We start from the raw sequence: 82793 nt of genomic DNA, 5'->3' as shown, positions 1-82793 counted from the left end.
TTTTCACCCGCAAAATAATAATTGAACCGTTGAGCCCGGGTGCATGAATAAACCGGGCCATTTCCAGTCCGGGATCTTCACCACGAACCATCATAAGCTCATCAAAATCGAGCTTTGCGGCATCGTTGTTTATCACGAAATTTTCGATGTGCGAAATTTCGTTGCGGGGCAATCTAAACACATCGGCCACCGTATTAATAATGGCCATGCGTTGTTCGGTAAATTTATGATCGGCATTGACCAGTTCGTATAGACGAACCAGCACGACCACTTTTTGTTCCCGGTTAAGCTGCTTATTAATTTTTTTGCAGATACCCAGAATTCTAACCGAGTCCTTCATTGAGGTAAGACGAACCTTACCCTCCTCATCATCCTTACCACCCTTTTGATCGGTCGAGTGCTTCAGAAACAATGCATAATATTCTTCCACCGCTTCAGCATTGAGCTGTTGCTCCAGAAATATTCTGACGTATTCAGTTTCGTTAGATTCAACACCCCCATCCTGCTTGGCAATAAGCCCAAACAGCTGCATTAATGCTTTTAGAATTTCTTCACTCATCGAACAGTTGTAAAGGTGGGTTAGTAAACTGAGAACTAATCGGTATAAAGTACGTAATCAAATGGAATATCTACAATGTCCGAATATTCCTCACCGGCTTCCAGCATATCCTCCTCGTCTTCGTGGTAGTGCCATTTAATGACAACTTCTTTCCCATTCTCCACGATTTCTTCAAACTTCAGCAGAATATCTAGAATAACCTTTGAAGAGGCAGTATTGAAGTATTCCAGTTTGAAATTGAACTCAGTATGATCATTGGCATCTTCCGCGTATTGGTCAATCCAGTCGAGGATAGGCTCGTAAAACATGTTTACGTCCTCGGGCAACGATCGGCCAGAAATCTCGAATTGGCCACTTGCTTTGTCCAGAATAACGTTAGGGGTATCGTCGGTTCCCTGTATGTTTATCACGTCCATATATATACTTTTTATCTGTTTCTGTTAATGGTAGAAGTAAGAATAAAGAAGGAGACTTCTTCGTTAAGCTCTTTGAACTGATAGGATAGCTTACTGCCTGTTTTTTTGGCAATATCAATCAGTCCAAGACCGGCGCCCCCTTTTTCGGAGATTGTACTTTCCACGATCTGCTGCTTATAGAGCGACGAAAGACCTGCTTTATCCAGACTGTTAATATGTTCCAGACTCTCTTTAAGACTGGGCACCTTGGTATTCCGGATTACATTGCCTGTAATAATTTTGTAACTCTCATCTCCCCTGCTGACCATCACAATGCCACGGCGTTCTTCCTCATCATCGTCCGAAAGGGTGTCGGCATGCTTACTTATATTCTGTAAGCATTCTACCATCACATTAAACACCTTTCTCTGAACCTGATTCGATTCCTCTGACTTAGCCATATTTCTTTCTGTCAGAGAAGTAAAGGTCTTGGTAATGTCCTGTGTTACTTCCCCTTCATAAACAAGGTTAATCTCATTTGTTTTCATCGTTTTGTAAAGCTGGTATGCAAAATCCAGAAAACGATGGCTTTCAATTTCTCTGCTCATAGCGTATGAAGTCTTTAAAAATGTAAAGATAATTACAATTCAATTCCTATCAATAAAACATCGTCAACTTGTTTTTCCTCGCCCATCCATTCATAAAAAACTTTTGGGAAATAGCGTCCGTAATGAGCCATGGTGTAACTTGCATCCATGGTCAGTGCTTCGCGCATTCGGCGGGGCTGGAATTTCTTCCTGTCCGGGCCTCCAAGTTGGTCAGGCAGACCATCAGAAAAGATAAATACTTTGTCTCCGTCCTGATAATCTATAACATGATTTTCAAACTCTTTCTCTTTTTTTCGGGGCAGTGGTGCTCCTCCAATTCCTTTTCTGGTTCCCTGATACTCCAGCAATTCACCTTCCCTTACCAGGAACAGGGGACGGTGTGCTCCACAGTAGTCCAGAACTTTTTTATCCTTCTCCACCTTACAAAAAGCAATGTCCATTCCATCGCGTCCGTTAGAACCTTCCTGATCCTGTTTTAATGCTTTACGTACTTCCTGATGAAGTTGTTCCATTATTTCCGCAGAAGACAAATGCGGATCGGCACTTACGATATTATTCAGGAGGAAATATCCGATAAAAGACAGTAGTGCGCCCGGCACCCCGTGGCCTGTACAATCAACGGCCGCCACATAAAGAATTCCGTCTTTTTCGAGAAACCAGGGGAAGTCTCCACTAACTACATCTTTTGGGCGGTAAAAAATAAAAGAACGTGGAAAATAGTTCTGCAAATAATTGGTATCAGGAAGCAGGGAACTTTGAATTCGTTGTGCGTAATTGATACTGTCCGATATTTTCTTGTTCTTATCTTTTATATCGGCCTCAATCTTCTTAAACTCGGTCATGTCGTGCGACACAAACAAAACAGACTCTAATTCCGCCTCATCATTAAGCTCGGGAATTCCCTTAATTTCCATGATGCGCTCGTCACCTGCTACCTCTATCTTTACTTCTGAAATAATGGTATCCTGCTCACTTTTTATGGCCTCCAGCGTTTCCTCCACATACTCAACAAATCTGACGTCAATCTCCAATTCGCTGACTCTTTTCTTTATAATATCATTGGCCGGTATTTGTACAAACTCCGCCACCGCGGGGTTAACATAAACCAGCTTACCCATCATATTCACACGCATAATCATATCGGGACTGTTTTCCGACAAACTCTGCATGCGCGATTTCATCTGCTCTTCTTTTTCGGCGCGTTTTCTTTCCGTAATATCCTGGGTGTTAAAGATAATTCCTTTGATAGCCGGGTCGTGCAACAGGTTCTTCCCTTTTGTTTCGAGAAACAGTTTTTCTCCATTTTTCCTCAAATAGGTGTATTGAGCAATTTGCTCTCCACCCGGGGTTTCCAGCAAATACTGGAACAAATTATTGATGGTACGATATCCTCTTGGCGTCAGAAGGTCAGGATTCATTCCCGTAATCTCATCATTATCGTCATACCCTAGAATGCGCTTAACAGAAGGGCTCTCAAATACAAGCTCCTGGTTTTCATTGTAAATAGAGATAAATTCAGATGCATTGGTCAGCAGTGCTTCCAATCGTTTCTGAGCATGAGCTACTTCCTGTACCTGAGTCTCAAGCATCTGGTTAGATTTTTCCAGTTCTTCCTGAGTATCAAGCATTTCCCGGGCATTCTCCCTCAGCTGCTCCTCATTTTCCTGGAGTGTTTTGGTGAGGCTTTGAGATTCCTGTAGTAACTTTTCGGTACGGGTGGTAATTTTAAGATTATAAATGGTCTGACCAATGGTTTCAGCTACCTCTTCGGCATAGGAAAGATGCTTATTTCCCAGACCATCTTTCAGGAAAGCTATTTCTACTACGCCTTGTAGTTCTTCCTCCTGAAGCAGAGGAATAATCAAGATGGCTCTGGGCTTTTTCTCTCCAATAATTCCTGACGTAACGGACCAGTAATCATCCGGAATTTCGGTTCGGTAAATAATTTGTTTCTCGTAAGCTGAAGCACCTACAAGACCTTTTCCTATTTTAAACTCATGGTATTCATACCTGCGTCTGTTGTAGGCATGCATAGCACTTCGCTTCAACACATCCCCCTCCAGCAAATAGAAAGCACCCTGAATGCCTCCCATGTAATCTATCAGTGCCTTTAACACATCCGGCGTCAGTTCTGCCAATGCATGATGGGTACGCAGCAAATCGGACATTTGCTCTTTCCCCCTTGATATATAGTTTTCTTCATCCTCGCGGAGTCGCGCAGTCCTCAGGTTCTTCCCAAGTTCCAGAAGAACTGACGACAATTGATCTTCCCGATTGTCCTCTTCGGAAACATCACCACGGTCTCTAAGTTTACCGGCCAGTTCGATGTTATGCTCAATCTGCTTTTGCAGACCATTAATTTGATTCCGGTATTCAGCAGTATGAATATTAATATAGTTACGCACAAATATTACTGCCAGAGGAACAGCAATAATCAACAAATCCACGATCCACACCAACCACCAGGAATGCAGATAAAAGACATTGCTAAAACTGAAGATTCGGTGTTGAATAGACAAAAAGCCGCCCCATGAAAGAAGCAAAAACAGAAAAATAAAAATAAGCAAATACAGCTGGTCTTTTACAGACAACACGCCCGTAAAAAACCACTTTTTGATTGCTTTTTGTACTTTTTTGTAAAATCCCATTCCTTTTGTTTCTGCTTTACCCGATAAAACCCGGTTATTTTTCCCCTGTTAAAAAATTCCTCTTTTCACAAGATTCTCCATTACCTCCGGCCACATTTCTTTAATTCGACTCTCTTTAAATGTTAGTATCTCCAGCAGGCGGTTACATTCGTTTTCTTTCATTACCGGCAACAAATACAGATAATAATTATCGCTTTTCCCAAGTGCTGTTTCCACTTCAATGTAACTTTCGGGAATATCTCCAACCACAACAGCAACACCGTCCACAACAGCCTGTCCGTGAAGCCCCTCGCCTGAAATAAATCCGGCAACAGGGGCATCTTCAGCCAGTCCGTAAGATGCTTCTACGTTAAACCGGCCTCCCGGTTCCTCTTTTTTATATAGAATTACCGCCATTCCATGAAATAATTCACCTAAAGAGTACAGTAACTTATGTTTGTTCTTTCCTGAATCTTTTATATTTGTCAGCTGTTGCAATACTTTTTCCTGATAGGAAGCAAAGCGGGTTGCCTCATTCTCCTTTTTCTCGTAAGCTGTTACAATCTCCTGCAGTTTATCGATTTTCTGATTCATCCATTTCCGCTCTTCTTCATATTTATTCTTTTGAATATCATTGACAGACCTTAATTGTTGATTGTTTTTGTCGCTCACAAAAAAAGCGGCCAGAAAAAAAATGAAAGACAGAAGCTCCATCAGATAAAAAATGATGCCGGGATTCTGTTCCAGAAAAATATTTTTGAGCAGCGACAGCCCAAAAGCAATTCCTCCAAGGAGAAACAAGTACTTCTGAAATGCATTATTATTGAAATTAAACCTGCTCATAAAACAACATTTTTTTACCCAACAAGACTATTTAAGACTTTTACAATCTCATCAGGGGTTAATATCTCATCGGGTTCGAACAACTTCAAAGCAGCCTGTGGCATTGTTTCCACATCGCATGTTGCAGGGTCCTGAACAATTGTGTAACCTTTTTTATCTCCAATATCTTTTAACCCTTTTGCTCCATCTTTATTGGCTCCTGTCAGAATGATGCCAAGTGTTTTTTCTCGAAAAGCATAGGCCGCAGAAGAGTAGGCATAATCAATTGAAGGGCGGCTGTGGTTATGTACATCTTCGGTGGACAAGGATATGGTGCTGTCGAACTCAACAAACAGATGATAGTTGGAAGGAGCGAGCATTGCAACGCCCGGTTTCAACTTCTCTTTATCGAAAGGCTCCATCACGGGAATTTTCGATTTCAGATTTAAACCTTCTACCAATCCTGACCTCACATGTTTTAACCGGTGAAGACACAGAACAAGAGGCACAGGAAATCCGGGATTTAACTGGGACAGGATTTTCGAAACAATTGAAAAACTGCCTGCCGAACCTCCAATGACCACTACTTTAAATTTCCGGTCGGATATTTCCATGCTTTTACTCATTTTTCTTCCCGGCTTTTCTAAAAATACTCTCCTTTTTATCTACCACAATCAGAAAATCACTGAGGTTTTCCGGAATGGTTTCTTTCACACCTATTGCCAAAAAGCCGCCAGGTCGTATATGTTCCACAATATTTTTGAACAATTCCTCATGTCTGCTATAAGCGTAATTGATGCCGGAATTCCGAAACACTATGAAATCAAACACTTCATCATCTTGAGCAACTCCGGGAGCTCCAATGCGGAAATGACAATTTTTCAGCAAAGCCTTATCAAAATTCAGTCTCCCGTTCTCCTCCTTAAAATAGGTTTCGAATCTATCATGCTCCTCCAGTCGTTTGTAATTACTGTGATTCAACTCTTCATCCTTAACCTCCAACAATCCTTCGGAGACCTCATTACAGAGTTTTTCCGACGGATGTTGACAAATAATCTTTACAGAATCTATCAGTTCGTTTTCCTTCAGCAACACTAAAAAAGAAAAAAGCTCCTCTCCGGAAGATGTATCCGGGAACCAGACATTAAATTCCTTCCCCAAAACCGGAAAAAGATTGTGACGTACAGACCTCCAAAACCCGGGATCACGAAACATCTCGGTAACCTTCACAGCCATATAATACTTCACATCATCCCGAAAGTCATTATTCTTTAACCGCTCAGAAAAAGCGACCAGTTTTCTCACCTTCAGTTTATCAAAAACATAGGCTAGTCGCCTTTTCAGGAAAGAAAACGACAATCCGGTATAATCCATATTTTCGTACCGGGCCATCTCACTGGTGACGGCTTTTAACTCATTAATACCTAACGTAACCCCCATGTAAAAACATGTTTTGTTCAATACCGCAAATGAAACACATTGCTTTTCTTATATATTGGTCCATGCCGGTCAAACTTGGTTTTAAAAAATCCGCTCAACCCTTCATGGGCTCCTAAAACAAGCATTCCGTTGTTGTATAATCCATCATAAAACCGCTGAACAATACGATTCTGGAGCTTCACATTAAAATATATCAATACATTCCGGCAAAAAATCACATCAATCTTATTGTAAAAAGGCACCTCATTCTTCACCAAATCATGGCGGATAAATTTAATGTTCTCTTTTAAAAAAGGCTTTACAATAATTCTGTCGTGCTTTTCATCAACCTCAAAATACTTCAGGAAGGTTGTGTTATCTCCGGATGGAATATCAAACACGGAATTAAAATTATCAATACATCCCCGATCGATCTGATTCTGATAAACGCCCTTCCGTGCTATCTCCAACGCCTTATGACTAATATCGGTAGCAAAAACCCGAACCTTGTCCAGCAAACCCAGTTCGTTAAACAGAATAAGAAGAGAGTACACTTCTTGTCCGGTAGAACAGCCGGCATGCCAAATGTTTATAAAGCTATTGTTGTTTAACGATGGTAAGTTTTTTTCGAAAAGATATTTCCAAACAGCCGGATCGCGAAACAATTCGGTGGTATTCACAGTGATGGCTTCCACCACCTCCTCCACAAAGGTCTTTTCTTTTCGGGTTTTCTCACAAAGCTCCTCAAGGGTAAGCTCGTGGTCCCGCATCACTTTCTCAATTCTTCTGAATATGGAGTTATCCGAATAATCCAAAAAATCATACGGAGAATGCTCTTTCAGCACCTGTAGATATTCTTTATATGTCATTACGCCACAACTATTCAACCTCATCTATTTAAAAGAGTTCTACCTCAACATTCTGAATAAATGCAGTATAAGAATGATCGTCACCCACTTCTGCATCGGAAAGAAGAAACAAAACCGGCACTTCTTCCCCGTATTTGTTGAGAATAGGAACCTCCTTACGCTCTCCAATCACTTTACTGCCATTAGAATTAACAAAAGCAGACACAAATGTGTCGTTTTTCACTGCATCTTTCGAGAATAAATTGGAAACATGCTCTCCCAGAACTTCGCTGCGGTTATATCCCCATAATTTCTCGGCAGCAGCATTGAAAAACTCCAACATTCCTTCTTTATTAGTGGTTATGATGGCATCCAAAGCCCCCTCCAGGGTTTTCTCATTCCTGATTTTCACTGACTCAATTTCCTTAAAGTGACCTTTCACTTCATTCCGGGCCTCTTCAAGCATAACACCCAGCTCATCTTTCGAACGTTTAAGGGCTTCCTCCATCTGCACCTGCTCGGTGACATCATTTTCGAGGCTTAAAATTTTCATGATTTCCCCGTCATTATCCACAACAGGAGAATAGGTGGTAAGCAAATAAATTTCTTCACCCAGTTTGGTTCTTCTCCGAACCCTCCCACGGAAGTTTTGCCCTTCCTGAAGCTGTGCAAGTATTTTGTCCAGTTCGCCCACATCCTCTTTAAAGAAGAAGATTCTAAGGTTCTGGTCTTCAATTTCTTCGGGACGATATTTGAATGTACTCAGGAAGTTGTGATTCACCGAAATTAGTGTACCGTCGGTTTCAAATTCACAACTGATAGCCGCATGATCAATGGCATCTAGAATTCCCTGCATTTCAAGGGCCTGACGTTCGCTCTCTTCCTGGGTTGCTTTCATCTCCTCCAGGTTCTGACGAAGTTCCTCTTCTTGTTGGGCCATTTTCTCGGCCTGAATCTGGGTCTCTTTAAGCAGTTTCGAGGTCTTCATATTGGTTTTGACCGTAGAAATGGTCAATGCAATACTCTCGCCAAGCTTTTCCACAAACTCGATTTCAAATTGCTCAAAAGCATGAAACGAAGCCAGCTCAATAACACCATATATTTCTTCATTTGCTTTGAGCGGTACCAACAAAACAGCCTTAGGAGTTGCTTCTCCAAGTCCGGAAGTAATATTCACATAATCTTCCGGAACGTCGGTCATATAAATGGTGCTTTTTTCCAAAGCACAACGGCCAACCAGGCCCTCGCCCCATCCAATAACCTTATCTGCAAATTTTTTGCGCTCATAGGCAACACAGGCAGTCATTTCGAAATATTTCTCATCTCCGCTGGTGGGTTGATTCAGCAGAAAAACACCTCCCTGGTTAATATTCATATAATTGACCAGGTAGTGAATAATATTGTAAGAGAGTTCCTCCAGGTTGTCGTTGTTCTTTCTCAACAGCTCGGCAAATTGAGCCAATCCCTGGGTCACCCAGGTTCTTTGCTCTTCCTCCAGGCGTCGCTGTTCCTGGTCTTTTTTACTCTGAACCATAAACTCCCTCAATTTTATGAGGGCTTTAGTAAGCGCATCCCGTCTCTGATTATCGGGCAAAGATTCTTCCAGATTTCCCTGGCGCAGACTATCAATAAAGCCCAAAACCATTTTCGTTTTTCCGGCTTCTCTCTTGATCCGTTTATTTTGTTTCCGAATAGAACGCACAAAAACATTGGCCACCTGATACCCAATGATTGCAAAGAGAAAAGGAAACAGCAGAACGAGCCAAAGACCGGGCATTAGAGCCAGCAGATTTCCAAACCCGCCTCCGTAATGCTGAAAAATCTCTGCATCGAAACTTAACAAAAAAACAATAGCAGCAAGTATTAACCCCAGGGCAAACCCGCGAAGAGAATACTTTGACAATATGCGTTTATAATCGGTCTTCTTCATCTGATAAATATTGTTTTCAGTCAACCTCAATTATTAAAGGTGTTAACGAACCATAAAGAAAAAGGTTATATCAAACATCCATTGTTTCTGTTTCAGGGCAAATCAAATAAAATTCTTTAAAAGATATGGGGCCATTTTTTCAATCGCTAAAACCTCCTTTGCTGCTCCAAGTTTAATGGCCTCGCGTGGCATTCCAAAAACAACCGATGAAGCTTCATCCTGGGCAATTGTGGAACCTCCGGCTTCTTTCATTTCCAAAAGACCTTTAGCGCCATCGTTCCCCATTCCGGTGAGTAAAATCCCCATGGCATTCTGGCCGGCATAACGGGCTGCCGACCGGAACAAAACATCCACAGAGGGTCTGTGGCGATTAACCAGCGGCCCTTCACGAACCTCTACAGAATATTCTTTGCCGGTTCTTTTTAACAGCATGTGGAAATTGCCAGGTGCAATTAAGACGCGCCCCTGATAAAGCCGGTCTCCGTTTTCTGCTTCTTTCACCTCCAACTCACACAAATTGTTCAGGCTATTGGCAAAAGAACGGGTAAAGCTTTCGGGCATGTGCTGAACAATAGCAATACCGGGCATTTTGGCGGGTAAGCTTTTTAGAAATAACCGAATGGCTTCAGTTCCTCCGGTAGAAGCACCCAATACAATGATTTTTTCGGTACTGATGATTTTTTTATACGATGTGCTTTTTTGCAGAATGACATCAGCAGAAAATTTCGGTGCCACCCAGTCAACCTGAGGGGTGTGACTAATCTTAAGCCGCGTGAGCTTAGCCTGAGACGCAGCTTTCACGGCATCACACAAAATAATTTTAGATTCGTTGATAAACTGGGCTGCATTCATGGCAGGCTTACCAATAATCTCGGAGGCCCCATATTCCAAAGCCTTCATTGCAGTTTCGGTTCCTTCGGTGGTAAGAGAGGAAATAACCACTACCGGAATTGGATGCTGCGACATTATTTTTCGCAGAAATGTAAGCCCATCCATCCGTGGCATTTCAATATCCAGGGTGATCACATCCGGGACTTCTTTCATTATCTTCTTAACCGCGATAAGAGGATCAGCGGCGGTGCCCATAACCTCAATATGCGGATCAGACTCCAGAATAGCAGAAAGACTCTGACGAACCACCGCCGAGTCATCCACAATAAGTACCCTGATATTCTTACTCATAGAACTAAAACAAAGAAAATATTATTGTGCTTTTTTATCCAGAAATTTATGCCTTACCTCACCGATATCGGTAAAAAAGAGGATTTTTCGTCCTTTTCGGCCCCCTGTACTGGATGCTACAACAGGGATTTTCTTCTCTTCCAGTATTAACCTGGCCACCCTGATATTTCTTTCTCCGATAAGAGTTCCGTTGGCACCGCTATTAATGAGTTCCCCTCCTCCAAATATTTTGGCTTTCAGGTTTTCTCGACGTGCCCCCAGTTGACTCATTTTCTCCAACAACTTATCGATGGCGATATTTCCATATTTGGGAGATGCCAGGTCGTTACCATTCCAACTGGGAAGCATATAATGATTAATGCCCCCAATCCGGTTAACGGGATCCCACAAACATATCGCCACACAGGAGCCAAGAATGGTCTTTACCACATAGGGCTCTTTACTGGCAAATAAGGTGGATGGATATAAAAAATGTTGTGAATATTGCTCCATTAAATAAAAACCTTAAAAAATCTCATCACCATCATCAAAAAAGAGGTCATTTCCTTCGCCGCTAAAACCATCAACAACATTCTTTGCTTCAGGCATATGAATGATAAAGGTAGAACCTTCACCTTTTTGGCTCTTAATATCTATCTCACCACCCAACACATCAAGGAGAGCTTTTGTAATTGAAAGCCCCAGGCCGTGTCCCCGGTTAATAGAGTTGATTCCGGTATCGAGTCGTTTAAAACGCTCAAAAATGATTTTTTGGTTTTTTTCTGAAATTCCTGTTCCAAAGTCCTGAACAGACAAACTTAGTTTCTCCTCATCTGCCCAAACCTTGATAATTACTTTACTATCTTTATAGCTATACTTAAGTGCATTGTTCAGCAGGTTGCTAAGGATCAGCTTAATCTTTTCACTATCAGTTTTGAAGTAAAAGTTTTTTCCAAATCCATATTCAATCAGCCACTCAAACTCAATTTGAATGCCCATTTTTCGAGCCACCAAATTAAATGCCTCAATGATACTCTGGATAATTCCCCGCACATTCACCTTGGAAATATTGGGCATAATCTCTCCTGCTTCAATTTTGGCAGCAACAAAGATGTTCCGCAACTGAAAATCAAGATTGAAAGCTTCGCTATGAATAAGAGCAACCATTGATACCACCTTTTTCCAGTCATTCTTTTCCACTGAAAGAATAGATTTGGACAATCCCAGAATGGACGTAAATGGGTTGACAATCTCATTGGAAATATTTGATATAAAATGGCTTTTAAGGGATTCGGATTCCCGCAATTTATTGGTAACTTCCTGCAATTCACGAGTAAGCAGCTGAACCTCCTGTTCGAACTTCTTGCGCTCGTTCATTTTTTCCCGAATCTCCTTTATTAACTGTCTGTCAGTAATGTTTGTCATAATGCAATAATTATAGCGTCATCGTATTTTATGTTTCTTCTTCCTGTTGAAAACCAATCTCAAATGTTAAAAACCCAGAAATTCAAGCACAAATATATTGAAAATCATCGTATTCCATCAGCCGTGTATTTTCCTCTTGGATTAACGGCGCTTAAAAATTGTTGGCTTCACATGTTCCAACGGCACATCCATCCCTGAAAGTGATTCAGAATGACCAATAAAAAAATAGCCGTCTGGACTTAAATGTCGGCACAAACGGTTTATTACCTTTTCCTGTGTTACTCTGTCGAAGTAAATCAATACGTTTCTACAGAAAATCACATCAAAGGTTTCACTCACATCATAAACCGAATCCATGAGATTAAGATACCTCAGTTTGAGATTGGTCTGTAATTCAGGCACGACTCTAACAGTAGGATTCATCCTGTCTTTACTTTTCAAAAAATATCTTCGCTTCAAATCAATGGGCACCATATCTATTTTGGACTCTTTGTAAACACCACGTGCAGCGGTCTGAAGCATCTGGCTTGAGATATCGGTACCCAAAATTTCATATCTGAAGCGCGGATTGGCCAACTTAAACTCATTCAGTGCAACTGCAATCGTGTATCCTTCCTCTCCGCTGGAGGAGCCGGCGCTCCACACCTTAAAGGGCCTGCTAAACCCAGTGGAATCAGCAAAATCGGGGAGCACATGATCTTTCAGGAAAGCAAAATGAACCGGTTCCCTGTAAAAATCGGTCTTATTGGTGGTAACCACATTCAAAAAATTCAGTAACTCCCGCTCCTGTCCCTCTTTACTAAAGAAATACTCTTTATATTCAGAATAAGAGTTCATTTTAAGTTCCCGTATTCTTTTAAGCAGACGACCTTGCAGCATAATACGTTTAACAGGAGGCATTTTTATACCATACTCGTTAAAAATATACTTGCTAAAAGCCTGAAAATCTTTTTCAGACAATTCCGCTTTAAAGCAATCAAACCCCTTATTTCCTGTTTTATTTTCCACTCCAATAAAAAGATCTATTGCTCTTTGGCTGCTGATAATATTTTATCCATTTCAATAACTTCATTCCTGGTAAATACTTTGTCAGAGTCCAAAACAAAAACAAACGCATTATCTTTACTATAAGTTCCGGCGACATACCCTGGCTTGTACTCATGGCGGATAGTCTTTAATTCATTGTCTTCGACTTCAATTACATCCGATACCGCATCGGCCATGATAGCAACCCTGTAATTATCCGCTTCGCCTTCTTTATTCAAGTTCAGAATCACAATTACAGAACTTTGTGATGCCTCGACAGGTCCCAGGTTAAATTTAAGTCCGGTATTGATCAGCGGGATTATTTCGTCGCGGAATTCAAGTAAACCGGCAATAAAATCTACCTTCTGCGGCACGGGTTTAGGCTTTTCATATTCTCTGATTTCCATCACATGAGAAACATGAACAGCAAAAACCTCATCAATCACTTTAAAAGTCAGATATGAATTCATTTATCTCTATTTGTTTTAAAAGCCCGGACTAAAAAGCATTTTTAATGTCAAACACATCGTTGTTAAAAATTCCTGAGCCGTAATTAACTACCATTTTATTCCGAAGCAAAAATTTTAAAGACTCGATTGTAACAAAAGTATACCTTTTTAAACCACACTCATTTAAGTTTTACTATGATCGCAGTCGCTTAATTAAGACCACATTTCCGCCGCAGCAACCAGTTCTTCAATATCAATAATATGAACAAATTGACCATCCATTGAAAAAGTCCCATGAAAATTCCTCAGCATACTTTCTTCCTTGTCGGCCACGGTTGGTTTTATTTCCAATCCTTCTGTTTCAACAACCTCCTTGACCATATCCACAATAAGGCCCAGACTACTATCCTGTTGTTCCTCCGGGTTTATGACGACAACTGCTGTGTCATTGGTAAAATCGGGATTCCCGAACCCCATCATCAGTCTCAAATCCACAACAGGAATAATGTTACCGTGCAAATTAAGTACTCCTACCATAAAATCAGGCGTATTAGGAATCCTGGTAATCTCCGGTACTTCAAGGATATGATTAACTCTCATTGCATCCAGAGCAAAGAATTCATCATGAACCTTGAAAGATAAAAGGGTATTATAGCTGTTTTCCAACATAATTTCCAAAAATTAAAGTTCTTCCTTTTTCTTTCCTTTAAACTTACCGGACGAGCTCAATTGCAACACACGATTGGTATCAATCACCAAAGAGATGGTTCCATCTCCGAGAATGGATGCTCCTGAAACGACTTCATGAGTTTTGAGATAACGCCCCAGCGGTTTCACAACAGTCTGATATTCTCCAAGCACTTCATCAACCAGCAAGCCCAACCGTTTGTCGGCATGTTTAACGAGAATCATCTGAGGAACCTCAACTTCTGCTTTTTCCTCTTTAAAAACATCCCGCATATCAACATACGGGATTTGTTCGTTGTCGATAACAACCACTTTATTAAAGGAATTTTTCAACTGTCCCTTGGTCAACGCAAAAATCTTTTCGATGGATGAAATTGGAACCACGTATTGATTTTTGGCTACCCGAACAAGCAGACCGTCAATAATAGATAGCGTAAGGGGCAAACGCAGGGTAATGGTAGTTCCCTGACCTTCCTCCGAAGCAATAGAAACTTCACCCCGTATCTCGGATATCTTTTTTCGAACCACGTCCATTCCAACACCACGCCCCGAAACATCAGAAACAGATTCGCGTGTTGAAAAGCCGCTCATAAAAACGAGGTTGAGAATTTCTTTGTCAGAGAGCTCCGCAGAATCGTCAATTATTCCCTTGGCAACGGCCTTCTTCCTGATGTCATCTACGTTAATTCCCTTACCGTCATCAGTAACTTCAATCAGCACATTGGCTCCGGCGTGGTAAGCTTTAAAATAGATATTTCCTTTTGGCGACTTTCCGGCAGCCACACGTTCGTCGGGCATTTCAATCCCGTGGTCAACCGAATTTCGCAAAATATGCAATAATGGATCTGTGAGATGCTCAATAATATTTTTATCAAGTTCAATATCTCCACCTTCAATAACAAAATCAATCTCTTTTCCCAAATCCTTGGACAGGTCACGTACCAAACGTTGAAAACGCATTAGCTCGCTCTGCATAGGAATAAGGCTGATTTCGAATGCATTGTCTCGCAACTGGCGTGATAATTTCTGAACATTCTCCGCCAGAGCCAGGATATCACTCTCACCTTTTTTCTCGGCATATACGCTCAACTGTGCCTGTACGGTCACAAGCTCACTAACAAGGTTAACAAGTTCATCAATTTTCAGGGATGCGACCCTGATACTAGAGATTTTATGCTCCTTAAACTGCTTCTTTTTCTTTTGGTCTTTATCTTCTTTTTCTGTTCTCTCAGCTTCGTCAGCAGCAGACTCTTCCTTTTTAAGTAGAATTTTAAGGTCGCTTACTTTAATTAAGGAGTTAGAATTCCTGGCATTGCTGATTAATTTTTTAATATCGGGGTTGATTTCAAAACCCCCATTACAGACCTCATCAACAGATAAGTCACATTCATCTTCCACGAAAATAAAAACGTCCTTTATTTCATTCAAAGATTCTGTCGTGGTCAGAAGTATTTGCCAGAGGCAATAATTGCTTTCGGGCTCCAACGGTTCAAAAGAGGGAACTTTGTGTGTATAGACAATACTATATCCCTCTCCGAGGGCGTGTAGATCATCAAGCAGAAACAAAGGATTGGTTCCATTTTGTAGAAGCTCCTCACGGGGAACAAAAGAGATCAAATAAGTATTCTCACCTTCTGCTACTGCAGGAGTAACTTCTGCAGTAGTAGCAGCGGCCCGGATATTTCCCCCGCTCTCTGAAAAGTCCTGAATTTTGGCCATAAAAGCACGGTAGGCATCCAGGTCATCTTTTTCAGTAAGATCTCCTTTTTGCAGAAGAAATTTTATTTCATCAACCGCAGTAAAGGTCAACGAAATCAAATCGGGAGTCACCTCAAGTTTGTTATTTCGGACTTTATCAAAAATATTCTCCAGATGATGAGTAAAGTCGCTCAAATGGTTGAACCCGAACATGGCACCGCCCCCTTTAAGAGAGTGCATGGCCCGGAAAATGCGTTCAATCAGATCTTTACTCTGCATATCATTCTCGAGCGCAAAAAGAGCCTCTTCCAGATCATTAACATTGTCCAGAGATTCCTCAACAAACTTGGCTTTAAATTTATCTATCATAATGTTCTTTTGCCATTTCGCACGCAATATATTTCACTTTAAAATGAGAAACATATCAAAGAGCCGTTTTTCGGATTAAAACCTTAATTCATCTATAATGGCATCTATCCCTCTGACTGTCTGTATCTTTATTTGTTCAGAAAACTCTTTTTCCCCTTTCCGAATTTTATCGAAAACAATCTCAAGTTTCCTGGAGAGCGGAGCAAGATTTTCAAGTCCAACCATCGGAGCAGTGCCGGAAATGCCATGCATAACCATAAATACATCATTGGCCAGTTCTTCGGCCACAGGGTCAGGATTGGATTTCTCAGTATCGACAAACTTATCTTTCAGGCCCAAAAGTTTATCCACGCTGTTTGAAATAAATGTTTGCTTAATTATTTCAAGTTGGTCTTCCATAGGGTTGGTTTTAATTAAAGAATCAGCGTTGCCTGTGAACTGCTGAATTACAGAAAATCCCCGGGTTAGAGGAGTTTCCAATTAACGTAGTACTCTGGAAATAGCACTCAACAACTTAGCGGGTACAAATGGTTTAATAATCCATCCGGTGGCTCCTGCCTGCTTGGCTTCCATCTTCTTGGCAGCCTGCGATTCGGTGGTGAGAAATAAAATAGGAATATGTTTATATCCATCCATTTCCCGAACTTTCCTTATTAATCCCAGTCCATCAAGATTAGGCATGTGCAAGTCGGTGATAATAATATCAATAGGGCGGCCATCCAGATACTGGAGTGCATCATCGCCATCAACGCCAACTAATACATCATATCCTTCATTTTGAAGTGTAAAATTCACGACTTCCCGAATACTTTCGGAGTCATCAACTATAAGAACTGTTTTTGCCATTTTATTAATTATTTACAGGGTTACTATTTAACAAATCGGAAAATCCGGAATTGGAAACAAGGCTTTCCAATTCGTTAGGGAGTGTTGTTTTCACAGAGAATTGCCTTTTATTCAATTCTGCTGTTTTTTTCAATGATTGTAAAAGCTGTAAGAAAGTAATATCCAGATTATCAGGATTGTCCACAACAACGAAAATGTCTTTAGAAAAATCAATCTGTTCCCCAACGGAATCTTTTATTTTCTGGATGTAATTAATGGTTAACTGACCATTAAAAATAACCTCTAAGGAATCGTCAGCATTTTTCACCTGGACTTGAAAATTATCATCTTTCATGAGTAAAAAATATTCTAAGTTATTGCTCTAATAAGACTCACATGAACGGAAACAACCATTTCTATTTGCAAAACCTATATCGCATTCCGTTCGGATAAATACCAGTCTCAACAATCAAAACTTCTCGTAATTGTCCAGATCAAACTCACGCCCCAAATTGCCAATATTTGGTTTTTGAGTACTTCCGGTTTTCCCTTCACCTTTTTTTGAAGAAATATCTCCTTTAGTGCCGGAAGAGGGCCTCTTCTTTGTTTCTTTCTCTTTATAAGGCTCTTTGGGAACCTCAATTTTTGAAGCTTTTACATTAACCTCTTCTCCAATTTTGAAAATTTCCACGGCTTTCTGGAGATTGGCAGCAAGGTCTGATAATTGCTCTGAACTGGTGGTAAGCATATCAGAAGAAGAAGCATTTTCCTGCGTAATCATATTAAGCTGCTGCATTGCCTGGTTAATTTGATCGGCACCGGTCTTTTGCTCCATACTGGCTGCAGCAATTTCTTTAATTAATTGGGTGGTTTTCTCAATATCAGGAACCAGCATTTTGGATTTCTCACCGGCCTCTTTCGAAACTTTAAGACCTTTGGATACTAACGTCACGATATCGTCGGCGGCCACTTTACTCTTCTCTGCCAGTTTGCGAACTTCAGCTGCAACAACAGAGAACCCGCGTCCATGCTCACCGGCACGAGCTGCCTCAACAGCAGCATTAAGAGCAAGAATATTGGTTTGAAACGCAATATCACTAATAACCGAGATTCGCTCCGAGATGTCCTGCATTGCTTTTACTGCTTCGGCAGAAAGCTGGTTGGTCACATTCACCTCTTTGGCTGTTTCAACAGTAATCTTCTCCGTCTGAATGGCATTATCAGTATTTTGGTCAATATTGGCAACCATCTCTTCTATAGAAGTTGACACCTCTTCGGCGGAAGCGGCCTGATCGGCAGAACCACGTGACAGTTGTTGAGAACTATCGCGAAGGTTTTTACTGGAATGCACCAGGTCAAGAGCATTTTGCTTAATAGTTACTACAGTATTTTTAAGACTCAAAGCCATTGACCCAAGCTCTCTGGCAAGAATACCAATCTCATCAGTTTGGTTAATATCCACTTTAGCAGTAAGGTCTCCTTTCCCAAATGCCTGTGCAAATGAAACACCTTTCGACAAGGGTTTTACGATGGTCGTATAAAGAACGAAACCTATTATCAGAGATGCCGCTATTAGAATGATACTCATCAATGCGGTAAACCAGGTGAACCAGGTGAAGTTATCGTTCATGTCTTGCAAGGATGCTTCATATTTAGCCAGATATTTGGTTCCAAGGGCGGAGACCCTTTCGATAATCTGGTCGCTCAGCTGAATAACATCTCCTCCTTCAACAACCATTGGTTCCACCTCAAAAGTAACCATCGGGTCGTCATAGGCTTCAAAAGTGCTAAGCAACTCCATGATAGTCCGGTGCATAACAAAAAGAGAGTCCATTTCATGAAACGCAGTATTCAGTACTTCCTGGTCGGCCTGATTGTTCCATTCTTCAGAAAGTTCAAGCAACTCTTCTTTTAGTTGTGGAAAATCTTCCTGGTGAATAGTTCTCAGCCGTACTTTATCAGGAGTATCTGCCTGGCGATCGATGTACACCCAGTTTTTAATCAACATTTTGGTCTGAGTAACCATCATTTCCAAATCACCAAGCATTTCCGTAGTGGGAGAATATACGCTGGTAACGCCGTTGGTAAGATTTTTACTGCGCGTCAATGTCCCGAGTGTAAGAACAGCGTTTATAAGAATGACTACCAGAATAAGCCCAAAACCGAATATCAGCTTTTGGGCAATGTTTACATTGTACTTCAGTTTCATGAACTAACCTTTTTCATAGACCCCCGGGTAATTGTCAGCTAAGCCAACAAAAATCCCTGGACTGGCACTAACACGTCAATCCGGGGCTTATAGTAACTTTACAAAAAAAAATTCATTACAATACAATAGCCGAAGACATGTTTTCCAGCCGCGAACTAATCTGGAGCCCATTACCTGAGGCGTTTCCTTTATGAATCTCAAACTTAAGAACTTCATTCCTCACCACAAAATTAATCATTGCCCCGTATTCCGTTGCACCTTCACTTTCGGTCACAATCAGTGAGTTATTACCCAGTTTCTGCTTGATTTGAGTGGCATTGCGTGAGAGACTAAAACTATCCGAGATAAAAAGCACCTGACAATCGGTGACCTCCTCCAGCGAGTTAAACTCCTTGACCACAACATCCTGAAATCCAAACTTTTTCCCTCCGGTCTGCTGGCTAATTCGTCTTGCAATATCAGAGTCCTGCAACACCCCAATCACAAAATCTCCCTGACGTGCAGCTTCGGGCCAACCAATATAGCGAATAAAGTTGAGAGTAAAAACCGCCTTATACTTCGCCACCTGGCCCTGCATCAAAACTGGCATTGTTATTAACAAAGCCAACATCAAGTAAAACTTTCTCATTTCGTTTTAATAAATTTAAGTTCAAAGTAACCCAATTACCGGAATTTCCGGAAAACACAATCACAAACTCGCTTGAAACTTCAGTTAACCCAAAATAAATAGTACTGAATCTCCATGCAGATACAATATGATTTTATATCACATTGCTACGTATTTACTTGAGTTTGGTTTCTTTTTAAAACCCAATTTTTTACAAAGAACATTAAAAACCGGAAAGGAGACGCCTGATAACAGCCTGTAATCAGGATTCTTATATAAAGAAATAATATATTGTTTAGTCCGAACTCAGTTGAATTTTATACCCCGAGAATCGGCGCACATTCAAAACTTTTTCTCTGTCAAGAAATAAATATTGTCCACGGATACCTGTAAGTTTTCCATTTATTTCAACTTTTTTATCAAAATCATGCTGCCCCGGGTTTTGAGGCCATTCATTTACCGGATAAGAAAACTCAAATACTTTTTCATCCTCTGACAAAGCGTATTTCTTTAATTCATTAGGAAGAAGTCCGATTGTTTTTTGCTTTTCGGAAAGAAGATCGATCTCCGGAAGAGATTCATTGGTAACCATCTTTTTCCAGTTGGTTTTATCCCCAAAATGATTCATCAGATACTTTTCAATCACCCCGGCAATGTGCCTATTGGGAACCTCGCATATCCGCACAGCCCGTTCTGCTCCCTGGTCTATCCATCGGGTGGGCACCTGTGAAAGGCGGGTAACGCCCACCTTCAATCCACCACTTACGGCCAGATAAACAATATGGGGTTTTAAGCAATGTTCTTCTGCCCACTTCATATCCCTGGAAATGCCTAAATGAGCTTTGCACCGCTCCGGACGCAACACGCACTCATCAGCTTCGGGTGCCGTAATAAAACACGAATAACAAAATCCTTGTCCGAAGGATTTCTTTGTCTCCTTCCCACACTTTATGCAGTTAATCTTGTTTTGATATGTCAACTTTATGGTTTTATCCAACAATTGAGTCATATCAATTTCATTCTCACCCAAAGTGAGCGCATAGGAAACAATTTTCCCATCAAGCTTGCTCGACATTTTTATTAGGTTACCGTGGTACTGCATACTATATATTTTTAGAGGTTAGATAAAAGTGCCCAAGTCGCATAGACAGAAGGCATACGAGTCAGGGTTGGCGGGTTATGATCCGCCATTCTTGAGACCTCAAGCTAAGTTCATTTTGCGACATACCCTAACCTGGACAAGCCAGAATTAAAGAAATCTATACAGAATCTGTCGCAGCTCCGCAGCTTTTTTCTTTTTTATCACATTATTTCTACCGTTCTGCTACCGCTCCGAGGTTATTAATTCCTAATATGTTGTTGACAAAGATAAAACCGCGGAGGGATGACAGAGCGAAAACTCAATTATCCCAGAACCATCCAAGCCATGGAGCACCCAATATGAAGAGCCTTCAGGAGAGACTATGAAATATCTTGCCAAAAAAATACGAAAATTAGGAGTAAAGCACTAAAGGCTAAGTAAAACAAGCATCATATTTTTAGTTGGTTGTATTTTTAATTAGATGACAGGTTTCAATGGATTAAGTGAGGAAAAATATAAAAATTTCCTCTCTAGCCTGTTTTATTCATGAATCTTCGTAATGAAATATTCAAATATCAAGAAATACAAGAAACCGCAAACAAATTTGAAGCAGTAAATAGTGAACTATTTTCAAATTTAATTTGACGAGGACACTTGTATTTCGCCGATAGTTGAGCATTAGAATAGATTATTTACGAATAATCCAGGTTAGCTCCTTCTGACATATTTATGCTCAGGACTCACCCACTTATATAATTTGTCGGATCTACGGATTTTCTCACTAACCGGGATTGAAAAACGATCTCCTTTTTGGGCTTCCTCCACAGGTGTTAAATCGACCCGAATTTCCGAAACTGTCATTTCTACAACTCCGGTAGTGGGGCCGGTAATTAAAATCTCATCTCCCACCTTCAGGCTTTTGGTTTCCAGCACAAACTCGGCAACCCCGATTTTAGGAAAATAATTGGTTCCTTTTCCAAGATAAACCTTTTTACGCGTCGCCAGAGAACCATAATTAGCACTCCATTCCCCAAGCTTTTGCCCCAGATAATAACCATCCCAGAAGCCACGGTTGAAAACCGAAGCCAACCGTTTATCCCAGACTTCAATCTTTTCCTGCGAATAGGTTCCGTCCAGCACAGAATCAATGGCTTCGCAATAGCTGGAGACGACTGTTTTAACGTATTCGGGTCCACGGGCCCTTCCTTCAATCTTAAAAACCCGAACACCTCCGTCAATCATCTTATTCAGAAAATGAATGGTCTTTAAATCCTTGGGCGACATAATGTACTCATTATCCACTTCCAGTTCCTGACCGGTCTCTTTTTCGGTAACATTATAACTGCGTCGGCAGGGCTGCAGGCATCCACCTCTGTTAGCAGAAGAGTTCAGTTGATGCAGACTCAGATAACACTTTCCCGAAACAGCCATGCAAAGGGCGCCATGCGAAAACATTTCAATGCGAATCAGCTTCCCTGATGGCCCTTTGATTTGTTCTTTTTCTATGGTATCATAAATAGCACGAACCTGCTCCATATTCAGTTCACGTGCCAGCACCACCACATCGGCAAAATGGCTGTAAAACTTCAGAGCCTCCACGTTGGAAATGTTCACCTGAGTGGAGATATGAACCTCCACCCCAATGCTGTTGGCATAATTAATAGCGGCCTGATCCGAGGCAATGACAGCGGAGATACCACTCTCCTTGGCGGCACTTATCAGCCTGCGCATCACCGGAAGATCGTTGTCGTAAAGAACAGTATTGACAGTAAGATAGGTTTTAACATCCTTCCCTGATGCAATGCTTACAATTTCCCGCAAATCATCAGTAGTGAAATTGCTCGACGACCTGGAGCGCATATTCAATTGCTCCGCCCCAAAATATACAGAATCTGCGCCCCCCTGAATAGCGGCCATCAGCGACTCAAAGGAGCCCACAGGTGCCATCACCTCAAAATCGATTCTCTTCAGACTATTTCTTTCCATTGCTTATTCTTTCTTTAAAATCCTTCGCCACCTGCTGCATAAAAATTTTGGCTTTCAAGCTATCGGTACGGGTTTGTGCACCCTCCAAAACCAGAGGAGTGAAATTACTCTTGTCGAATATCTGAAACTGCCCCCTATCCACATATCCAAAGCCTTCGGGATACTGAATAAATGCGAACCCCTGTACCGCTGTATCGAGAATATTTTTACTGAATTTAAACGGGTTCGAATCAATTTTAAGCTGCGACAGTAAAGTAGCAGCCAAATCTACCTGTGAACCATAAGTATCTATAACAGTATCCCGTATAGCCAGAGCTCCACCAGCCCACAACATGGGGATTCGGTATCTTCGGGATTCCAAATTGCTTAGTTTTTCGGGACCTGTGACCCCGTGATCAGCAATAAGCACAAAAAGAGAATTGTCCCACAAGTCTTGCCTTTTCATTTCGTCAAAGAAAACCCCCAGGCAGCTGTCAGTATAGTGAACCGAATTAAAATAATCATCTTCGTAAACCCGTTCCATAGGAACATCAAACGGCTCATGGCTACTGAGTGTAAACATAAAATTGAAGGAGGGAGACTGCGACTCCTCAATCATTGTTGAAAACTTTTGGAACGTAAACTCGTCATGCACTCCCCACTTTTGCCCTCTTTGTTTGGCAGGAAAATCATTGATATCCACCACATCGTCAAACCCGGCCAGCGAAATCAATGACTTCAGATTTTTAAACCCCATATCGCCCCCGTAAATAAAATTAAGATCCTTGTATCCGGCCTCTTTGAGCTTTTGGGGAATGAAGGTGAGATTACGCGATTTATCGGGATATTGCATGATTGAATAACCGGGAATACCGGGATAACCGGCCAACACACCAACCATACCGTAGTCAGACCGAAAACTGGTGGCAAAAATGTTACTGAAGAATACCCCGTCTTTCTTCAATTTTTCCAGATTTTTTGCAACGGGTTCACCTCCCAAAGACCCAATAGCCTGTGCCGAAAAACCTTCCAGCAAAACAACCACAATATTGGGCTGTTGGGTATTGAGTAAATGCCAAAAACCTCCACATTGTTGCATCATATCAGAAAACTGTTCCCGGGCAACATCGTCGCTGACAAACCAGTACTGACCCTCCTCAATGCCGCTTCGCTTCATAGAATAAGCAAGGTTCCACAAAGGATTTACCGCTGCATTGTTTGCAAACAAATAGTTGGAAAAATAAGCAGCCCCTGTATTTATCGGTGCCACACCGAAGCTTCCCCGAATGGGAACAATCATAAGTGCGGCCATGAACAAAGTAATGCCCGCATTAATGGCAGTTCCTCGCCAGGTAAATATCTCATTCAGTCTATCTCCGGCTACAAACTTTTTGAACAACCAGATGATGCCCCACGAAATCCCTGTCAGTATTACAAAGAACAGCAAAGCTTCTGTCCAGTGGATAGAGTTCAGAATAATTCCGGGAGTTTCAATAAATGCAATAGCCTCGCTGTTTAGATGTCCTCCCCAATAACGAAAAAGATTAATATCTCCAAGCTGCAGTCCCGTAAAAACCGGAATCAACAAGTAATGCATCCACAAGATACACTGTTGGCAAAACTTGCGTTGAACAAGCAAGGCAACCAGTTGAATAACCCCCGTGAGTAACATCAAATATCCCGAAAAGGAAAGATCCATGCGCAAACCAGGCCCAAAAGAAGCCAGGATGGTCAAAATCGGAGTGTTATCGGCATAGCTGTAGTTGACAATGATGAAAACAGCTCTGAAAAAAGCAAAAAAGACCAGCCAGAAAAGCCAGACCCTCAGAAATGTATATAAAAACCTCTTCATTTTTTTTGATTCTGTAATTGGAATCTGCAAAAGTAAGGAAAAAGAGGGGAATCCTTGTAATGTATAGTTCTGTTGAACAAACAGCCGAGAAAGAACTTGTCAAAACCGGCGAGGAATTCCCGGTTTTCTTTGCAAATAATCCAGGATCTTTTCACCCAAAACGTTCCAGGCAAAAATTTTTACTTTATCCACAGCCTTTTCGGCCAAATCAATTCTCAACTGTTCATTTTCAATCAAACGTACAATAGCTTTTGCGATTCTTCGGGAATTGCGGGAGACTATCAGACCGGTTTCTTCATGAACCAGGAAATCCATGGTTCCGGAAGTACTGGCAATAACCGGAATTCCACAAGCCATTGCCTCTACAACAGTATTTGCCCATCCGGCTTTTTTCTCAGGCGCTACAAACACATCTGCTTTGTGAAAAATCTCCTGATTTTTTTCCACAGGATGGTTAAGAATAAAAGAATAGGGAATCGTGGTGGAAAATTCCTTTATGGCTTTCTCCATTTTTTCTGTCACCGGAGTATCAAAAAGAGTTAGATGGATACTATATCCTTTTTTAAGGAGACGCTCACAAGCACTCACAACATATTTTGTTCCTTTTCGCCTTTCAGCCAACCGTCCGTAAGCCAATATTTCGAAAGGCTTTCCCTGCTTAATCCCCAGATCTTTCCTGGGCACATATTGGTCTGGATTCAAACCTCCAATGGCAGGAAATGCTTCTATATTAAATTTTCTTTTGGCCAGTTGCACCATATTGGTTGAATTTGCAAAAAACTCAACATTTTCAACCTTTTTCCTTATTTTATTAAGATTTTCATTGGCTCTGACAAAATAAAAAATCTTCCGGGTCGATTTTGTCTCAGCTACAAGCGGGGCAAAGGAAGGTTCAGTAAAGAAAAGCGCATCCAGTTTAAAATCCCTCATTTTCTCAAATGAAAGAATCTGCCCGTTAAAGCTAAACCATTCAGGAGATTTTCCATCATGTGTAAATATAAAAGCCTGATGTCCTTTCGAAACAAAGAAATTACCAAGTTCCAGAAACCGTCTAACGCCACCGTATAGCTTTGTGTGGGGCAATACAACCCCAATATTTAAACTTTTGGATTCATCCATTAATCTTCGAATTTATCATACGAATTCAATCCGATGGTTCGGCCGGTTCCGCTGAAACTCCAAAAAAACCTTTTCAAACAACTCTTTACCCTTGCCTTTTTGAAAGCTTTATCATCCGAACTCACAACAACAGGTGAAGTATAGCGCTGCCCTCTCTTAAGAAAGATACGAGTGAACGAAGCTGAAGTAATACCCCATTTATTGAGAAACTGTTTACTTCCCTTATTCATCTTGATTCTTCGGGTAGATTTAGAACCAAAATGATACGCACGGCTGGCATCAATCCCCTTGAAATACCGAACCCCTGCTTCATAAAGTTTCATTGAAAAATCAGGATCTGAATACAAGCCAGGAAAATACTCAATGGAATAACCTCCTACCAAATCCCACACATTAACGTGCACAATATTCGGAGGCCATGTTGCTCCATGCCAATCGTTCCCGGGGATACTCCTTTGCTCATTGAGCAACGCTTCCTCTCTGAAGTTATCAGGTGTTGTTCCGTAATCAAAAGGAGCTAATATTCCGGGATGTGGAGAAATTCGAGGTTCAATGGTAGTAGATGATAAGAAGAAGAAATTATCGGGAAGGACTTCAATTTCTTTCCACAAGGCCAGATCCCATTCAGGCAGGACATACATATCATCATTTAAAAACGCAAGGTAATCTGTTTGCACCAGGCTCCTACACGCATTCATTGCCCAGCAAACACCAACATTCTGCACACTATGTGTATAATCAAACCCCTGCTCCTTCACCCATTCCAGCGTCCCATCCGTGCCTTCATTTACATGAACTATGATTTGATGCTGGAAAGTTGAGTTCTTTTGAATACTTTTCACGCAGGTTTTTAACATTTCAAGATTGTTCCATGAAGGAATAACAATTGAAAATTTTAGATTAATGTTCTTGTTGGTTTGATAATTCCAGGTCAGCATATTTCTTATTCGGTTTCTATTACAATAGCTTTTTTAACAACTGCACAAATCTATATTTTCCAGAATAATAAACAACCAGTACTTTCTTTCATTTGTCTGGTAATCTAAAACTTCTTAAATTATTTAACATATGAAAAAAAATAAATAAAATAGATAAAAACGTCGAAGATAAATAATTATCTGACAGTTATTTTCCAAATATTTTTTTCAGAATAACTTCTATTTAACAACCTTATAATTCTTGTATTCAAACAATCGATATCCAAAAGCCTTTTCAAAAAGGTATAAAAGATAATCTTTTAAACCAATATTTTTTCGGGACACATCAATATTTACGTGCCAATCTAACTTCTCAATCATAGGTTTCATCACCTCAGGATGAGATCCTTCAAATTTCCTGACTGACCCAACCTGTGCATAATCGAAATCCTCAGATTGTCTTTGTTTTTCTTTAAGTTTCTCACCTGAGTGATAAAGTGCATGAAAACTACTCATCTTCTCCCTAATCGTCTCCGGAGACCTTACCCATCCATAATGGTATACATATGCATCAACAAGCTTAACGTTCAGTTTTTGGTTGTTTTTCCGAAAGCCTTGTGCATCTTTGTAGGAACGAATAGACTTATCATTTCGGATAATTCTAATCTCATGCCGGTACCACATTCTGTTGGTTCCCACATAATCGTAAGTACCCCAAAAGTGCAAATACTTAAATAAAAGCCCCTCCACCTGAGGATGATCTTTCCAAAAGTTCATCTGTTCCTGAATTTCAGGGTAATACTTCTCATGGATAACCTCATCTGCCTGGATGTAAAAGCACCAGTCAAACTCCTCGCCAATGGCATCCATTGCCTTATTGGTCTCAACAGCCAACACCCGGCCTCCTCCTTGAAGTGATTCGTCCCACTCAGTTTTAAGAATTTCAATCTTTGGTGAGGCGATGCTCTTAATCAACTCTAAAGTATTATCCTCCGATTTGCCAACGGCCACAATGAAGTGATCGCATACGGGGAGAACAGAATTAATGGACTCAACTACCGGATAACCGTATTTTATGGCATTTCTGACAATTGTAAAACCACAAACCTTCATAACACATTTCTTTTTTTATTTCTCAAGCAACAATGACCGATACAATGCCATATATTGGTCGGCAATAAACTCATCAGAGAATTTCTTAACGTGCTCTCTCCCTGACACAACCAGCCTTTCCCTGAGAGCCGAATCAGTCAGAACCTTAACAATCGCATCTTTTAATTCCTCCACACTAAAGGGATCAATATATAAGCTCCCGGCACCGCCTGCTTCTCCAAAACAACCGCCTTTTGAGGTGACCACCGGGGTATCGGAAAACAAAGCTTCGATAATTGGAATTCCAAAACCCTCGAAAAGAGAAGGATAAACAAACAATGATGCCCCCTGATATAGCATGGCCAGTTCGTCGTTGGGAACTCCTTTCAAAAAGGACACTTTATCGCCCATCTCATTGTGCAGAATATATTCTTTAACTCTGCTTGTATATTCTGTTTCGGAGCCTACAATAGCCAGATGGGTATCCAGATCCTTTATGGCTTTCACCCCCAGAAGAATGTTTTTCCGCTCCTCAATGGTTCCAACATTAAGAAGGTATTGCTCCGGAAGATTGTATTTTTTTCGTACGCGCTCAATTTCTTCAGCCGGAAATTTCTGCTTGTAAATATCCTGGCAGCCCTGATAAATAACCCTTATTTTGGAAGGGTCAACCCCAAAAAATTCTACAACATCGTTTTTTGTTTGTTCACTGACAGCAACAACAACATCTGCATTTCTGGTGGAATGTCTGGCTTTAATGGTATGGATTTCCCGGTCGAAAAAAGAATAGAATTTGGGAAACCGCAAAAAGATAAGATCGTGTACGGTAACCATACTTTTTATTCCATGCTGTTTCAGACCTGTAGGGATTTCTCCCGAGAGGCCGTGAAATAGCTTAACCCCGTCACGTTTAAGGTCATTAACTATTTTAAACTGGCGCCACACGGAGGGAAAAAGTTTAAAAAACTTCCCTTTGGGCCTTATTTCTACCACATGCTTATTATCAACATCAAAAACATGTTTTTTAGAGGCCTTGGGATTATAAAGCAAATACTGGTTTCGGGGAAAAAATTGCTTTAAAATTCTGATAAGATCTCTGCTATAATTCCCCAAACCAGTGAAGTTGTGATACACCCTTTTGGCATCGTAGGCAATTCTCATGTCAAAAGATAATCCGTCTGGAACATTAGTCATCCGTTTTTTCGGGCGCCTATTTTCTGCATCACCTTTGATAAAACGGTCAAACTCCTGAACCATTCGGTCAATAGAGAAATTATCTTTTACAAAAAAATGTCCTTTTTCGCCCAATTCCATCCTCTTTCCTCCATCAGAAATCAATACATTAAGTTTGTCAACCAATTGTGCCACATCGCCACTCTTAATAGAAAATCCATTTTCTCCGTCCTTTATTAGCTCGCTTACACCATTTACATTACTGGCTACTACAGGCAATTTGTAACTCATAGCTTCTAACACAGAGTTGGGCATCCCTTCATACAACGACGGAATTACAAAAATATCCGCAGCGCGAAGCAATCCGGAAATATCTTCTTGAAATCCAATCAGAAAAAACCGTTTCTCCAGGTTATATTTTCTAATCAGTTTTAATAATTGACTTTCCAATCGGCCTTTTCCAGCCAAAAAGAAAAATACGTTATCATGCTGCTCAACAATATATCGGGCAGCTTCCACCAAAAACTTAAACCCTTTTTGTCTCGCAAGCCGTCCGGTGGATAAGACGATAACCGGATTTTTCACTTCAGCAGAAATCCAGGGAGAAAAATCAAAAAAGTTCCCCTGTTCCTGTAATTCTTCCACCCCATTAAAAATTACTTTAATAAAATCCTTCTTAACGGGCAGAAAGGATTCATATTCTTTTTTGATGGTATGGGTATTGGTAATAATCCCGTCGCAAAAAAGCTTAACCGTCCATTTGTACCACCAATGGTTTTTAAGTAATTGCAGACCCTGGCGGGAATACACTTTGGCATCAGCACCAATAATTTTAAGGGCAACAGAAGCAACTCTCCAATCCTTATTCTGACAACCAATAACAGCTTTTGGCTGAAATTCTTTAAAAAAGCGACAAAACCGCCAGCAGGCAATGATATCGAAATCTGAATTGGCACCAATTTCTTTCACAGAAAGATTTTCCGCTTTTGCTCTTCTGGAAAGAACGGAGTTTTTACGACAGACGATTAATACGTTGTGCCCAAGAGCCTTGAGCCCGGAAGCAGTCATAATCATCCATTTCTCGCCACCGCCCCATTTATTTTTTCCTATTGAGTTAATTAATGCGATATTCATCATCCGGGCCAATAAAAGTTTTAGGTATTTAAAGTTTGCTCCACTACCATTTCCGGAGTAATTCGTTCCATACAGGCAAAATCACCACGGTGGCAGGGCTTATTTCCAAAGACTGAACAAGGCCTGCAATCCAACTCCACCTGAACGGCGTCTTCGGCTGATTGCCCATAACCATAAAAACCTGCATACGGATGTGTAGCACCCCAAATACTTACCACACGGGTTCCGGCTAAACTTGCAATATGCATATTTGCTGAATCCATAGATATCATCACACTCAGACGGCATATAAGCTCCAATTCCTCAGCCATTGATAATTTTCCGGCAAAGGTGCGGGCATTTTTAAAATCGGAAGCCCATTGCTCCAGCTTTTCCTGTTCCTGTCCGGGACCTCCAAATAAAATAACCGGAATCTCCCTCTCTTCAAGCAACCCAAGCAGTTTCAACATTTTCTCTTCGGGCCACATCTTCCAATGATGTTTGGCAAACGGAGCAATACCGACTAAAAAAGAGGAGCCACCTAAATCCCCCCAAGGGGGACTTTTTGAATCAAGCGAGTCTTTTCCGTATAATGTTTTTCCGGGAAATTTTTGCAATTCAAACGGAAATCCTGCTTTTGCAAAGGTTTGTCTGTAGCGCTCGGCTGTTGTCGGCAGGGCCTTAAAAACCTTTTTGTCTTTACGAGTTAGCTTCTTTTTTTCTGAACGACCTTTATCAATTTTTGAAACCCTGACTCCCGAAAGCTGAAACAAGGTTGTAAGTACATGCGTCCGTAAGACGCTGTGCAAATCAACAACGGCATCCCACGGGCCCTGCATTTTCAACTCCCTGAACAGAAGAAAAAGTCCGGCCAGGCCTTTGTGTTTCTGCTTTAAATCAACAGGAACGAAATGAACACGGGGCAACGGGGCAACAAAATCCCTGGCAAAAGGCCGCGAAACAAACCAAATTTCATGATCGGGGTATTTCTCCAGAAACGACCACAAAACAGGAACCGTCATAGCCACATCGCCCAGGGCGCTAAAACGAAAAACAAGAACTCTTTTCTTCAAAACCTATTTCTTGTTTTTATACAAAATGGGGTTCAATGCCGGATCGTTGTACATTTTCATCTGTTTATAGGTTTTCATGTACTTCTTTCCTGCTTCAATATCTCCGATGAGCTGGTCGATGGCAGTGCTTAAATCTTCACGTTGCTGAAGCAAAACGGAAAGTTTCAGATTACATTGTTCCAGATGTTTGGGAGAAGCATCAACGCGCTTAACTTCCTGCTCCATGTGGTAAATTTTAAGCGCCAGAATTGAAAGACGGTCGATAGCCCATGCAGGACTCTCAGTGTTGATGGTCGCATCAGAAGCGATTTTCACATCCTTATATTTGGCCAAAAAGAAATCATCGATAGATTCTACCAAATCAGTTCTGTCCTGATTGGAGCTGTCAATGCGACGTTTAATTTTCAAGGCCTCGTCGGGCTGAATTTCAGGGTCACGAATAATATCTTCCAGGTGCCACTGCACGGCATCAATCCAGTTTTTTCTGAAGAGCAAATCCTCAATAGTTTCCTCTTTATACGGGTTTTCCGGGGTAGCATCCACATTGTCAAATTCATGATAATGCTCGGTGGACTGAATAAAAATCTTGTTACAGGTTTCGCTAAAAGTCATCTTGGTTTCGTTTTTGAAATCAATTTTCCTGAAATTTCAACCCACAGGAAAATACTTTCTGTTAATACTTTCTGAATAATATTTGACAAAAATAGGGAAACCATAGACAAAAAACAGGAAATCGATCAGGAAAATATAGAAAAGCCTCCCTTAATCCTTTTCAGGTAGGAAAATGGCATCAGTTAATCCCTCCCAGGGAGAGAGATAATATATAATTGAGGGGATACAGTTCGAGAAGGAGTGAAAAAAAATCCTGTTAAAAAAGTTATGGGAGAAACCTAATAATCCCGTCACGAGTTAACATTTACAAGTCAGCCTCATTTTCATCAGGTAGTTCATCCATCAGAATAACGGTATGATTATCGTGGCACTCCACCACACCTTGTTTGCATCGAAAATGATGGTCGTATCCATCTTTCCCAATAACCCTGATATCCCCACGAACAAGCGTGGAAATGATGGGAGCATGATCGCGCAACAGCACAAACCGTCCACTGGCTCCGGGAACTTCAATCAATCCCACCAGCCCATCATACAGAATCTTTTCGGGCGTGATAATTTCGAGATAAAGATCTTCCATTATTTTTGCTTGGCTTCTTTGAGCAATTTTTCACCCTTTTCAATAGCTTGTTCAATGGTGCCCACCAGGTTAAATGCGGCTTCGGGATACTTATCCGTTTCCCCGTCCATAATCATATTAAAACCTTTGATGGTATCTTCAATGGAAACAAGTTGTCCCTTGATACCGGTAAACTGTTCGGCTACATGAAACGGCTGCGACAAGAATCTTTGGACCCTTCGAGCGCGCCCAACAATAAGTTTATCGTCTTCCGATAGTTCCTCCATCCCCAGAATGGCAATAATATCCTGCAGCTCTTTATATCTCTGGAGGATTTCTTTAACTCGTTGTGCTGTCTGGTAATGCTTTTCACCAACAATTTCAGGTGTCAAAATACGGGAAGTTGAATCGAGCGGGTCTACAGCGGGATAAATACCCAGCTCAGAAATCTTACGGCTCAATACAGTTGTTGCATCCAGGTGTGTAAATGTGGTTGCAGGAGCAGGGTCGGTAAGGTCATCGGCAGGAACATAAACCGCCTGAACAGATGTAATAGAACCGGTATTGGTAGAGGTAATACGTTCTTGTAAAGCTCCCATTTCGGAAGCAAGTGTAGGTTGATAACCTACTGCAGAAGGCATCCTTCCTAAAAGTGCAGACACTTCTGAACCGGCCTGGGTAAAACGGAAAATATTGTCGATAAACAGCAACACATCACTACCACCACCTTCACTACTGCCTTTGTCGCGAAACGTTTCGGCAATCGTAAGGGCAGATAAAGCAACTCTTGCCCGGGCTCCCGGAGGCTCGTTCATCTGTCCGAAGACCATTGATACCTGAGAATTCTTTAATGCCTTCTGATCTACTTTATCAATATCCCATTCCCCTTTTTCGAGGCTCTTTTTAAATTCTTCCCCATAATCAACAATCCCGGCTTCCACCATTTCCCGCAAAAGGTCATTTCCTTCACGGGTACGTTCACCGACACCACCAAAAACAGAAAAGCCGCTGTATCCTTTGGCAATATTATTAATAAGTTCCTGGATCAATACCGTTTTCCCAACCCCGGCACCACCAAAAAGACCAATTTTACCCCCTTTGGCATAAGGTTCAATCAGGTCCACCACTTTGATACCGGTAAAAAGAATTTCTGTTTCGGTAGAAAGGGTGTCGTAGTCGGGAGCAGGTTTGTGAATAGGACTTCTTTCTTCGGTCTCTACTTCGGGTAGTCCGTCAATGGCATTTCCAACTACATTCAGAAGCCGACCTTTTACATTTTCGCCGGATGGCATTGAAATAGCTTCGCCCCGGGATATGACTTCCATCCCACGTCTTAATCCGTCGGTTGAATCCATGGCAATGCAACGCACAGCATGTTCTCCAATGTGCTGTTGGCATTCAAGAATGAGTAGGTCTCCACTATCCCTCCGGATTTCAAGTGCTTCATCAATTCCGGGGAGCTGTTCAATTTTTTGTTCAAAACTCACATCCACCACAGGCCCGATAACCTGCGATATTATACCTTTGATTTGCGACATGGTAAACACATTTATTTTCGACCGAATTTAATCAAATAAACGGAAATATTAGCGTGCCCGGGCCATCAATTCATGGGCAAAAGTCTGAAGCTCAATTCTGATTTCTTTATTCCCACCCACTTTTTCAAGGTTCTCAATAGCCCTGAAAAAGAAATCATCCCGTTTTTTCTGAGTTATCTCAGAAATACCGGCTTCATTAAAAAGACGAGTCACAGCAGCAATTTTATCTTCCGCTAAATACTCCTTACGTTCCAACCAATCTAAAAGTTCCTTTTTGGGTTCACTTTCTAACCGGTTCAATGCAGTGATTAAAAGAAAAGTTTTTTTGTTGGTAAGGATGTCATTTCCGATCCTTTTTCCGAAAGATTCCTGATCGCCATAAACATCCAACCAGTCGTCCTGCAGCTGAAATGCCATACCAATATCCTGTCCAAATTTGTAAAGCAGACTGCAATCGCGTAAGCTCCCTCCTCCCAAAATGCCACCAATTTTCATACTTGCACCCAGGAGTACCGCCGTTTTCAGCCGAATCATATCCAGATATCCATCCTCGGTAACGTCAGTGGTTTTCTCAAAGTCCATGTCAAACTGCTGACCTTCGCATACTTCTGTGGCTGTTTTACTAAAAACTTCAAGCACCTGAGGCAGGACACCAACCGGGCTTTTGGCCATTAATTCATAAGCTTTGATGAGCATAACATCACCGGAAAGGATGGCGGTATTGCTGTCCCACTTTTCATGTACCGTTGGCTGATTCCGGCGTACTAAAGATTGGTCCATGATGTCATCATGCAGCAACGTAAAGTTATGAAAAACTTCGAGCCCGATAGCGGGGAAAACTGCAGCGGAAAAATCGCCAAAAAGAGCAGCAGAAGTAAGACAAAGCGCAGGCCTCAACCTTTTAGCGCCAAGTGAGAGGACATACTTCACTGGATCATAAAGTCCTTCGGGCCTGGTGGGCCGTTCCAACATTCTTATCTGGTCTTCGATAATCTGGCGAAACTCTTCAATTTTCGACATAACAACCTATTTTTGGGTACGTTCAGGAAAGTCAGCTTCCTGATGACCACCGGATTTTTGGTCTATTTTCAATTCGTCGTAATCAATATCTTCCTCCTCATTGTATATCGTAAGCATGGGCTCTTTAAACGATTCATTGGTGATTAATCTCTCCAATCCCAGCAACAACGAAGGAAGCAAAATAAGATTGGAAAACAATGCAACCAAAAGAGTAAATGCAACCAAAGCACCAAGGGCAACTGTTCCTCCAAAACTTGACACTGTAAATATACCAAATCCAAAGAAAAGAATAATGGAGGTATAAATCATACTCCTTCCGGTTTCTTTAAGCGCCAGAACAGTGGCAGCTCTTATGCTCCAATTGGTCTGGCTCAGTTCCTGACGGTATTTGGCCAGGAAATGAATGGTGTCATCGACCGATATCCCAAACGCAATACTAAACACCAGGATGGTAGAGGGCTTAATCGGTATTTCAAAAAATCCCATCAAAGCAGCAGTGGTAATCAAGGGCACCAGGTTTGGGAAAAGTGATACCACCACCATTCTTTTGGATCGGAACATCCAGGCCATAAAAGAAGCAATCAACAGCACCGCCAGCCCAAGACTAATAAACAGGTTCCGAATAAGGTAATCGGTTCCCTTAAAAAACACTACGCTGGAACCTGTTACTGAGGTTTCATATTTTTCAGCGGGAAAAACAGAATCCACAACGGCTCTGATTTCGCGGTCCAGATCTTTCATCCGCGTTGTTCCTACATCGGCCATCCTAAAGCTTATACGGGCTTTTTGCTGTGTCGAATCCACAAAGGAACTAACGATTCCTGCTCCACTCTTTTCTCCCCGGGGTAAATAAGAAAGAATAAAATTCCGCTCCATGGATCCGGGAATGGAATAATAAGCCTGATCTCCATTGTAATAGGCTTGTCGGGCAAATTTCACCACCTGCAACATCGACAAACCATCAGAAAGTTCAGGGAAGGTTTTCAATTTCTGCTGAAGCCCATCCATTTTCCGGAGTGTACTTTGAGCCAATACTGCTTTGGGCTTTTTGGTATCGATCATTATTTCCAAAGGCATCAGTCCGCTAAAGTGCTTCTCAAAAAATTTAAGGTCACGATACAATTGATGGTCATGTGGAACATCATCGAGCATAAACCCGGTGGTTTTCATATTGGAAATTCCGATGCCTCCAAATATCAACAATCCTAAAGTCCCGGCAAAAACAATTTTTTTATGATTCAGTGAAATATGAATCAACTTAGAAATAATTTTCCCAAAGAATGGCCTTTCAAGGTGCTGAACATGACGCTCCCTGGGGTCAGGGAGGAAACTGAAAATAATAGGAATCATCAGTAATGAAAGTACAAAAACCATCATAATGTTGATGGCTGCCATAATTCCAAATTCGATCAATAGTTTACTGCTGGTGAAAACAAATGTAGCAAAACCACTGGCAGTAGTCAGATTAGTCAGGAAAGTAGCATTTCCGATTTTCCTGATTACCCGCTGAAGAGACTTTATTTTATTTCCATGATTTCGGAATTCATGATGAAACTTATTCAGCAGAAATACTGAGTTAGGAATTCCTATCACAATAATCAGAGGGGGGATCATCCCCGTCAGGATGGTCACTTTGTAACCCATAATCCCCTGCCAGCCAAGGGCCCAGATAACAGCGACGCCCACCACAAGCATGGAAAAAATAACCACTTTAAACGACCGGAAAAACAAAAAGATAATAATGGCGGTAATACCCAGAGCCAGCCAAATGAACATATTCAGTTCTCTCTTGATCATCTCCGCCGTTTCAACTCTGATAAAGGGTAAACCTGAATAATGCAACTGATTTCCGGTTCGCTCCTCATAAGCGCCCCCTTCCGATTTAATGGCTTCCATTAAATCCACCCGGGCCGGGCTCTCAAGAATTTGTTTGTTAAGGGTAATGCCTAATAAATAAGTTTTGGTAGCGGGATTATACAAAAGTCCTTTGTAAAAAGGAAGACCGTCAAAAATATTTTTAAGAGAATCAAGTGCCACCTGATTAACAGAATCCTGAAAAACAGGTCTCACTATAAATTTCTTATTTTCCCTGTCGCGAATCAATTGATAAGAATCGGAAGCTGAAAGAACCGAAGTAACCCCTTCTATCGCGTTTATGTTCCGGGATAGTTTTTGCCAGTGTTGAAAATGTCCGGCTTCAAAAAAAGCAGAATCCTGCACTCCCAACACCATGAGGTTTCCCTCGTTTCCAAACTGCTCTGCAAACCTTTTATACTCTTCATTCACAGGGTCATCCTCCGGCAGCAACGGAGCATACTGGTAAGACATCTCTATCTTGCGTGACTGGAACCCCATAAAAGCAGTGATAAGCCCCAAAACAATCAGAATAGGAAGCCGGTTTCGAAGAATAAAACTGGCAATACGAATCCACATAAATCAAAAAATTACCTCAAGTATCCACTCAAAAATGATGCGAATTTAGAAAAAAACAGTGATTTATGCTTTGTCCTGTGTCCGGTTTAAGCTTTGTTAATACAATCCTTGAGTCTGATCTAAAAAGCATTTTATTATACCGCCCTCATTTAGTTAAAACATGGTCTGCCCAAACAAACCTCTTTTACGTCCCTGTTTTCTGCCAAAATAAATAGAAATATCAACAAAAGGCCAAAAAGTAAAAAGACGGGGCCCAACACGCCCCAGACCTACAATATATCCTCCGGATACCGAAAAGTTACGGTAAGGAAAGTATTCAACAGAGGATTGTTGTTCGAAAGCCACCCCGGCAGGAAAATTCCCGATAAGGCTTCTCAGCTCGCCACGCGCATACAATGCCGGATTAATCCTCCAATCTCCCCGGAAACCCAGTGTTCCATGCAGACCTTTTCCGGTATAAGCTCTGCTTCGCGGAGTTATCAGATGTTGCTCTTCAATATAAATCTCCTCTTCAGAAAAAGCAAAGCCATAGTCGAGGGCCAAAAACCCGGTAAATACCAGAAATGGCTGATGCGGATTACAATCCATCACATCATAAAAGGGCTTACTCACCATCAATTGGTTTTTGATTGAAAGAGTCAATGGAACTCCTGAAAGAGAATCAGCAGGGAAAGGGCCTCCGTTTGCGGAAACCCGGTTCAATCCGGGCCAGGCAGAATAGGCTCCATGAAGCGAAGACACCCAAATATCTCCTCTGGAAATCTCCCTTTTCACAAAAACATTAGGAATCCAGTAGTCCAGTCCAAGCCATGTTTGCAGCTCCACCCCCTGGGAGAGGCCATACCGGGAAGCAGATGACAAGCTTAAATTTCCGGCTTTTTGGTAGGAGGTTGCTGCTGATCCTGCAGCCCAGATATGATCGTCGCGTAAATCAGTATTATTCGGATCGGTTGTTTGAAGCGGATTAAAAAGGTTTCCCTGTCCCGCATCCTGTCTCCGTTTATTTAAATCTTCGGTCGCTTTCTCCGCCTGACTGCGATTTTTGAACGGCCATATCTGTCCCTCGCTGTTTCCAACAATCAGAAACAGGCCCAAAAAAATTAGTATAAGAAGCTTTCTAATCATACAAAGAAAAAAGAGTAAAGCATTAGAAACTGATTCACTATCGTCAGGAGAAACTTTTTTTGAAAGAAGATTACTTCACTTTGCTCGCAAGGAACCGTTCAACAGATTTTAAGCAAGTTGTCATGCAAAGTTCATTGCGAACGGAGTGACGCAATCTCAATATTTTAACCCGGCAACAATGAAACTAATTAAATTTTGTTTTGGACGATGTTTTCGAAAGATTGAAACTCAGACAGGTTAAAACTTCCTTTAATAGCGCTGCGTTCAAGGAAATTTTGACGAAATATAAGGACTCAAGACTCGAAGTCATCCAAAAGGATAAAACATAAACAGTTTCTTAAACGAAAATCAACCGATTAAAGTGCCCCAAATTCAACCAATTAACAAGAATAATTTATGAACGGATGGATAATTATGACTGACTGCCCCATTCACCGATGTTTTTCGGTCTTTTACCGGAAACTCAAGGGACTCACCCCGACTTTTCAGTTTTTCAATATCAGGTAAGTTTAACTTTGCTGGAACATTTGGGGAATAAAGTGGTTTCATTTACACAGAAAATGATTCTTCCCCACGATCAACAGTTCTGGTAAAAAAAATAAAAGAGAATTCTTTAAACCAATAACCTATGCAATCCGGATATGCAAAAATATTGGGCCTTTTCGTGGCCATCTGTTTCTGGTCGGGAACAAATGTTCTTTCAGCACAAACCCCCGATACATTGTCTCTTACACTCGAGCAGGCAATGGAATATGCATCTGCTCATGCTTACCAAAAAATAAGTTCGGAATACGATGTGGCATCGGCAAAGAAAAAAATATGGGAAACCATTGCTTCAGGACTGCCACAAATTGACTTTTCGGCCAAGTACAACCATTCCATAGATGTACCGGTAAGTCTGCTGCCTGCTGAAATCATTCCTGAAGATATGCGTCCGCCAGGAATAGAGACCGGAGATAAAATACCGGTATCTTTTGGCACGGCTTACGACGGGAGTTATTCCTTTTCGGTGTCTCAAATGATTTTCGACGGATCCTACTTTGTGGGACTCCAGGCCACTCAGGTATTTTTAGATTTAACCAGGCATCAGACCACCAAAACGGAAATTGAAATTCGTGATGCTGTAGCCAAAGCCTACTTTTTAGTTTTATCGGCACGAGAAAACCTCCAAGCATTTGAAGAGAACCTGACGGTAAACAAAAGCTTACTCAAAGAAACCGAAGCCTTATTTGAAAACGGATTCAGGGAATCGATGGATGTATCTCAGTTAAGGCTGATGGTACGTGAATCGGAAAAACAAATAGTGGAGGTAAAGCGAAATGAAGAAGTGGCCCTTGCAGTTTTGCGTTTTTCACTTGGGGTTGAAGAGGAACAGCCGATAAAACTCACCAACGACCTTCTTTCTCTTTCGGAAAGGGCGACCAACGGGGAAGCAAAAAAATCAGGGTGGTCACCCGAAGAACACATCGATTACAAAGTGGCATCCACCAACGTGGAAAGCGAAAAATTGCAATTCAAAAATATCAAATCCCAGTATTTACCGCAGCTCAATGCTTTCTATACCTATCAAAAAACAGGCTACGGAGATGAGTGGAATATCTTTGGAGACGAATGGTACAAATCTCAATTTGTAGGTCTGTCGGTCTCGGTGCCTGTTTTCTCATCGGGAATGCGAAATGCACAAGCTCAGCAACAAAAACTGGCGTGGGAGAAGAGTAAGAACATCAGGACACAAACCATGCAACAGATAAAAATGCAGGGTTTGACGGCATTGACCGATTACAACAGTGCAATTGACCAATATGAAATTGCTCTTGATAGCAAAGCACTTGCATACGATATTTACGAAAAAACCAGAACCAAATTTACCAACGGGATGATCGGTAGCTTTGAACTAACCCAGCAACAGGGACAATACATCCAGGCTCAGATAAGTCATGTTCAGGCAGCTCTTGCAGTGCTGAATTCCAGAATCGCTTACCTGAAAGCTACAGGAAAACTCTAACAACTTGTGAACCAATTAAAAATACGCACCATGATACGATTATCCATTCTTTTAATTCTTCCGATTTTTGCTCTGCTAATGGAAGGATGCGGTGCCAATGCACCTGCTGATGAATTAGAGATAAAACAGGAGCAACTCGACAGCTACCGGAAAGAGATGAACGAATTAAAAGAGAAAATTGCAACACTTGAGGCAGAACTCAGTACAGGCACGCCATCTAACGCTGTAAACGTGGAAACCTCTACACTTCAACCCACTGATTTCGAGCAGTATATTGAAGCTTCCGGCATCGTATCCACCGACCAGAATATTATTGTGAGCCCCGAGACAGCCGGAATCATTAATTCTATTTCAGTAACTGAAGGCGATAACGTAAAAAAAGGTCAGGTGCTGGCCAGCCTGAACACCGAATCGCTTGAGCAGTCCATGGAAGAGGTTAAAGTCAACCTGCAGATGGCCACCACTTTATTCGAACGCAGAAAGAATCTTTGGGAACAAAACATTGGCAGCGAAGTGGAACTTTTACAGGCCGAATCGAGCATGATGGCACTTCAGAAAAAGCTGCAGGGGCTGGAAGCCCAGATGAATATGGCTGTTGTTAAAGCTCCCATTTCAGGAATCATTGACAACCTGCTCCAAAAGCAGGGGGAAATGGCAGGACCCACCATCCCTTTTGCACGCATTGTAAATCTGGAAGAAGTTTACATCACGGCTGATGTTTCGGAGGAATATTTGAACAAGATAAATTCGGGCGATTCAGTAACAGTTTTCTTCCCTGTACTGGGAATTAAAAAAACTGCCAGGATTTTCAGAACTTCGGCGATGATAGACCCCGACAGCAGAACATTCTCCATCAGGGCCAACCTGAACAATCCTGACCAAAAACTTCAGCCCAATCTTATGGGTGAAATGAAGATGCGTATTTCGCATATTCAGGATGCTCTGGTAGTACCATCCATACTGGTAAAGAAGGACTTTAACGGAGAATTTTTATTTGTTGTGTCCAAAGACGAAACCGGGATTCCGGTAGCCCGGAAAATATATATTAAATCCGGAATCAAAGACAACAACAATACGGTGGTCACCAAAGGCCTGGAAAAGGGGACGGAAATTATTACCAAAGGATATGGCCAGGTTACTGATGGTTCTCCTTTAAATATAAAATAGCACAAACACTATCCCAATGAACGAATACATTGAAAGCGACGCCGAAAAAAAAGTGGAAAGAAAATTCGGCCCTACTGTTGCTGCCCTTAAGAACAAAAATACCATATTCATTCTCACGGCCTTCCTCTTTATTGCCGGATTGATGTCGTACAACAGTATGCAGCGCGAGTTGTTCCCTGAAATTGTGGTGCCTTACATCATGGTCTCGACCCCCTACCCGGGAAACAGTCCGCTGGATATTGAAAATCTTGTCACACGTCCCATCGAAAAAGAACTAAAGGACCTCACGGGGGTAAAGCAGATGTCGTCGGCATCATATCAGGATATGAGCCTTATTCTGGTGGAATTTGAAACCGATGTGGAAGTTCAAAAGGCACTTCAAGACACCAAAGACCAGGTAGATAAAGCCAAAAGCGAGCTTCCTGAGGATCTGGAAACCGACCCGATTACCGAAGATATTGATTTTTCCGAATTTCCGGTTCTCAACATCAACCTTTCGGGCGATTACAGCATTTATGAGTTGAAGAAGTTTGCTGAAGACCTTCAGGAAGAGTTTGAATCGCTGAAAGAAGTGCGCGAAGCGGATATAAAAGGGGTGGACGAACGCGAAATAAAAGTTCACGTGGATCCCCGAAAGCTGGAAAACACCAACCTGCAGTTTAGCGATATTGAATTTGCACTGTTGAGCGAAAATGTTACCATCGGTGCAGGAGAAATTATTGTTGACGGAACACGCCGTTCTGTGCGGACTGAGGCTGATTACAAAAGCATGGACGATATCCGAAACACAATCGTCAAAAGCGAAGCCGGAAAAGTAGTATATCTCAGAGACATTGCCCGGATCATAGACGGATTCGAAGAGCGATCATCCATTTCACGACTCAACAAACAATCGGTCGTAACGCTGTCTATCGTGAAGAAAAGCGGCGAAAACCTACTTGATGCCACGGATAAAATATTTTCCATCATCAACCGAAAGCAAAGCAACAGCACACTGCCTCAGGATTTGAACATAACTATTACCGACGACCAATCGGTTTACATTCGTGACCAGATAAGCAATCTGGAAAACTCCATCATCATGGGAATGCTTTTCGTAATGGTGATCCTTTATCTTTTCATGGGTTTAAGAAACGCCATTTTTACCGGCCTCGCCATTCCCATGTCGATGTTTATCTCATTCCTGATCCTGGGAGAAACCGGATACACCATCAATACCATGATTCTTTTTGCGCTTCTGATGGCTTTGGGGATGCTGGTGGACAATGCCATTGTGGCTGTGGAGAACACTTACAGGCATTTTGAAGAAGGGTATCCCCGGTTTAAAGCGGTCCAGAAGGGTGTTAGCGAGATTGCAATGCCCATTATAAGCTCCACCGCCACTACGCTGGCGGCCTTTTTTCCACTGCTGTTCTGGCCCGGAATCATGGGCGAATTCATGAAATATCTGCCCATAACCCTGATTATAGTTTTGGCCTCATCGCTTTTTGTGGCACTGGTGCTGAATCCGGTTTTTGCTTTGCAGTTTATGATTCATGAAAAAGCAAAAAAAGAAAAAGAGAACCATCGAAATCTCTTTATCATCACCGGAAGCCTGGCACTAATTGGTATCATAAGCTATGTTCTGGGAAGTATCCTTTGGGGTAATCTGATGGTTTTGCCTCTCCTTATTTCCCTGCTCAACATTTATGCACTAAAACCAGGGGCTTATCAGTTTCAGCACAAAGTCCTGCCCCGATTGGAATTTATGTATGAGGAAACACTCCGAAAAGCCATGGGACGCAACACCTCCAAATGGTTGTTTTTTGGAATGATTCTTTTGCTTTTCTTTTCGATAATATTTTTCGGGCTGACCAATCCATACGTTATTTTCTTTCCGGATAATGAGCCAAAAACCGTATTCGTTACCATGGAATTGCCGTTGGGAACCGACATAGAAAAAACCAATGAAATTTCTTATGAGGCAGAAGAAATTATTGAAGCCACTCTGGAACCTTACAACCACATCGTCCAGTCAGTTGGAGTGAATGTGGGTAACGGCAAAGGCGACTTCTTCGAATCAAGCCGAAGCCCCAACAAAGCACTTACAACCATCACATTTCTGGATTATCAATACCGGGACGGTATCAGTACTTCCCGAATAATGAAAGAATTATCGGACACCCTGAGAACCTACACCGGCGCCAAGTTCTTTGTAGAAAAAGAAGAAAACGGCCCACCAGTGGGAAAACCCATAAACATCGAAATTTCAGGTAACGAATTTGAACCTCTGGTAAATGTGGCTACCAATATCAAAAAAACAATCGACAACAGCCACATTGAGGGAATTGAAAATCTGGAGATGGATATTAATATGAACAAGCCCCAGATGGAGATTCACATCGACCGTGACAAAGTGCGCCGAATGGGCCTTTCAACTCAGATGGTTGCTGGAGCCTTGCGCACAGCACTCTACGGGGTAAAAGCTGATACCTACAAAGATGGTGAAGACGAATACGACATCATGGTACGTCTCGATGACCGTTTCCGCCACGATGTAACATCGTTAATGAATTTCAAGGTGAAAATAGAAAAAGATGGTCAGGGTTATCACATCCCCATTTCTGCTGTAGCTGATTACAGCTATGGATCCACCTATGAGAATATAAAAAGAAATGACAACACCCGTGTGGTTACGCTTTCGTCAAACATTGTTGAGGGTTTCAATGCCAATGAAATCAATGCCGAAATAAGAAACATCCTGGCCAACGAGGAGTTACCGCCCGGCTACAGATGGGAAATGACCGGAGAACAGGAAGACCAGGCAGAAACATCCAACTTCCTAATCAAAGCATTACTGATTGCCGTTGCTCTTATTGCGATGATTCTGATTACCCAGTTTAACTCAGTGGCCAAACCGGCCATTATCCTGGCGACTGTATTTCTGAGTACCATTGGTGTTTTTATGGGGCTTGGAACCTTTCAGATGGATTTCGTTATTCTGATGACCGGAGTAGGGATTGTCTCTCTGGCAGGAATTGTGGTCAATAACGGGATTGTGCTAATTGACTACATCGACATCGTAAGAAAAGAGAAGAAGCTGGAATTCAATTTATCCGGGAGTGCGCGGTTGTCGAGAGAAGATGAAATTAAAACAGTGATAAAAGCCGGCAAAACCCGTTTGCGACCGGTTTTACTGACCGCTATAACCACTGTCTTGGGGTTGTTGCCTCTGGCTACCGGGATGAACTTTGATTTCACCGGTCTATTCACCCGCCTCGATCCCAACATCTATTTTGGCGGCGATAACGCGGATTTTTGGGGACCTATGGCCTGGACAGTCATTTTTGGACTTACTACGGCAACTTTCCTGACGTTGATAATGGTGCCTGTGATGTATAATCTGGCAATCAGGGTACGAAACAGAGTGCAGAAATCTCATTCGGAAGCAGGAGAGTAAGGAGTTGGAAGAATAAAATTCATCATCTCATTCGTTTCCTGTTAAGAATCAGGACAAATAAGCCGGCCCCCCAATGGGAACCCGGCTTATTTGTCCTGCCTACCCCGGATTGTCCACCCTGTCTGTCCCTATTTACAATATTCCGCAAAGCCCTTGCAAGTATTTAATAATAAACAACTTAAAAAAGGGGTTGATAATTGCAAACCTTTGCGTCATCGCATCGCTGCGTTTAGGTTTTCTTAACGGACTATTGTATTTAAATTGGGAAGGTTATTCAAATTGCCGAATTTCAGCGATTTGCCGGAAATATTTATCTGGAATTCCTCCATCCTCTTCTTTGACCATTGTGTCTGGGGCCTTGTCCTCTTCCGGGTCCACGCCCCCTGCGGTACTGGTCAATATCGGATATTACCTCATTAAAAAGTTGCTTTTGTTCAGGGGTACAAATATTCTTAACCTCCAAAAAGTGGTCTGAGGTAGCCTTTTTCAGGGCATATTGAATTTCTCCGGCTGTAGCAGAAAGCGAGTCTAATCGCCCTCTATCGGGATTCGCCTTTTTAACTTCTTCCAGAATATTCAGGTCAATACTGTCGAGCTGTGCCATGTACAACTCCATCTGTTGCCTGTATTTGCGTTCGATTCCGGTAAAGATCGCTATTTGGTCTTCCGAAAAATCAAGCACTTTTACCATGCGGTTAAATCCGGCTCCAACTCCTGCATTTGTTTGCCCGGGAATAATCCGATAAACAGGCTCATTACTCAAACCAACTGATGAAGAACCGGAAACAGGGTTCCACCATCGGTAAATACCCCATCCCCCCACAAAAGCGACTGCCAGAATAAGAATTGTAATTATAATCCGATTTTTACTCATAGGAATAAGAATTAAGCCAGATTTCTTCTAATTGTGATCCAGGATTCTCAGAGAAAAAATAGTCCGTGGCAATAATTTCGGTTGAATCAGCCAGTTTTGAAGACTCCTGCGCGGAGAAAAGACTTGCAGAAAAAAATCCCAGCACCAAAACAGCGATTGACATAACCACCACCAGCGCAGGCCGGGTAAACCATGAAGGTTTCTCAACGCGTTCTATCTGCCCCATAATCCTTGTTGTGACGAAAGGAGAAACTTTTTGACTTTTCTCTTCTTTCACAAAATCAAAGAGCAGATGAGTTTTCTCAAAAGCCTCATTGCACGAATCGCAATGCTTCATGTGTTCCTGCATCTCAGCAGGAATCTCGCCCATATCCTGCAGCATCGCTAACTGACTGTTAAAATCTTTACACTTCATCATCTTCATTTTTACCGGGACAACAATTTCTGCAATTTCTTTCTGGACCTAAAAATCAAACTTTCTGTGGCCTTCGGTGACATTTCCAAAATCTCTGCAACTTCTATCAGACTTAATTCCTGATAATAAAACAAAACAAAAGCCTTCTTTTGGTTGGATTTTAACCGATTCACAGCACTTTTTATTTGCGCACGTTGTTCGCTGCGCAACAGTTTGCTTTCCGCATCATCGTCGGCAAATCCAGAGTCTGTAACCTCATCATTGATACCGGTAAATGACCTCAGCTTATTCCTTCGTGTCTGATTAATGGCTTTATTCACAGCTATCCGGTAAAGCCAGGTTGAAAAAGCAGCACGTCCGTCAAAGGATTTTAGCGCATTCCAGGCCTTTACGAATATCTCCTGTGTCAGGTCCTCGGCATCATCGGTATTGTGCAAAAAACCCATGCAGGTTTGAAATACCTTCTGACGATATCTGTCCACCAGCACAGAAAAGGCCTCTGTTTGCCCATCTTGCGCCTGTTGTACCAAATCACTGTCTTTCGGGTTTGTCTGCATGTAAAATATTACAGTAATTGTTAATTCGCTGGTGGAGATGGCACGTCCCATAAACTTATGTCTTTACCATTCCACCAACGAAATTACAAAATTTCAATGGTTATTCAGCGGGCGCGTTTACACGGCCATTCCCACTTCCATCACGCAAACGTCCGGTACCATTTTCCTGATTGTCACAGGTTCCATTGTTATTGGTATCAATATAATTTCCATTACCACCACGGCCCTGACCATTACCCCGGCGTCCGAGACCTTTCCCGTGTCCACGGCCTTGTCCGTGCCCATTGCCCGGGCCTAATCCTTTTCCGGCACGTTTGCCATCATAATTGTCACATACTCCGTCTCCGTTATTGTCAACAAAACCTGACCGAACGGTTTGTGTGGTATCCTGTTTCTGATCATTATCAGAGTTGGTTTGTGCATTTACGTTGTTTGCTGCAAATGCAAATCCTGCTACCAAAGCTAAAGTGAATACTAATTTTTTCATAATACTGTTTTTTTATTGTTTTCATCCTTTTGACGTTGACGAAAAAGAAATCATTCGTTTTTTTTATTTTTTCCTTGGGTCATCGGTTAGTAAATAATAATAGTTGATGTTTTGTTTGTTACAAAAATCTGTTCATTTCTAGCAAAATAGCCGATCCCGATTTCTGGAAAGCAATCTTTAAGCAGCTTTTTTTGGTATCGGATATAAAAAAATCACTATTGTCCCGGGAAAATATATGTTTCTTTTTTTGCGCTCAAACTGCGTGGACTTTTACTTCTTTTATTCACAGGAAAAAGATTATTAGGAGTTCACGATTTATGCTTCGCTCCAATTCTACAGCAATAAAAAGAAGTAAACGAGAAATGCCGTCGCCCAACCAAACCCCTGAAAATCACCTCGCTTTTCTAAAATCGAAAACTCGTTACGCTCAAATGATTCGGATTTCTTAACTAAAAATGTTTTGATTTTCTTCACGGGATTTGGCTGAAGCGATTCCAGGCCCCCAACATAGTTCTGACATTACGGATCCCCTTAAAATTCAGGCATAGACAAAAATTTTAGGAATTTTCTTAGGGCACAAATGAAAAAAAATCTTCTAACTATTTGAATTGTGGATAAAGTTGTCCATATTTGCAAAGAGATAATTTATTGAATGAAGCAAAACATCGAAAATATTATTTCTTTTGCCGCAACAATCAACTGCGGAATTTCCTTCATTACCACAACGGGTATGATGATGGGACGAATGTCTATGTTCATGGCATAAGTCTTGTTGACGCATCATATCTGTATCTTTCCAACATTTTCCGATAAAATTTGAATTCAAATTAATCAGATACCGGTGCGTCAACGCAACCGGTCAGGAATTTTTTATTTTTATTTAACCTATAAATTCTTAAAACTATGTCTGATTTTAAATTTGAAACGCTGCAGCTTCATGCAGGACAAGAAGTGGATCCAACCACCAATTCGCGGGCAGTGCCCATTTACCAAACCACCTCGTATGTATTTAACAATTCGGAACATGCAGCCAATCTCTTTGGGCTGAAGGAATTTGGAAATATCTACACGCGCATTATGAACCCCACGACCGATGTGTTTGAAAAACGCATTGCCGCCCTGGAAGGCGGAGTTGCTGCTGTGGCCGTTGGGTCGGGTCAGGCAGCCCAGTTCATTGCCATTACCAACTTTCTGGAAGCCGGGGATAACTTTGTAGCCACCCCAAATCTTTATGGCGGTACTTACAACCAGTTTAAGGTTCAGTTCAAACGTCTGGGCATCCAGGTAAAATTTGTGGAAAGCGATGACCCTGCGGATTTTGAGTCCAAAATAGACGAAAACACTAAAGCGCTTTATGTAGAAACCATTGGAAACCCGAGATTTAACATTCCTGATTTTGAGAAACTTGGTGAGATTGCTGCCAAACACGGCATTCCGCTGGTTGTTGACAACACGTTTGGAGCAGGCGGTTACCTGTTCCGTCCGTTGGAGCATGGTGCAAACGTGGTGGTAGAGTCGGCAACCAAATGGATTGGTGGCCATGGAACCTCTATCGGGGGCGTCATTGTAGACGGTGGAAACTTCAACTGGGGCAATGGTAAGTTCCCATCTTTCACCGAACCTTCAGAAGGCTATCACGGCTTAAAATTCTGGGAAGTATTTGGTGCTGACGGACCGTTTGGAAACATTGCATTTGCCATTCGTGCCCGTGTGGAAGGTCTTCGCGACTTTGGCCCTGCCTTAAGCCCGTTCAATGCTTTCTTATTGCTGCAAGGCCTGGAAACTCTATCACTCAGGTTAGACAGAACTGTAGAAAACGCCCTTGAACTGGCACAATGGCTTGAGAAACATCCGCAGGTTGAATACGTCAACTATCCCGGTTTGAAATCAAGTCCTTATCACGACCTGGCAAAGAAATATCTGAAGCGCGGATTTGGTGGGGTATTCAGTTTCAAAATAAAAGGAGGCCCCGAAACAGCAGATCAGTTCATCAACAACCTGTCGCTCATTAGTCATCTGGCCAATGTGGGGGATGCCAAAACACTTATCATCCACCCAAGTTCTACCACCCACGAACAGTTGTCGACTGAAGAGCAGAAAGCCGCGGGAATAGAACCCGGTCTTTTGAGAGTGTCGGCGGGTATTGAACACATCGACGACATCAAAGCTGACTTATCTTCAGCTTTTGAAAAAGTTGGTAAGTAGTCCGTATCTTTGGTCATAACTTTACTGGTTCTGATGTTCGGAGAAACAATTCCGGCATCAGAACCTTTTCATCTGAAAATCATTCACTTCCACAAAAACTAAAGAAAATGTCACGGCAAAAATTAAATATCGGTCTTTTTGGATTTGGTGTTGTCGGTCAGGGTCTCTACGACGTATTGGCTAAAAGCCCGGCACTGGACGCCAAAGTAAAAAGAATCTGTGTAAAACGACACGTTATGCGGTCGCTTCCGGACGAAATGTTTTGTTACGAACCTGATAAAATCCTCAATGACGAAGGCATCAACACCATTGTAGAATTAATTGACAATGCGGATGATGCCTATTTTATTGTCAAAAAGGCGCTGCAAAACGGGAAAAATGTGGTGTCGGCCAATAAAAAAATGCTTGCCGAAAACCTCAGCGAAATGGTCTCTCTCGCCAAAGAAAACAATGTATCCCTGCTGTACGAGGCATCTGCGTGCGGCAGTATTCCGGTCATACGCAACCTTGAGGAGTATTACGACAACGACCTGCTGCTCTCCGTAACCGGAATCCTCAACGGCTCATCCAACTACATTCTTTCCAAAATTTTTGATAATAATGAAAGCTATCCCAATGCCCTGAAAAAAGCCCAGGAGCTGGGTTTTGCCGAATCCAACCCCACCTTTGATGTGGACGGCTTCGATTCGCTTTTCAAACTGATAATTCTTACCATGCACAGTTTTGGTGTGGTGGTATCGCCTGATGAGGTTCTAAACTACGGCATATCAAATATTTCGGAGTTTGACATCAATTACGCCCGTGAGAAGGATTACAAAATTAAACTCGTGGGTCAGGTGGAACGTTTGCGCGACAAAAAAATAGCCCTGTTTGTTTTGCCCCGTTTTGTAACCCGCGACAAATACATCTACAATGTGGAAGATGAATTCAACGGGGTGGTAATAAAAGGAGTGGCCTACGACAAACAGTTTATGTTTGGCAAAGGAGCCGGGGGTCATCCTACCGGGTCAGCGGTATTATCAGATATTACAGCCCTTGCACATCATTACCGTTACGAATATAAGAAGGCGAACTATTTCGAAGGATTCAAGTATTTCAAAGAGGGTGCCATCGAAGTCTATCTGAGGTACAGCAATCCCGAAGTGCTTGAGAACTTTGAGTTCAAATCGGTATCTGAAGAATACCACGGTCCACGGTATCACTACCGAATCGGATTTATCAGGCTGGACAAGCTCATTGCCATAAAGGAAAAATTACGATCGCTGGATATTTTTCTGGCTGCCACGGGTAAGGCGTTGAATTATTAGAAGCTTTTTAATTCATCCGACGGCAATGCCAATGGTCAATACCGAAAATCTGACATTTTCCACTTCAGAAAATGCAGCGCAAAGAGCTTCGATGGTGGCACCTGTGGTAACTACATCGTCAAGAATCAGCAAATGCTGGTTATGGAAAAGATGGGGATGGACAACTTTAAAAATTCCCTCCACATTTTGCCACCTCTCGTATCTCCCTCTGCGGGTCTGACTTGCAGAATGCACAGTTCTGATTACAGATTCTTTGTTGACCGGGACTTTAGTGATTTCACTGATTCCATCAGCTATAATGTCACTTTGATTATATCCCCGGAGTCGTTGCTTTTGGGGGTGTAAGGGCACCGGAATGATGCAGTCAAACTTCCCGGCCAGCTCCTCCTTCAGCAAAACCCGACCAGTCATTTGCCCCAGGTAAGTACCTGCCCTTATGTCTCTTTTGTATTTAAGCTGATGAATGAGTTGCTGAAGAAGTTCGCCTTTGCGATAGAAAAACAGAGAGAATGCAAACTCCACTCTTGCCCTACCCCAGAACATCTGTTCCACCAGGTTGCCGGACACTTTCTCGAAAAACGTACGGGGCATCTCTGACTCACACTTCCGGCATAAAGCTGTGCGACCAGAAACAAGCGATTCGCCACAGCCTTTGCAGATTTCCGGAAAAACAAGAGCCGAAAGACCGGAGAGGTATTTTCGGAGGAGATTAGGCATAACATATTTATCTTAAGACCATAAAAACATTTAATCTTCCGTTATTAATTTTCACTCGCAATAAACTGTTTTTACCAATGTGGGGGTGGATAAGATGGCTTGTTCTACCATTAAATTAAATATTCATTGTTAGGAATTGCCCAGGAAGAACCAAAATATCTTTCTTCAGTTAAATTGTTTCTTCTTCTTTTTCTTCAAGTGTCTCCATCAATTCCTTACTCTTTTCGGCAGGTAACTCCTGAACCTTTCTAAGCTTGCGCATCATGACATTAGTCCGGGTAGTTATCAGGGTTTCGATTTCGTTGTTGGCCTGATTAATTTTTTCCTGGGCTTTCCGTAACACTTTGCCGAATTCCCCAAACTGTGTCTTTACAGCTCCCAGGATTTCCCAAACCTCGCTGCTGCGTTTTTGGATAGCCAGGGTTCTGAAGCCCATCTGCAGACTGTTCAGCATGGCCGCAAGTGTGGTTGGACCGGTAACAATCACTTTAAAATCCCGCTGGAGAACCGCAACCAAATCAGGTTGCCGAACCACCTCGGCATATAGCCCCTCCACCGGGAGAAACAATATTCCAAAATCAGTGGTATGGGGTGGGTCCAGATATTTATCGCGGATGTCTGAAGCAGATTTTTTAATCGCAGCAACCAGTTGTTTAGTAGCCAGAGCCATGCCCTCAGCATCACCTTTGTCCAACGCTTCCTGAAGTCTGGCATAATCTTCCTGGGGAAATTTAGCATCAACAGGCATATAGACCGCTTCCCCGTTGCTTCCCTGGCCTGGCAGTTTTATGGCATATTCCACATGCCCTGAGGAATCGCGTTTTGTTTTTACGTTCTTTTCGTATTGTTCGGGAGCCATTATTTGCTCAAGAATGTTGCCCAGTTGAATTTCCCCAAGCACTCCGCGCGTTTTCACGTTGCTGAGTACCCGCTTAAGATCCCCAACCTCGCCGGCCATGTTTTTCATTTCGCCCAACCCTTCACGCACTGCTTCGAGCCGTTCAGTAACCAATTTAAACGATTGTCCAAGCCTCTCTTCCAGAGTTTTGTGGAGTTTTTCATCTACGGTTTCCCGCATCTTTTCGAGCCTGTTTTCGGTCGATTTAACCAGGTCGTCCTGCTTGCGGGCCATGTCGTCAAAGCGTTGCTTTTGCAAGTTTTTAAACTCTGTCACATTTAGCGTAAACGACTCGCCAAAACTTTTGAGAGATTGAGCCAATTCCTGCCGGTTGGAAAAGGCATTGGTGTTCATCCCTTCCAGCATTTTAGAAAGTTGCTCCTGCAACGTGACCGTTAATCGTTCAAGATTGTGAGAAAGCTCCTGACGGTTTTGCCCCAGACCATTACTGAGTTCAGAACGATTGTCCCTAAGCTCTTCTTTCATTACCTGCCGGATGGAATTCTGAAAATCAATATTATTATTTTGACCCGTTCGCAATATCAGCACAATGAGAAGAATCACACACAACAAAAGCAAGGCAACAAGAAGTCCATCCAAAATCATAAAAGAGAATTTTTGAGCAAAAATAATGATGTCAGGTTGATTTCTCAACATCAGTGAACCGGATCAACCCGGTCTTTTATGGTAATCAACCGGACATCATTCATTTTATCGCGGAGAAGATTATTTCCTCCTTAACACTGAAGCAATCCACAAAAGAATAATGGCACCTACCGTAGCTGCAATCAGTTGCCAGATAATGCCCTGTCCGTGAAATCCAAGAAATTCAAATAAAGCACCACCTATCACGCCTCCAATGAGACCAACAATCAGGTTCCAGATTAAGCCCAGACCGGAACCTTTGAAAATAATACTTCCAAGATACCCGGCAAAAATACCAATGACAATGGATAAAAGAAGTCCCATAGTAAAGAAATTTAGTTATAAATATGAGAAAAACTCAAAGGATATAAAGGAACATTATAAAAATATCACCTCATGCAATCCCTTTTAAATAAAGAAAGTTACCATTTTTTTTAGGAATAACACATCTGATTTGGCAACAAGGAGAAAAATATTGGGTCGGATATGGTTCCAGGCGCGAAACTATTCAAAAAAGCTTTTCAACGATTTTACCAGATTAACCGAATAAGTAACCAGATTGCGTGTTTCGCCCAAAAGCTCCATATAAATAATATTGATACGCGTCTTTCCCTTTCCTGACCGGATTTGCCGGATATGGTGCAGACGATAGTTTTCAATTAACGAGAAGAGCGATTGTTGCCGCTGCACCAATTCGGGTAACATTGCAAATTTCTTGTCCTTTTCCAGATGAACCATAAAATTAAAAAAGGCGGTGGTCTCGTCAAGGATGTTCGTAAGATCTTCACGCTGGTATTCCACCAATCCTTTATGCTGATTCTTCACATGGTCGTAGGCCGGGTTCACCATTGCCAGAAGCGTATTTGTGAGCTCGGTAAGATAATCGAGAGCCTGAATAAAGAATTGTCCCGGATCCTGAGACTCCTCCGGCATTTTACTCATCGCCCTGAAAAATTCTGTTTTGGCCCCCTTTACGCGAACACGAAGACCTTCTGTTTTTTCCTTTACCTCCAACAATTTCAGCTCATCTTCATCCAGCAAACCCTGGACCAGCAAAAGATATATTTTGGATGATTCGAGCAACATTTTTCTCACAGTATCACTCCCGGCATTACGCATCCACCCAATATTCTGGGCAATTTCATTGCTGATTTCCTCTTTGAACTGCTGCTTCTCCAGCTGCTTCTTCCTGTGATATCGGGTACTTTTAATGAGATAAAATACCATAAACACAAGGGCTGCAATCATGGAGACCCAGGTTCCCCACCACAACAATAACGTAAGGACAAATGCCCCAAGAAATCCGAGACATGCTGTGATAAACCAGCCGCCAAGTATGGACAAAACACCTGAGATGCGGTAAACCGCACTTTCACGTCCCCAGGCCTGGTCGGCCAATGATGTTCCCATAGCAACCATAAAAACAACAAAAGTTGTGGACAAAGGAAATCCCCAATAGGTTCCCAGACTTATAAGAATACTTGCTACCACAAGATTAACCGATGCTCTTAATGTATCAAAATAAATTACCTCATCCACACGCTTCCCGGTATTCTGGTCGTCACTACGCCTATATTGTCTGGAAATAAACTGATGAATTCCTGCGGGCAGCAAAACGTCAGCTTTACTATAAACTTTCAAAAACTGACGAACCAGAGTACGCGACAATTGTGAGGGCTCAAAATGTTCCTGTCCGGAATGTTGACGACCCAAATAAACCTCCGTCTCTGTAACAGAACGCGCTTTTCTGGAAAAAAATAAAGTCAGAACCATGACAATACCAGAACCCAGAAAAAATGCAGCATAAATCCAGTCCTGAAACCCATGATTTCTCAGCCAGTCGTCGCTCAAAAAAGCAAGGTTAAAAGAATCCGGGGAAGCCATACTACCAGAAGTAAGATAGGCTCGAAAACTCTCTATCCCGGCAAGCGGAACGCCGATAAAATTCACAAGATCGTTGGCTGCAAATGATAATGCCAAAGCAAAAGTGCCAAACAAAACCACCACCCGCGGAATATCCACCTGAAATAACAGCCCCAGCAGATACAGAAGGAAGAAAGTGCCGGCAAAAATCATCAGAAAAGAAAAGAACGGATGCGCTCCCGACCACAAAATCAGCGGATATTCCCACAGAGACGAGGCATCTATACCCTTTTTTAAAATCAAAAAAAGAATTCCGGAAACAGACAAAGAACCAAACAGTGCGAACAAGAGCCTAAAGCGTCCGTGATATCTGAAAGAAAAAACAACGCGTGAAATAAACTGGACAATCGCTCCTGCCAAAAATGCAAAAAGTATAGAAACCAATATTCCCGAAAACAAAAGAAAAACTCTTCCTGTATTAATATAGTCTGAAAGAACCGACTCGCCCGATAGTGACCCACTGGTCTTAACAAAAGCAATGGCAAGTGCTGCACCTGTCAGCTCAAAAACAACAGCAATGGTAGTGGACGTAGGGAAACCAAGAGTATTGTAACTGTCAATCAGAAGAATATCTACAATCATCACGGCCAGAAAAATAATCATCAGTTCCGTGAGAAAGAAGTTCTGAGGATAAATGACGCCTTTGCGGGCAACCTCCATCATACCCGCCGAGAAAAACGTTCCCAACAAGATCCCCATGCCGGCAATCCAGAAAATGGTGCGACGTGAAGCCACCTTGCTTCCGATGGCGGAGTTTAGAAAGTTTACAGCATCATTCGAAACGCCCACTATCAGGTCAACAACGGCCAACAGCGAGAGTACAACGGCAATAGTCCAGACAAGTGTCATATTCCTGTATGTTTTGGCAACAAAAATAGTCCCCAAAGATGGTTCTTTTCAGACCCGAATATTAATTTTTTGTTAGGTTTCCAGATTCATTTTTCTCAAATTTAAGGTTAATTTTAATGTTTACAGCACCTCACCCTACTTAACAGTAAATTAACATGCCAATTAACCTATTTAATTTGACGGCTACTGGTCTTTTTCATATAAATTTGTCCAGCACACAGAAGTAACAACTTGTTTGCAATGAGAAAAAAGTCGCGCAAGTTCCATAAGACTTAATATCATTGTCCAATTAAATGCTTATGAAGTCTATCGCACCACAAAGAATCGTTGGGTACATAACCATTACTTTCCTGGTTCTTGCTTTGCTTTTTTTTCTGATTAACAATTTCAGCCCCAACCTGGCAATCTCCCTGCTGATTACGATCCCGCTTTTTACTGGAATTGCCTTTTCGGCTGTAAACTACTTCATCAGCCTTTTTATCTATGCCAAAATAAAACCCATCTACAAATCTATTCACAACTTCAAACCCGGAATAAAAGAAAATTCCGCCAACGAAAACGACATTTTCTCGCAGGTTAACCGTGAAGTGGCCGAATGGATGAAGGGTAAAACCATGGAAATTCAACAACTGCGGCAACTGGAAAAATACCGCCGAGAGTTTCTTGGCAATGTGTCGCACGAATTAAAAACCCCGATTTTTAACATCCAGGGGTATATTCTTACACTTTTGGAAGGTGGCATCGACGACCCCGGAATCAATATGCTGTATCTGGAGCGAACGGAAAGAAGCATCGACCGTATGATCTCAATTATTGAAGACCTGGAAGCTATTTCGAAACTGGAATCGGGCGAGCTGGAACTGAATATTTCCAAATTTAACATTTATCAACTGGTGGCCGAGGCATTTGATTTACAGGAAGTACGAGCCGACAAGCGTAATATAAAATTAAAATTTGGCCGAAGCGCCGACAAAAACACATTGGTAAAAGGTGACAAACCCCGGATGTTTCAGGTAGTCAGCAACTTAATTGTTAATTCCATCAATTACGGAAAAGAGGGAGGCCAGACCACCGTTAGTTTTTATGACATGGATAATCTTGTGCTTGTGGAAGTGCGCGACAATGGAATCGGCATCTCGGAACGAGACCTGCCACGTGTTTTTGAACGGTTTTACAGAGCCGACAAAAGCCGGTCGCGCGAACAAGGTGGAACAGGCCTGGGACTTGCCATTGTAAAACATATTATTGAAGCACATAAACAAACCATTAATGTGAATAGCACCCCGGGTAAAGGAACGTCGTTTACTTTTACACTGGAGAAGGCATAGAGCATGGAGATAGGGGCAGGGATTAGCTCACCAACTATAATCCAGGCCGAAAATCTTGGAGCCACAGCCCAGGGTGAATCCCTTGATGGCACAGAAAGAAACAGAGCCCTGAAAGGACAAGAGCAATTAACTCTCCATTTTTGAGGAATAATGAAAATAAACAAGATTTTAAAATTTATCCCGAATATTGACGTAACCTAACGAATCAATAACCATGAACGAAACATCGAATTACAAAATCCTGCTGGTGGACGATGAGCCTGACATACTGGAGTTTATCGGATACAACCTGAAAAAAGAAGGATTTACCGTACTCACAGCCAACAACGGGCAGGACGGTTTAAAGATAGCCCAGGCAGAAAATCCTCATTTAATTGTACTGGATGTAATGATGCCGGGAATGGATGGCATTGAAACCTGCGAGGAACTGCGGAAAGTCCCTGCACTAAAAAACACGTTGGTCGTTTTCCTGACTGCCCGTGGCGAGGACTATTCCCAGATCGCAGGGTTTGATGCAGGAGCCGACGACTACATCACCAAACCCATCAAACCCAAAGTACTGATATCGCGAGTCAAGGCACTTCTTAAACGTTATTCGAATGCCTCTCAGGAAGAAGAGCCAAAAGAAGGCAACAAAATTACAGTAGGCGATTTGGTCATTGACCGTGAAAAATATATGGTGACCTCCGGCGACCAGAAACTATCACTACCTAAAAAAGAGTTCGAATTGCTTCTCCTACTTGCCGCCAAACCCGACCGGGTCTTTACCCGGGATGAAATCTACACATCGGTTTGGGGAGATAACATTATAGTAGGAGACCGCACCATTGATGTTCACATAAGAAAATTACGTGAAAAAATAGGACAAGACCATATCCAAACCATTAAAGGCGTTGGATACAAATTTGTGGATTGATTTTTTTGCAAATTTGGTCAATTAATAGCTTTATTTGTAACTTTATATTTAAATTGCACTCTTAAAGCCTGATTTGAGCCTTTTAAGCAAACTAATTTCACAACTATGAAGAAGATTTTTTTATTGGCTACAGCATTACTGGTAATAGGAGTGGCCTGTAAGGACAAAAAAGAGCCCCCTCGAAAAGAGCCTGTAAATAAAGTAGCACCTGCACCAAAGCCCGATACCATTGCACAAAAGGTTGAGGAACCAAAACCCGAACCAAAACCTGTGCCCCAGGAACCTGACAAGTATTTCCTCATCGCAGGTAGTTTCTCAAACCAGAACAATGCAGAATCATTTAAAAAAGAGTTGACCGGCCAGGGATTCAAATCGGAAGTAATTATACGCAACTGGGGCGAAAACAGCGACTTTTACAAAGTTTCTTACATGGGCTTTTCAAACAGAAAGGAAGCCATCAATAAAATGCAACAGGAACGTACCCAACCAGGCAAAGAAGATGTCTGGGTGTTGGTAAAAAAATAACACAAAATTATTTTCTGTTAAATCCACTAAACCATCCGGGCAAATCCAACCCAGGGGTTACATGAAGCGTTTGAACGCCCAGCTTACCTGCCGATTCGATGTTTTCGGCAAGATCATCGGCAAACAAAGTTTCAGCAGGATTTAACAGGTTTTCTATCAAAACTTGTTCGTATATTTCGGGCTGAGGTTTCCGAAGCCCCATAATATGTGAATAATAAAGCTTTTCAAAGAGGTCTCCGAGATGTTCTACACCGGGTACCTCTTTTTCATATTTGTTGGCATGTATTTCGTTGGTATTGCTAAGCACAAAAAGCCGGTATTGCTGCCCCAAATTCTTTAACATCGCCACATTCTCAACCGGGAAATCACCAATTATTTTATTCCAGGCGTTCACGATTTCACTATTCAATACATCTGGTCGAAAAAAAATCCGGATACTTTCCAAAAACTGTTCAGAGGAAATTTTCCCAATTTCATAATCAATAAACGCATCCAGGGTTTTGAAAGAAAAAATATCGGTGTGTTTCTGGTCTTCTGCCAGTAATTCATTGAATGCTGCCTTTGCTGCCTCCTTCTCAAGAGGTATGAGTACATTTCCCAAATCAAATATTATATTCTTTATCGCCATATAAATCCAGTTTGCAGGCCCAAAATTAAAAAAGCCTGAGGGATAAATCTAATTTGTCTCTTTTATTTGTAGTTTTTATGTTTGAATATTCCCTGTGGTTTTGTATTTTTGCATCCGCTCAGGCAGAAAACAAGCCTTATTGCCGGGCCCATAGCTCAGCTGGTTAGAGCACCTGACTCATAATCAGGGAGTCGTAGGTTCAAGCCCTACTGGGCCCACATTGATATTAAGCCACTTACAGACGTTGTTCTGTGAGTGGCTTTTTTGTTTGCAAAACAATCCTGCTCTAAATCCCTTTCCATCCAAAAATCTAATTATCTTTGGCTTCTGAGGGTAACATCTTCATTTCCCCTACATTATCAAAGTCAAATAGCATTCATTCTATGTCTAAGCCATCCATTTCTTTGTCTAAAACAGGAAAAAAACCGTCAGCACCTGACAGGAGAAAATGGTTCGAAATCTTTGCAGTTTTTATCACTGGTGCATTAAAGTACATTTTAATGGACTGGCTGGAGTTGCGGGTTTTTTATATTGTGAGCGCTTGTCTGTTTTGGATGATATATATTCTGAAAAGATATCAGACCGATAAACAAATCCTGCAGGACTGGGGTTTTCATAAATCAGGTTTTAAAAAAACTTTCCTTTTTGGAATCCCTCTTGCTTTTCTTATAATCCCTGGCATTATTCTTTCCCAAACCAACTCTTCTCCCCTGACATGGAACCTTATTCCGGTTCTGGCACTCTATCCGTTTTGGGGACTGATTCAGCAATTTTTAATGATTTCCATAATTGCCGGAAATCTGAGGTCTATCTCAAGTTTGAAACTCAAAAAAAACCAGGTAATAATTTTTGTTTCCTTTCTATTTGCCATGGCCCACTATCCATACTGGCCGCTCATGGTCTTTACTTTTGCCATGGAAGTAGTGTTTATCATTGCCTGGTTGAGATGGAGAAACTTATTGGCTCTGGGACTCCTACACGGATGGCTGGGTGGGCTGTTTCTCTATCTGGTTCTGGAACGCAATCTGTGGAACGAACTCTGGTCCATTTTTTAAATGTGGAAAAACCGCTTCAAATCAGTCACCTTTTTCAGTCGATAATGCACATAAAGCAAAAGTGAGGAGGTAATAATTGCAGATGCCATTACAATAAGACTCCATTCAAAGCGAAGCACATCATTTTTGTAGAGGTTAATAATGCCTTCGATACACACGCTTAGGATTCCAGTCGTAAGCAGAGCATAAGCAATAACATTGAGCCCTTTCTGCCGGGCCCGGCGAACCAGTCTGATGAGCATCAGCACAGTAGCATAAGCCGCCAGGAGCAATGGAATCCCCAGTTGCATTCCCCATCCCGAATTTCCGGAATAAATATCCAAAAGAACGAGCAAAACGCCTGATGAAAGAAAACTCACTCCTCCCCAAAGTATTTCTTTGCGAAACCAAAAAGTTCCCATAGTGATATTCAAAAGCAGGACAAGCCCCACCGTGACCGGATAACGAGACCAGGTTAAACCTCCGTTAGCCACAAAATCAATAATCAGCGTAATAAAAATACCGGACAACAGTATCATGGCCGAAATCCGCAGGAATAATTTCCTCTTCTGAAAACCCGATAGTTTCTGATATTCTGTCAGAAGCTTGTCTTCTCTTTGTTGTCGTCGTGTTTCAATAAAGGCAAGATTGGCTTCATTCCGCTCCAGTAAAGGTTCTCCGCACAAAGAACAGAAATTCGCATTTTCATCGAGCGCTACTCCGCAATTTGGACAATACTCCATTGATTTATAATATCAAGATTCACGAATTAATCTGATTTGATTCCTCAGATTCAGCAAAAATTTTATTCTCATTCAAAAACCGCACAAAACGTTCTTCAAATTCATGGGATTTGGTAACACTTCCAAAACAAAGTGTGAGTCGCTCATTAAATCCCACAACTGCACAGCTAATTTTTAACATTTTGTTGGGTGGTGGAGCGGTCAGCACAAAATAGTCAATCTTATCTGCTACTTCAGGAGGCAAATCTACCCTCCCCAGATTCGTCACCACACCACTAAACTGACTCGTACCAAGCGAGTTAAACTTGGCCTTTAGAATTAAGCTTTTGACGAAAAGCGGAATGCTGCGAACGTATATCTTCTTCTCGCTTCCCACATTTCGTGATATGTTTTTATTAATCAACTTCTCCTCTGTCTCCAACTCCATCTGATGATACACCGAACGAAGAATCTCTTCGAAAGAATAATGGCCCAACCGAAGGTCTATCTCTGGCATAACAAACAAGGAGAAATTTCGCATCGTCTGGGAGGAAAATATATTTCTTAAATTAACTGGCACCTGAACACGAAGAATTTTCGACATCTTTAGTTTGGAAATTGGGTTCAGATGCTCAAATACATCCTGAAGGATATATAAATAAACCGCAGCCAGGTAAACCGTTAGACTTACCCGGTTTGCTTTGGCCACACGCTTAATGTCCCTCATTGATACATTAACAATAGTACGATGAAACCGTGGAGAAGCATTTAGCGAAAAAGGAAGATGAAAGGCCTTTGACTTCCTTACCAGGGGCGGAACTTCCTCTTTAAAATAACGTTTGTAGGCATCCTCAAACTCCTCTTCTGACCATTTCTCCTGTGGCTTTTTATATGAAAAATCTTCAGGAATTGCCACTCCACACTCTTTAAAATAGAGAATCAGAACAGTACGGAGAAACTCAAAAGCCCCACCGCCATCGGTAAGAATATGAGAAACTTCCAGACTAATGCTCTTTTCCCATATAAGAAATCTAAGTAGCAAATCACCTTTTTCAAACTTCCGACAACATTCTTTGTCATCAGTTTCGATCGTGATATGATGCGGCAAATGCTCCAGGTAATACCAGAAAAACCCTTTGCGGAGTTGTACCAGATAATATGGAAACCGCTTCTCTACTACCAACACCGCTTTTCGAAAAGCTTCGACTTGGACGGGTTCCATCAGTTTAGTCGAAATACGAATCACAGAAGTTACCTCCCTTGTAATAATGGCCGGAAATATCTTTGCGGCGTTATCAAGAGCATACCAAAAACGATTGTTGGTCTTTGGGTTGTTGTTGATTTTAACATCCATAAAACAAAACTTCATGGGTAAATTGAAAGAATAACTTCAGATTTTTCAAATTTATAACTTATTAAGGGATATCGCCCAATAATGCTGTGATTTGTGAGTAGAGAGTTTTCCAGGCAAGAGGTCTTATTTAGTAGCCAAAAGTAAGGTCTCCAGACCCAGACTTACCCGCGAACCCAACAAAAAAACATTATAAAGGACACATTTTAAGGGTCCTACCTCCCTTAATCAGATAAAAGTAGCCCAATTAGGAGGGAATGCAAAAAGCAACCAGGTGTGGCGGACTCCAATCCGCCAGCTTTAAGCCGGGGTACCAAGTCTGTTTTGTAATAAACCCAAACATATATTCTCCAAATCGCCTAATCCCCTATTCACCTTGCTCCTAATCTCCTACTTGCCTATTTTCCTACTCTCTTACTCTCCTCTAACCCCAAACATTCTTTGCAGCCACCGACCAATATTTTTCCCGCTCAAAATTCTTTAGTAACTTGGTTCTTTCGCACGCTTTCATTGGGGTGGTTAAGCAGCAACATTTTTTGCAATCGGGATGTTAATTCAATAAGTTTTGCATTTAAAAGTGCCCCTTTCCTTCCCCGATACCCTTATCAGTCAGGAATAGCTAAAAATTAAACTTTACATAAAACATTTTCAACCATGAAAAAGCTAAAAATAGGAATACTTGGAACCTCCAACCATTACCTCAAACGCATTGTTTTACCGTTGCAGGACACAGAGTATTGCGAATCCTATGCCATCGGTTCCCGCAACATTAAGAAAGCAGAGTCAATGGCACGTGATTTTAACATCCCCTTATGGTATGGTTCCTACCAGGCGGTTCTGAACGACGCCGATGTGGACATGGTTTATATTCCGTTGCCCAACCATATGCACAAAGAATGGGTGGAAAAATGCATTGAAGCAGGGAAGCCGGTATTGTGCGAAAAACCATTGGGAATGAATGCCGCTGAAGCACAAAAAATAACAGAAAAAGCACAAGAGGCCGGCATTCTCCTGATGGAAGGATTTATGTATATGTTTCACCCCATGTGGAAATATGCACGCGATATCATCAGAACCCAACAAATAGGGGATGTCCAATACATTCACACCGCCTTTTCGTACAACAACCCTTCACCCACCAATATTCGAAACATCCCAGAGTATGGCGGAGGTGCACTAATGGATATCGGCTGTTATGCCATCTCGGTTCCGCGGTTTATTATGGGGGAAGAACCCAGCCAGGTTATGTCACTCCAAACGGCCCATCCCGATTTTGGCACAGATATGCACTCCTCAGCCATTATGGATTTTGGAGGGCCCCGAGCAACATTCACGGTATCTACGGCAGCTCAGGCGTTTCAAAAAGTGGACATTGTTACCAATGGCGGAAGCATTACCATCCATATTCCATTTAATACTTATGTAGATGTCCCCGCTCAAATGACCGTTACGGATGGGATGGGAACCCGCATCATTGAGTTTGCTCCTTCCAACGCTTACGGACTTATGTTTGACGCTTTCGCAGATGCTGTAATCAACAACAAGCAACTTCCCGTTTCGCCCCAGGATGCCATCAACAACATGAAAGTAATTGATGCCGTCCGGAAATCTGCAGAAACCAAAAAATGGCAAACCCCCTAACCCCCCAAGCCCCAAAGGGGCGAAATATCTTTAACTCAGGCTGAAAGGCCTGAGCATGAAGGCCGTAAGGCCTGAGCATGAAGCCTGAAAGACCTCAGCAGGCAGACCGAAAGGACCCTGAAAACAGACCCTGAAAACAACCCAAAAAAATGACTAATGAAAATGAAAACTCTTCTAACCTCAGCAATGGTGACTGTGCTTCTGCTGGCAGCCTGCACGCCCAATTCAACCACCCTGGAAGTCATTTCTTTCAATATTCGTCTGGATCATCCAGGTGACGGAATCAACCAGTGGAAATACCGAATACCTCTCGTGAAAGCCTACCTGAAGGAAAAACAACCTGCCATTATCGGGATGCAGGAGGTTCTTCCCAATCAGTTAGATGATCTGAAAACCATGTTGCAAGACTACGATTATGTAGCAGCAGGAAGAGAAGATGGGGAAAACAAGGGGGAAGCCTGTCCCGTCTTCTTCGACAGGGAAAAGTTTTCTCTTGAACACTCGGGACACTTCTGGCTCTCAGAAACACCTGATAACCCGGGAAGCATGAGCTGGGGAACGCACTATCCCAGAATTGTCACCTGGACTGAACTAGCAAACAGAGAAAGCGGAAAAACACTCTTTTTCTTCAACACACATTTCAGCCACATCAGTGAAGAGGCCCGCATTCAAAGTGCCAGAATGCTGCTTCAGGAAATAAAACGCATTGCCGGAAAGAAACCTGTAATTCTCACTGGTGATTTCAACACCCCTGCAGGAAGTGCCCCCTATAAACAGATCATCAAAAGAGACAATGAAAAGATGCAGCTCGTTAACGCTGAAGAGATTGCAAAATCCAAAACAAATGGCGACATCACTTACAATGCTTTTACCCCCGGATACCAGGGAACCCGCATCGATTTCATTTTTGTGAATGACGCCTTTGAAGTTAAAGAACATACAGTAGATGAGGTAAGAAGGGACAGTCTTTTCATTTCGGACCATTTTCCGGTAAGAGCAAAACTGCTTTTAAGATAAGAGAGCTCTGCCATACAAACTTTTATACCGGTTTCCACCCAAAAGAAGTAGAAAATCACCCACTTCTGAAAATGAAGAATATACTCCCGGCCACCAGACCTGGGGCATAAACCACTAACCCGTTCAGGGCTAAAAAACCTGAAATTATGCCACAATCATTAGTAAAAAACTACGTTCACATCATCTTTAGCACAAAAGGACGAGCTCACCTCATCAACAAAAATATCTCCGGAGAGTTATATGCCTATCTGGCCGGCATTTGCAAAAACCTGGAGTCCTGGCCAATTCAGATTGGCGGATATACCAACCATATTCATGTGCTGTGCATGCTATCAAGAAAAATTCCACTGATGAAATTGCTGGAGGAGCTCAAAAGTCATTCATCAGGCTGGATAAAAACCAAAGGACTAAAATACCGGAATTTCTACTGGCAAAACGGATACGGAGCATTCTCTGTAAATCAATACGGAGTGGAAATCGTCAAAAGATACATTCTGAATCAGGAAGAGCACCATAAAAAAAGAAGCTTCAAAATTGAATACCGTCAGCTTCTGGAAGAACATCACATAGAATACGACGAACGCTACGTCTGGGACTAGCCCCCAAGCCCCAAAGGGGCGCCATATCTTAACTCAGGTTGCCAGGCCTGGGGTGCCAGGGTGCCAGGCTGCCAGGCCTGGCGTGTCAGGCGGACGGACCGCATGGAATCAGGCGGACAAGCCTGGAAGACTCAGGCAGCAAGATCCGGAAGCCCCGGCCCGAAGGCCGCAGACCAGACAGAAAGGCTGAAAAAAAAGGAGAGGCCCCCGAATTTCTCCGGCAGGCCTCCCCCGACTTCAACAAACGGATGACGGTATGCTGTAACCTTAAATCTGTCTAAAAATCATAACTCAGACCAACACTAAAAGTACGGCCGGGATTAAAGATATTGTAAACCTGGTTTTCTGCTTTGTAAGATTGATAATAGCTTTCCTGCCTTTGGTTCAAAACATTGGATACCTTAAAATCAACTTTAGTATTCTGGTCTGCCCCGAATTTTTTGTTAACACTGAAATTCAAGCTATGAAAAGGTTCTATATAAATATCAGGAAACAAGCCGGCGCCAACGATTGAGAGTGTCTCTCCTTTCACATTGTAAAACAAGCCAGCAGCCAGACCCGACTCATAATTATTGTAGGTAAACCCGGCATTAATAACATAAGGCGACTGACCTGCCATTTCACGTGTATCATCAATGGTCTGTCCCACTTTTTCGTAAGTCTTTCGCGAATTATACTCCGCATCAGTCATTTCAATTTCCGATTTCACCAGGGTCACATTACTGTTGATATTAAAATACTTCAACACAGGTGACACAAAGTCAAGGTTCTTGCTAAACTCAAATTCAAAACCATATAGTTGCCCATCTCCAACATTTCTCGGCTGATATTCGGTACTGGTTTGCTGTTCCGGAATACGTACCAATTCGATAGGTTTATCAAACTGCTTGTAGAACACACTTGCCGAAACATTCTGTGCACGATCGCCAAACAATTCCCACCGCAGATCCATATTGTCAATCCGGGTTTCCACCAGATTTCCGTCCCAATCGGAATAGGAAAACAAGCTACCGTTAAAAATCCGGTTACTGATGGGATCGAGAATCTGGGCAAAGGACAACTCTTTAAACGATGGACGTGCAATGGTACGCGAATAAGCAGCACGCAGATTTTGTTTCTCCGAAAGGGCATAAATCAGGTTGACTGAGGGGAAGAAATCAAGTGATTCCAACACCTTATCGTTATCAAGGTTTCGTCCGTTTCGGGTGTCTCCACTGGCATAACTCTGATCGCGACCGGTATGACGTTGCACGAAATTCTCCATCCGAACCCCAAGTATAGTTTTTAAATCTTTAAGTGGCGAAAACTCGTTGGAGATATATGCAGCCGTATTATGAACATTAGATTCATAAGCATTGGGGTTGGGGTTGTTATTACCCGACTGATAATAAATGGCATTCGGCTGGTTGGGATAGAGGTTTTCTGGATTCAGAACCTGCGATGCATCCGGCTCGTCCCAAGATTGTCCGCCAAAAAACTGAACATCGAAGAAGAGAATTTCATAATCCCGTTGTTTATAGTTGTGACTTGCACCAAATTTAAGCTTCGCATCATCTCCGCCTAAAGTGTAATCTTTAGAAACATCAAATTTGGCAGTGGCATTTATCTCGTTGAGCTCTCTCCATATTCGGGAAGGATTACCTCCGGCACCGGCGTTAAACATTACATCATCATCGGAGCGGAACGTAAAAGCCGTTTTACGAATATCAGGATCCTGAGATGAAGAAAAAGTAGGCGACAGTCTCCAGTCAATTTCCCAGCCCGATTCCTGAAAAAGATAGGTGCCACTCAATAGAAAATTAGTTAATGAGCGCTGATTGTATTCCAGGTTGTCCGACTCGGCATAATAACCAGACTGCCCTACAGCTGATGCGTCATTATCGATGCTGAATTTACCCGCCCGGCTAACACCGTTTTGAAGGTGCATTGCAGTAAACCGATACTTGGTAAAATTGGTTTTATACGCGATTCCGCCAAGCAATCCTACCAGAACTTTTTGCTCCCCCATCCGGCCATTTTGACGAGTGGCATAGCGCATCTCATAAGTTTCGGGATCAATGGACTTTTGATATTCACCGTACTGGACATCATTGTCATACTCATATTCCGATTTATAGGAAAGTGAAAGGATGTATCCCAGTTTAGGAGCTTTTTCAGAATTGTTATCCAAATCTATCTGATTGCCAAAAGAGAATCCGAGACTGTAGTCCATTAAGCTGGTTTGTTCCCTGGCAGCCAACTGAGGGTCAAAACTTCGGATAAAATCGACCACTTCATCCTGCGGAGCTCCACTAATAGGTGTAGGAATATTTGACTGCCTTGCCCTATTTGGAAGTGCCCGGGTGCCATCATCAAATCCCAGGAAATCAGTATTACCACCATCATAAGAAAGAAAATCCTCATTGAAATGCACATTAGGATTAAAAGCTGTACCTGCTGAAACACTAAACACCTTTTTATCAGGAAAATCCTTTGTAGTAACATTGAGCAGGCCACCTGTAAAATCGGCAGGCATATCAGCAGTAAAGTTTTTGCTCACCATCATATTGTCAATCAGGTTGGTAGGAAATATATCCATTTGGAGGCTATTCCGATCGGGATCCAAGCCTGGAATATCAACGCCATTCAGTGTAGTTTTGGAGTATCGGTCTCCCAGTCCCCGCACGTACACATACTTCCCGTCTTCAATGGTAACACCCGTGACTCTTTTTGCGGCCTCCACAGCAGTGCCATCACCAATCAGTTCCATTTTGGAAGCCGAAATACCATCCAGCATTACCGACGATTTAGCTTTCATTGTCTGAAGAGCCGCTTCGGTATTCCTTATGGCTCGGGCCGTCACCACAATATCTTCGAGTTCTACTGTGCTCTCCCCAAGTTCGAGATTGTTCAGCACCGTAACTTCACCAGCTTTTACCTCGACTCCCTCCACTGTCAGCGGCTGGAAAGAGATAAACGACAACTGAAGGTCATAAATTCCTGATTCTGTCTCCAGTGCGAATTTACCATCAAGGTCAGTGGCGGTACCAGTATAGGTACCTTTTATCACAACACTCACACCAACCAGCGTTTCACCGGTAGAGCCATCATAGACAGTGCCTCTTATGGTTCCATTTTGTGAATAAGCAATCGTTGATATCAGGGATAAGATAACAATTACTAAATTTCTCATTTTATTCATCCGTTTGTTCGTCCGTTTGTTTTGCAAATTGCAGAAGAACAGGCTTGCATTATTTCTGCAAGCCTGTTTGTTATTCATTTTCAATTATTCTTTAATTCAAAATATGGAGTTTAAAAAGAAGTAACACCAGCCTGCGCAGCCCAGGTCCATCCAAAAGCGGAAGTATTGATGGCTGTGGCAGGAGTTGTACCTGCTGTAACTCCAGCGGGTACAGTTCCATTTACATGAGAGGCAAGGTCTGCTTCGTTCACATCCAATACAATATTTTCAAAAGAAACAATTCCCACATCGTGGCTAACACGGTTGATTTGTTGTCCTTCAGCGATAGCCGTAATAAAAATATTATCGAAAGCGACGCTGGTATTGTCATCGGTATTGATAAGGTCTTCAGAACTTCTATCTTCATTATTGGCTATTACAACCCCATTTTTAATAGAATATCCACCATTGTCGTAATTTCCTTCTGGCCCGTCAAGCTCAAAGCTGTGCCCTGCAACGGTTATTACCATAAAGTTATCTAAAGTACCACCCCACGACTGGTCGGCATCCATGCCATCGTCACCAACATTCCAAACCAGAGCGTTTTTAACATTCACAGTACCGCCAAACCACTCAATTCCATCATCTTGGTTGGCAACCACTTCAATATTTTCCACAACCGTCCCGGAACCAACGCCTCCTAATGTCAGACCATTGATTTCGTTACCTTTACCAATGTTACTGCCACCATGACGAATAGAGATGTATTTCAGCACTCCAGAGTTGTCCTCATCATCGCTTCCACCATAAAGGCCATTGGAATCAGAAGTAGGAATACCTTCTATCTGTACTTCGGTAAGTTCGCCTGTATCATTGGACGCAGAGATTCGGGCATTACCCAAAACAAGTACGCCACCCCACAAACCATTGATATTAGACTCAAGGTTGGGACTTGTAAAGTCACCGGCAGCAATATCGGCCGGTGAAATTTCATCAGCCACAGAAGTGAAAATGATAGGAGCATCAGCAGTACCTTCAGCCATAATTTTTGCATTACGGGCAACTACCAAAGCAGTTGCATTGGCACCTGTACCGGCTTCTCCTTTAATAATAGTACCCGGCTCAATGGTAAGCGTAGCTCCTGCCTCAACAGCAATACGTCCACCCAATTGATAAACTTTATCACTGGTCCAGGTAGCATCAGCAGAAATATTCTCTGTTACAACAACATTTCCTGTATCTATGATTTCGTTGTTGTCATCATTATTGTCATCCTCACTACACGAGGTGAAAGAAAAAGCCATTCCGAATCCGAGTAGAAGGCTTAAAAGCATAAAACGATTTTTCATTGTCTTCTTGTTTTTTGGTTTGTTGTTTGTCGTTTATATTTGACACTACAAAAGAACATGATTATCATTTCGTGTACCTTAAGCCGCGTTTAAGTAACCGTTAATAAATAGAGGGGGCTATTAATGGTAGTTTAACATTGAAGTCTGACATAAGAATTATCTAAACAAAATAACCTTTTTTGCGTATTACAGTATGACTGATGTCAAAACACTTTTACCCCATATCTCCACCTCATCAAAAAAAAAGAATATTTTCGTGATAAAGATTAATGAGTCAACAATTAAGATTTATCCCGGAAAATTGTAAGACAACGCTTTGGCATTGTTTAAAGCATCAACTTTAAATACAATCATTACTCAATGATAAATAAACGCATGGATCAGCCAATGCTTCAAACAAGGCTTTACGGGCGTGAACGTGAAAAAGCTCAACTTCTGGAAGTTTTTAAACGAATTAGTGGAGGAACGGGACAAATATTTTTAGTTCCGGGTCAGTCCGGTGTTGGAAAAACTGCATTAATTGAAGAACTGCGGAAACCTGTTGGTCTGAAAAACGGATTTTTTATATCCGGGAAATTTGAGCAATATCAACAAAACATCCCATATTTCGCATTCCGGCAAGCCATCGCAGAGTTTTGCAAAAGTATACAGTCAAAAAATGACTCGGAATATCACTACTTAAAAACCGAAATCCTGAAGGCAGTGGGTAATCTGGGGCAGGTATTAATAGATTTTGTGCCTGACTTTGAAGAATTTTTAGGCCCTCAACCTCCTTTGGGAGAAATAAACCCTCAGGAAGCACGATATCGTTTTACTAATGTATTTCAGAAATTCCTCGGAGTACTCTGCCGTCCTGAACATCCTGTGGTCCTTTTTATAGACGACTGGCAATGGTCGGACGCGGCATCAATGGAACTGTTGCGCAAACTGGAAATAGGCTCATCGCTTCGATATCTTATAATCATAGCAGCTTATCGTGACGATGAAATGCAGCATGGATCTCAGTTTTTCTCAGCCATCAATGAGCTAAAAGGCCGCCATGTTCTTGTTGAAAAGGAGTATGTATCAAATCTATCATACACCAACATTAATGAAATTTTACAAGATACATTCCCCCCAAAAATAAAAGAGGCAGGCAAACTGGCCACTTTAATTCACCAAAAAACCAAAGGGAACCCGTTTTTTATTCTGTCTTATCTGGATTTTTTCAGGGAGCATCAGCTAATCAGGTTTGATGATGATGCCAACCAATGGGAGTGGAACTCCAAAGATAACCAGGAAACTCTTCCATCTGATGTGGTAGAACTGTTTGCGTTGAAAATGGAGCGGTTAAGTCAATCCCAAAAAGATCTCTTTTTTCTTGCCGCATGTCTGGGAAACCGTTTCAATCTGCAGGCTTTAAGTATTATTAGTGGTCTTTCCATAAAAGATTGTCAATCTCAGATACTTACCAAAACAGGGAAAACCATGCTTTTGGATTGGGAAAAGCAGAAAATGAACAAATCGGAGAAGGAAACCGCCTTCACCATGCGTTTTCTGCACGACAAAGTCCAGCAGGCGGCTTTTACACTTGCAAATCCTGAGGAAACACCCGCCATCAGACTAAAAATAGGAAGACTGTTTCTTTCCCGGTTAAACCCTGAACAAATCAACGAACAGTTGTTCGAGATAATTGATGCAATCAATTCGGGAGCACATCTAGTACATGCTCCTGATGAGAAATTAAAAATAATAGAATTAAATCTTCAGGCATCAGAAAAAGCCTACACCGCAACAGCCTATCTTTCAGCTTTGGAATTTTGCAGGGCAACAGACACCTTTCTTAGCGAGCCCTCATATACCGATGAATTATGGAGAAACCAACATCAGTTAATGATGGCCCTCCACAAGCAGAGGGCAATTTGCGAATTTATTGAAGGCGACAGAGACTACGGAGTAAAAACTATTCAGATAGCGGTTTCGAAAGCAAGAAGTGCCATTGAAAAAGCTAAGGTTCTTAATCTGCTCATCGCTCATTACACCCTTATGGCCCGCTATGGGGAGGCAATTGAAGCAGCTTATCAGGCTCTTTCGGCTTTGGGCATCGATTTACCACGCAACAATTTCAAAGAGGCAAGTTCACATGAGATTGCCGGGATCCGAAAGACCCTGGAAAACAAAACAGTAGAATCACTGGCCCAAATGCCCGACATGAAGGAGCCTTCAATGCTGATGGCAACAGGGATACTCATTACAATGGGGCCGCCCTGCTACCGATCACATCAACATCTGTGGAGTGTTCTGGTACCGAAAGTGGTCAATATCACTTTAAAATACGGAAACATCCCACAAATCGGTTACAGTCACACCGCGTATGGGGGATTACTGGGATGGGTCGACGACGATTTCACGACAGCACGGAGATTTGGCGATCTGGCAACCACCCTTATGAAGCAAAGATATCAGGTCCCTTCCGATCAGAGTATTTTTTACCTGATGATTGGAAGTTCTATTCGTCATTGGTTTCACCATTTGCGCCACAGCTCGCAGGACTATGTAGATGCATACGAAACAGGATTGCGAGGAGGTAATCTTCAGTATGCCGCCTATGCTTTTGGACACAACATGTATTGTTCCTTTTTTCAGGGCAAAGAATTATCCATCCTGCTTCAGGAAACGAAACACTCTCTGACTTTTAGCAAAAGCCGTTTAAACCAGTGGGCCATAGATTTACTGGAGGGTGGAACAACCGTTCTAAAAAAGCTGTCAAACAGCTCCACTACTGTGGAAAAGGAGATAAACTGGTCGGATGAAGCACTTTTAAACAAAATCGAAGCCCACGGAAATATTCAAATTCGCTGCATCTACAATATCCTCAAAGCATCAGCATCCCTGTTTCTTGGAGATTATGAAAATGCGTTGAAAATTTCTGATGCCACCCAACCCATTTTATTCACTGTTGGAACCCAAGGGCTTTTACCCTGGCCAGAGTATGTTTTTTCCCGCTTTCTAATTCTAACTGCCCTTTATTCAAAAGCAGATAGTTCTACCCGCGAAAAATGGGATAAAGAACTTAACACCACCATCGAAAAATTAGAATTGTGGGCAAAATATGCTCCCGAAAACTATATCCATAAATTCCATCTGGCAAAAGCCGAAAAGGCAAGATTAGAAAATCATTTAAAAACAGCTGTAAAACACTACGATCTAGCGGTAACAGCTGCACGGGACCAAGGTTTTATTCAATGGGAAGCGTTAGCCAACGAAAGAGCAGGCTTGTTCTGGCAGGAAAATAATAACCCAGTGATTAGAGGAATCTATCGACAGCAGGCTTATGCGTGCTATGCCCGCTGGGGAGCACAAACAAAAGTTAATGCCATAGAAGAGGAAATTAAAGAATCTCTGTTTAACAACCTTCAAAACCTGGAAGGCTCGAACAAAGAATTGAAAACGCAGATAGTTGAAAAACAAATCGGGGTACTCAAGCAATACGCACATCAACTTCAGCAAAACAGGCTCCGCGTGGAAGCTGAGACTCAAGCCAAAGAACTGGCCAATGCCACCGACCGGCTGAGGGTGGAAATTGCTGAAAGAAAAAAAGCAGAAGAAGCCTTAAGACAAAAAAATGAAGAGTTACAGTTAGCCAATGCCACCAAGGACAAGTTCTTTTCCATTATTGCACACGATTTAAGAAGCCCGTTTAATGCCATTCTGGGATTTAGCGGTCTCTTAACCGACAAAGCAGAATCACTTGACCGGGAAAAAGTAAATCAGTATTCACAGATCGTTAATCAATCGGCCAACATGGCCATGAAACTATTAATGAACCTGATGGAATGGGCACGCTCACAAACCGGAAGGATAAAGTTCTCTCCTGAAGAGTTTACTTTACTGCCCATTGTTGAACAGGTAGGAAAACTGTTGTTCCAGGAAAACCCTGAGGAAAAAATGCTGGAATTCGCCACAAACATACCTCCTGAAACCACCATCTTCGGCGATGTGGCAATGATCAACACAATCCTGAGAAACCTTGTTTCCAATGCCATAAAATTTACTCATTCAGGAGGACGCATCACCCTTTCAGCTCAACAATATGCCCACGGAACTGAAGTCAGCGTTGCCGATGCCGGAGTGGGCATTGATGCGGAAAAAATCAGTAAATTATTTGACATTAACGAAAACATATCAACTCCGGGAACCCAAAACGAAAAAGGCACCGGGCTTGGACTAATATTATGCAAAGAATTCATTGATTATCACGATGGAAAAATATGGGTGGAAAGCACCCCGGGAAAGGGATCAACCTTCAAGTTTATCATTCCTTCGGCAAGGAAGCCTGAGTAAGTGTCCCTCACAGCCGGCCAAACAAAAAAAACCGGCTCAAGAAGCCGGTTTTTTCTAATTTTTAAAACAGTGTTTCTCAGGAACCCAAAAGATCCCGGAGTTTCTCCTCGTATTCTTTCCGGTCTATGTCTCCCTTTACATATCTCTCTTTAAGAATGGTAAGTGGGGCCGGATGTTCTTCTTCCAGCGCATCTTTAATTCCTTTTTTGGTCGCCCATGATAAAAAAGCCAGTGCAGGAACGGTTATCATCCATCCCCAACCAATGGTCCAGGCGCCGCTCTTTTTCTTTTTAGTTTTATCTTTTTTTGGTTCTTCCATAACTTAATGATTTGAAAATGTGAGAATACAATAAATATAAGAAATTTACAGGAGAAGGTAAAGTTTTTATTTTGATGGTATTTAAAACATCAATAGTTCGTAAAAATAAGCTTAAACTCAGAGACTCAATGACGCATGGTTTTCATTATGAGCGAGTTGTGGTTAGGCTGCCTGTCTTGTAGTGGATTAATTATCAGCTGTTTGTAAAAGTTTAACGCAGGATTGAAACATGATACCCTATAAGATTGTTTATTTTGGACATTACAAAGAAACTCCCTATGGAAGACAAAAAATTTAATCCCGAACACCGGAATAAACTTAATAATCCACAACGTTTAGAAAAGCTTGATCCACAAAAAATATGGGAATTTATAAATTTCAAACGGCCAGAAAAAATCATTGACATCGGAGCAGGCACAGCATTTATCACTGCGGCACTAGGGGAATTGGCTCCCAAGGCACATATTGACGCTTTCGACATTGAGCCTGTAATGGTAGCCGAAATGCGTAGCAACCTCCCCGAATACAGCCGCATTACTCCTCATCTGATGACTGACAATCAACTTCCGGTTAACGACGAATATGCCGATGTGGTGTGGATGATCAACCTTTTTCATGAATTAAGGAAGCCTCATTTGTTGCTCAAAGAGATAAAAAGAGTCCTTAAACCCAATGGAAAAATGCTGATCATCGACTGGGCAAAAAGGGAAGACGCCTGTGAATCGGGCCCTCCGTTGGCTCACCGGGTGGATGAAGCCACCATAACCTCTTTAATGGTTGATGCCGATTTTTCCAATATCAAAACTACAGAAGAATTTACTGACCACCTGGGGGTTCTGGGAACAAGATTATGAGTGGTTGGGGGTTAGACTAAGATAAGACTGGGGGCCGGCATCGGCTCTACTTTTTTGTTTGCAAAGAGTCCGCCACACTTGTTTCCTTTTGACAATCTGCTAACGACTGAATTACTTTTATCAAAGATTCTTCTCAGGCTCAGAAATACAGAAGTGTTTGGCTTAATTGCCTCCATTATTTTAATGAGAGATTCTTTGCAGGCTACCAATGAAAGATTTTTGTAACAAGCAAAAATCAGATAAATAATAATTGCTTCTCTATTAGGAATCTCCCCAATCTGTCAAAGACCCATTATGCCTCAATTTTTTTTGAGGCAGGCACTCAGAATGACAATTGGCTGAATATCATTCTGAGGAGGAATGACGGAGAATATGCTTCTGAATAACAGGGATATCTTGAAGCAACATTCTTTTAGCTACTAAAATTGCAAAAGATAAAAAATGTACATCTCACGCATCTTTTTTAGTTCTTTGGGTATGTTAGTAACTGAAATCCCCACTCCTTTCTGCATTACTTCTATCCGAAAAAAAGATAGCCCAACAGGATAGCAGCAACAATTCCTGCAAAGTCAGCAATTAATCCACAGGCCACAGCATGCCGGGTTTTTCGGATTCCAACAGAGCCGAAATAGACCGCAATAATATAAAATGTCGTATCGGTGGCTCCCTGAACCGTACTGGCAATCCTTCCTACAAAAGAGTCGGCGCCATGAAGATTCATGGCATCAACCATCATTCCGCGTGCTCCGCTTCCACTAAGGGGTTTCATCAAAGCTGTGGGCAAAGCTCCCACAAAATCGGTGTTCAGGCCCACCGCACTTATAGTCCACGCTATTCCGTCAATAAGGACTTCCATGGCTCCTGCGGCTCTGAAAACACCAATTCCCACCAGAATGGCAATCAGATAAGGGATGATCTTTATGGCAATAAAAAAGCCATCTTTAGCCCCTTCGATAAAGGATTCATAAACATTCACTTTACGAATAGCGGCCATCACAATAAATGTGACAATAATGGAAAACAGGATGATATTGGCAGTAAGCAGGGAAACAATTCTGATTTGCTCCCGGTCTAGTAGTGACAGCCCGTAAATGACAGCACCAATAAAAAGGCTCAACCCGCCAAGGTAACCCATCACCACCCGGTTGAAAAGATTAATTTTCTGGGCCACAGCCACAGCAATCAAACCCACAACAGTACTGAAGAATGTCGCCAGCATAATGGGCAGAAAAATATCTGCCGGATTTGATGCCCCAAGTTCGGCCCGGTAAACCATAATAGAAACCGGAATGATGGTCAATCCGGATGTATTCAGCACCAGAAACATTATTTGGGCATTGGAGGCAGTATCCTTTTTATCGTTGGCTGTCTGAAGCTCTTTCATAGCCTTTAGCCCCATCGGCGTAGCGGCATTGTCCAATCCAAGCATATTGGCAGCAATATTCATCATCATAGAGCCGTAAGCAGGATGATCCTTTGGCAGGGTCGGAAAAATGCGTCTGAAAAACGGGCCAATTGCTTTCGACATTGCTTGAACCATTCCGCCCTTCTCACCAATTTTCATCAGTCCCAGCCAGAGCGTCAATACTCCTGTCAAGCCCAACGAAATTTCAAATCCTGTTTTAGCGTAATCAAAGGTGGCATTCATCAGGTTGGAAAAGACCTCCAAATCCTGAAAGAATACCAGCTTAATCAAAGCCACCACAAAAGCAATCAGAAAAAAGGCGATCCAAATATAATTCAATACCATAACGCGATTGGTTTAAAATTGGGGCCACATCAGAAACTACTTTTTATACGCATCATGAGGAGCTCCAAATTCCTTACATACAATTTTATCCACATCGATGCGCCAGACTTTCACATTCTTTACTGCGGGATCACTATATTCAAATTCCTTATCACTGTATTGCTTCATGATATAGTTAAGCGCCAGCCGCTTGTCATCCAAATCATCTAAAAAAGTCACCTTTCCTTCGGCAATCACACTCTTGGCTTTCATCCGGTAACTACATGCAACTTTGGGATGTTGAAAAGCCAAATCCTGTCCGACATTAAAGGTCAGGCAAATGTGGTCATTTTTCTCCAGCGCACGTATAGACCGCCCTTCAGGGGCACTATGCAAATAAAAAATGCCCTCAGTGAAGCCAAAATTCATAGGCACATTATAGGGCAATCCGTTTTCATCAACCATCGCAGCAAAACAAATATCACACTGTGAAATTACATCTTCAATAAATGCTAAATCGTGGTGGGTGAATGTTTTCATGTATAAAGAATCTTTAATTATTATACTATTCCCGGAAAACAACTAAACAACTGTTCGTTCTCCCAATGATTTTGAAATAAAGATAAATGCCTGTTGCAGATTATTCAGCTCCTGCAGAAATTCCATAAATTTCTCCTCATTTTTTTCTTCTTCGGCCTTTTTAAGTTGCTGCCGTTTTTCTTCCAGCAACACCTTTACTTTTTTCCACTTAAGCTCTGTCACAACTTTAGGAACCAGGTCTTCGAGCAAGTCCTCCTCCGTAGCCACCACACCCATCTTACCGTGAATACGGCTTAGCGAATATTCCCTGGCAATCAGATCGGTGGCCAGACTGCTGATCTTACTATCCGAACTGGAAACAAAGAATCCTGATGATGAAAAATTTTCGTTCTTATAATTGGTTTCATAAAGCTCCATCATTTTATTGTAAAGCGGATTCACACTCTCCAACTCATCCTGACGCAGCTCCGTAACAATATATTCTCCTACGGATACTTCCCGTTTCTCGTCTTCAAATTCAAATTCACCTAAAGTAGCATCCCCATACTTCAGCAAAAATCTCAATACCTCCCATTCTTCTGCATCAAAAGGATTGGATGATTTTGAGGCAGCTCTGGCCATCATCTGGTCAGTCTTTTGTTGTTGCGAAGCACTTACTCCGTCGGTGGGGGATGCATTTTCACTATAATGTGTCCGCCTTGAGGCATCCTCCTGCCTTTTCTTGCGCAGTTTCCCAATTTCCATATAAAGAACCTGCTCCTCCACTTTCATCAAGCTGCTGCAATCTTTCACATATTCCGTACGGGTAATGGAATCTGGAATCACCGAAATGGTACGCACAATATCCTGCACCAAGCGCGCCCGGGCAATGGGATCGTCTTTGGCTTCTTCGAGAAGCAGCCCGGTTTTGAAACGAATAAAGTCAGTTTGGTGCTTTTGAATATATTCCTGAAGTGCTTCTCCGCCAAGTTTTTTGGCATAGGAATCGGGATCTTCGCCATCGGGCAGCAACAAGACTTTAACATTTAAACCTTCCTCAAGCACCAGATCAATTCCTCGCAGCGAAGCTTTGATTCCAGCGGCGTCACCATCGAAAATAATGGTGAGGTTTTTAGAAAACCTGGCGATTAAACGAATCTGGTCTGTGGTAAGAGCGGTTCCCGAGGAAGCCACAACATTGTTGATTCCCGCCTGATGAAACGACAAAACATCGGTGTATCCCTCCACCAGTATGCATCGATCCTGACGGGCTATATCCTGACGGGCCTGATACATCCCGTAAAGAACCCTGCTTTTATGGTAAATCTCTGACTCAGGTGAATTGAGATATTTAGCCGTTTTAGCATCGGTGCGCAAAACACGCCCGCCAAAACCGATGACTTTGCCGGCGAGACTGTGAATAGGAAAAATTACTCTTCCCCGAAAGCGGTCTACTTTATAATCATCGCGAACAATGGTAAGCCCGGTCTTTTCCAAAAATTCAAGCTTGTATCCCTGTCTTAAAGCCTCTTTGGTAAAAGCATCCTTCGACTCAGGCGAATAGCCCAACTGAAACTTCTGAATGATGTCATCGCGAAAACTTCGCTCTCTGAAATAACCCAGTCCAACTGACTTTCCTTCGTCCGACTTGTGCAGTCTGTCCATAAAATAAGCGGCTGCAAAACTGGTCACCACCAGCATACTATCGCGGTCGTTCTGATGGGCCATTTCTTCAGGAGTCAGCTCCTTTTCTTCGATATGGATGTGAAACTTCTTTCCCAGAATTTTGATGGCCTCAATGAAAGAAATCTGTTCGTGGTCCATCAGGAAATTCACAGCATTTCCACCTTTTCCACAACCAAAACACTTAAAAATGCCCTTGTGGGGAGAAACGATAAACGAAGGAGTCTTTTCGTTGTGAAAAGGGCACAATCCGATGTAATTAATCCCACGTCTCCTGAGATTTACAAACTCTGAAACCACCTCTGTTATCTGGCCCTGAGCTGTCTCCATTACCTTATCTATGGTACCCTTATCTATCATGCTTCACCTGGTTCATTAACGACTTTCAAAGTTAAAAAATTTTTATCCATTTTGGCTGTGCCTTATCTTTATCCTCAAAAAGAAGAATGAAGAAATTGGTGGTTCTATCAGGATCGGGCCTCAGCGCCGAAAGTGGTATTCAAACATTTCGGGACATGGGAGGCTTATGGGAGCAATATGACATTACAGAAGTCGCCTCCCCCCATGCTTGGGAAACCAACAGGCAGGTGGTTCTTGATTTCTACAATCAACGTAGAAAACAACTTTTTGAATGCAGGCCAAATACTGCACATTATGCGCTGGCAGAACTTGAAGAAAGTTTCGAAGTCAGCATCATTACCCAGAATGTGGATGACTTGCACGAAAGGGCTGGCAGTAGTAATGTACTGCATTTGCACGGAGAGTTGAAAAAAGCAAGAAGCACAATCGATCCGCACCTCATCTACGAAATGGATCACTGGGAGCTAAAGGAGGGAGATCTATGTGAAAAAGGTTCGCAGTTGCGTCCCCACATCGTGTGGTTTGGCGAATCGGTAGATGCCATAGCAGAAGCTGCTGAAATTGCCGCCACAGCAGATATTTTTCTGGTCATCGGCACCTCCCTTTCTGTCTATCCTGCTGCCGGGCTTATTGAGTTTGTTCCCGCAGCAGTGCCGGTTTTCATTATCGATCCAGGCTCCCCGGCTTACATCTCATCACCAAACATCGAAGTTCTTAAACACAAAGCAACCTCAGGAATGGAAATCCTGAAAGAGAAACTGGAAAAACTCAGGGAATAAACCTGTTTAAAACAGAAAAACCAAATTACTTTTTAAGTGCCTCAGCCCCGGAAGTAATTTCCATAAGTTCGTTTGTAATTGATGATTGGCGTGCCTTATTGTAAGAAAGCTGCAGATCTTTAATCAAATCTGTCGCATTGTCGGTTGCCTTGTGCATGGAAGTCATGCGGGCTCCGTGTTCAGAAGCAATGGAATCCAGCACCACCTGATAGAACAGCGAACGCAGGGTTTTGGGCATAAGGTTATTCACAATAGTCTGTCTGTCAGGCTCCAGAATATACTTAGATATCGGTTTATCCCGTTTTACCTCAGGTATTGCAATTGGCAAAAACTGCTGAACCTGAACCTGCTGAATTGCCGCATTAATAAATTCATTGTAAACAACTATCGATTTTTTCAGAATGCCAAAATCATATTCATCCAGCAACTCTTCAGCAAGAATGGAAACCTTTTTGAATGATGGATCTACCAGCTGACCTTCCTCCCGGATATGAGGAATGATATTTCTGGCGCGCAACATTTTCCACGCTTGTTTCCCCAAAACCCTGATTTCCACATTTCCATTCTGGTAATCTTCTTTGAGGTCGTTATGCAAAAGTTGCTGTACCGCTTTCACGACATTGCTGTTAAAAGCACCACACAATCCCCTGTTGGATGCAATAACCCACAACACCACTTTATCGCCTTTGCCGGGCATGGTATAGTTTATTTTCACATCTTCGGGAGTCGAAACCATATCATTGATAATACCGAGAAGATGAGAAGTATAGGGCCGAATGTGATCCACATCGTCCTGCGCCTTTTTAAGACGGGCAGCAGAGACCATTTTCATGGCACTGGTAACCTGCCGGGTTGTTTTAATGGCCCCGATACGCGTGCGTATGTCTTTTAAGTTTGCCATTTAAGCTTTATTATTTCTGGTCAGCACTAAAATGAGCAGCCACATCAAGAGCAACTTTCTCAATCTTTTGGGTCACCTCTTCATCAAATTTTCCTTCCAATATTCCTTTCAACACTTCATTATGCATGGCTTCCAGCGTTTCAATGAACTCGCTTTCAAACATCTTTACTTTGTCCATGGGAACATCTTTCAACAACCCTTTGGTTCCGCAATAAATAATGGCAACCTGCTGTTCCACGCGCACCGGTTTATACTGAGCCTGTTTAAGCAACTCAACATTTTTACGACCTTTATCCAATACAGCCATTGTAGCAGGATCCAAATCGGAACCAAATTTCGAGAACGCTTCCAGTTCACGATATTGAGCCTGATCCAGCTTCAATGTACCGGCTACTTTTTTCATCGGCTTAATCTGGGCGTTTCCGCCTACGCGGGAAACCGAAATTCCAACATTAATAGCAGGACGGACACCGGCATTAAATAAGTTGTTTTCAAGAAATATCTGACCGTCGGTAATCGAGATAACGTTCGTTGGAATATAGGCTGAAACGTCGCCAGCCTGTGTCTCTATAATAGGCAGCGCTGTAAGAGTACCACCTCCTTTCACCAGATGCCTGATAGACTCAGGAATATCGTTCATTTGGGCAGCAACCTTATCCGACTCGATAATCTTGGCTGCCCGTTCGAGCAATCTTGAATGGAGATAGAAAACATCTCCGGGAAATGCCTCCCGTCCGGGCGGTCGCCTCAAAAGAAGGGAGACCTCACGATAAGAAACTGCCTGCTTGGACAAGTCATCATAAATAATCAGCGAATGCCTTCCTGTATCACGAAAAAACTCTCCAATGGCTGTTCCGGAAAATGGTGCATAAAACTGCATGGCAGCAGGATCAGCCGCAGAAGAAGAAACCACAATAGTGTAATCCATTGCACCGTGCTTTTGGAGGGTATTCACAATCTGCGCAACGGTAGAACCTTTCTGACCGATGGCCACATAAATACAATAAACCGGGTTGCCTGCTTCGAAAAATGGCTTTTGATTGATGATGGTATCAATTGCAATAGCAGTTTTACCGGTCTGTCTGTCTCCGATAATCAATTCACGCTGCCCGCGTCCGATGGGGGTCATGGCATCAATGGCCTTAAGTCCGGTTTGTAACGGTTCCTTAACCGGCTGGCGGTAAATCACCTGAGGTGCTTTACGTTCTATGGGCATTTCGTACAATTCTCCT

General features: G+C 42.2%; 69 protein-coding genes and 1 tRNA gene. 16 read left to right on the top strand and 54 right to left on the bottom strand.

What is annotated here, in order from left to right:
• The 35 genes from QZZ43_RS02585 to QZZ43_RS02415 all read right to left on the bottom strand — a co-directional run.
• On the bottom strand, positions 1-559 hold a 559-nt coding region (locus tag QZZ43_RS02585; RefSeq protein ID WP_291855960.1), incomplete at its 3' end, for a TerB family tellurite resistance protein.
• Between the two features lie 35 nt (positions 560-594).
• A complete protein-coding gene (locus QZZ43_RS02580) occupies positions 595-975 on the bottom strand; it encodes a DUF1987 domain-containing protein (RefSeq protein WP_291855958.1) in 381 nt (126 codons plus the stop codon).
• Between the two features lie 11 nt (positions 976-986).
• Positions 987-1562: a SiaB family protein kinase gene (locus QZZ43_RS02575; protein WP_291855955.1), complete on the bottom strand. Its 576-nt coding sequence runs from the start codon at positions 1560-1562 to the stop codon at positions 987-989.
• A 32-nt stretch (positions 1563-1594) separates the two neighbouring features.
• The gene (locus tag QZZ43_RS02570) at positions 1595-4210 is read right to left on the bottom strand and encodes a PAS domain S-box protein (RefSeq protein WP_291855953.1); all 2616 of its coding nucleotides are present in this window, start codon (positions 4208-4210) and stop codon (positions 1595-1597) included.
• Between the two features lie 48 nt (positions 4211-4258).
• Positions 4259-5032 carry a GAF domain-containing protein gene (locus tag QZZ43_RS02565; RefSeq protein ID WP_291855952.1) on the bottom strand — a complete coding sequence of 258 codons (774 nt, stop codon included), beginning with the start codon at positions 5030-5032 and terminating at the stop codon, positions 4259-4261.
• A gap of 14 nt (positions 5033-5046) precedes the next feature.
• Positions 5047-5637 carry a chemotaxis protein CheB gene (locus tag QZZ43_RS02560; protein ID WP_291855951.1) on the bottom strand — a complete coding sequence of 197 codons (591 nt, stop codon included), beginning with the start codon at positions 5635-5637 and terminating at the stop codon, positions 5047-5049.
• A complete protein-coding gene (locus QZZ43_RS02555; RefSeq protein WP_291855949.1) occupies positions 5630-6451 on the bottom strand; it encodes a CheR family methyltransferase in 822 nt (273 codons plus the stop codon). Before QZZ43_RS02555 ends, QZZ43_RS02560 begins: the two co-directional genes overlap by 8 nt.
• Positions 6452-6468: 17 nt before the next feature.
• The gene (locus QZZ43_RS02550) at positions 6469-7299 is read right to left on the bottom strand and encodes a protein-glutamate O-methyltransferase CheR (RefSeq protein WP_291855947.1); all 831 of its coding nucleotides are present in this window, start codon (positions 7297-7299) and stop codon (positions 6469-6471) included.
• 28 nt (positions 7300-7327) lie between these two features.
• Entirely contained in the window at positions 7328-9208 is a 1881-nt protein-coding gene (locus QZZ43_RS02545; protein ID WP_291855946.1) for a PAS domain S-box protein, read from the bottom strand.
• A 102-nt stretch (positions 9209-9310) separates the two neighbouring features.
• Positions 9311-10390: a chemotaxis response regulator protein-glutamate methylesterase gene (locus tag QZZ43_RS02540; protein ID WP_291855944.1), complete on the bottom strand. Its 1080-nt coding sequence runs from the start codon at positions 10388-10390 to the stop codon at positions 9311-9313.
• A 21-nt stretch (positions 10391-10411) separates the two neighbouring features.
• The gene (locus tag QZZ43_RS02535; RefSeq protein WP_291855942.1) at positions 10412-10882 is read right to left on the bottom strand and encodes a chemotaxis protein CheD; all 471 of its coding nucleotides are present in this window, start codon (positions 10880-10882) and stop codon (positions 10412-10414) included.
• 12 nt (positions 10883-10894) lie between these two features.
• Positions 10895-11794, bottom strand: a complete 900-nt coding sequence (locus QZZ43_RS02530) for a sensor histidine kinase KdpD (protein WP_291855940.1) — start codon at positions 11792-11794, stop codon at positions 10895-10897.
• Between the two features lie 141 nt (positions 11795-11935).
• Positions 11936-12802, bottom strand: coding sequence for a CheR family methyltransferase (locus QZZ43_RS02525; protein WP_291855938.1), 867 nt, complete (start codon positions 12800-12802; stop codon positions 11936-11938).
• Between the two features lie 14 nt (positions 12803-12816).
• On the bottom strand, positions 12817-13290 hold the full coding sequence (locus QZZ43_RS02520; RefSeq protein ID WP_291855936.1) for a chemotaxis protein CheW: 474 nt from the start codon (positions 13288-13290) through the stop codon (positions 12817-12819).
• 192 nt (positions 13291-13482) lie between these two features.
• Positions 13483-13938, bottom strand: coding sequence for a chemotaxis protein CheW (locus tag QZZ43_RS02515; RefSeq protein WP_291855962.1), 456 nt, complete (start codon positions 13936-13938; stop codon positions 13483-13485).
• 12 nt (positions 13939-13950) lie between these two features.
• Positions 13951-16023, bottom strand: coding sequence for a chemotaxis protein CheA (locus QZZ43_RS02510; protein WP_291855935.1), 2073 nt, complete (start codon positions 16021-16023; stop codon positions 13951-13953).
• A gap of 75 nt (positions 16024-16098) precedes the next feature.
• A complete protein-coding gene (locus QZZ43_RS02505) occupies positions 16099-16422 on the bottom strand; it encodes an Hpt domain-containing protein (RefSeq protein WP_291855933.1) in 324 nt (107 codons plus the stop codon).
• A gap of 81 nt (positions 16423-16503) precedes the next feature.
• Entirely contained in the window at positions 16504-16869 is a 366-nt protein-coding gene (locus QZZ43_RS02500) for a response regulator (RefSeq protein ID WP_291855931.1), read from the bottom strand.
• 4 nt (positions 16870-16873) lie between these two features.
• Positions 16874-17203 (bottom strand): hypothetical protein, encoded by a 330-nt coding sequence (locus QZZ43_RS02495; protein ID WP_291855929.1) that lies wholly within the window; start codon positions 17201-17203, stop codon positions 16874-16876.
• A 114-nt stretch (positions 17204-17317) separates the two neighbouring features.
• Positions 17318-19057 (bottom strand): methyl-accepting chemotaxis protein, encoded by a 1740-nt coding sequence (locus QZZ43_RS02490; RefSeq protein WP_291855928.1) that lies wholly within the window; start codon positions 19055-19057, stop codon positions 17318-17320.
• Positions 19058-19172: 115 nt separating this feature from the next.
• Positions 19173-19685, bottom strand: coding sequence for a YfiR family protein (locus QZZ43_RS02485; protein WP_291855926.1), 513 nt, complete (start codon positions 19683-19685; stop codon positions 19173-19175).
• Between the two features lie 274 nt (positions 19686-19959).
• The gene (locus QZZ43_RS02480; RefSeq protein WP_291855924.1) at positions 19960-20739 is read right to left on the bottom strand and encodes a DUF2797 domain-containing protein; all 780 of its coding nucleotides are present in this window, start codon (positions 20737-20739) and stop codon (positions 19960-19962) included.
• Positions 20740-21453: 714 nt separating this feature from the next.
• Positions 21454-22731 (bottom strand): peptidase U32 family protein, encoded by a 1278-nt coding sequence (locus QZZ43_RS02475; protein WP_291855922.1) that lies wholly within the window; start codon positions 22729-22731, stop codon positions 21454-21456.
• Positions 22718-24562: an LTA synthase family protein gene (locus QZZ43_RS02470; protein ID WP_291855920.1), complete on the bottom strand. Its 1845-nt coding sequence runs from the start codon at positions 24560-24562 to the stop codon at positions 22718-22720. Before QZZ43_RS02470 ends, QZZ43_RS02475 begins: the two co-directional genes overlap by 14 nt.
• A 99-nt stretch (positions 24563-24661) precedes the next feature.
• Positions 24662-25681 (bottom strand): glycosyltransferase family 4 protein, encoded by a 1020-nt coding sequence (locus QZZ43_RS02465; protein WP_291855918.1) that lies wholly within the window; start codon positions 25679-25681, stop codon positions 24662-24664.
• Positions 25681-26619, bottom strand: coding sequence for a glycosyltransferase (locus QZZ43_RS02460; protein ID WP_291855916.1), 939 nt, complete (start codon positions 26617-26619; stop codon positions 25681-25683). The genes QZZ43_RS02465 and QZZ43_RS02460 overlap by 1 nt, the downstream gene beginning before the upstream one ends.
• 219 nt (positions 26620-26838) lie before the next feature.
• The gene (locus tag QZZ43_RS02455; protein ID WP_291855914.1) at positions 26839-27711 is read right to left on the bottom strand and encodes a hypothetical protein; all 873 of its coding nucleotides are present in this window, start codon (positions 27709-27711) and stop codon (positions 26839-26841) included.
• Positions 27712-27726: 15 nt separating this feature from the next.
• The gene (locus QZZ43_RS02450; RefSeq protein WP_291855912.1) at positions 27727-30000 is read right to left on the bottom strand and encodes a glycosyltransferase; all 2274 of its coding nucleotides are present in this window, start codon (positions 29998-30000) and stop codon (positions 27727-27729) included.
• Positions 30001-30017: 17 nt separating this feature from the next.
• The gene (locus QZZ43_RS02445) at positions 30018-31049 is read right to left on the bottom strand and encodes a glycosyltransferase family 9 protein (RefSeq protein ID WP_291855910.1); all 1032 of its coding nucleotides are present in this window, start codon (positions 31047-31049) and stop codon (positions 30018-30020) included.
• 3 nt (positions 31050-31052) lie between these two features.
• A complete protein-coding gene (locus QZZ43_RS02440; RefSeq protein ID WP_291855908.1) occupies positions 31053-31661 on the bottom strand; it encodes a DUF4254 domain-containing protein in 609 nt (202 codons plus the stop codon).
• A 304-nt stretch (positions 31662-31965) separates the two neighbouring features.
• Positions 31966-32241 (bottom strand): F0F1 ATP synthase subunit epsilon, encoded by a 276-nt coding sequence (locus QZZ43_RS02435; protein ID WP_291855906.1) that lies wholly within the window; start codon positions 32239-32241, stop codon positions 31966-31968.
• Positions 32241-33758 carry a F0F1 ATP synthase subunit beta gene (gene atpD, locus QZZ43_RS02430; RefSeq protein ID WP_291855904.1) on the bottom strand — a complete coding sequence of 506 codons (1518 nt, stop codon included), beginning with the start codon at positions 33756-33758 and terminating at the stop codon, positions 32241-32243. The genes QZZ43_RS02435 and atpD overlap by 1 nt, the downstream gene beginning before the upstream one ends.
• Before the next feature lie 48 nt (positions 33759-33806).
• Positions 33807-34778, bottom strand: a complete 972-nt coding sequence (locus QZZ43_RS02425) for a polyprenyl synthetase family protein (RefSeq protein WP_291855903.1) — start codon at positions 34776-34778, stop codon at positions 33807-33809.
• Positions 34779-34784: 6 nt separating this feature from the next.
• Entirely contained in the window at positions 34785-37211 is a 2427-nt protein-coding gene (locus QZZ43_RS02420) for an MMPL family transporter (protein WP_291855901.1), read from the bottom strand.
• A 153-nt stretch (positions 37212-37364) separates the two neighbouring features.
• The gene (locus tag QZZ43_RS02415) at positions 37365-38336 is read right to left on the bottom strand and encodes a hypothetical protein (protein ID WP_291855899.1); all 972 of its coding nucleotides are present in this window, start codon (positions 38334-38336) and stop codon (positions 37365-37367) included.
• Positions 38337-38964: 628 nt separating this feature from the next.
• On the opposite strand from QZZ43_RS02415, the gene QZZ43_RS02410 reads away from it, so the two are divergent.
• Genes QZZ43_RS02410 through QZZ43_RS02400 form a run of 3 tightly spaced genes read left to right on the top strand, consistent with a single transcriptional unit; the run spans position 38965 to position 44947 of the window.
• Positions 38965-40341 carry a TolC family protein gene (locus QZZ43_RS02410; protein WP_291855897.1) on the top strand — a complete coding sequence of 459 codons (1377 nt, stop codon included), beginning with the start codon at positions 38965-38967 and terminating at the stop codon, positions 40339-40341.
• A 30-nt stretch (positions 40342-40371) separates the two neighbouring features.
• Positions 40372-41508 carry an efflux RND transporter periplasmic adaptor subunit gene (locus QZZ43_RS02405; RefSeq protein WP_291855895.1) on the top strand — a complete coding sequence of 379 codons (1137 nt, stop codon included), beginning with the start codon at positions 40372-40374 and terminating at the stop codon, positions 41506-41508.
• Positions 41509-41524: 16 nt separating this feature from the next.
• On the top strand, positions 41525-44947 hold the full coding sequence (locus QZZ43_RS02400) for an efflux RND transporter permease subunit (RefSeq protein WP_291855893.1): 3423 nt from the start codon (positions 41525-41527) through the stop codon (positions 44945-44947).
• Between the two features lie 310 nt (positions 44948-45257).
• Here QZZ43_RS02400 and QZZ43_RS02395 read toward each other — a convergent pair whose 3' ends face one another.
• Genes QZZ43_RS02395 through QZZ43_RS02380 form a run of 4 tightly spaced genes read right to left on the bottom strand, consistent with a single transcriptional unit; the run spans position 45258 to position 47280 of the window.
• Positions 45258-45821, bottom strand: coding sequence for a periplasmic heavy metal sensor (locus QZZ43_RS02395; protein WP_291855891.1), 564 nt, complete (start codon positions 45819-45821; stop codon positions 45258-45260).
• The gene (locus QZZ43_RS02390) at positions 45814-46236 is read right to left on the bottom strand and encodes a hypothetical protein (RefSeq protein WP_291855889.1); all 423 of its coding nucleotides are present in this window, start codon (positions 46234-46236) and stop codon (positions 45814-45816) included. The genes QZZ43_RS02395 and QZZ43_RS02390 overlap by 8 nt, the downstream gene beginning before the upstream one ends.
• 11 nt (positions 46237-46247) lie before the next feature.
• Positions 46248-46844, bottom strand: a complete 597-nt coding sequence (locus QZZ43_RS02385) for an RNA polymerase sigma factor (protein ID WP_291855888.1) — start codon at positions 46842-46844, stop codon at positions 46248-46250.
• A gap of 49 nt (positions 46845-46893) precedes the next feature.
• Complete coding sequence (locus QZZ43_RS02380; protein WP_291855886.1) at positions 46894-47280, bottom strand: hypothetical protein; 387 nt, start codon at positions 47278-47280, stop codon at positions 46894-46896.
• 903 nt (positions 47281-48183) lie between these two features.
• Here QZZ43_RS02380 and QZZ43_RS02375 point away from each other — a divergent pair.
• Together QZZ43_RS02375 and QZZ43_RS02370 are read left to right on the top strand one after the other, a co-directional pair.
• Positions 48184-49485 (top strand): O-acetylhomoserine aminocarboxypropyltransferase/cysteine synthase family protein, encoded by a 1302-nt coding sequence (locus tag QZZ43_RS02375; RefSeq protein ID WP_291855884.1) that lies wholly within the window; start codon positions 48184-48186, stop codon positions 49483-49485.
• A 107-nt stretch (positions 49486-49592) separates the two neighbouring features.
• Positions 49593-50792 carry a homoserine dehydrogenase gene (locus tag QZZ43_RS02370; protein WP_291855882.1) on the top strand — a complete coding sequence of 400 codons (1200 nt, stop codon included), beginning with the start codon at positions 49593-49595 and terminating at the stop codon, positions 50790-50792.
• A 12-nt stretch (positions 50793-50804) separates the two neighbouring features.
• Here the strand turns inward: QZZ43_RS02370 and QZZ43_RS02365 are convergent, their stop codons facing one another.
• From QZZ43_RS02365 to QZZ43_RS02350, 4 genes are all read right to left on the bottom strand, one after another.
• On the bottom strand, positions 50805-51509 hold the full coding sequence (locus tag QZZ43_RS02365) for a ComF family protein (RefSeq protein WP_291855880.1): 705 nt from the start codon (positions 51507-51509) through the stop codon (positions 50805-50807).
• A 169-nt stretch (positions 51510-51678) separates the two neighbouring features.
• Positions 51679-53013 carry a DNA recombination protein RmuC gene (rmuC, locus tag QZZ43_RS02360; RefSeq protein WP_291855879.1) on the bottom strand — a complete coding sequence of 445 codons (1335 nt, stop codon included), beginning with the start codon at positions 53011-53013 and terminating at the stop codon, positions 51679-51681.
• Positions 53014-53133: 120 nt separating this feature from the next.
• Entirely contained in the window at positions 53134-53376 is a 243-nt protein-coding gene (locus tag QZZ43_RS02355) for a GlsB/YeaQ/YmgE family stress response membrane protein (RefSeq protein ID WP_291855877.1), read from the bottom strand.
• A 180-nt stretch (positions 53377-53556) separates the two neighbouring features.
• On the bottom strand, positions 53557-55824 hold the full coding sequence (locus QZZ43_RS02350) for an inorganic phosphate transporter (protein WP_291855875.1): 2268 nt from the start codon (positions 55822-55824) through the stop codon (positions 53557-53559).
• Between the two features lie 299 nt (positions 55825-56123).
• On the opposite strand from QZZ43_RS02350, the gene QZZ43_RS02345 reads away from it, so the two are divergent.
• From QZZ43_RS02345 to QZZ43_RS02335, 3 genes are all read left to right on the top strand, one after another.
• Entirely contained in the window at positions 56124-57152 is a 1029-nt protein-coding gene (locus QZZ43_RS02345) for an ATP-binding protein (RefSeq protein WP_291855873.1), read from the top strand.
• 214 nt (positions 57153-57366) lie between these two features.
• The gene (locus tag QZZ43_RS02340) at positions 57367-58068 is read left to right on the top strand and encodes a response regulator transcription factor (RefSeq protein ID WP_291855871.1); all 702 of its coding nucleotides are present in this window, start codon (positions 57367-57369) and stop codon (positions 58066-58068) included.
• Between the two features lie 105 nt (positions 58069-58173).
• The gene (locus QZZ43_RS02335; RefSeq protein WP_291855869.1) at positions 58174-58593 is read left to right on the top strand and encodes an SPOR domain-containing protein; all 420 of its coding nucleotides are present in this window, start codon (positions 58174-58176) and stop codon (positions 58591-58593) included.
• Positions 58594-58600: 7 nt separating this feature from the next.
• Here the strand turns inward: QZZ43_RS02335 and QZZ43_RS02330 are convergent, their stop codons facing one another.
• Positions 58601-59221, bottom strand: coding sequence for an HAD family phosphatase (locus tag QZZ43_RS02330; RefSeq protein WP_291855867.1), 621 nt, complete (start codon positions 59219-59221; stop codon positions 58601-58603).
• 144 nt (positions 59222-59365) lie between these two features.
• Between QZZ43_RS02330 and QZZ43_RS02325 the strand changes: the two genes are divergently transcribed.
• Positions 59366-59439: transfer RNA gene (locus tag QZZ43_RS02325), tRNA-Ile, on the top strand.
• A 165-nt stretch (positions 59440-59604) separates the two neighbouring features.
• The gene (locus tag QZZ43_RS02320) at positions 59605-60276 is read left to right on the top strand and encodes a CPBP family glutamic-type intramembrane protease (RefSeq protein ID WP_291855865.1); all 672 of its coding nucleotides are present in this window, start codon (positions 59605-59607) and stop codon (positions 60274-60276) included.
• Here QZZ43_RS02320 and QZZ43_RS02315 read toward each other — a convergent pair.
• Both QZZ43_RS02315 and QZZ43_RS02310 read right to left on the bottom strand, forming a co-directional pair.
• Complete coding sequence (locus QZZ43_RS02315) at positions 60273-60998, bottom strand: DUF6320 domain-containing protein (RefSeq protein WP_291855863.1); 726 nt, start codon at positions 60996-60998, stop codon at positions 60273-60275. The two genes, QZZ43_RS02320 and QZZ43_RS02315, sit on opposite strands and share 4 nt — an antisense overlap.
• Before the next feature lie 19 nt (positions 60999-61017).
• A complete protein-coding gene (locus QZZ43_RS02310) occupies positions 61018-62331 on the bottom strand; it encodes a hypothetical protein (RefSeq protein WP_291855860.1) in 1314 nt (437 codons plus the stop codon).
• 651 nt (positions 62332-62982) lie between these two features.
• Between QZZ43_RS02310 and QZZ43_RS02305 the strand changes: the two genes are divergently transcribed.
• The 3 genes from QZZ43_RS02305 to QZZ43_RS02295 all read left to right on the top strand — a co-directional run bounded on the left by QZZ43_RS02305 (position 62983) and on the right by QZZ43_RS02295 (position 65585).
• A complete protein-coding gene (locus QZZ43_RS02305; protein ID WP_291855858.1) occupies positions 62983-63969 on the top strand; it encodes a Gfo/Idh/MocA family oxidoreductase in 987 nt (328 codons plus the stop codon).
• Between the two features lie 162 nt (positions 63970-64131).
• Positions 64132-64986 carry an endonuclease/exonuclease/phosphatase family protein gene (locus tag QZZ43_RS02300; protein ID WP_291855855.1) on the top strand — a complete coding sequence of 285 codons (855 nt, stop codon included), beginning with the start codon at positions 64132-64134 and terminating at the stop codon, positions 64984-64986.
• 146 nt (positions 64987-65132) lie between these two features.
• Complete coding sequence (locus tag QZZ43_RS02295; RefSeq protein WP_291855854.1) at positions 65133-65585, top strand: transposase; 453 nt, start codon at positions 65133-65135, stop codon at positions 65583-65585.
• A gap of 277 nt (positions 65586-65862) precedes the next feature.
• On the opposite strand, the gene QZZ43_RS02290 is transcribed toward QZZ43_RS02295, so the two are convergent.
• Positions 65863-68757: a TonB-dependent receptor gene (locus QZZ43_RS02290; RefSeq protein WP_291855852.1), complete on the bottom strand. Its 2895-nt coding sequence runs from the start codon at positions 68755-68757 to the stop codon at positions 65863-65865.
• A 119-nt stretch (positions 68758-68876) separates the two neighbouring features.
• Entirely contained in the window at positions 68877-70094 is a 1218-nt protein-coding gene (locus QZZ43_RS02285; protein ID WP_291855850.1) for a hypothetical protein, read from the bottom strand.
• 360 nt (positions 70095-70454) lie between these two features.
• Between QZZ43_RS02285 and QZZ43_RS02280 the strand changes: the two genes are divergently transcribed.
• Complete coding sequence (locus tag QZZ43_RS02280) at positions 70455-74417, top strand: AAA family ATPase (RefSeq protein ID WP_291855848.1); 3963 nt, start codon at positions 70455-70457, stop codon at positions 74415-74417.
• A gap of 76 nt (positions 74418-74493) precedes the next feature.
• Here QZZ43_RS02280 and QZZ43_RS02275 read toward each other — a convergent pair whose 3' ends face one another.
• On the bottom strand, positions 74494-74736 hold the full coding sequence (locus QZZ43_RS02275) for an SHOCT domain-containing protein (protein WP_291855846.1): 243 nt from the start codon (positions 74734-74736) through the stop codon (positions 74494-74496).
• 278 nt (positions 74737-75014) lie between these two features.
• Here QZZ43_RS02275 and QZZ43_RS02270 point away from each other — a divergent pair, with 278 nt between their 5' ends.
• On the top strand, positions 75015-75590 hold the full coding sequence (locus QZZ43_RS02270; RefSeq protein ID WP_291855844.1) for a class I SAM-dependent methyltransferase: 576 nt from the start codon (positions 75015-75017) through the stop codon (positions 75588-75590).
• A 517-nt stretch (positions 75591-76107) separates the two neighbouring features.
• Here the strand turns inward: QZZ43_RS02270 and QZZ43_RS02265 are convergent.
• The 3 genes from QZZ43_RS02265 to dnaG are packed head-to-tail and all read right to left on the bottom strand — an operon-like array spanning position 76108 to position 79881.
• Positions 76108-77340: a nucleoside recognition domain-containing protein gene (locus QZZ43_RS02265; RefSeq protein ID WP_291855842.1), complete on the bottom strand. Its 1233-nt coding sequence runs from the start codon at positions 77338-77340 to the stop codon at positions 76108-76110.
• A gap of 36 nt (positions 77341-77376) precedes the next feature.
• Complete coding sequence (locus tag QZZ43_RS02260; protein ID WP_291855840.1) at positions 77377-77859, bottom strand: pyridoxamine 5'-phosphate oxidase family protein; 483 nt, start codon at positions 77857-77859, stop codon at positions 77377-77379.
• A 42-nt stretch (positions 77860-77901) separates the two neighbouring features.
• Complete coding sequence (gene dnaG / locus QZZ43_RS02255; protein WP_291855838.1) at positions 77902-79881, bottom strand: DNA primase; 1980 nt, start codon at positions 79879-79881, stop codon at positions 77902-77904.
• An 86-nt stretch (positions 79882-79967) separates the two neighbouring features.
• Here dnaG and QZZ43_RS02250 point away from each other — a divergent pair, with 86 nt between their 5' ends.
• Positions 79968-80660, top strand: coding sequence for a Sir2 family NAD-dependent protein deacetylase (locus tag QZZ43_RS02250; RefSeq protein ID WP_291855836.1), 693 nt, complete (start codon positions 79968-79970; stop codon positions 80658-80660).
• Between the two features lie 25 nt (positions 80661-80685).
• Here QZZ43_RS02250 and atpG read toward each other — a convergent pair whose 3' ends face one another.
• Together atpG and atpA are read right to left on the bottom strand one after the other, a co-directional pair.
• Positions 80686-81561 carry an ATP synthase F1 subunit gamma gene (gene atpG / locus QZZ43_RS02245; RefSeq protein WP_291855834.1) on the bottom strand — a complete coding sequence of 292 codons (876 nt, stop codon included), beginning with the start codon at positions 81559-81561 and terminating at the stop codon, positions 80686-80688.
• Between the two features lie 10 nt (positions 81562-81571).
• Positions 81572-82793: F0F1 ATP synthase subunit alpha (gene atpA / locus QZZ43_RS02240; RefSeq protein WP_291855832.1), on the bottom strand; the 1222-nt coding region annotated here is incomplete at its 5' end.

The organism is Marinilabilia sp. (genome assembly GCF_016278715.1).
Lineage (GTDB): Bacteria > Bacteroidota > Bacteroidia > Bacteroidales > Marinilabiliaceae > Marinilabilia.
This window is presented reverse-complemented; position numbering and strand designations above follow the sequence as displayed.

What these genes read in the sequence shown, in the direction of transcription:
- QZZ43_RS02340 (WP_291855871.1), top strand. Translation starts at nt 57,367, where the DNA reads ATGAACGAAACATCGAATTACAAAATCCTGCTGGTGGACGATGAGCCT.
- QZZ43_RS02495 (WP_291855929.1), bottom strand. Translation starts at nt 17,203, where the DNA reads ATGAAAGATGATAATTTTCAAGTCCAGGTGAAAAATGCTGACGATTCC.
- QZZ43_RS02280 (WP_291855848.1), top strand. Translation starts at nt 70,455, where the DNA reads ATGATAAATAAACGCATGGATCAGCCAATGCTTCAAACAAGGCTTTAC.
- QZZ43_RS02410 (WP_291855897.1), top strand. Translation starts at nt 38,965, where the DNA reads ATGCAATCCGGATATGCAAAAATATTGGGCCTTTTCGTGGCCATCTGT.
- QZZ43_RS02565 (WP_291855952.1), bottom strand. Translation starts at nt 5,032, where the DNA reads ATGAGCAGGTTTAATTTCAATAATAATGCATTTCAGAAGTACTTGTTT.
- QZZ43_RS02425 (WP_291855903.1), bottom strand. Translation starts at nt 34,778, where the DNA reads ATGTCGAAAATTGAAGAGTTTCGCCAGATTATCGAAGACCAGATAAGA.
- dnaG (WP_291855838.1), bottom strand. Translation starts at nt 79,881, where the DNA reads ATGATAGATAAGGGTACCATAGATAAGGTAATGGAGACAGCTCAGGGC.
- QZZ43_RS02335 (WP_291855869.1), top strand. Translation starts at nt 58,174, where the DNA reads ATGAAGAAGATTTTTTTATTGGCTACAGCATTACTGGTAATAGGAGTG.
- QZZ43_RS02545 (WP_291855946.1), bottom strand. Translation starts at nt 9,208, where the DNA reads ATGAAGAAGACCGATTATAAACGCATATTGTCAAAGTATTCTCTTCGC.
- QZZ43_RS02470 (WP_291855920.1), bottom strand. Translation starts at nt 24,562, where the DNA reads ATGAAGAGGTTTTTATATACATTTCTGAGGGTCTGGCTTTTCTGGCTG.
- QZZ43_RS02320 (WP_291855865.1), top strand. Translation starts at nt 59,605, where the DNA reads ATGTCTAAGCCATCCATTTCTTTGTCTAAAACAGGAAAAAAACCGTCA.
- rmuC (WP_291855879.1), bottom strand. Translation starts at nt 53,013, where the DNA reads ATGATTTTGGATGGACTTCTTGTTGCCTTGCTTTTGTTGTGTGTGATT.
- QZZ43_RS02435 (WP_291855906.1), bottom strand. Translation starts at nt 32,241, where the DNA reads ATGGAAGATCTTTATCTCGAAATTATCACGCCCGAAAAGATTCTGTAT.
- QZZ43_RS02380 (WP_291855886.1), bottom strand. Translation starts at nt 47,280, where the DNA reads ATGAAAAAATTAGTATTCACTTTAGCTTTGGTAGCAGGATTTGCATTT.
- QZZ43_RS02385 (WP_291855888.1), bottom strand. Translation starts at nt 46,844, where the DNA reads ATGGGACGTGCCATCTCCACCAGCGAATTAACAATTACTGTAATATTT.
- QZZ43_RS02535 (WP_291855942.1), bottom strand. Translation starts at nt 10,882, where the DNA reads ATGGAGCAATATTCACAACATTTTTTATATCCATCCACCTTATTTGCC.
- QZZ43_RS02465 (WP_291855918.1), bottom strand. Translation starts at nt 25,681, where the DNA reads ATGGATGAATCCAAAAGTTTAAATATTGGGGTTGTATTGCCCCACACA.
- QZZ43_RS02265 (WP_291855842.1), bottom strand. Translation starts at nt 77,340, where the DNA reads ATGGTATTGAATTATATTTGGATCGCCTTTTTTCTGATTGCTTTTGTG.
- QZZ43_RS02260 (WP_291855840.1), bottom strand. Translation starts at nt 77,859, where the DNA reads ATGAAAACATTCACCCACCACGATTTAGCATTTATTGAAGATGTAATT.
- QZZ43_RS02295 (WP_291855854.1), top strand. Translation starts at nt 65,133, where the DNA reads ATGCCACAATCATTAGTAAAAAACTACGTTCACATCATCTTTAGCACA.
- QZZ43_RS02530 (WP_291855940.1), bottom strand. Translation starts at nt 11,794, where the DNA reads ATGACAAACATTACTGACAGACAGTTAATAAAGGAGATTCGGGAAAAA.
- QZZ43_RS02555 (WP_291855949.1), bottom strand. Translation starts at nt 6,451, where the DNA reads ATGGGGGTTACGTTAGGTATTAATGAGTTAAAAGCCGTCACCAGTGAG.
- QZZ43_RS02350 (WP_291855875.1), bottom strand. Translation starts at nt 55,824, where the DNA reads ATGACACTTGTCTGGACTATTGCCGTTGTACTCTCGCTGTTGGCCGTT.
- QZZ43_RS02370 (WP_291855882.1), top strand. Translation starts at nt 49,593, where the DNA reads ATGTCACGGCAAAAATTAAATATCGGTCTTTTTGGATTTGGTGTTGTC.
- QZZ43_RS02500 (WP_291855931.1), bottom strand. Translation starts at nt 16,869, where the DNA reads ATGGCAAAAACAGTTCTTATAGTTGATGACTCCGAAAGTATTCGGGAA.
- QZZ43_RS02480 (WP_291855924.1), bottom strand. Translation starts at nt 20,739, where the DNA reads ATGTCGAGCAAGCTTGATGGGAAAATTGTTTCCTATGCGCTCACTTTG.
- atpD (WP_291855904.1), bottom strand. Translation starts at nt 33,758, where the DNA reads ATGTCGCAAATCAAAGGTATAATATCGCAGGTTATCGGGCCTGTGGTG.
- QZZ43_RS02570 (WP_291855953.1), bottom strand. Translation starts at nt 4,210, where the DNA reads ATGGGATTTTACAAAAAAGTACAAAAAGCAATCAAAAAGTGGTTTTTT.
- QZZ43_RS02540 (WP_291855944.1), bottom strand. Translation starts at nt 10,390, where the DNA reads ATGAGTAAGAATATCAGGGTACTTATTGTGGATGACTCGGCGGTGGTT.
- QZZ43_RS02515 (WP_291855962.1), bottom strand. Translation starts at nt 13,938, where the DNA reads ATGTTGGAAAACAGCTATAATACCCTTTTATCTTTCAAGGTTCATGAT.
- QZZ43_RS02405 (WP_291855895.1), top strand. Translation starts at nt 40,372, where the DNA reads ATGATACGATTATCCATTCTTTTAATTCTTCCGATTTTTGCTCTGCTA.
- QZZ43_RS02400 (WP_291855893.1), top strand. Translation starts at nt 41,525, where the DNA reads ATGAACGAATACATTGAAAGCGACGCCGAAAAAAAAGTGGAAAGAAAA.
- QZZ43_RS02275 (WP_291855846.1), bottom strand. Translation starts at nt 74,736, where the DNA reads ATGGAAGAACCAAAAAAAGATAAAACTAAAAAGAAAAAGAGCGGCGCC.
- QZZ43_RS02580 (WP_291855958.1), bottom strand. Translation starts at nt 975, where the DNA reads ATGGACGTGATAAACATACAGGGAACCGACGATACCCCTAACGTTATT.
- QZZ43_RS02375 (WP_291855884.1), top strand. Translation starts at nt 48,184, where the DNA reads ATGTCTGATTTTAAATTTGAAACGCTGCAGCTTCATGCAGGACAAGAA.
- QZZ43_RS02300 (WP_291855855.1), top strand. Translation starts at nt 64,132, where the DNA reads ATGAAAACTCTTCTAACCTCAGCAATGGTGACTGTGCTTCTGCTGGCA.
- QZZ43_RS02330 (WP_291855867.1), bottom strand. Translation starts at nt 59,221, where the DNA reads ATGGCGATAAAGAATATAATATTTGATTTGGGAAATGTACTCATACCT.
- QZZ43_RS02315 (WP_291855863.1), bottom strand. Translation starts at nt 60,998, where the DNA reads ATGGAGTATTGTCCAAATTGCGGAGTAGCGCTCGATGAAAATGCGAAT.
- QZZ43_RS02355 (WP_291855877.1), bottom strand. Translation starts at nt 53,376, where the DNA reads ATGGGACTTCTTTTATCCATTGTCATTGGTATTTTTGCCGGGTATCTT.
- QZZ43_RS02455 (WP_291855914.1), bottom strand. Translation starts at nt 27,711, where the DNA reads ATGAAGGTTTGTGGTTTTACAATTGTCAGAAATGCCATAAAATACGGT.
- QZZ43_RS02485 (WP_291855926.1), bottom strand. Translation starts at nt 19,685, where the DNA reads ATGAGAAAGTTTTACTTGATGTTGGCTTTGTTAATAACAATGCCAGTT.
- QZZ43_RS02250 (WP_291855836.1), top strand. Translation starts at nt 79,968, where the DNA reads ATGAAGAAATTGGTGGTTCTATCAGGATCGGGCCTCAGCGCCGAAAGT.
- QZZ43_RS02460 (WP_291855916.1), bottom strand. Translation starts at nt 26,619, where the DNA reads ATGCTGACCTGGAATTATCAAACCAACAAGAACATTAATCTAAAATTT.
- QZZ43_RS02560 (WP_291855951.1), bottom strand. Translation starts at nt 5,637, where the DNA reads ATGAGTAAAAGCATGGAAATATCCGACCGGAAATTTAAAGTAGTGGTC.
- QZZ43_RS02490 (WP_291855928.1), bottom strand. Translation starts at nt 19,057, where the DNA reads ATGAAACTGAAGTACAATGTAAACATTGCCCAAAAGCTGATATTCGGT.
- QZZ43_RS02420 (WP_291855901.1), bottom strand. Translation starts at nt 37,211, where the DNA reads ATGTGGATTCGTATTGCCAGTTTTATTCTTCGAAACCGGCTTCCTATT.
- QZZ43_RS02290 (WP_291855852.1), bottom strand. Translation starts at nt 68,757, where the DNA reads ATGAGAAATTTAGTAATTGTTATCTTATCCCTGATATCAACGATTGCT.
- QZZ43_RS02415 (WP_291855899.1), bottom strand. Translation starts at nt 38,336, where the DNA reads ATGATTAGAAAGCTTCTTATACTAATTTTTTTGGGCCTGTTTCTGATT.
- QZZ43_RS02475 (WP_291855922.1), bottom strand. Translation starts at nt 22,731, where the DNA reads ATGGAAAGAAATAGTCTGAAGAGAATCGATTTTGAGGTGATGGCACCT.
- QZZ43_RS02505 (WP_291855933.1), bottom strand. Translation starts at nt 16,422, where the DNA reads ATGGAAGACCAACTTGAAATAATTAAGCAAACATTTATTTCAAACAGC.
- QZZ43_RS02305 (WP_291855858.1), top strand. Translation starts at nt 62,983, where the DNA reads ATGAAAAAGCTAAAAATAGGAATACTTGGAACCTCCAACCATTACCTC.
- QZZ43_RS02510 (WP_291855935.1), bottom strand. Translation starts at nt 16,023, where the DNA reads ATGATAGATAAATTTAAAGCCAAGTTTGTTGAGGAATCTCTGGACAAT.
- QZZ43_RS02285 (WP_291855850.1), bottom strand. Translation starts at nt 70,094, where the DNA reads ATGAAAAATCGTTTTATGCTTTTAAGCCTTCTACTCGGATTCGGAATG.
- QZZ43_RS02390 (WP_291855889.1), bottom strand. Translation starts at nt 46,236, where the DNA reads ATGAAGTGTAAAGATTTTAACAGTCAGTTAGCGATGCTGCAGGATATG.
- QZZ43_RS02365 (WP_291855880.1), bottom strand. Translation starts at nt 51,509, where the DNA reads ATGCCTAATCTCCTCCGAAAATACCTCTCCGGTCTTTCGGCTCTTGTT.
- QZZ43_RS02270 (WP_291855844.1), top strand. Translation starts at nt 75,015, where the DNA reads ATGGAAGACAAAAAATTTAATCCCGAACACCGGAATAAACTTAATAAT.
- atpG (WP_291855834.1), bottom strand. Translation starts at nt 81,561, where the DNA reads ATGGCAAACTTAAAAGACATACGCACGCGTATCGGGGCCATTAAAACA.
- QZZ43_RS02395 (WP_291855891.1), bottom strand. Translation starts at nt 45,821, where the DNA reads ATGAGTAAAAATCGGATTATAATTACAATTCTTATTCTGGCAGTCGCT.
- QZZ43_RS02310 (WP_291855860.1), bottom strand. Translation starts at nt 62,331, where the DNA reads ATGGATGTTAAAATCAACAACAACCCAAAGACCAACAATCGTTTTTGG.
- QZZ43_RS02345 (WP_291855873.1), top strand. Translation starts at nt 56,124, where the DNA reads ATGAAGTCTATCGCACCACAAAGAATCGTTGGGTACATAACCATTACT.
- QZZ43_RS02575 (WP_291855955.1), bottom strand. Translation starts at nt 1,562, where the DNA reads ATGAGCAGAGAAATTGAAAGCCATCGTTTTCTGGATTTTGCATACCAG.
- QZZ43_RS02440 (WP_291855908.1), bottom strand. Translation starts at nt 31,661, where the DNA reads ATGACTTTTAGCGAAACCTGTAACAAGATTTTTATTCAGTCCACCGAG.
- QZZ43_RS02550 (WP_291855947.1), bottom strand. Translation starts at nt 7,299, where the DNA reads ATGACATATAAAGAATATCTACAGGTGCTGAAAGAGCATTCTCCGTAT.
- QZZ43_RS02450 (WP_291855912.1), bottom strand. Translation starts at nt 30,000, where the DNA reads ATGATGAATATCGCATTAATTAACTCAATAGGAAAAAATAAATGGGGC.
- QZZ43_RS02520 (WP_291855936.1), bottom strand. Translation starts at nt 13,290, where the DNA reads ATGAATTCATATCTGACTTTTAAAGTGATTGATGAGGTTTTTGCTGTT.